This window comes from Ruegeria sp. SCSIO 43209 (assembly GCF_019904295.1).
GTDB lineage: Bacteria > Pseudomonadota > Alphaproteobacteria > Rhodobacterales > Rhodobacteraceae > Ruegeria.
In genome coordinates, this window is record NZ_CP065360.1 from 56,675 (window position 1) to 169,014 (window position 112,340).

120 protein-coding genes and 1 pseudogene (2 of these 121 running past the window's edge) are annotated in these 112,340 nt (G+C 55.9%); 53 read left to right on the forward strand and 68 right to left on the reverse strand.

Annotated features, from left to right (window positions below; all coding sequences use genetic code 11):
• The 5 genes from I5192_RS18445 to I5192_RS18465 form a co-directional block, all read left to right on the forward strand.
• Positions 1-212, forward strand: the 3' end of a protein-coding gene (locus I5192_RS18445; protein WP_223118384.1) for a hypothetical protein. The gene continues 325 nt to the left of window position 1, outside the view; only the last 212 of its 537 coding nucleotides appear in the window; its start codon lies off the left edge, out of view; the stop codon is at positions 210-212.
• A gap of 667 nt (positions 213-879) precedes the next feature.
• Complete coding sequence (locus tag I5192_RS18450; RefSeq protein ID WP_223118385.1) at positions 880-1,080, forward strand: hypothetical protein; 201 nt, start codon at positions 880-882, stop codon at positions 1,078-1,080.
• 477 nt (positions 1,081-1,557) lie between these two features.
• Positions 1,558-1,983: a hypothetical protein gene (locus I5192_RS18455; protein ID WP_223118386.1), complete on the forward strand. Its 426-nt coding sequence runs from the start codon at positions 1,558-1,560 to the stop codon at positions 1,981-1,983.
• Positions 1,980-3,815, forward strand: a complete 1,836-nt coding sequence (locus tag I5192_RS18460; RefSeq protein WP_223118387.1) for a relaxase/mobilization nuclease domain-containing protein — start codon at positions 1,980-1,982, stop codon at positions 3,813-3,815. Before I5192_RS18455 ends, I5192_RS18460 begins: the two co-directional genes overlap by 4 nt.
• An 87-nt stretch (positions 3,816-3,902) precedes the next feature.
• Complete coding sequence (locus tag I5192_RS18465) at positions 3,903-4,940, forward strand: hypothetical protein (RefSeq protein WP_223118388.1); 1,038 nt, start codon at positions 3,903-3,905, stop codon at positions 4,938-4,940.
• A gap of 308 nt (positions 4,941-5,248) precedes the next feature.
• On the opposite strand, the gene I5192_RS18470 is transcribed toward I5192_RS18465, so the two are convergent.
• Positions 5,249-5,542 carry an antibiotic biosynthesis monooxygenase gene (locus tag I5192_RS18470; protein ID WP_223118389.1) on the reverse strand — a complete coding sequence of 98 codons (294 nt, stop codon included), beginning with the start codon at positions 5,540-5,542 and terminating at the stop codon, positions 5,249-5,251.
• A gap of 396 nt (positions 5,543-5,938) precedes the next feature.
• Between I5192_RS18470 and I5192_RS18475 the strand changes: the two genes are divergently transcribed.
• On the forward strand, positions 5,939-7,654 hold the full coding sequence (locus I5192_RS18475) for an adenylate/guanylate cyclase domain-containing protein (protein WP_255612182.1): 1,716 nt from the start codon (positions 5,939-5,941) through the stop codon (positions 7,652-7,654).
• A 176-nt stretch (positions 7,655-7,830) separates the two neighbouring features.
• Positions 7,831-8,565, forward strand: a complete 735-nt coding sequence (locus I5192_RS18480; RefSeq protein WP_223118390.1) for a methyltransferase domain-containing protein — start codon at positions 7,831-7,833, stop codon at positions 8,563-8,565.
• 108 nt (positions 8,566-8,673) lie between these two features.
• On the opposite strand, the gene I5192_RS18485 is transcribed toward I5192_RS18480, so the two are convergent.
• Both I5192_RS18485 and I5192_RS18490 read right to left on the reverse strand, forming a co-directional pair.
• Positions 8,674-9,393 (reverse strand): methyltransferase domain-containing protein, encoded by a 720-nt coding sequence (locus I5192_RS18485; protein ID WP_255612183.1) that lies wholly within the window; start codon positions 9,391-9,393, stop codon positions 8,674-8,676.
• 281 nt (positions 9,394-9,674) lie between these two features.
• Positions 9,675-10,247 carry a carboxymuconolactone decarboxylase family protein gene (locus I5192_RS18490; protein ID WP_223118392.1) on the reverse strand — a complete coding sequence of 191 codons (573 nt, stop codon included), beginning with the start codon at positions 10,245-10,247 and terminating at the stop codon, positions 9,675-9,677.
• A gap of 251 nt (positions 10,248-10,498) precedes the next feature.
• Between I5192_RS18490 and I5192_RS18495 the strand changes: the two genes are divergently transcribed.
• The gene (locus I5192_RS18495; RefSeq protein WP_223118393.1) at positions 10,499-12,151 is read left to right on the forward strand and encodes a hypothetical protein; all 1,653 of its coding nucleotides are present in this window, start codon (positions 10,499-10,501) and stop codon (positions 12,149-12,151) included.
• A 387-nt stretch (positions 12,152-12,538) separates the two neighbouring features.
• Here the strand turns inward: I5192_RS18495 and I5192_RS18500 are convergent, their stop codons facing one another.
• Both I5192_RS18500 and I5192_RS18505 read right to left on the reverse strand, forming a co-directional pair.
• On the reverse strand, positions 12,539-13,120 hold the full coding sequence (locus tag I5192_RS18500; protein ID WP_170684023.1) for a GNAT family N-acetyltransferase: 582 nt from the start codon (positions 13,118-13,120) through the stop codon (positions 12,539-12,541).
• 19 nt (positions 13,121-13,139) lie between these two features.
• Positions 13,140-13,625, reverse strand: coding sequence for a GNAT family N-acetyltransferase (locus I5192_RS18505; protein ID WP_170819382.1), 486 nt, complete (start codon positions 13,623-13,625; stop codon positions 13,140-13,142).
• A gap of 223 nt (positions 13,626-13,848) precedes the next feature.
• Here I5192_RS18505 and I5192_RS18510 point away from each other — a divergent pair, with 223 nt between their 5' ends.
• Both I5192_RS18510 and I5192_RS18515 read left to right on the forward strand, forming a co-directional pair.
• Positions 13,849-14,535 (forward strand): SDR family NAD(P)-dependent oxidoreductase, encoded by a 687-nt coding sequence (locus I5192_RS18510; protein ID WP_255612189.1) that lies wholly within the window; start codon positions 13,849-13,851, stop codon positions 14,533-14,535.
• A gap of 139 nt (positions 14,536-14,674) precedes the next feature.
• Entirely contained in the window at positions 14,675-16,015 is a 1,341-nt protein-coding gene (locus I5192_RS18515) for an adenylate/guanylate cyclase domain-containing protein (RefSeq protein WP_170684029.1), read from the forward strand.
• A 167-nt stretch (positions 16,016-16,182) separates the two neighbouring features.
• On the opposite strand, the gene I5192_RS18520 is transcribed toward I5192_RS18515, so the two are convergent.
• Complete coding sequence (locus I5192_RS18520; protein WP_153218054.1) at positions 16,183-16,596, reverse strand: helix-turn-helix domain-containing protein; 414 nt, start codon at positions 16,594-16,596, stop codon at positions 16,183-16,185.
• 76 nt (positions 16,597-16,672) lie between these two features.
• On the opposite strand from I5192_RS18520, the gene I5192_RS18525 reads away from it, so the two are divergent.
• The 8 genes from I5192_RS18525 to I5192_RS18560 are packed head-to-tail and all read left to right on the forward strand — an operon-like array spanning position 16,673 to position 21,366.
• A complete protein-coding gene (locus I5192_RS18525; protein ID WP_253762079.1) occupies positions 16,673-17,080 on the forward strand; it encodes a mercuric transporter MerT family protein in 408 nt (135 codons plus the stop codon).
• Positions 17,081-17,095: 15 nt separating this feature from the next.
• Positions 17,096-17,398, forward strand: a complete 303-nt coding sequence (locus I5192_RS18530; protein ID WP_253762077.1) for a periplasmic mercury ion-binding protein — start codon at positions 17,096-17,098, stop codon at positions 17,396-17,398.
• Between the two features lie 10 nt (positions 17,399-17,408).
• On the forward strand, positions 17,409-17,660 hold the full coding sequence (locus I5192_RS18535) for a hypothetical protein (RefSeq protein WP_171675949.1): 252 nt from the start codon (positions 17,409-17,411) through the stop codon (positions 17,658-17,660).
• On the forward strand, positions 17,657-18,040 hold the full coding sequence (gene merF, locus I5192_RS18540; protein ID WP_037941655.1) for a mercury resistance system transport protein MerF: 384 nt from the start codon (positions 17,657-17,659) through the stop codon (positions 18,038-18,040). The genes I5192_RS18535 and merF overlap by 4 nt, the downstream gene beginning before the upstream one ends.
• Positions 18,040-18,177, forward strand: coding sequence for a hypothetical protein (locus I5192_RS18545; RefSeq protein WP_153218051.1), 138 nt, complete (start codon positions 18,040-18,042; stop codon positions 18,175-18,177). The genes merF and I5192_RS18545 overlap by 1 nt, the downstream gene beginning before the upstream one ends.
• 1 nt (position 18,178) lies before the next feature.
• On the forward strand, positions 18,179-19,609 hold the full coding sequence (merA, locus tag I5192_RS18550; RefSeq protein ID WP_216601653.1) for a mercury(II) reductase: 1,431 nt from the start codon (positions 18,179-18,181) through the stop codon (positions 19,607-19,609).
• Between the two features lie 21 nt (positions 19,610-19,630).
• Positions 19,631-20,983, forward strand: coding sequence for an NAD(P)/FAD-dependent oxidoreductase (locus tag I5192_RS18555; RefSeq protein ID WP_037941653.1), 1,353 nt, complete (start codon positions 19,631-19,633; stop codon positions 20,981-20,983).
• Between the two features lie 56 nt (positions 20,984-21,039).
• Positions 21,040-21,366: a YnfA family protein gene (locus I5192_RS18560; protein ID WP_171675946.1), complete on the forward strand. Its 327-nt coding sequence runs from the start codon at positions 21,040-21,042 to the stop codon at positions 21,364-21,366.
• Between the two features lie 238 nt (positions 21,367-21,604).
• On the opposite strand, the gene I5192_RS18565 is transcribed toward I5192_RS18560, so the two are convergent.
• The 17 genes from I5192_RS18565 to I5192_RS18645 all read right to left on the reverse strand — a co-directional run bounded on the left by I5192_RS18565 (position 21,605) and on the right by I5192_RS18645 (position 35,196).
• Positions 21,605-23,497, reverse strand: a complete 1,893-nt coding sequence (locus I5192_RS18565; RefSeq protein ID WP_152460673.1) for a type IV secretory system conjugative DNA transfer family protein — start codon at positions 23,495-23,497, stop codon at positions 21,605-21,607.
• Positions 23,490-23,648, reverse strand: coding sequence for a DUF4177 domain-containing protein (locus tag I5192_RS18570; RefSeq protein WP_152460674.1), 159 nt, complete (start codon positions 23,646-23,648; stop codon positions 23,490-23,492). Before I5192_RS18570 ends, I5192_RS18565 begins: the two co-directional genes overlap by 8 nt.
• 12 nt (positions 23,649-23,660) lie before the next feature.
• On the reverse strand, positions 23,661-24,674 hold the full coding sequence (locus I5192_RS18575; protein ID WP_152460675.1) for an ATPase, T2SS/T4P/T4SS family: 1,014 nt from the start codon (positions 24,672-24,674) through the stop codon (positions 23,661-23,663).
• A 205-nt stretch (positions 24,675-24,879) separates the two neighbouring features.
• Positions 24,880-25,713, reverse strand: coding sequence for a TrbI/VirB10 family protein (locus tag I5192_RS18580; protein ID WP_170575215.1), 834 nt, complete (start codon positions 25,711-25,713; stop codon positions 24,880-24,882).
• A gap of 11 nt (positions 25,714-25,724) precedes the next feature.
• Complete coding sequence (locus tag I5192_RS18585; RefSeq protein ID WP_152460677.1) at positions 25,725-26,405, reverse strand: hypothetical protein; 681 nt, start codon at positions 26,403-26,405, stop codon at positions 25,725-25,727.
• A complete protein-coding gene (locus tag I5192_RS18590) occupies positions 26,405-27,220 on the reverse strand; it encodes a TrbG/VirB9 family P-type conjugative transfer protein (RefSeq protein WP_223118396.1) in 816 nt (271 codons plus the stop codon). Before I5192_RS18590 ends, I5192_RS18585 begins: the two co-directional genes overlap by 1 nt.
• Positions 27,220-27,855: a virB8 family protein gene (locus tag I5192_RS18595; RefSeq protein WP_170474350.1), complete on the reverse strand. Its 636-nt coding sequence runs from the start codon at positions 27,853-27,855 to the stop codon at positions 27,220-27,222. Before I5192_RS18595 ends, I5192_RS18590 begins: the two co-directional genes overlap by 1 nt.
• Before the next feature lie 26 nt (positions 27,856-27,881).
• Positions 27,882-28,937, reverse strand: a complete 1,056-nt coding sequence (locus I5192_RS18600) for a type IV secretion system protein (RefSeq protein ID WP_170474353.1) — start codon at positions 28,935-28,937, stop codon at positions 27,882-27,884.
• Complete coding sequence (locus tag I5192_RS18605; protein WP_170474356.1) at positions 28,934-29,434, reverse strand: hypothetical protein; 501 nt, start codon at positions 29,432-29,434, stop codon at positions 28,934-28,936. Before I5192_RS18605 ends, I5192_RS18600 begins: the two co-directional genes overlap by 4 nt.
• Positions 29,431-30,177: a type IV secretion system protein gene (locus I5192_RS18610; protein WP_223118398.1), complete on the reverse strand. Its 747-nt coding sequence runs from the start codon at positions 30,175-30,177 to the stop codon at positions 29,431-29,433. Before I5192_RS18610 ends, I5192_RS18605 begins: the two co-directional genes overlap by 4 nt.
• Positions 30,177-30,314: a hypothetical protein gene (locus I5192_RS18615; RefSeq protein WP_170417970.1), complete on the reverse strand. Its 138-nt coding sequence runs from the start codon at positions 30,312-30,314 to the stop codon at positions 30,177-30,179. Before I5192_RS18615 ends, I5192_RS18610 begins: the two co-directional genes overlap by 1 nt.
• Positions 30,311-32,695 carry a hypothetical protein gene (locus I5192_RS18620; RefSeq protein WP_223118399.1) on the reverse strand — a complete coding sequence of 795 codons (2,385 nt, stop codon included), beginning with the start codon at positions 32,693-32,695 and terminating at the stop codon, positions 30,311-30,313. Before I5192_RS18620 ends, I5192_RS18615 begins: the two co-directional genes overlap by 4 nt.
• Entirely contained in the window at positions 32,670-32,948 is a 279-nt protein-coding gene (locus I5192_RS18625; RefSeq protein WP_170474365.1) for a VirB3 family type IV secretion system protein, read from the reverse strand. The genes I5192_RS18620 and I5192_RS18625 overlap by 26 nt, the downstream gene beginning before the upstream one ends.
• A gap of 3 nt (positions 32,949-32,951) precedes the next feature.
• Positions 32,952-33,233 (reverse strand): hypothetical protein, encoded by a 282-nt coding sequence (locus tag I5192_RS18630; RefSeq protein ID WP_170474368.1) that lies wholly within the window; start codon positions 33,231-33,233, stop codon positions 32,952-32,954.
• Positions 33,230-33,913, reverse strand: coding sequence for a lytic transglycosylase domain-containing protein (locus tag I5192_RS18635; RefSeq protein WP_255612187.1), 684 nt, complete (start codon positions 33,911-33,913; stop codon positions 33,230-33,232). Before I5192_RS18635 ends, I5192_RS18630 begins: the two co-directional genes overlap by 4 nt.
• A gap of 463 nt (positions 33,914-34,376) precedes the next feature.
• Positions 34,377-34,790, reverse strand: a complete 414-nt coding sequence (locus tag I5192_RS18640) for a thermonuclease family protein (RefSeq protein ID WP_170602109.1) — start codon at positions 34,788-34,790, stop codon at positions 34,377-34,379.
• A 49-nt stretch (positions 34,791-34,839) separates the two neighbouring features.
• Positions 34,840-35,196 carry a hypothetical protein gene (locus I5192_RS18645; RefSeq protein ID WP_172978556.1) on the reverse strand — a complete coding sequence of 119 codons (357 nt, stop codon included), beginning with the start codon at positions 35,194-35,196 and terminating at the stop codon, positions 34,840-34,842.
• A 419-nt stretch (positions 35,197-35,615) separates the two neighbouring features.
• Between I5192_RS18645 and I5192_RS18650 the strand changes: the two genes are divergently transcribed.
• The 8 genes from I5192_RS18650 to I5192_RS18685 all read left to right on the forward strand — a co-directional run bounded on the left by I5192_RS18650 (position 35,616) and on the right by I5192_RS18685 (position 43,937).
• Positions 35,616-36,074 carry a hypothetical protein gene (locus I5192_RS18650; protein WP_223118401.1) on the forward strand — a complete coding sequence of 153 codons (459 nt, stop codon included), beginning with the start codon at positions 35,616-35,618 and terminating at the stop codon, positions 36,072-36,074.
• A 366-nt stretch (positions 36,075-36,440) separates the two neighbouring features.
• Entirely contained in the window at positions 36,441-37,730 is a 1,290-nt protein-coding gene (locus I5192_RS18655) for a helix-turn-helix domain-containing protein (protein ID WP_152460690.1), read from the forward strand.
• 187 nt (positions 37,731-37,917) lie between these two features.
• Entirely contained in the window at positions 37,918-38,871 is a 954-nt protein-coding gene (locus I5192_RS18660) for an autoinducer binding domain-containing protein (RefSeq protein ID WP_152460691.1), read from the forward strand.
• Positions 38,872-39,230: 359 nt separating this feature from the next.
• Complete coding sequence (locus tag I5192_RS18665; protein ID WP_152460692.1) at positions 39,231-40,058, forward strand: winged helix-turn-helix domain-containing protein; 828 nt, start codon at positions 39,231-39,233, stop codon at positions 40,056-40,058.
• A gap of 117 nt (positions 40,059-40,175) precedes the next feature.
• The gene (locus I5192_RS18670) at positions 40,176-40,730 is read left to right on the forward strand and encodes a tetratricopeptide repeat protein (RefSeq protein ID WP_254705420.1); all 555 of its coding nucleotides are present in this window, start codon (positions 40,176-40,178) and stop codon (positions 40,728-40,730) included.
• Between the two features lie 474 nt (positions 40,731-41,204).
• Entirely contained in the window at positions 41,205-41,681 is a 477-nt protein-coding gene (locus I5192_RS18675) for a plastocyanin/azurin family copper-binding protein (protein ID WP_152460693.1), read from the forward strand.
• Positions 41,682-41,961: 280 nt separating this feature from the next.
• Complete coding sequence (adh, locus tag I5192_RS18680; protein WP_370644470.1) at positions 41,962-43,476, forward strand: aldehyde dehydrogenase; 1,515 nt, start codon at positions 41,962-41,964, stop codon at positions 43,474-43,476.
• Positions 43,477-43,547: 71 nt separating this feature from the next.
• Positions 43,548-43,937, forward strand: a complete 390-nt coding sequence (locus I5192_RS18685; protein WP_152460695.1) for a DUF779 domain-containing protein — start codon at positions 43,548-43,550, stop codon at positions 43,935-43,937.
• A 33-nt stretch (positions 43,938-43,970) separates the two neighbouring features.
• Here I5192_RS18685 and I5192_RS18690 read toward each other — a convergent pair whose 3' ends face one another.
• The 4 genes from I5192_RS18690 to I5192_RS18705 form a co-directional block, all read right to left on the reverse strand.
• Positions 43,971-46,178, reverse strand: coding sequence for a PAS-domain containing protein (locus tag I5192_RS18690; RefSeq protein ID WP_152460696.1), 2,208 nt, complete (start codon positions 46,176-46,178; stop codon positions 43,971-43,973).
• A gap of 3 nt (positions 46,179-46,181) precedes the next feature.
• Positions 46,182-47,351: an FIST N-terminal domain-containing protein gene (locus I5192_RS18695; protein ID WP_152460697.1), complete on the reverse strand. Its 1,170-nt coding sequence runs from the start codon at positions 47,349-47,351 to the stop codon at positions 46,182-46,184.
• Positions 47,352-47,403: 52 nt separating this feature from the next.
• Positions 47,404-48,081 carry a response regulator transcription factor gene (locus tag I5192_RS18700; protein ID WP_152460698.1) on the reverse strand — a complete coding sequence of 226 codons (678 nt, stop codon included), beginning with the start codon at positions 48,079-48,081 and terminating at the stop codon, positions 47,404-47,406.
• Between the two features lie 142 nt (positions 48,082-48,223).
• A complete protein-coding gene (locus I5192_RS18705) occupies positions 48,224-49,990 on the reverse strand; it encodes a PQQ-dependent methanol/ethanol family dehydrogenase (RefSeq protein WP_152460699.1) in 1,767 nt (588 codons plus the stop codon).
• A gap of 176 nt (positions 49,991-50,166) precedes the next feature.
• Here I5192_RS18705 and I5192_RS18710 point away from each other — a divergent pair, with 176 nt between their 5' ends.
• Positions 50,167-50,721, forward strand: coding sequence for a hypothetical protein (locus tag I5192_RS18710; RefSeq protein WP_152460700.1), 555 nt, complete (start codon positions 50,167-50,169; stop codon positions 50,719-50,721).
• Here I5192_RS18710 and I5192_RS18715 read toward each other — a convergent pair whose 3' ends face one another.
• The 7 genes from I5192_RS18715 to I5192_RS18745 form a co-directional block, all read right to left on the reverse strand.
• A complete protein-coding gene (locus I5192_RS18715; RefSeq protein WP_152460701.1) occupies positions 50,722-51,117 on the reverse strand; it encodes a cytochrome c family protein in 396 nt (131 codons plus the stop codon). It lies immediately after the preceding gene.
• A 124-nt stretch (positions 51,118-51,241) separates the two neighbouring features.
• Entirely contained in the window at positions 51,242-51,781 is a 540-nt protein-coding gene (locus I5192_RS18720) for a sel1 repeat family protein (RefSeq protein ID WP_152460702.1), read from the reverse strand.
• 74 nt (positions 51,782-51,855) lie between these two features.
• Positions 51,856-52,647 (reverse strand): ABC transporter permease, encoded by a 792-nt coding sequence (locus I5192_RS18725; RefSeq protein WP_152460703.1) that lies wholly within the window; start codon positions 52,645-52,647, stop codon positions 51,856-51,858.
• On the reverse strand, positions 52,644-53,363 hold the full coding sequence (locus I5192_RS18730) for an ABC transporter ATP-binding protein (protein WP_152460704.1): 720 nt from the start codon (positions 53,361-53,363) through the stop codon (positions 52,644-52,646). The genes I5192_RS18725 and I5192_RS18730 overlap by 4 nt, the downstream gene beginning before the upstream one ends.
• A complete protein-coding gene (locus tag I5192_RS18735; protein ID WP_152460705.1) occupies positions 53,360-53,812 on the reverse strand; it encodes a hypothetical protein in 453 nt (150 codons plus the stop codon). The genes I5192_RS18730 and I5192_RS18735 overlap by 4 nt, the downstream gene beginning before the upstream one ends.
• Positions 53,813-53,834: 22 nt before the next feature.
• Positions 53,835-54,797, reverse strand: a complete 963-nt coding sequence (locus tag I5192_RS18740; RefSeq protein WP_152460706.1) for a YVTN family beta-propeller repeat protein — start codon at positions 54,795-54,797, stop codon at positions 53,835-53,837.
• Between the two features lie 5 nt (positions 54,798-54,802).
• A complete protein-coding gene (locus I5192_RS18745) occupies positions 54,803-55,969 on the reverse strand; it encodes an ABC transporter substrate-binding protein (protein ID WP_152460707.1) in 1,167 nt (388 codons plus the stop codon).
• A 157-nt stretch (positions 55,970-56,126) separates the two neighbouring features.
• Here I5192_RS18745 and pedF point away from each other — a divergent pair, with 157 nt between their 5' ends.
• From pedF to I5192_RS18775, 6 genes are all read left to right on the forward strand, one after another.
• A complete protein-coding gene (gene pedF / locus I5192_RS18750; protein WP_152460708.1) occupies positions 56,127-56,807 on the forward strand; it encodes a cytochrome c-550 PedF in 681 nt (226 codons plus the stop codon).
• A gap of 18 nt (positions 56,808-56,825) precedes the next feature.
• Positions 56,826-57,722: an ABC transporter substrate-binding protein gene (locus I5192_RS18755; protein ID WP_152460709.1), complete on the forward strand. Its 897-nt coding sequence runs from the start codon at positions 56,826-56,828 to the stop codon at positions 57,720-57,722.
• A 69-nt stretch (positions 57,723-57,791) separates the two neighbouring features.
• Positions 57,792-58,331, forward strand: a complete 540-nt coding sequence (locus tag I5192_RS18760) for a CoxG family protein (RefSeq protein ID WP_152460710.1) — start codon at positions 57,792-57,794, stop codon at positions 58,329-58,331.
• A 27-nt stretch (positions 58,332-58,358) separates the two neighbouring features.
• Positions 58,359-58,841: a (2Fe-2S)-binding protein gene (locus I5192_RS18765; protein ID WP_370644462.1), complete on the forward strand. Its 483-nt coding sequence runs from the start codon at positions 58,359-58,361 to the stop codon at positions 58,839-58,841.
• Between the two features lie 51 nt (positions 58,842-58,892).
• Positions 58,893-61,253, forward strand: coding sequence for a xanthine dehydrogenase family protein molybdopterin-binding subunit (locus tag I5192_RS18770; RefSeq protein ID WP_152460712.1), 2,361 nt, complete (start codon positions 58,893-58,895; stop codon positions 61,251-61,253).
• A 96-nt stretch (positions 61,254-61,349) separates the two neighbouring features.
• Entirely contained in the window at positions 61,350-62,141 is a 792-nt protein-coding gene (locus tag I5192_RS18775; protein WP_152460713.1) for a xanthine dehydrogenase family protein subunit M, read from the forward strand.
• A 50-nt stretch (positions 62,142-62,191) separates the two neighbouring features.
• Here the strand turns inward: I5192_RS18775 and I5192_RS18780 are convergent, their stop codons facing one another.
• Both I5192_RS18780 and I5192_RS18785 read right to left on the reverse strand, forming a co-directional pair.
• On the reverse strand, positions 62,192-63,082 hold the full coding sequence (locus tag I5192_RS18780; RefSeq protein ID WP_172978558.1) for an FAD:protein FMN transferase: 891 nt from the start codon (positions 63,080-63,082) through the stop codon (positions 62,192-62,194).
• Positions 63,079-65,142: a 4Fe-4S binding protein gene (locus tag I5192_RS18785; protein WP_152460715.1), complete on the reverse strand. Its 2,064-nt coding sequence runs from the start codon at positions 65,140-65,142 to the stop codon at positions 63,079-63,081. The genes I5192_RS18780 and I5192_RS18785 overlap by 4 nt, the downstream gene beginning before the upstream one ends.
• Positions 65,143-65,341: 199 nt before the next feature.
• Here I5192_RS18785 and pqqA point away from each other — a divergent pair, with 199 nt between their 5' ends.
• The 6 genes from pqqA to I5192_RS18815 all read left to right on the forward strand — a co-directional run bounded on the left by pqqA (position 65,342) and on the right by I5192_RS18815 (position 69,297).
• The gene (gene pqqA, locus I5192_RS18790; RefSeq protein WP_152460716.1) at positions 65,342-65,449 is read left to right on the forward strand and encodes a pyrroloquinoline quinone precursor peptide PqqA; all 108 of its coding nucleotides are present in this window, start codon (positions 65,342-65,344) and stop codon (positions 65,447-65,449) included.
• Between the two features lie 26 nt (positions 65,450-65,475).
• Positions 65,476-66,363, forward strand: a complete 888-nt coding sequence (pqqB, locus tag I5192_RS18795; protein ID WP_152460717.1) for a pyrroloquinoline quinone biosynthesis protein PqqB — start codon at positions 65,476-65,478, stop codon at positions 66,361-66,363.
• Entirely contained in the window at positions 66,360-67,088 is a 729-nt protein-coding gene (gene pqqC / locus I5192_RS18800; RefSeq protein WP_152460718.1) for a pyrroloquinoline-quinone synthase PqqC, read from the forward strand. Before pqqB ends, pqqC begins: the two co-directional genes overlap by 4 nt.
• Complete coding sequence (pqqD, locus tag I5192_RS18805) at positions 67,085-67,372, forward strand: pyrroloquinoline quinone biosynthesis peptide chaperone PqqD (RefSeq protein WP_152460719.1); 288 nt, start codon at positions 67,085-67,087, stop codon at positions 67,370-67,372. The genes pqqC and pqqD overlap by 4 nt, the downstream gene beginning before the upstream one ends.
• A complete protein-coding gene (pqqE, locus tag I5192_RS18810) occupies positions 67,369-68,448 on the forward strand; it encodes a pyrroloquinoline quinone biosynthesis protein PqqE (protein ID WP_152460720.1) in 1,080 nt (359 codons plus the stop codon). The genes pqqD and pqqE overlap by 4 nt, the downstream gene beginning before the upstream one ends.
• A 165-nt stretch (positions 68,449-68,613) precedes the next feature.
• Positions 68,614-69,297 (forward strand): IS6 family transposase, encoded by a 684-nt coding sequence (locus I5192_RS18815; protein ID WP_152460721.1) that lies wholly within the window; start codon positions 68,614-68,616, stop codon positions 69,295-69,297.
• Between the two features lie 9 nt (positions 69,298-69,306).
• Here I5192_RS18815 and I5192_RS18820 read toward each other — a convergent pair whose 3' ends face one another.
• Entirely contained in the window at positions 69,307-69,633 is a 327-nt protein-coding gene (locus I5192_RS18820) for a hypothetical protein (RefSeq protein WP_223118334.1), read from the reverse strand.
• A gap of 526 nt (positions 69,634-70,159) precedes the next feature.
• Between I5192_RS18820 and I5192_RS18825 the strand changes: the two genes are divergently transcribed.
• Together I5192_RS18825 and I5192_RS18830 are read left to right on the forward strand one after the other, a co-directional pair.
• Positions 70,160-70,957 carry an MBL fold metallo-hydrolase gene (locus tag I5192_RS18825; RefSeq protein WP_255612168.1) on the forward strand — a complete coding sequence of 266 codons (798 nt, stop codon included), beginning with the start codon at positions 70,160-70,162 and terminating at the stop codon, positions 70,955-70,957.
• A complete protein-coding gene (locus I5192_RS18830; RefSeq protein ID WP_223118337.1) occupies positions 70,957-71,901 on the forward strand; it encodes an MBL fold metallo-hydrolase in 945 nt (314 codons plus the stop codon). The genes I5192_RS18825 and I5192_RS18830 overlap by 1 nt, the downstream gene beginning before the upstream one ends.
• A gap of 1 nt (position 71,902) precedes the next feature.
• On the opposite strand, the gene I5192_RS18835 is transcribed toward I5192_RS18830, so the two are convergent.
• The 14 genes from I5192_RS18835 to I5192_RS18900 all read right to left on the reverse strand — a co-directional run bounded on the left by I5192_RS18835 (position 71,903) and on the right by I5192_RS18900 (position 84,825).
• On the reverse strand, positions 71,903-72,961 hold the full coding sequence (locus I5192_RS18835; RefSeq protein WP_370644463.1) for a YeeE/YedE family protein: 1,059 nt from the start codon (positions 72,959-72,961) through the stop codon (positions 71,903-71,905).
• A gap of 58 nt (positions 72,962-73,019) precedes the next feature.
• Positions 73,020-74,243 carry a 5-aminolevulinate synthase gene (gene hemA, locus I5192_RS18840; RefSeq protein ID WP_223118340.1) on the reverse strand — a complete coding sequence of 408 codons (1,224 nt, stop codon included), beginning with the start codon at positions 74,241-74,243 and terminating at the stop codon, positions 73,020-73,022.
• A 1-nt stretch (position 74,244) separates the two neighbouring features.
• A complete protein-coding gene (locus I5192_RS18845; protein ID WP_223118342.1) occupies positions 74,245-74,679 on the reverse strand; it encodes a DUF302 domain-containing protein in 435 nt (144 codons plus the stop codon).
• 80 nt (positions 74,680-74,759) lie between these two features.
• Positions 74,760-76,022: an NAD(P)/FAD-dependent oxidoreductase gene (locus I5192_RS18850; RefSeq protein ID WP_223118343.1), complete on the reverse strand. Its 1,263-nt coding sequence runs from the start codon at positions 76,020-76,022 to the stop codon at positions 74,760-74,762.
• Positions 76,023-76,046: 24 nt separating this feature from the next.
• Positions 76,047-76,718: a c-type cytochrome gene (locus I5192_RS18855; protein WP_223118406.1), complete on the reverse strand. Its 672-nt coding sequence runs from the start codon at positions 76,716-76,718 to the stop codon at positions 76,047-76,049.
• 38 nt (positions 76,719-76,756) lie between these two features.
• Complete coding sequence (locus tag I5192_RS18860; protein ID WP_223118345.1) at positions 76,757-78,082, reverse strand: c-type cytochrome; 1,326 nt, start codon at positions 78,080-78,082, stop codon at positions 76,757-76,759.
• Positions 78,066-79,328 (reverse strand): sulfite dehydrogenase, encoded by a 1,263-nt coding sequence (soxC, locus tag I5192_RS18865; protein WP_223118346.1) that lies wholly within the window; start codon positions 79,326-79,328, stop codon positions 78,066-78,068. Before soxC ends, I5192_RS18860 begins: the two co-directional genes overlap by 17 nt.
• A gap of 24 nt (positions 79,329-79,352) precedes the next feature.
• Positions 79,353-81,050: a thiosulfohydrolase SoxB gene (gene soxB / locus I5192_RS18870; RefSeq protein WP_223118347.1), complete on the reverse strand. Its 1,698-nt coding sequence runs from the start codon at positions 81,048-81,050 to the stop codon at positions 79,353-79,355.
• Between the two features lie 88 nt (positions 81,051-81,138).
• Positions 81,139-81,984, reverse strand: coding sequence for a sulfur oxidation c-type cytochrome SoxA (gene soxA / locus I5192_RS18875; protein WP_223118348.1), 846 nt, complete (start codon positions 81,982-81,984; stop codon positions 81,139-81,141).
• Positions 81,985-82,054: 70 nt separating this feature from the next.
• Complete coding sequence (gene soxZ / locus I5192_RS18880; RefSeq protein ID WP_170380046.1) at positions 82,055-82,384, reverse strand: thiosulfate oxidation carrier complex protein SoxZ; 330 nt, start codon at positions 82,382-82,384, stop codon at positions 82,055-82,057.
• Positions 82,385-82,420: 36 nt separating this feature from the next.
• Positions 82,421-82,837 carry a thiosulfate oxidation carrier protein SoxY gene (gene soxY, locus I5192_RS18885; protein WP_058275041.1) on the reverse strand — a complete coding sequence of 139 codons (417 nt, stop codon included), beginning with the start codon at positions 82,835-82,837 and terminating at the stop codon, positions 82,421-82,423.
• A gap of 46 nt (positions 82,838-82,883) precedes the next feature.
• Entirely contained in the window at positions 82,884-83,360 is a 477-nt protein-coding gene (soxX, locus tag I5192_RS18890; protein WP_171181851.1) for a sulfur oxidation c-type cytochrome SoxX, read from the reverse strand.
• A gap of 131 nt (positions 83,361-83,491) precedes the next feature.
• Positions 83,492-84,070, reverse strand: coding sequence for a thioredoxin family protein (locus I5192_RS18895; protein ID WP_223118349.1), 579 nt, complete (start codon positions 84,068-84,070; stop codon positions 83,492-83,494).
• Between the two features lie 14 nt (positions 84,071-84,084).
• Complete coding sequence (locus I5192_RS18900; RefSeq protein ID WP_223118350.1) at positions 84,085-84,825, reverse strand: cytochrome c biogenesis CcdA family protein; 741 nt, start codon at positions 84,823-84,825, stop codon at positions 84,085-84,087.
• Between the two features lie 80 nt (positions 84,826-84,905).
• Between I5192_RS18900 and I5192_RS18905 the strand changes: the two genes are divergently transcribed.
• From I5192_RS18905 to I5192_RS18915, 3 genes are all read left to right on the forward strand, one after another.
• Entirely contained in the window at positions 84,906-85,280 is a 375-nt protein-coding gene (locus I5192_RS18905; RefSeq protein WP_223118351.1) for a hypothetical protein, read from the forward strand.
• 100 nt (positions 85,281-85,380) lie between these two features.
• Positions 85,381-85,689, forward strand: a complete 309-nt coding sequence (locus tag I5192_RS18910; RefSeq protein WP_170514663.1) for a metalloregulator ArsR/SmtB family transcription factor — start codon at positions 85,381-85,383, stop codon at positions 85,687-85,689.
• A 41-nt stretch (positions 85,690-85,730) separates the two neighbouring features.
• Positions 85,731-86,792 carry a YeeE/YedE family protein gene (locus I5192_RS18915; RefSeq protein ID WP_223118352.1) on the forward strand — a complete coding sequence of 354 codons (1,062 nt, stop codon included), beginning with the start codon at positions 85,731-85,733 and terminating at the stop codon, positions 86,790-86,792.
• Between the two features lie 185 nt (positions 86,793-86,977).
• Here the strand turns inward: I5192_RS18915 and I5192_RS18920 are convergent, their stop codons facing one another.
• The 6 genes from I5192_RS18920 to I5192_RS18945 all read right to left on the reverse strand — a co-directional run bounded on the left by I5192_RS18920 (position 86,978) and on the right by I5192_RS18945 (position 91,606).
• Positions 86,978-88,696 carry a SulP family inorganic anion transporter gene (locus tag I5192_RS18920; RefSeq protein WP_223118353.1) on the reverse strand — a complete coding sequence of 573 codons (1,719 nt, stop codon included), beginning with the start codon at positions 88,694-88,696 and terminating at the stop codon, positions 86,978-86,980.
• A 12-nt stretch (positions 88,697-88,708) separates the two neighbouring features.
• A complete protein-coding gene (locus I5192_RS18925) occupies positions 88,709-89,047 on the reverse strand; it encodes a TIGR01244 family sulfur transferase (RefSeq protein ID WP_152460723.1) in 339 nt (112 codons plus the stop codon).
• 19 nt (positions 89,048-89,066) lie between these two features.
• The gene (locus tag I5192_RS18930; RefSeq protein ID WP_152460724.1) at positions 89,067-89,948 is read right to left on the reverse strand and encodes an MBL fold metallo-hydrolase; all 882 of its coding nucleotides are present in this window, start codon (positions 89,946-89,948) and stop codon (positions 89,067-89,069) included.
• Between the two features lie 37 nt (positions 89,949-89,985).
• Entirely contained in the window at positions 89,986-90,414 is a 429-nt protein-coding gene (locus tag I5192_RS18935) for a DUF6691 family protein (RefSeq protein WP_152460725.1), read from the reverse strand.
• Positions 90,415-90,418: 4 nt separating this feature from the next.
• Entirely contained in the window at positions 90,419-90,850 is a 432-nt protein-coding gene (locus I5192_RS18940) for a YeeE/YedE family protein (protein ID WP_152460726.1), read from the reverse strand.
• Between the two features lie 84 nt (positions 90,851-90,934).
• A complete protein-coding gene (locus I5192_RS18945; RefSeq protein ID WP_152460727.1) occupies positions 90,935-91,606 on the reverse strand; it encodes a Crp/Fnr family transcriptional regulator in 672 nt (223 codons plus the stop codon).
• A 384-nt stretch (positions 91,607-91,990) separates the two neighbouring features.
• Between I5192_RS18945 and I5192_RS18950 the strand changes: the two genes are divergently transcribed.
• The gene (locus I5192_RS18950) at positions 91,991-93,010 is read left to right on the forward strand and encodes an IS110 family transposase (protein WP_223118354.1); all 1,020 of its coding nucleotides are present in this window, start codon (positions 91,991-91,993) and stop codon (positions 93,008-93,010) included.
• A gap of 357 nt (positions 93,011-93,367) precedes the next feature.
• Here the strand turns inward: I5192_RS18950 and I5192_RS18955 are convergent, their stop codons facing one another.
• Positions 93,368-93,895, reverse strand: coding sequence for a hypothetical protein (locus tag I5192_RS18955; protein ID WP_152460729.1), 528 nt, complete (start codon positions 93,893-93,895; stop codon positions 93,368-93,370).
• Positions 93,896-94,000: 105 nt separating this feature from the next.
• Here I5192_RS18955 and I5192_RS18960 point away from each other — a divergent pair, with 105 nt between their 5' ends.
• Positions 94,001-94,561 (forward strand): Crp/Fnr family transcriptional regulator, encoded by a 561-nt coding sequence (locus I5192_RS18960; RefSeq protein WP_223118355.1) that lies wholly within the window; start codon positions 94,001-94,003, stop codon positions 94,559-94,561.
• Positions 94,562-94,584: 23 nt separating this feature from the next.
• The gene (locus tag I5192_RS22790) at positions 94,585-94,740 is read left to right on the forward strand and encodes a hypothetical protein (protein WP_223118356.1); all 156 of its coding nucleotides are present in this window, start codon (positions 94,585-94,587) and stop codon (positions 94,738-94,740) included.
• A 33-nt stretch (positions 94,741-94,773) separates the two neighbouring features.
• Here I5192_RS22790 and I5192_RS22580 read toward each other — a convergent pair.
• The 3 genes and pseudogenes from I5192_RS22580 to I5192_RS18975 form a co-directional block, all read right to left on the reverse strand.
• Positions 94,774-94,878 (reverse strand): annotated as a pseudogene (locus tag I5192_RS22580) (IS6 family transposase); the annotation flags it as partial.
• 143 nt (positions 94,879-95,021) lie between these two features.
• Complete coding sequence (locus I5192_RS18970) at positions 95,022-97,244, reverse strand: mechanosensitive ion channel family protein (RefSeq protein ID WP_223118357.1); 2,223 nt, start codon at positions 97,242-97,244, stop codon at positions 95,022-95,024.
• 130 nt (positions 97,245-97,374) lie between these two features.
• Positions 97,375-99,108 (reverse strand): arylsulfatase, encoded by a 1,734-nt coding sequence (locus I5192_RS18975; RefSeq protein WP_152460732.1) that lies wholly within the window; start codon positions 99,106-99,108, stop codon positions 97,375-97,377.
• A 223-nt stretch (positions 99,109-99,331) separates the two neighbouring features.
• Between I5192_RS18975 and I5192_RS18980 the strand changes: the two genes are divergently transcribed.
• Positions 99,332-100,222, forward strand: coding sequence for a LysR family transcriptional regulator (locus tag I5192_RS18980; protein WP_223118358.1), 891 nt, complete (start codon positions 99,332-99,334; stop codon positions 100,220-100,222).
• 458 nt (positions 100,223-100,680) lie between these two features.
• Positions 100,681-102,093, forward strand: coding sequence for a sodium:solute symporter (locus tag I5192_RS18985; protein WP_170609217.1), 1,413 nt, complete (start codon positions 100,681-100,683; stop codon positions 102,091-102,093).
• Between the two features lie 449 nt (positions 102,094-102,542).
• Here the strand turns inward: I5192_RS18985 and I5192_RS18990 are convergent, their stop codons facing one another.
• A complete protein-coding gene (locus tag I5192_RS18990; protein ID WP_170417953.1) occupies positions 102,543-102,962 on the reverse strand; it encodes a MerR family transcriptional regulator in 420 nt (139 codons plus the stop codon).
• A gap of 145 nt (positions 102,963-103,107) precedes the next feature.
• Between I5192_RS18990 and I5192_RS18995 the strand changes: the two genes are divergently transcribed.
• Together I5192_RS18995 and I5192_RS22585 are read left to right on the forward strand one after the other, a co-directional pair.
• On the forward strand, positions 103,108-103,431 hold the full coding sequence (locus I5192_RS18995; RefSeq protein WP_170418031.1) for a hypothetical protein: 324 nt from the start codon (positions 103,108-103,110) through the stop codon (positions 103,429-103,431).
• Between the two features lie 4 nt (positions 103,432-103,435).
• On the forward strand, positions 103,436-103,654 hold the full coding sequence (locus I5192_RS22585; protein WP_237215937.1) for a GDCCVxC domain-containing (seleno)protein: 219 nt from the start codon (positions 103,436-103,438) through the stop codon (positions 103,652-103,654).
• Between the two features lie 211 nt (positions 103,655-103,865).
• On the opposite strand, the gene I5192_RS19000 is transcribed toward I5192_RS22585, so the two are convergent.
• A complete protein-coding gene (locus I5192_RS19000; RefSeq protein ID WP_170417950.1) occupies positions 103,866-104,342 on the reverse strand; it encodes a DUF411 domain-containing protein in 477 nt (158 codons plus the stop codon).
• A 284-nt stretch (positions 104,343-104,626) separates the two neighbouring features.
• A complete protein-coding gene (locus I5192_RS19005) occupies positions 104,627-105,040 on the reverse strand; it encodes a heavy metal-responsive transcriptional regulator (protein WP_170417943.1) in 414 nt (137 codons plus the stop codon).
• Positions 105,041-105,129: 89 nt separating this feature from the next.
• On the opposite strand from I5192_RS19005, the gene I5192_RS19010 reads away from it, so the two are divergent.
• Positions 105,130-106,158, forward strand: coding sequence for a lysylphosphatidylglycerol synthase domain-containing protein (locus tag I5192_RS19010; RefSeq protein ID WP_170417940.1), 1,029 nt, complete (start codon positions 105,130-105,132; stop codon positions 106,156-106,158).
• Positions 106,145-107,395, forward strand: a complete 1,251-nt coding sequence (locus I5192_RS19015; protein ID WP_170417937.1) for an MFS transporter — start codon at positions 106,145-106,147, stop codon at positions 107,393-107,395. The genes I5192_RS19010 and I5192_RS19015 overlap by 14 nt, the downstream gene beginning before the upstream one ends.
• 292 nt (positions 107,396-107,687) lie before the next feature.
• Here I5192_RS19015 and petA read toward each other — a convergent pair whose 3' ends face one another.
• From petA to I5192_RS19035, 4 genes are all read right to left on the reverse strand, one after another.
• Positions 107,688-108,236 carry a ubiquinol-cytochrome c reductase iron-sulfur subunit gene (petA, locus tag I5192_RS19020; protein WP_050605700.1) on the reverse strand — a complete coding sequence of 183 codons (549 nt, stop codon included), beginning with the start codon at positions 108,234-108,236 and terminating at the stop codon, positions 107,688-107,690.
• A 325-nt stretch (positions 108,237-108,561) separates the two neighbouring features.
• Positions 108,562-108,840, reverse strand: a complete 279-nt coding sequence (locus I5192_RS19025) for a DUF2933 domain-containing protein (protein WP_170417934.1) — start codon at positions 108,838-108,840, stop codon at positions 108,562-108,564.
• Entirely contained in the window at positions 108,837-110,171 is a 1,335-nt protein-coding gene (locus tag I5192_RS19030) for an APC family permease (protein WP_255612171.1), read from the reverse strand. The genes I5192_RS19025 and I5192_RS19030 overlap by 4 nt, the downstream gene beginning before the upstream one ends.
• Positions 110,168-112,340, reverse strand: the 3' portion of a protein-coding gene (locus I5192_RS19035; RefSeq protein WP_255612173.1) for a copper-translocating P-type ATPase. 179 nt of this gene lie beyond the right edge of the window; 2,173 of the gene's 2,352 nt are visible here — the last part of the coding sequence; its start codon lies off the right edge, out of view — the gene reads right to left on this strand; the stop codon is at positions 110,168-110,170. The genes I5192_RS19030 and I5192_RS19035 overlap by 4 nt, the downstream gene beginning before the upstream one ends.

Here is a 112,340-nt window from a genome sequence, read left to right on the forward strand (position 1 = left end):
ACACGATCATCGAAATCCGCCATGACGGGTCGGTGAAACGGCGCTCGACGGAAGATGAAACCCATGTTGAAGCCGATGGCAGCATCTTCAAGTTCACGGAATTTGCCGAGGCACATATGACGGGCGACGGTGTGGAAATGACACGGCGCACCGAGGATCGCATTGCCACGATCACAGCCGACGGTGTTGTCGATCGCGCGCGCAAGCGTTAGCCTGCACTCAATACCTCGAGACTTTCCTTCGGTTAAACTTGTGGCCCGCTTCGGTGGGCCTCTTTCTTGGAGCGGCATCGCATGGCCTTTTTCCATGCGCGGGTCCTGCCGTCAGGGGCGCGGGTCGTGGTTATGTCACCGCGATAGCCACCCCGCCAAATTGAGCCCGGCTGATCACCTGCTCCGCACATGCGCGGACCAGGGCCGGACCGTCCAGTCTTTGGCCTCCGCCAATTGGAAAGCGCGACTTGCACCGCCAGCGATCCTTCATTCTTTGCCACGAAGGTCATTCCGCTTCTGAAAGGCCACAACTACTCGGTAGTAGGCATGCGCCTTTGATGGATCGGGGTGATGTTGCCGCCACATAGAGTATCGCTTTGTTCAGATGACCCGTGCGCAGCGATCCCAGAAAGTCTTGCCTGTTCACTTGGCCTGACAGTTTCAAACCCATTGCCGGAGATGATCCTCGGCTGCGGTGTTTCTGAAGGGATGAACATAAGCGGGCAGTCGGGGAAGGCGCGCGGTGCCCGGTCCGGGCACCGCGCTTCAACAAGGAATTTCCCCTGCGCCTGCGGCGCATTCCGCGCGGATCAAATTCCCTGCTGACGTCCCCTTGTTGCCCGCTTTTCTCATGTTCATCGAAACACGCCAAAGCGAGGATCAAACAATGGCAACTCAAACTTTGAAACTGAACGTCAAGACCGGTGAAAAAGAAGGCAAGAATTTCTGGGATCGCTGCGGGGTTCTCTTCGTAAGCACCGATGAGGCTGGCAACATCACCTCGATCCAGGTCAAGCACAACATGTTCCCCGGCGTCGAGATGGTGGCCTTCCCAAAGCGGAACGATGACGAGCCCGTCACCGAATGACGAAAGGGCAGGGCGGCGTAAGCCGCCCTTTCCCGTGCTCCGGCCGAAGAGCCGGACGACATACGCGCCACCCGTGGCGCGCGGCCCAACGGCCGGGCAGGCGCACCGTCCGGCCGCAACGCGGCAGTTCGCACCCCTGCCACACCCGCCGCGCAAGCGGCGGGAAACAGAGCGCGCTGAGGCGCGCGAAAAATGCCATACTGAACTTGAACGTGCCGGTATGTGACGGGCGCTGTTCAGGCAGCCCACGCTTTGCGTGATTGCCCTGCGCCAGTCCACCGGCACCCACGCCTGCTGGCTGGAAAAGGGGCGGGACCCTTTTCCCGGCGCGGAAATTGCCTCCAAGAGCAAAACTGTTCCGAGGGCAATTTGAGAAAATACAAATTTCTAAAATCACCCCGGTTTCCTCTTGGAGAGTATGACAGGATAAGGTAGTTGTGTTACAAATCGAAAATACAACTAAAGATTGATTGCGATTTGGCCGAGAGCAAAACTTCTGACACCACCGTCTTTTCCGTACGTTTGCCAGTGGATGCGCTGGAGCGTCTTGAGGCGGCTGTGACCGTGCTGGGAGCCAAAAGCCGCAACCAGATCATCCAACGACTGATCTATCGCCTGATCGGTTATCTCGATCCTGACCCAGTTGTTGTGGATCTCTGGCAGAAGCACTTGCGGCAGGTTCAGGGTGGATACACCAACCTCAACCAGCTCGCGAAATCGGCCAAGCGCGGCACTGTGATCTGGACGGACGACGACCGCCGCGACGTCGAACATCTCCATCGCGCGATCATCCAGCACCGGCAAGACTTGAAAGCGATGATAACAGCGGCCCGCCGAAACCGAGAACCAGAATCCGCCATTCGCCGGATCTTGCGCGACGACAATTGGAGGCCTGAAGAGTGACCGCTGCGGCTCACGATATGACAGCAGGCGACTTCCTGGAGCTTGCCTTCCGCGAGGCTCAGAAAGGTGTCGATCGTTCTAAGCAGATCACTCAGCAGCTGCAGACCGCCAAGCGCATGAAGTTCATGATCTCGCGGGCCTCATCCATCAAGGCTCGGCTAGGTGCTGTGGTTGGAAAGCCTGAGGCGGTTGTGAAACACGTCCGCAAAGGTGGGGTGAAAAACGCGCATGAGTTGCGCCGCCAGATCAATTATCTGACCGTCAGGGCAGAGGGTGTGTTGGACATTCGAGACAATGGCGTGACACCGCTCGATGCGGATCAGGTCAGTGATTTGATCGAGACTTGGGCCGAGGATTTCAACGGGAAAACCAACTACGGTTACACCCGTCACATGATCGTTTCTTTTCCCGAAGGCACCTATCCGGACGCCGCTCATGAGGCCGGTTTAGAGTTCGCAGATCGCCTGTTTGGCAGCGGTGAATTTGGCGATACCTGGGACTACCTGACAGTGTTCCATAACGACACTGAAAACCCCCACGTCCACATCGTTGTGAACAACCGAGGCGTCGAACATGGGCAGTGGTTGGCTATGGGTATGAGCAGCGAAATGAACATCGACGTCCAGCGCTCTATCCAGGTCGAGGTTGCTGAGGAATACGGAATTGAGCTGACCGCAACGACCCGCCTTGAGCGCGGATTGCGGCAGGAAGTTGAGACGGACACGTGGAAAGTTCAGGCCGGAATGTCGGTTGTTGAAAGCACTCCGGAAGTCGAAGTTTCGGCCCGCGACATGGCCGCCGATGTGATGACTCTCTCCATCGCAAGAATGTCGGATCTGTTTGATGAGCGCGCCAACGCCGTCAAAGACCGGATCGAAGAGTTTGCCATCAAGCTCGTTGAAGGAGAGGAACCTATGGTATCGAGAATGGAACATCTACTGGATCAGGCCCATCATTTTGATGACTATGGCGAGCCGGGAGACCCGTCTTATGTGTCGCCCGAAGTCATGAGCAACTTGCGGCGACACATCGAATTAGGCGGTTCTGAGGAAACAATCGCGCCCGAGCTGAAGGCTCAGGTTGTTGCCCATATCAGCAACGTTCGGGACAACGAACTGAGCCATCCGTATCTGTCTGCCCTTGCTGATATTATCGATAACAAGGAGTTCCAGGCGTCCGCAGATTATGCCCCGGCAGCACGCCGCTACGAGGTCTATATGCAGGACACCTTGGGCGAGGGGGCCTATGAGGACTTCCAGACTCAGACGAAAGAACTGCTGCAATCCATCGACAAGATGGAAGGGCTGGCCCGTGAGGTCGACGACCCAAATCTGCGTGTCGCTATGGACATTCAGATTGGCGAGCTGAAGGGCTACGTTGCGGATCTGCGCACCAACGATCCGGACCGTCAAGCCTTCATCATCGAGGACCGCCGCTATTCAACGATGATGGGAATGGGCACCGCCGAAATGGATGTCTTGGACTATCCAGAGGCTGACAAGTGGGCGGCGATCCGCAAGGAAGTCACCGACAGGGCCAGCAGCTACGGCCTTGATGGCGAGGCGTTCGTTGCCCGCTTTGGCGATCATCAGAACGTCACTTTGGGCACAACAATGGGATGGCGCATCGACGACATTTCGACCGCCGCAGCCCACTTCCAGGCTCAAGGATTGTCGGACGGCCACGACCGAGCAGAAGCCGTTGTTGACGAGCTGCACCAGCTTGCGTCTTCCAAGATCATCGCAATCTCAGAAGAACTTTCAGACGTTCACGCCCGCGCAATGCACCCGCTCTTGCAGGGGCGGGGCGACGATGACGGACACAGCCTATAAGGAGTTCACCCGGTCTGCCTGATGAGCGCGCCAACGCCGTAGGTAGATCCATCACAGAGTTTTCCATCAACTCGCAAAGGAAAAACTATGGTTTCGCGTACAGACTATCTTTTGAACGAAGTCGAACACTTCGCACCCTATTCCAAATTTGATCAATCCGCCCCGCGTGAAGATCGCGTTTCAGAGCAGATCGACATCATCAAGAAAGAGCAGCAAGCGATGGGCTATGATCGTGCCGCCATCGCTTCAAACAGCTTCGACATCGAGGACCAGGCCAACCGCCGTGTTGACGAACATACGGCGCAACAAGATCTGGTCGGAGAACTGAAAATCGAATTGGAGGCTGGGGAGCGGTCAGGGGAGCCGGTTGATCTGAACGATATGCAGGCTTTGGTTTCTCAGCACATGAACGATGCTCAGGAATACGATCTCTATCACCCCTACTATTCGTCTCTTGCGGATCTGTCCGGCGACAAAGGTTTTCAGGATTCCGACGACTACCAGTCGCCCGGTGATCGCTATGTTCAGTATATGCAATCTGCTCTGGGGCAGGCCGGTTTCGAGAACTACGAACAGCAGACCAAGGACATTGTGAACTCCATCGAGAACATGGAGGCTCTTGCACGAGAGGTCGAAGATCCGCATCTGCGTGCTGCAATGGACGTGCAGATCGGAGAGCTGAAGGGCGATGTTGCCGAGCTACGCCCATACGACACCGACCTGCAGGCGTACACTGTTGCTGACGACAGTTACACCACATCCATGAATGCGGCCGAGATGGACAACCTGGACCCGTCCGAGGCCGAAAAATGGCTGGCAGTGCGTGACGACATAGTTGCAACCGCCAACAGCTTCGGACTCGATGGAAACATGTTCCTGGCCCGCTACAACGATCATGACAGCGTTTCAGTCGGCACCACGGCGACTTGGAAAGGCGCGGACATTTCCAACGCCGTCGCCCACTTTAACAGCCAAGGTGTTCCGGACAGCTACGAGCGCGCCGAGGCCGTTGTCGGTGAGCTGCACCAAGTTTCATCCAGCAAGATTGCTGCCGTGGTGCAAGAGATTGCCCATACCCGCGAACAGGCCACCCACGTCCATGACGATGATGGGCACAGTCTTTAACCACGTGAGCAGCCCTTTATGACGGGTCCAACGTGATTGTTAGTGCATGATCGGCCTGTGTTCCATCGGGATGATGGAATTGAATCAATAAAGCGAATTGCGCCATGCGCGGTTGTCGAAGACCTAACTTGATCGGACAAAGACTAAGCTTCGGCTGAGCAACATGCTCGCCGAAGCACTGTACTGGTGGTGAAGAATTGCATTATCATATAAACAGTCGGAGATTCTGATACTGGTGTCATTCAGATGGCTTTCTAATCACCCGGTCATAACAAAGGCGTTCGGACCTCTGATATCTTCGAGTGTCATTATTCTACCAGATCATAGTGTTTTATCGTCCTGGATTGGACCAATTCAGCCTCTGCCGGATCGATGTGTGGGTTGTTGTAGTCCTCGCCTACAAACGCCTTAAGCGCATCTAAGCTTTCCCAAACCATTACGAAACTGAACTCTCTGGGTGAGTCGGCTCTTGCGGCACCAGGGAGCACCTGCACGATACCTTTTGTACCTTTCATCAATGGGATCGCCGTTTTATAAAAAAATCGTCCAAACTCTTCCTCTTTACCTGGTTGGGTCACTACTTGAAAAATTCGCATGATCATTCATCCATCCTCCTTAATAAACGGCTCTTGGATGTATGACTGCCTCTTTTCCCAAGATTATTACACGTTTTGGCACATACTCAGTTTCAGCTCAGAGACCGTGCAGAGTTATATTACCAAGCTCGTCTAAGTTCTGACGTGCCTTGGTCGTCCAAAAAGTCGTTTTAGGCGCATTAGTAAACCTGACATGTGTAAGACATGCAGCGTAGGTCTGTTTGCGCCATTTTTGACCTTCACTGCGGTCTGGATGCTTGGCTGGTCTAACCCTGAAACACTGCTCCAAAATCAGGTTTCGTAGTTTTCAGATGCTGAGACAACCATGGACTGAAAGATGAGCGAATTACCCAAAAAGCATGCTGCCTTTTCCACGCAAGGAATTTTGCGTTACCAATAGACATGAACGGAGATCGCAGACTTTCCGCAGTGCTCTCGGCCGATGTAGTCAACTACTCAGGCCAGATGAAGGCCGACGAAAATAGGACTCTCAGCGAACTTCGAGTTCTACGCCGAGAGTTATTTGATCCCTTGGTTAGTGATCATCGCGGAAATATCGTGAAGAGGATGGGTGATGGATGGATAGTCGAGTTTAACTCGGTGTCTGACGCGGTGAGATGTGCCCTTGATCTTCAAAGCCAGGTGTCAACTCAGTCCTCACTGAAACTGCGAGTAGGCGTTCATCTTGGAGATGTCGTATTCGACGAAGATGACATTTTCGGCGATGGCATCAATCTATCCGCACGGTTACAAGAGGCTTCCAGCGAAGGGGCTGTGCTAATTTCAGATGTCGTCCATCGCAGCCTTGACGAGCGCCTCGCCGAGCAATTTCAGCGCGCTGGGGAGCGGCAGTTCAAGAATGCGCCATCACCAATAGAAGTTTTCCAATGGTCGCCACCAGGTTCTGCCCCACCAAGAGTGACACCAGCCAGCCATGCGACGTCTCGGCTCATCGGCGTCCTGCCCTTTGACAATCTCTCTTCTGATGCCGATCAGGAGTTTTTTGCCGATGGGATTACCGAAGAGATCATTACCACTCTGTCAAAACTCCCAAACTTACTGGTCGTCGCGCGGAACTCTACATTCGTCTACAAGGGTCGCTCCGTTGACGTGAAACAGGTCGGTCTGGAACAGGGTGTCGATCTTGTTCTTGAGGGAAGTGTCCGTCAAAGCGGGAACCGGGTGAGGATCACAGCACAGCTGATAGACGCAAAATCCGGAATGCACATTTGGGCAGACCGCTATGATCGCCTAATTGAAGATGTCTTCGAGGTTCAGGATGAAATCGCTCTTAGAATAGCAACCGAGCTACAAGTCGAACTACTGGCGGGTGAAATGGCCCGTTTCAGAGGCTCTGGGACTACAAACCTGAGTGCTTGGACTGCTCAGTTACAAGCCGTAGAGGCATCGCGCAAAATAACAAAGGAAGCACAGGCCGACGCTCGTCGATTTGCACAACAGGCTATTGCGCTCGATCCGGGTTACTCGGCTCCTCATTGTACTTTGGGGTTCATTTGCACTGTCGAAGCAAGACATGGTTTTGTTGCTGACCGGCGTGCCGCGCTAGCAGAGGCTCGTGACTGCGCACAGCGGGCTCTGGAAATAGACATCTACAACCCGGAGGCTCACGCTATTGCCGGTTTTGCTGATGCAATCGATGGCAAGCTGGTTTCGGCTATCGAGAAGTTCAACGAGGCACTAGCGCTAAATCCAAACCACGCTGATGTGGCAGCCAGATTGTCACTCACATTGGGGTTCAATGGGCAGGCAAAGGAAGCCATCCGCGTCGCACAACAGGCCATTACCCTCAACCCACACTATCCAGGTTGGTACGCTGGCGTTCTGGGTTTTGCCCTTCGGCTCGACGGTCAATACCAAGAAGCCAAGAAGGCATTCACCGAGTATGGTCAAAAGGTTGAAGGCTTCGGACACCTCGACCTTGTAATCGTCCATGTAGAGACGGAAAACCTTGATGCCGCTCGCGATGAAGCAGGGAATGTGATGAAGTTCCGTCCTCAGTTTTCGATATCGGAGTGGGCGAAAACTCAACTTTTTTCTGATCGAGAAAGACTGGAGAAAGACTGCGCATCGTTGCGTTTGGCCGGTTTACCCGAATGAACTCAACGTTTCACTGCGGGAGCTTTGTTTTTTGGTAGAAACCGCTCTTTGTTCAGGTGATGCTAGGATTTTTAGTCGAGAATACTGAGCGTTAATGGAGGGTGGTTGGGATGGCTGATCCGTTTCAAGATGTAGATGCTGCGGGTGCGGAGTTCATTTCCGCATTTGCCGACGCGATGGACGCGCGTCAGGCCGATCCCACAATGGAAAAGATTGTTTCAAACTATCTGGCCAAACTTGAAATTGCCGAAGATAGCCTGACGGTTGAAGTCGGATGCGGCGCGGGAGCTGTTACGCGCCGTATTGCGAAGAAAACCAACCCCGCGCGCGTCATTGGTTTTGAGCCGTCGGTAGGCTTTGTGACCGAAGCAAGAGCGCGGGTTGGGGGCCACGACAATGTGGAGTTTGAGGTCGCAGGAGGAGCGTCGCTGCCCCTGGATGATGGCTCGGTTGATAATTTGATAATGCACACGGTGCTTACCCATGTGGAAGATCCTGCACCCCTTTTAGCCGAAGCAGCGCGCGTCCTACGTTCGGGAGGGTGTCTCGTGGTGTGTGACGCTGACTTTTCGAAAGCGTCACTAGGAAACATGCCAGACGATCCTCTGGACGCCTGCGCCAAGATATTTGTTAACGAGTTTGTCACCGACCGATTTGTTGTCGCCAAGCTGCGCGGCCTGGCCTCAAATGCGGGATTCACAGTTGAAGAGTTCAGTCTTCAAAGCAGAAGTATTCTGGACAATGACCAAATGCTCCCCTGGGTCGAAGAAACTGGCAAAGTGCTGATGAAACGCGGTGAAATTGGAGAGGATCTGCACAATGGATTGGTCGCTGAGTATCGCCGTCGTGCAAGAGAACGCACACTTTTTGGCTATCAGTTATTTGCAACACTGATTGCGAGGCGGCCTTAAACTCTTGGCATTCGAGTTGCGACGGTAGACAACAGCCAGCCACCAACTTTACTCCATAAGATGGTTTAGCGAACGCAGCCGAGGTCAAGTGGCAGTTTTGTAGTACGATCAACCCTTTTTGCGCACCACGACGATAAATTGGGTCATCGAAAAGAAGAAGCATCCAACTTTTGCAAGGCCGAACTGCTCGTCAAACCACGATTGCGCCACAGTGGGATCAACATGGTCATTTGCGACAGCGTATTGCTTGATAAGGTGCATCATCATGATTGCGAGGCCATCAGGCTTCAACTGATGATCTGTCATTGTGAACGACAAGACATCTTCCACTTGGTCGCCACGCGCTTTGATCAGTGCGGGCAGTCTTTCCGGGAGGGAACCACTCACAAAGTGCTGGTTCCAGGATGTCAGCATCTTTTGCATTCTGTCGGGCTCTTCGCTGAACCAAATCAAGCTGCCAAAGTGCAGATCGCTGATGACAAGCCGCCCGCCGGGTTTGACGCACCGCAGCGTGTCAGCCAATGCACCGTCTACGTCTTCGATGTACTCAAAGACCTGCACCGAGACGGCCTTGTCAGCACTCTCATCCTCAATGGGCAAGCTATTTGCGGCGCCCGCACGAAACTCCACGTTTGCGTAGTCACTGCACCGTTCTCTTGCGGCTGCCTTCATATCCTCGCTTGGGTCGATCCCGATGACATAGCCATCCGAGCCGACTGCGCGGGCCAACTCCGCTGTTAACATCCCGTTGCCACAACCGACATCCAAAATAGTCTCACCAGGAGCCGGGCACAGCGCATCAAATGAAGCCTGTCTTCGCCGCGTCAATTCAGCTCCTTGATAGGCGATTTCAAGTAATCTCGTTGTCTCCGCGTCAAACTTAAGCAACTCTCCCCCCTTACAAAGCCCGCAAGTCTCCAAACCTTATCAGAAAATGGGTTATCTACGAAAAGCAGGGCGGATCATTGAGGCTTGAACATGGATTTACCAAAATAACTGAAGGTGCCGACTGGTATCGACGAATTGGTTAACCTCGGAACGTAAGGGCGCTTCTGCCGCTTTATTGTCCCAGCTTTTCGCGGCGGCTCGAACTTTAGAACAACATCAATTCAAGGGATGTCGAGGCCGTTCTCTCGTCCGAAATCAGTGTAGAAGGTGTCGCTGCGGTATCGATTCAATGTGGCTTCGTCTGCTTGTCTGGGGTCGTTGCCAGGGCTTTGAACACCTGTTCCTTCTATGAAGCGGTTCACGAGATTAAAGACACCGCACACTTGGATAGCATCGAACAGCGCGCTCTCTGACCAGCCTGCCGCGTAGACCGCGTTTGCGTCGGCTTCTGTCATTCGGGATGGCGAGACGGTGAGCTTTTCAATGTATGCTAGTAACGGTTTGAGATGATCCTCGATGGGCGCCGTATCGCGGTCTTCCATCAGTGCGTCGATTGTCTCGACCTCAACGCCATAGGCTTTGGCGAAAACGATGTGTGCGCCATGGCAATAGGCACAAGCATTCAAGCCCGAGACATAGGCTGCAATCAATTCACGTTGGGCGACCGATAGGTCGCTCTCTCCCCTCATCACCAAGCTTTCGTACGCACAAAGCGGAGCAAGCTTGTCTGGAAAGGCTTGATAGACACTTCCAAGTGTTGCGTTCTCGGGCAGAGATGGAAACAGGCGTTTCATTCAATTCTCTTTCAGTCTTGCTTTGGATAACTTCGTCTCAAAGTGAGAAGCCAACGTTGTTTAGACAACCTTAAACCAAACCGGGGTCCGAAGGGAGATTCTGTTGGAATACTTCGAACGGCCGGTTTTCCTGACGACTTCCGTGTTGCTAACAAAGCCGACCTTCGCTGCATCGCTGTGATGATGTATCGAAGTCGAACTGTCCGCTTTCAAAAGATGACAATGCTTGAACGTTGTCTTAACCTCGCTTTATGAAAGCTCGCCTTGCTGTGATCTTGATGGCCGACCTGGTCGGCTATACGTCTGCGATGGAGGCGGATCAGTCGCACGCAATCGGACTGGTCCGCGAACTTCGGGATAAAATACTGGAACCAGAGGCGGTACAAAGAGGCGGCGAGATACTGAAGCGCTTGGGTGATGGATGGATAATTGCCTTTCCTTCAGTATCAGCGGCAATCGAAACCGCTCAGTTTGTGCAGTTGGCCTTGGTCGACCATGAGAAAATCAGGCTTAGGATGGCTGCGCATCTCGGGGAAATTGTTCAAGACGAGGCCGACATGTATGGTGCCGGTATAAACATCACCGCACGCCTGCAAACCGAGGCTCCACCCGGTGGTGTAATGATCTCCGAAGACCTTAAGCGGCAGTTGGACGAAAAGCTTTCAGCGGGCTTCAGCGATGCGGGTAGATTCGATTTAAAGAACCTTGCCAATCCTGTGAATGGGTTTCAATGGCGGCCCGCCACACAGCGTGAAATTGAACTCACCGAATTGCCTTCCATTGCAGTCGAGCCGGTCACAAGTGCTCCCGAAACGAGAGAGACGCTTGAGGTTTGCGCTGACCTGCAGGAGCAGTTGGTTCACAGTCTTTCTCGCCGCACTGGTGTGCGTGTAATTGCAACAGATTCAGCATCCGAGACCAAAGCAACTTACAGCCTGAGGTGCAGGTTGCGCTGCCGGGAGAGCCAAGCAAAGATATCGTCCAGCCTTACCCGATTGGGCGATGGACAGGTAACTTGGTCGCGCTTCTTAAACGGAGATTCTGAGGATTTGTTTGAATTAAGCGATCGGGCTGCAGAACAGCTGTCAGACGATTTACGTCTGCAGATCAATGCGTTTGACGGTGACCGGCTTAATAATATTCCAGACGATCAATTGAGCCCTAGTGAGTTGAGATCCCGAGCGGCAATGCTGTTTTACCGTGCCACCGTCGAGGACTATAATCATGCGGGTAAATTACTGGAGCGAGCGCTTGGACTTGATCCCGAGAACGGGTCCGGGCTTGCAATGTGGTGTGAAGCCAAACTCTACCCCCTAGAAGCATGCTATCGCGAGGCTGATCCCGATTTGCGTGTGCGGATCATTGAATCTTCGAACAAGGCCGTTCAAGCTGCGCCTCGCTCTGACTACTGCTGGTATACGCGGGCGCAGGTACGCGCGCGCCTCGCGGGTGATCTGAATGGCGCCCGGAAGGACATTGATAGGATTTTCCGACTCAATCCCAGCTACGTTTTGGGTATGGAGGCGAGTGGTTACACCGAAGTCATTGCCGGCAACTGGGTAGCTGCTCGGAATAGTTTAGCGAAGGCCGTGAGTCGTTCCAGCGAGGATCCGTTTCTTCCGTACCGGCTTTATCCACTTTCGATTGCCCACATGATGACGGGTGATAAGCAACTCGCTATCGACGCAATTTCAGACGCAACTGAAATGCGCCCCTACTGCAGACACTTCTGGTTAGTGAAGTCGTGGATACTTAGGAAGTCAGGAATACTCTCCAAAGCGGAAACTGCAGCAGAACGTGCGGAAGCGCTGTCAGAAAAGGCGGATATTCTCGCACAAAATCTTCATCTGCCTGACCACATCAGAGAGGCGATAGGGTTGCCAAGCAAACCAATCCAAGCATAGAGGCCTAAATGGGTTACGAGTGCTTAGGTTTGGAACCGAACTGCAGCTATGCATCTTGTTGTTGCCCTTTGATAGTCTAATGCAACTTAAACTAAGACCTGCCACCCACAGGAAGCCTCCAGCACAAAGATGCGTATTTAATCAGGGCAGGGGCACCAGATCTGACGTTAACGCGCTCCGCCGCATTCGGTTCTTTGGGCTAAAAAATTAGCCCTTCGCTGCAGTTTTCTACAGCGACCGTATTGCGGACTTTTGCCTACCTTCGTAGCCCTCCCACCAACGGCAGCTCTAGGGAGGCACAGTAAAAAGATTGCTTGTGAGAGCCAACGCCACGTGAGCCAAAAAGCGAGAGCGGTCTGTTCTGAGAAAGACCGATTGTTGACAGTGTCAAGACAGCGACTTCACGAGGAGAACCCAGTTTTCAGTTTCAGTGTCCCAGCCGTCTTTGACGCATGGGGCTTTGTCCAACTCAGAGTATCCTTTTCTCTCGTATAAACGTCTTGCTCCCACGTTTTCATCGGCGACAATAACACTCATTTTGTTGTACCCCGCGTCGCGGGCTATGTCGTCAGCGACATCAAGTAACTTCGATCCGAGTCCCTGACCACGGTTCTCTGGGTAGCAAGCCAGAACATTCACATACCAGCTGTCCAACGCTTTGTTTTCCAGTTCCTGCAAGGGACGGAACAAGGCTGGGAAGTCATCTCCAAATTCTTCTGGTTCTGATCCGATACCATAGCCTGTCAAGCCAGCAACCGCCCCGTTTCCAAAGTCAATTACGACCACTTGCCCCTCTCGTGCCTTTTCAGCCTGTCGCGCGCGACCGACGGCCCAAGGGTCCTCGCCATCTTGTGCCAGCCCGGTCCAGACATGGAGCGGCAGGCCTTCGCCTGCAAAGTTCACCAAGTCCGCAAGTGCATGAGCATCAGTTTCAACGGCCAATCGCAAGGGCTTTTCAAGTGGTATCACGTCTCGCACTCCAAAGAATTTAAAGCTTCATAGACATCTCATGCCAAGTCATTCCTCCATGGTCGGAAGTCGATGGCTGCAAATAGCTGTATCCAAATCGCTCATACAGTGGGACGTGATGCTCTTTGCAAATAAGGAAGATCGCCGATTTACCCACTTTTCCCATGCGGTCGACGAATTCAGTCATCAATGCCCGCGATAGGCCCCTTCCCTGATGGGCAGGATCAACGACGACAGACATAATGACGACATTCGGAGCGTCGGGATCATGCCCCACAAGCTCCTTAAATTCCTCATCAGACATTTCGACGTCATGGGAACATCCGCAATTGATAAAGCCAACGATCTCGCCTTGTTCTTCAAGAATGAGGAAACCATCGGGATATTCCTCAATCCTCTTGGATATCTTTTTGAGGGTCGCTGCTTCGTCGCCTTCATAGGCAGCAGTTTCGATCTCAAAGCATCGAGTTGCGTCGGAAGGTTTGGCGTTTCGGAACGTGCTCATGCACGTGACACTAAGCGCGTTGGGGCAAGTTGCATAGCCGCCATTGGTTGGGCGCACAGCATTTGGTGCTTTGGGCTCAATCCAGACCCAAGCTGCGGAATCCACGATTGACGGCTAAGCGGGACAGGGCTCTTGTTCGCTGCTCTATTTGAATTTCATGTGATACGATGACCACCTAGCAACTATAGCGAGGGAGTATTTTGACGTGGGTGGAAAAGTCTGTGTGATCATCGGCTTTGGGCCGGGCCTCGGGACCGCGTATGCCGAAGTATTCAAGAGAGCCGGGTATGACCTCGCGCTTCTAAGCAGGTCGGGCGCGGGTACAAGCGGAGACGGTGCGTCTGGTCCGGTTGTGAAGACCTTTGCCTGTGACGCTGGACACCCGGACAGTCTCAAGGCGGCATTGCAATCAGTCCAGAGCGAACTTGGCCAGATTGACGTTTCGATTTACAACGCTGACCTCGCTCAATTCGGCACGCTCGATGAAGTGTCGGAAACTCAATTCGAGCAAAGCTGGCGCGTAGGCGCATTAGGTCTATTTGCGACGGCCAAGCTTCTCGGGCCGCAAATGTCTGAGCGCGGTTCAGGCACAATTATTGTGTCAGGAGCCACTGCGGCACTTCGAGGCAACCTTTGGACAACGGCGTTTGCGCCATCCAAGTCCGCCCAGCGTGTCTTAGCGAACGCTCTCGCGAAACAACTAGGCCCGAAAGGCGTTCATGTGGCATACATTGTTATCGATGGCGTAATCGATACGGAGGACACTCGGACGAACTTCGCGCCAAACGAACCGGACGAGTTCTTTATCAATCCCGTGCATATTGCAGAAGCTGCGTTAATGCTCGCACACCAAGACAAATCGGCATGGACCTTCGAGCTCGACATTCGCCCGTTCGGAGAGAAGTGGTAGGACAGCTGATGGGTAATTTGCCGCTTCGCGGACATAACTGCCGTTAGAATTATTGTCGACAATAACAAACTGAACGAATGGTTTTGGCTTTTGCCGTGTGTGAGTCATATTCGACAGCGAAACGCATTCGGAACGCGCCATGACCACTTTTACAAAACCACCCACTCAATTCACACGCGCGGGCGATGTGGCAATCGCTTATCAAGTCGTCGGCGAAGGGCCAGTCGATCTGATTTATATCTCTGGCTGGCTCCACAACATAGATGTGGTCTGGGAGCACCAAGGTTACCGAGATTTCCTTAGTGGATTGGCAGAAAAATGCCGGGTCATCATGTTCGACAAACGCGGAACAGGAATGTCCGATCGTGATGTCGGAGCACCTACGCTGGAAGAACGCGCGGAAGATATTCGTGCGGTTATGGCTGCGGTGGGCAGTGAAAAAGCAGCAATTTTCGGGATCAGCGAAGGTGGTGCGATGACCGCAATGTTTGCAGCGTGCTATCCGGAAAGAGTGAGTTCCATGGTAATGATTGGCAGCCGCCCTTGCGACGCATGGAAACCAGACTGGCCAAGAGGCAGGCGTCGCGCTGAATTCGAAGAGCACCTAAAACACCTCGAAGCCAATTGGGGAAACCTTGGTTGCGAATTGGAGTGGGCAGCCCCTTCGGTTAAGGATGATCCGGAAGAACAGGCATTCTTCAATAAGCTGCTCACTTTATCTGCTAGCCCCCGTTCAGCAATTGCCATCACACGTCTGAATTATGAGACCGACTACAGGTCAATTCTTCCGGCAATCGAAGCCCCGACACTGATCTTGCACCCCGAGAAAGATATTTCCGTTTCGGTGGAAGACGGTCGGTACCTTGCGGAAAACATTCAGAATGCCCGGTTTGAGTTTGTAAAAAACTCGGACCATCTGCCTTGGATTGGCGACACGCGTGCCATTGTAAAGCAAATTACCGATTTCGTTTGCAGCGAAGCACCTCAGAAGGAAGAAATCCGTGTGCTTTCGACAATCCTTATGACTGACATTGAAGGATCGACCGCCATCGCGACACGCGTTGGAGACGAGGCATGGAAAGGCACCATCGAGAAACATGATGCTCTCGCAGCGCGAGCAATTGCCCGCCATGACGGAACTTTAATTAAGACAATGGGCGATGGAATACTTGCTACCTTCACTGGTCCCAGCCGGGCGATCGCATGCGCGAAAGAAATAAAGTCCCAAGCGTCCGACCTTGGTCTAACTATTCGCGCCGGCATCCACACGGGTGAATGTTTGCGCCGGGGCAATGATGTTTCCGGTTTGGCGGTCACAATCGCCGCGCGAATTCTTGAGTTAGTGCCGGGTGGCGAAGCTTGGGTGTCTGGCGTTGTAAGAAGTCTCGTTGTTGGGTCAGGATTACAATTTGAGTCACTGGGAGACCGGCAACTAAAGGGAGTTCCCGACGAGTGGCCTTTGTATAAAGTTTCAAGCTGACAGCTTTTTCTTGATGACTTGCGGCTGCCTCGGGCTCGTAGTGGACATCTGACAACTTCGGGCAGCTATCACAGGTCTTCCAGTATGCCAGAGGTCGGATATGCGGACTTTTCGGGCTTTCGCTGCGCCGTTCACGAAGGTCCGCTGCCCCCTCTTCTCAGGGCGGACTAAGCATCGAGTAAGGCGTCGATCACCGCGCATTCCGGGGCAGCATCGCCGGTGCATCGCGCAACAGTGTCCGACAGGACGCGCTCGATGCGCTGCAGATCGGCAATCTTGGCCTGAACGTCAGTCAGATGATCTTCGGCGATGATCTGCACCTCGGCGCATGTCCGGGATCGGTCATCGACCAGCCCAAGCAGCCCGCGAACCTCTTCGAGAGAAAAGCCTAGATCGCGGGACCGCATGACGAATTTCAGCCGCTTGACGTGGGCATCGTCGTAGCTTCGGTAACCCTTCGTACTGCGCGGCGGGTCCGGCATGATCCCGATTTTCTCGTAGTAGCGAATGGTTTCCAGGTTGCAGCCCGTTGCGCGTGCCAAATCACCCCGCCGAATTGATCTCACGCTTGTGTTACTCATTTCGCAAAAAAACCCCTTGAGCCTGTATCAGCTACAGACCCTAGAACGGTGGAAACATCTGTTCAAGGAAGATTCGATGGAACAACATTTGGCAGAACTGCCGCAATCTCGGTCGCAGAAAACTGGCGACGAAACCACCAAGGGATGGGGCGTGACCGGCCTCGGCGTCATTGGTGCGCTGGCGATGACTTCTTGCTGCATCCTTCCATTGGTGCTGGTCAGCTTTGGCGTGACAGGCGTGTTCATCGCGCAGCTCGGGGCGCTCTATGCCTACAAATGGTACACCTTCGCGCTGAGCGTCGCGTTCTTGGGATACGGCTTCTACAAGGCTTACAAGCCCGTAGATGCCGAGTCCTGTGCCGACGGCACCTGCGCGCGCCCCATCGACCGCCGCATCATGCGGGCAACCCTCTGGGCCGCTTCCGCGATTGTCGCTGTCGCGATGATCTTTCCCTACCTCACCCCCTTCATCCTGAAATTCTGAACGAGGACCATGACCATGAAGCACCTCCTGATATCTGCCCTGACCGTCGCCGCACTCTCAACTCCGTCTTTCGCCGAAGAGCGTCAGGTCGAGATCGCCGTCAGCGATCTGACCTGCCCGTCCTGTTCGTTCATCGTCGCCAGTTCCATGCGCGGTGTTCCTTCGGTCGAGATCGCCGAGTTCGAGGACGGCCCAGAATACGGACAGGGCGTTTACAGCGTGACCTACGATGACGCCGAAACTTCCATCGAAAGCATCATCGGCGCGGTGACGGCCAATGGCTATCCGGCGCACGTGCTGCCCGACACAGCCTCCTGAGCCGTCTGCAATGCGTGACAATTTGATGGGTGGCCTACTGGCCTTCGGAGTAGCGGCTCCGGTCGTGGTCGTCTGCTGCGGCGGCGGAACTGCCGTGCTTGCAGCGTTGTTCGGCGGCGTTGGGGCTTGGCTCTCTGGAATGAGTGGCAATGCCATGCTGGTTTTGGCGGGTCTGACCTACCTGATCCTCCGCGCACTGCGTCGTTCACACATGAAACGGGCCTCCAGCACCGAACCATCACGAAGAAAGACGGCCCATTGACTGACACACCAGAAAATCCCGACCGACTGCTGAAATGGGGGCTTGGCGGTGCGCTGTTCGCCGCGCTCTGCTGCTTTACGCCGTTTCTGGTCGTCATCATCGCTGGCGTCGGATTGTCGGCCCTATCGGGTTGGCTCGATTACGCCCTGTTCCCGCTGCTGTTTTTCAGCCTCGCCGTGGTGGCACAGGCCTTTTGGCTGCGCGCTGGCAAACCGGGACCGGCCCCGAAACTTTGGGCCACCGGCCTCGCGGTGGCCCTGTCGATCCTGATCATTCTTCTCGAATTCAGGTTCGCAATACGGATCACAATCGGCGTTTTCGCCGCCACAGCACTCTACGCGGTTCTGCTGAACCGTGCGCAAAAGAAAGGAACGCTCTAATGATGATGGGATGTTGCACCGCCACCGGTATGTTCTTCGGTCTTCTCGGCATGCTCACACCGCTGATCGCAATCGGCGCGGTCATTTATCTGTTCGCTGCCAAATCGAACAACCCCGAGTATGGTGAGGCGCGCTGAGATGAAAGACCTGAACAAAAACGACGACGGCCAAGGCGGCTATAACCTGATCGTCCTCGGGGCGGGGTCGGCGGGGTTCTCCGCCGCAATTACCGGCGCGGATGCCGGAAAGCGCGTCGCTCTCGTGGGACATGGCACCATCGGCGGAACCTGCGTCAACGTGGGATGCGTGCCGTCCAAGGCGATGATCCGTGCGGCAGAGGCCGTCCATGGTGCAAAGGCTGCCAAGAGATTTCCGGGTCTATCGGGGCAGGCACACGTGGATGATTGGCACACACTCGTCCAGTCCAAGGACGATTTGGTCGCGACCCTGCGCCAGAAGAAATACGCGGACCTTCTGCCGGAATATGAGGGTGTCGATTACATCGACGCCGGTCCCGCGCGGCTGATCGAAGGCGGCGTGACAGTCGGTGAGCGAACCCTGACAGCGCCGAAGACCATCATCGCCACGGGCGGGCGTCCCGTCCTGCCGACCATCGACGGGATCGAGGACATCGGCGCGCTCGACAGCACCAGCCTTCTGGAACTCGAAACACTGCCGAAGAGCCTGATCTTCATAGGCGCGGGCTACATTGGCGCGGAACTGGCCCAGATGATGAGCCGCATGGGCGTGAAGGTCACGCTCGTCGCCCGTTCGCATCTGTTGCCCGGCGCGGAACCAGAGGTCTCGGAGGCATTGGCGGCGGCGTTTGAGGCCGAAGGCATCACCCTTCTGACCGGGTTAAGCTACGACACTGTGCGCCGCGACGACGCAGGCGTGACGCTACGCGTGATCCAGAACGGAAAGCCTGTCGAAGTGACAGCGGATCACCTCGTTTCGACCGCTGGCAGGCGGGCCAATACCGAAGATATGGGCCTGGACGCAATCGGCGTTGAAACCGACGCGCGCGGGTCCATCGTCGTCGGCGAGGACATGCAGACATCGGTGCGAGGCATCTATGCGGCGGGCGATGTGACCGACCGTGACCAGTTTGTCTATATGGCGGCCTACGGTGCAAAGCTCGCCGCCAAAAACGCGGTTCTCGGCGAAGACCATCGCTACGACAACGCCGCGATGCCCTGGGTGGTGTTTTCCGATCCGCAGGTCGCGGGCGTCGGTCTCGGTGAAACCCAGGCGCGGAACGCGGGCTTCGACGTCAAGACGTCCATCGTGCCCCTCGATCAGGTGCCGCGTGCGCTGGCGGCCCGCGATACGCGCGGATTGATCAAGCTGGTGGCGGACAGGAAGACCGACCGGCTGCTTGGTGGCCAGATCATCGCGCCCGAGGGGTCCGATACGATCCAGACCCTCGTCATGGCGCTGAAGTTCGGCATGACCACCAAGGCACTCGGCGAGACGATCTTCCCGTATCTGACAACGGTGGAAGGGCTGAAGCTGGCGGCTCAAACCTTCGATATGGACGTGGCAAAGTTGAGCTGCTGCGCCGGATAGACTCAAGGATAGGACCAGAAAATGAGCGAAGACTACGACCTGATCGTCATCGGGGCTGGCATGGCAGGCGTGGCCGCGGCGAACAAATGTGGCGCAGCAGGATGGCGTGTGGCCATTGTCGATGCGCTGCCCTACGGCGGCACCTGCGCATTGCGCGGCTGCGATCCAAAGAAAATCCTGCGGCGCGGTGCGGAAATCATGGACGCGGCACGGCTCATGCAGGGCAAGGGGATCGATCCCGGTGATCTGTCGATCAACTGGGCCGATCTGATGGCACACAAGCGTGGCTTCACCGATCCCGTGCCGGACAAGATGGAAAAGGGCCTGTCGGGCAACGGCGTCGAAACCCTGCATGGAGCTGCCCGCTTCACGGGAGACAACACGCTGGAGGTCGATGGAACGGCATATCAGTCGGAACGGTTCCTCGTGGCCGCCGGTGCCATGCCCAGGCCGCTGAGCTTCACAGGGGCCGATCTCGTGATCGACAGCACGGATTTCCTCAACCTGGAGGCCCTTCCCAAACGGGTTCTTTTTATCGGCGGCGGCTTCGTGTCCTTCGAGTTTGCGCATATCGCCGCACGGGCCGGAGCCAACCCGATCATCGTGGATCGTGGCGCCCGGCCCTTACGCGGCTTCGATCCCGATCTGGTCGAAATGCTGATCGAGCGCGGCACCGGTATCGGCGTGGACCTGATGCGCGAGACCGAAATCGTGTCGGTCTCGGAAGCCAGTGGAGCATTAAGTGTTGAAGTGAAGTCAGGCGATGAAACCCGAACAATCGAAACCGATCTGGTCGTGCATGGCGCGGGCCGGGTTGCAGCCCTGGCCGATTTGAATCTTGAGGCGGCCGGTGTTGACTACAGCGACAAGGGCATCGTTGTAGCCCCCCATCTGCAAAGCACGACAAGCAGCGCGGTCTATGCCGCCGGAGATTCCGCCGACACCGATGGTATGCCGCTGACGCCGGTCGCGGTGATCGAAGGGAAGGTCGCAGCCTCCAACATGCTCAAGGACGCGCAGACCGTACCGGACTATGCCGGTATTCCAACAGCCGTCTTCACCGTTCCGGAACTGGCGCGTGTCGGCATGTTGGAAAGTGAGGCAAGGGACGCCGGGCATGACGTAGATGTCCGGTTCACCGACACGAGCGGTTGGTACTCGAACTACAGGATCGGCGAGACCTCCGCCGCCGCGAAGATCCTCGTGGACAGGTCGAACGGCAAGATCCTCGGCGCGCACCTGTTCGGCCCGGAATACGGCGAACTGATCAATTTCTTCGGGCTGGCAATCAAGCTGGGCCTGGCGGCCAAGCAGCTTAAGTCGATGACGGCGGCCTATCCAAGTGTTGGATCGGATTTGGGGTCGCTTCTTTGAATTTGAAAGATTTTTCCTAATAGACCCGATCCTCCTCGGAACGTATGTCTCGCCCGATGAAGACGGTTCTTATCTACTTCGTCGCTGCGCTGGCCGAAATTGCCGGATGCTTTGCTTTCTGGGCGTGGTTCCGGCTGGACAAGAGCGTGTTTTGGTTGGCACCGGGCATGCTGTCCCTTGCCGCTTTCGCCTGGCTACTGGCGCTCAGCCCCGCCGATCAGGCGGGCCGCGCCTATGCAGTCTACGGTGGCGTTTACATCGTATCGTCCCTGCTGTGGCTATGGGGTGTGGAAGGCCATCGCCCGGATCAATGGGATGTAGTTGGAGCGGTCATTTGCCTTGTCGGTGCGGGTATTATTCTCTGGGCACCGCGCAGTATTTGAGAGGTAGCCGCAGACGGGGTGAAGCGCTGAATCGTTCGATTAGATCGCCTTTTGGCTCACGCGTTCCGACAACTCGGCGCTGCTTTCCCTCTGCATCGCGGCTGCGATCAAGCAGGTTTTCTATCGCCCTCGAAAGCAGCCATAAATCCTTTACGCAGCATCGGTCAAAGTGGGCTCTCTCCTGCCGTTCTCTGCATATTGAAGTAAGGTCCGGTTCGGCCGCGTCCTGTTACCCCCGTCAAGTGAAGGCGCTACTTTCAGCCCGTTTGGCTTTCATTTTCTCCATCGCCATATCTTTCGCTGACCGACTTTTCCGCTTTGCGACCGTGCGCTGCGCATCAAATGCCGCCTGAAGTTCCTGGTCTTTTTCAGAAACCTCTTTCACCGGGGCAGGGGCCGGTTTCGCATCAGCCACTGCCTTTGCCGTATCCTTGGCCTGCTCTTCAGCAAGATCCAGGTGTGTCCCTTTGATCTTTGGCGTGTCGCCACCAAGGAACTGCATGAAATAAGGATCTTCGAAATATCGAATCTTGTTCGCAATCACGGGCATCTTGCCTTCGCGGATCAGCACAACCTCGTTTTCCGGCAGACGACCAACGTGCTCTGGCCGGAGCAGCCGAATGCCTTCTTCACGCTCTGATATGCTGCCCATTTCCATCTTGCCGAGTGCTCGAGACTTCGACTTGCTTATGACCGTTTTGTCCCCGATGGACCTGGACACATGTTCGCGTACTTCGGAATCCTCTGAGGCGGCAAACATCTGGGTTCCAGCGTTTGCCAGCATCGCCCGCACACCCTCGTGCCCATAAATGTCCTGTAGGCGCGACAGTGTTTGCGAAATCACCACGAGCCTGCCCCCGAACGATCGCATGGTGTCATAGGCTTCAACAACGCGCTCAAGATGGCCGAGGCGTTGGAACTCATCGAGCAGCATCAAAACCTTGAACGGCTCATCTTCGCCCGGCTCAACAGTTTCGATGGTGTTCACCAGATCGAGGAAGAACAGGCGAATGAGCGTCCGGAACTCTTTGACCTTTTTCCCTGGCACGGAAAAGTAGATCGAGCTGGGGCGCCGACGCAGATCTTCAAAGTTGATGTCATTGCCCTGCGTGGCTCTTGCTACCGACGGGTTGCGCCAGAGCTGCAGGCCGGAGTTCAACATAACCGAAATCGTTGACCGCAGGATTTTGGATTCTTCGGCTGCAAGATTCAGAAACTCATCTGCAGCTCGCGCATATCCAACTTCTTCAGCCATTTTCTCATAGTCCTTTTGCTTGGTCGTTTTGACCAGGCGCAGGACTTCGGAAATGTATGGCCGCTTTCTTTTGATCGCCAGCATCGCCATTGCGCAGAACATGCCTTCAACACCACCCATAAAGCCCTGCGCGGACGAGCTGGGCGTGTCGAACATCTGAGTTGCAACCTGAATCACTTCTTCCCATCGCCGGTCCAGATTGTCGGCACGTGCTGCGCGGCGCAGAGGGTTGTAGCTGTGGCTTTTGTCGGGGTTCTCGGGGTCGAACATAAAAACCTCATCGCCCATTGCTGCCCGACGCGCGCCGGTTGTCTGGAAAATCTCGCCCTTGATGTCCAGGACGACGCAAGACCCATTGAAACGCAGGACATTCGGGATCACAAAGCCGCTGGTTTTGCCCGAACCAGACGGGGCAATGAACATCGCGTGCGGCTTTTGGACACCGGGGCCGGGCTTATAGTAGATCGCGTTTTTGTCCTTTGGCTCACCAAATTTGGCAAACACGATTTCACTATCCAATTTGTCTTTGAGCTTCAGAACCGACGCATAGCCTTCCTGGACGAGCTGAGGGGCCTTTGCAAAGGTCGCATCACCGTATTTCGTTGAGGGACCACGCAGCGCAGCCGCCACAAATGCAAAGGTCAAAACACCCACTGCGACCACCGCCACCAGACCCATGATCTGCTGCGTCTCTGCAGGCTGTGCCATGAACTTCTCTGGGATCGCCCAGATGTCCAGCCCGCGAAAGCCTCTGGTGTTGATGTATTCGAGAGCCAGCCCGACCACCAACACCGCGCAAGCCGAGGTAGCGATAAAGCCCATAGTACCGGCTATCGCGACCTTCTTGCCTTTGGGTAGATCCTGAAACTCAGCCATCGGTCAGCTCGCGTTTGAAGAAGCACACGATGCCAAACTCGGCAGGTACGACGCCGACCATTTCCCAACCGTCTTGCCCGAGCTTCGCAAACTTCTCGCCTGCATTTTCCTCTACCCGCATCAAGACATTACGATACTCAAATTTTTTCATTCTATTTCTCCTTCAGATAAGTTGATCAGCGGTCATCAGGGGTGGGAAGATCACTCCGTTGACCTTCCGTTCGTCACCGATTTTCTTCATGTGAACGATCATGTGAATGGTGGCCCGGATGTCATCGACCACTTCTGACTTTTGAACGGTCGGAGATCCGCGACGCACCATCTTGCTCATACGTCCAATGGCATCTACTGGTGAGTTGGCGTGCATGGTACAAACAGAACCATCGTGGCCGGTGTTCACCAGTTCCAGGAACATATTTGCGTCGTCGCCCCGAATTTCACCGCAGACGAGGCGGTCAGGCCGTAACCTCAGCGCCGATTCCAGCAGCTTTGTTGGTGATCGAGGGCCATCTTCTTCGGAACGGTCAGCAAGTAGATCGACAGAATTGGGTTGCTCGATGTCCAGCTCGGCCACTTCTTCAATCGTCACGATCCGTTCGCCAGGATCGACGCGCTTCAGCATTGCATTGAGAACAGTGGTTTTGCCAGACGAGGTGCCCCCGGCAATGATCACGTTCCATTTGCTTAGCATCGCAAGGTCGGCCAGCTCGTCAAAGTTCATTGTTCCGGCAGCGAGAGCAGCCCGAGCCTTTTCAAGCGCGCTGTGATCATTGTTTTCTGCCAACGCCGCCTCTTTGCTGGCGAAGCTGAACGCGCCCAGATCGACGGTTTTCACGCGGAGCAGGCGGATCGCCACGGACCCCACGCCGGTTGTTGCTGGCGGAATCACAACCTGCACCCGCGCTTTACCCTGCTGTGTCGGCACGTTGGCCGTCGCAATCGGCTTCTTTTCTCCGAATGTCACATCGCTGAATCCGGCCACGCAGCGCCCGATGTTTTCCACATCATCTCTGTTCAGAGTAATGTCTGTCCTGGTCATGTGTGTTGTGCCCATTTCTTCGACCCAGACCGATCCGTCAGGATTCACAGAAATTTCGCTCAGGCTTTCATCGTGCAACAGATGCTCGATCTTGCCTGTATAGTATTCCAGAAGGCTATTGCCGTTCCGCCCGCTCATGTTCTTGTCCTTGGTAGAGCACTTTTTTGAACACTGGAGGTTGCCTTCGCTGCATCTCGGCTTTGCCTCGAACACGAAGGCATCCACATAAGATTCATTGCTTCCAAAAAGTGCTGAATTTGCTTCAAAAAAGGCCGCTACCGCCCTCGATCATGCTGGCAGCGGCCGGAAAGACTGCTGAGGCGGTCGGCTCATTGGCTCGCGCTCAGAAGCTATCGAACACAACGTCGCGCTGCAGGATGGCGTTGATGCGACTGCCCTGATCGACAAAGACTGTCGGAGTAATGCGCAGGTATTCATCAAGCGCCGCTGCCGTAGCGTTCTGCAGGTTAGACCCCACTTGCGTTGCCAGATCAGTGCGAACCGAGTTGTTGCTATCGTTGTCAGAGACCAGTGCCACCGGCGCAATGCCGATGATGGACAACAGCGCAGCCGTGCCGAACCGTTTCCCAAAGTGTGTGTTCACCCTGCCGGTCGCACCAGTCCGGCCTTGACCGTCCGTACCAGCCGATCCGACCTGAGTTGACAGGCCGTCAGGCGTGATGACACGGCTCCAAACGATCATGATGCGCGTTTGCGCCAATGTCGTGTCCGCTCGATACTCGCCAAAGAGCTTCGATCCGCGCGGCAGAAGCAAACGCGTGCCGTCCATCGAGTAGACGCCACGTGTAATCGTCGCCACGACACTGCCGGGCAACTCCGAGCTGACCGCGCCACCGAACACAGCCGACAAAACCGTGCCTTGCGTCAGGGTGCGCGACGGATCGTCAATGATCGAGGCCCCGACGATGGGGGGATATTCTTCGACCAGATTGTTTTGCCATGTCGTGTTTTGGTTTTCCTGATAGCCGCGTTGATCTTCAGGCAGGCGGGTGTCGTCTGGCTGGACTTGAACCGGCTGCGGCGCTGCAGGGAAGGGTTGGAAAATGACCGGCTGCGATCCACCATTGATCGGCTGGTAGTTTTGACCGGGTGCGTCCTGTGCCATCGCGCTTGAGGCCAACGTGACCAGGGCGAGGGTGAGTGCTGTTCTGTTCATCGTCAGCTCCATCAGTTTCTGCCGTATGGGTTTTCATCGAACACAATGCCGTCCGACTGGTTCTGCCGCTGGCGCATCTTCTTCAGTTCTTCGAGTCTGCGCCGCTCGTCATCGGTCAGACCTTGCGCCTGAAGGTGGCTTACGCTGGCAAGTGCCCGGGCCTCCGCATCTGCGATGGCCTGGGCAAGTTCCGTCTGGAACTTCTTCTCTCGCTCATCATATCTGACCTGAAGGCGTTCATTGGTCAGGTTCAGCGTTGCGATTTCACCGTCTTTTTCGGACAGCGAAACTTTGGCGTCCGTCAGCTCGTCTTGCAGATCGGAAATCCGACCGTTCTGTTGCTCGATAGTTTTCAAGGCTTGTTTCAGCCCTTCGGAATCGACCTGCGGCACTGTTGCCGGTGTTGCCACCTCAATTTCCTCGGGCAAAGCCTCTGGTTCCGGCTCATCGGCCTCTGGTCCCCGTGCGGTCAAAAGCCCGTATCGCTCGCCACCACCTTGTTGCAAAGCGTCAACGCGGACACCCGTGTTCGTGCTTTTGTTTTCATGGCCCATGACAAACCATACAAAGCCCAGGAACACCGCTCCTGCGATCGCAACGGTTATCAGCTTCTTTGGGTCGAACTTCTTCCGGACACGTTGCGACGGCTGTTCAGCCGCCGCCCGTGCCGCAATTGTCTGATTGCGATCCATTACTTGCTGCCCCCCGGTTTAACTGTCTGTGAAGTAACGGGCCTGCCCGTTGCACTCGCCTGCTGAAACGCGTCGCCATCGTTTCGAACACAGATCGAAGTGTCCTCGATGCGCAGTGTCCAAAGATCGGAAAGACCCTGCACCTGGATAATGCCGCGCTCTTTGACTGTGGTGTTCACCATCAGCTCGCGGCCATCAGGCAGGACACGGAAGATCCCCGGCAACTCTGCATCCTGCGGGATCTGCAAATAGGTGTGAACGCCATCATCCCACACGGCGGTGGGCGCGAAGTCAGCTTTGCCCGAGCGCGAGTAGTTTTGGTTCACAAACCGGCCTGTCGGTTTCGGTTCACTCCGAGCAACTGTGCCACGGCGCTTTGTAGTCCCGCCGCTGTTGTTTTTGTTATAGAACGTGACCCGAAACGGTACTCGTTTACGTTCGGCGGCACTCTCGGCCGGAACCAGATAGAAGTTGTATGTCCCGCGATTGGTCAGAACGGTCAGGTTTGAATCCGAGTTCAGGATTTCCGGTTTGAACGCAATAACGCGACCTTCCTGCAGGCGAGTGATCTGAAAACTCTCGGTGTCGCCCGCACCAATGCTGCGGACGGTTTCGCCCTGCGGAAAGTGAACATAGGTAATCAGGCGTTCACCTACAGGGATGCGGTACACTTGGTTCTCGACGTAATGGAAATGCGTGATGCGGTGATCCGCATTCTTTCCGTCTGGCGTCGGTGTGATTTCAGCGAGCAGTGGCGTAGAGAATGCCAGAACTGCTGCGGCGGTGGTCGCGAGTGTTTTTGACGTACGCAGCATCAGATGTTTCCCATGGCGTCTACGCGGTAGTTGGTGACGACGAAGCCGAAAGGATTTTCCAGAAGCTCATCCATCGACGTCACGATTTTTTCCTCAAACCCGTAGGTCACTGTGACCACGTAGCGGGCTGAGGCCGTTTCTTGGTTTGGCACGATCAGGGACTTGCGGATCTCGACCTGCACCGTCTCATCGTTGACCGGCGAGACGCCCAGAATTTCCGTCTGCACCTTTGTCTTGGGCGTATAGATTTCATCCGGATGGCTGTCGTTCGACCCATCCCACAGTTCGCGGTAAGACGTTTCGGCCAGCTCATTAGAACGACGCAGTACCGATTTCAGGCGCTCGTTGTTGTCCTGGACATCATAGGTTTCCCGGTCGCGCACATAATTTGCGACTTCACGGAAGGCCATCGCTTCAGATGGTTCCAGTTCTTCGACCTTTTCAGTCAGCAGCACCGGCAGCTTTGTGTCCGGATCAATGGAGAATGGCACCGCCCGGATTTCCTTCAAGGGAAGGAGCATCGCCCAGCCAATAATAGAGGCCACGCCCATTGCCATACCGACCATGCCGAATACTTGCCATTTGAAGGCATCGCGGCGTGCGCCCAGAAAGAGTTCTTTTTCGTGATCTGTCACGTGTGACATTTGCTCTGTACCTCGATTTATGAAGATTTATTGGCGCGAGCTTGTCGAATGCTCTGCCGGTAACGGTCAGCGGCGTAGCTCTGACGAGCTGCCCCATCCTGATTGCGGGCTCTGTGCGCTATGTCCCGACGCGCTTGCATTGCGCGAGACGCGCTGTCACGAACGCCAGTCCCGTCACGAGCTGCGGAAGCCATAGCGGCGGCAGTTTTCCCACCGGCAACAGCACCGCGCGCGCCATCGCTGGCAGTGCCCAATGCACTTCTTGCGGCTGCTACCGCGCCGGTTGCCACGGCAAGACCGGAGGATGCCGAAACTATCGCGCCAGACATGCCGCCAGCCAGTGACGGGATTTGCGTGAGCATGACGATAGCCACGATGCAGATTGCTAGAAAACGCCCGCTCGCTTCCATGTCATTAACATCAGACAAGGAACCAAGCTCCGAAGCGAAAAGCGCCTGAATAAGAGAAACGATGCCTGTCAGAACGACGATGACCATGATCAGGCCAACGGTCGTTTTCGCCCAGGCTGCGAAGATATTGGCTGTTGCCGAGCTGAGTAGCGTTGCGATGAAAACTGGCGCTAGACCCAGCAACACCGCCAGACCGCCTTTTGCGATGAGTGCCATGCCAGTGCCAAAGGCAACGATGACGGCCCCAACAACCCAGAGAATAGCCCCGGTGATGCTCAAGCCCCAAGTCGCGTTTTCAATGGCCTGCTGGCCCATCAAGAAACACTGAAGCGCAATCTCATCCAACGCTTGCCATACATTAGTGGTTCCAGTGAGTGCCCCGGCAATACTGTCCGGCAAGGTTTGGACGCCTTGATAGATTGGTTGGAAAAAGGACCAGCTCGACGCCATTCCGATGATTATCGTCGCCCGAATGATCCAGCCTACATAACCACCAAACCCAATTTCTCTGATCTGAAGTACGCCGTTGATCAGCATCGCTACAAAGATCAGCGCAGCAATAGCCCAGAGGGCGGATGCGAGATCCGCCGCAAGGCTGGTGTATGCTTGCTGAGAAAAGTTGCTGATTGCTGATTCAATCGAGCTGACGAAATCCTGAATCACGGCCCACAAGCCTCCTCAATTACAGGGCGCAGCGCTTCCAAGCGTTCTTGCTGCGTTGCTTTGAGCGATTTGAGTTCGCTGGATGGCTTTGACCAGAAATCGCCCTGGTCAGCGCCCACCAACTCGATTGCAGCTTCGCGGCTGAGGTTGCCGAGCGGGCATTCAGTGCTGAAAGCTTCATCGGATTTGCGCAGTCGGCATTGCTCAATGGCAAACTCATGAGCAGCGATCACTTGCTCATTCAGAATGGCATCGGTCCAGTTGCCGACGACATACTGTTGATCCGCGCCCTGACCAGCGTTAGCGAGCTGTTCAACTCCGTATTCCTTCAGGGGTTTTTTGAACGCTCGCACGCCCGAATAACCAAGACAGGTCCGATATTCCCCAAATGTCCAATCAACATTGGGGGGAAACGGCAGTCTGGCCTCAGCACTGGCCGACGACCCTAAAAGCGTCGCCGTCAGTGTGATCAGGGCGAAAGTGGTGCGGCTTTTCATTGGGTTTCTCCTCTTGCGTAATTGCTAAGCGTCTTTAGGTCCGCTGCGTTTGCAGCCAGATCTGTGCCCGACGCCAGAGCATTAGCAGAGGTTGTGCGCAAGATTTCAATTTCAACTTGCAAGAGTTTCAGGAGAACCGCCGTGTTGTAGTCGATGGCGTCCTTCAGATCTTCTTGCTGGCCGATTTCATCGCGCAGCTTTTCGGCATCTTCAGCGAGCTGACCGGCCATGTCATAGCCCTGTTCGCCCAGAGCGGACGCCATCAAGCCAGCGCCACCGCGCTCCGAGAGAATGCGCCGGGCTGGCACGTCTGACGTGCTGAACTCTTTGAGGATGCCATTATTCAGACCCAGGCTGATCGATCGGCGCTCCATCGCGAGCCCGGCCACGCCCGGAAGATCACCAATCGTATCTTCGGTCGCGTCCAACGCGTATCCGAGCGTGTCAGCAGCGGTCGCCAGCTTCAAAAAGCTGCGGCTGTTGAACTCGTCCAAATCTGTTAGACCAGAAATGGCCTTGAAGGAGTTCTCCAGCATCGCGCGCTGCTGCTCGAGCTTCTCATATTGTTGTATCAGCTGTTCGTATTGGCGGACCATTTCTGCGACTTCGCGGGCCGAATTGGCGGCGTCCTGTGCAATGGCTGTGGCGTCGACGGTCGGAACACCTTGGGCTGCTGTAACGACGGGCAGGGCGGCCAGAACCGAAACAGCAATGGTTGTCCGCAATTTCTTTGCAATACTCATTAGACAAGCTCCAAGTTTTCAGGGGGGGTCATGCGCTCAAAGTCGCAGGCGCATTTGCTGCGATAGCCCGAATAGGTGCTGGTGCAGGCCGAGACGGCGGCCAGAACTACAAGGGCGATTACAAGGCGAGTTTTCATGTGATTTCCTTCCAGAAGATGGGGTTTTTTCGCCAGTCAGGATCAGGGAACGATTTTCCGTCTGATCCGCTCAGAACACGGAGAAGCGGGCCGAGAGCGCCGACATCGACATCGAGCCAAACACTCTCATCACCTTTCTTCATGAGCATTACGCGGTCGCCAAAATGCGCCCTCAGCGCGCCCAGCTCTGAATCGTTCAAGCCGATTGCCCGGTAATCCGCTTCATTGCCGGATCGAGAGGGGAACAAGAGCTGCGTGCTGGTGTTTTCCAGGATCGACTTACTTGCTGCCGACGACAGGAGGTGATCGGGGATCTGCGTCATCATCATCATCATGACGTTCAGCTTCCGATACGTGGTGTAGGCATTTATGAGGATGCCAGCGCCATAAGGGTTGCCAGCAATTACCCATGCTTCATCAATCACAAAGACAGTGGGTATCTTGGTGGCGCAGCGGCGTTCGATCTGGCGCATGACGTAGCTGATCCATGCCAGCCGCACCAATTCGTCATCCAGAACCTCGGAAATGTCGAAAACAAGATGACGGTCGCCAGCAGCAAACGGATCTGAGCCACCCTCGCCAAACATCCAGGACAAGCGGCCTTCGCCAGCCCATTCACTTGCACGCTTGTACAGGTTCTTGTCATCGTCAAAAGCTCTGAACCGTTCCACCAGTGAATCGAAGTTCTGAAGCGCAGGCGGCAAAGTGGCATTCGCTTGGCAAGCCCGCGTGATTTCATCCTTCTGATCGGTGGTCAGTGGTTCGTCATAGCTCAACAGGGCAATGACCCAATTGGCGAGCCAGCTTTGCCCAGCCTCATCCGTTTCCGTTTGAAACGGGTTCATGCCAGTGGGTTCGCCCACCCGGACGCGGGTGTACTGCGCACCGAGCGCCCGCATTGGAGCCTCCATTGCCCGGTCTTTGTCAAAAGCGATGATCCGCGCGCCCTGTGCAACCGCCATTGTTGCCAGCAGCATCGCGATCACAGTTTTACCCGAGCCGTTCGGTCCAAGAACGATCGTATGCCCGGAGGGCAGGTTTTCAGGGTCGTTACTGGTCTTGGGAAGGTGCAGCGAAACATCGTAGCTGTCCCCGTGCGTTGTCGGGAACGTCGCCAATGGCCCCGGCCAGGGTAGCTTTTCCGCATCCAACCCTTTGGGGCGCATGTGGAACGCAACCATATCCGCAAAGTTCTGGTCCGTGATCAGTTCTTCACGGGCGCGGAACGCGAAATTGCCGGGGTGCTGCGCGAAGTACACCGACCGCGCCGACATCGCTTCGCGTTTGACCGTGCCGCCCGAAATCTGGATTTCACCGATGATGTGTTTTTCGGCGGTTTTCAGATCTTCCTCGTTCCCAAACACGCAGATCGACAGGTGGTGCTTGCCGAGTGACATGGTGCCGGAGGCAATGCCGTCCGCCAGAATGGACAAGTCCTCTTCAAGCGACTTCGCTTTGTCGCCCGCCGAGCGCATTTGTCCCGACTTGCGGCGTTCCATTTCCTGCGCTTGGGCGCGGCTGATCGGCAGGAAGGATTGCGAAATCACAACATCAACCGGCAGGTCCAGCCCGTCGAAAATGCCGGGGAACGAAACCATCGGGTAATTCTTCAGGGAATACACACGGATGGAGCGTTCCTGATCGTCGCCTGTGACCAGTTTGCCGGTCTTGCCCTGAAACAGCACATCCTCTTGCGGCATGTTGAAGGCGATGGGTTCTGCAATGTTTGTGTGAATGATCGGCTGATACCGACCGTTCAACAGCATTCCATAATAACCGAGCCAATGCCCCTCGCTGAGCTTCAGCCGGCGCACACGGGCCTCGCCCAGCGTGCCCGCCAGTGTTGTGAACACACCGTCGAGCTGTTCCATCATTTCTCGGCGTTCCTCGTCTATCGTTCCAGACGACATGCCGAACATCTGTTTTGCCCGCTCATCCTGCCGCTTTTGGAGAATGGCGCTGATGATGATCTTGCGTTCTTTCAGCTCTGCATCGACGGACGCTGAGCGCATGGCCTGCGCCACTGCACCGGCAAAACCGGTTGGATCTGTGATGACATGACCAGTCTCAGCCGGGACGGTCAGTCGATGGATATAAAAAGCCACCTCATTAGGTGTTGTGCGCAACACACGCTCAAACCGTTCGGCCAGGAACTCGAACTCGTTTTCGTCCAGCGTGTTTGCGTTGACACCGGTGATTTCCGCAGCGGCGATAAGACCACCGTTGCGTGTGGAAATGACCTCATCATCCACGACATAGCCATACGGCAACATCTGAAAGAGGCTCATTTCATCCTTGCGCCAGCTCGGCTCGATCAACGAGCGGGCAAGGGTCCACATGCCTCGGGCAGCAGGCTTAGGCACTATAGTAATCTCCCCCATGATGCTGGCGGTTTTTGGTGCGCGGAGTTTTGGAAAGGGTTACAGACAGGACGCGGAAGAAAGCCGGTTCCCATTCGTAAAAGAGGCGAAGCACGGTGTAGAAAGCAAAACCCGCAATGATTGCTGGCGCTATTCCGAACATGAAGAACGAAAGCATGGTCATCCCGAGGATCACCAGCAGATAGATCACGGGTAGGCCGCCCCATTCTGCGGGACGGCTTAGGCCGCGAAAGACGGTATTTCGGCGCGGCATCGATCAGGCTCCGATGAATGTATCGGCAAGGCCAATGACGGCACCCACAACAATCGCGACCACTGGACCCTTCAGCGAGCCCCAACCGAACACATAGGCAAGACAGCCCCAGATGAAGCCGACAGCGGCAAGGCTGACGCCAACAACCTTGGAGTCGGCCAGCGTTTCGTTGATAAAATCGCCAATGGCATCTTGCAGCCAGCCAGCGGAGGCGGGAGCTGCACTGACGATAATCATTGCCAGCGCGAAGAACGCGGTCTGTTGGATGAAGTGGGTTCTTTTCATGAGGAAGTGCTCACTTTGCTTAGGATGATCCGCACGTAGTTGCGGGTTTCGGTGAAGGGGGGGACGCCGCCGTATTCGACGACGCGGTGAGGCCCGGCGTTGTAGGCGGCAAGCGCCAGCTTCCAGGTTCCGAACTCGCGGTACTGCGCCGCCAAATAGCGGGCACCACCGTCGAGGTTTTCTGCAGGGTTCTTTGGGTTCACGCCCAGGTCTTTCGCCGTTCCGGGCATGAGCTGTGCGAAGCCATAGGCACCCTTGGGCGACAGAGCATCAGCCTGATACCGGCTTTCCTGCCAGACCAGCGCCATGAACAACTCTGCCGGAATGTCATGGCGTTCCGCCGCTGCGTGGATTTCTTTAACGATCCGCTCCTGCGACCAGCCGCCCGAGGATCTGCGAGGCCGCGGTGCCTTGCCCGCAATCTCGATCTTTTTCTGTGGCTTGGCCTTCGGAGCTTCCGGTTTTTCATCGAGAGTGTACTCGCGCATCCGGATTGGACAGACGATGCCATTAACGATTTCTGCCCGCGCACCGTTCAGAAACACGCTGCCGTCCGGTTCGTATTCGATGACCTGTGCACTGGCATCCGTTCCCAAAGTCGCCGTCAAGAATGCCAACAACGGCCAAACGGCGTTGATCCGACATCTGTTTTCGGTGAAGCTTTTGATGGAGCTGGTCACTAATTTGTCCTCCAAATTAGGTCAGTAGTTTTTACATAATTACTATTATGGGGTTCGACATCAGGTCATCTGGGCCGTGGGAAAAGGGTGCCGGGACACAACACGGAACCTTCAGAGGCGCCGCAAAAAACCAATGTCTGGTTCGGATCTCTTAGTCGGATGGCCTAGCTGAAACGTTCGGATGTCCCGCTCGCCCAAATCGTCAGACAGCGCTAAGCGGTCGGAGGTGCAGGCACGTTGTCCAGGGTCGCACCCATTGACTCTGGCGCGGTGCTGTCCGATCTAAGATCGGCATCTAGGGTTACTGTTTTTACCATAGTACAGTTCTCTCTTGATGTTTGAGGAATGCCCGGATGGATTTGGGGCGTTTCTTGTCCTGTCGGTTGTTGGCGCAATCGACAGGACCGCTCACTGCTCGGTGGTTTTGTTCCATTTTCTGCAAGTCGTCGCTCAGTCCTTTCGTCTAGCCGCACCAGGACCCGCGTTTGCCGCCCGAATAGGGTCGCGCGAGACCTTCGGATATCAGAGTTTTCCCTATCTCCTGACCACCTGAACGTCCGACCGCGAGGAAACGGTCATGCACGTCCAGGTCTGGTTGGATAACCAATTCTATCTGCCCACTGGTCTGAATGATCTCCGTCAGGCGGTCTTTGGCTTTCAGACCCAAAGCTCTCTCGGCCTCACATTGTGCGCGGAAGGTCTCAGGAGTGTCGAAACCGATGAGGCGGTAGCGGTCATCACCGTGGTCGATGGTGTCACCATCAACGGCAATCACCTCGGATGCGCTCAGGGTTATTGTTTGTTTTGATGGTTCAATCCAGACCGCAACAAAAAACAAAGACGCGAGTGTAGCGCTGAGAAACAAGAGCCGTTTCATGTGCCCTGCCCCAGTACTTTTGATGAGCCGGGTTCTCGAACGTGACCGATCAGGTTTTAGTTTTCGCGTCCAAGGCTTGGGCTGCTTCGAGACCCTCTGGGGTAATCGACTCGATCGTATAATCTGATTTGACGCAGAGAATGCGCCCGTCGCCAAATTCCTGGTGATGCTTAAAAAGCCCCGGCCAAAGATCGAACTCTCTGGGCTCAGCGCCCGCGCGAGAGATCTTCGACTTGCACAAGGCTCCGACATAGTTCGGCGAGCTGTAAATGCAGTGGTACTTAGGTCGTCCAAGGGAAGCGAGTCCGATAAATTCGTAGCGGCATGTAAAGGGAACCTGATCTTCTTTCAGGCCCCGGACCATCTCGATGGTTACCACAGTGTATTGTCTCTTGTTGTCCGCCATGACGACCCCCTATGGGCCGTCTTCTACATCCAAAAGTTGTGGACTAAAACACAATCTACGTCAATATAAGAAAGCACTCCAATATACGATATTAGATTGTCAGAAATATATTGGCCGGATATTGCTTAAGCGATTCGCAAGCAGGAGAGACCATCTTGAAACACTCAAAATCCAGGAATAGAACTCGCGCGAAGGCCCTTGCAGTTGCACTCGCTGTACTGCCGGCCACGCAGGCCAGTGCCTATCCAATTGACTGTGCCATATTCCTTTGCCTCGCCGGGGGTTGGCCAAGTTCGGCTGATTGCGTCGCAGCCAAGGCGGAGTTCATTCGGCGCATCACTCCCTATCCGGTAGAGCCTCCGCTGCAACTTTGGCGCTGTCCGATGAATGCATCAGACAGCACCTCCAACTTGAGTCCTATGGAACGGTTGGAAGCAATCAAACGCAGTAGCGCCAACCCTATTCCAGAACTTCCATCTGACGATACCACTGAGCCATTGCTGGTAGATGTTGCGATCTCAACAGAAGCGATCCAGGCATTTCATGGCCAATCCGGCGATAGCTTTCAAGCCACACCGATCAGCGTCGATCTTTCCTCACCCGATTTCGACGTTGTGAGATCCATCAGGGTTTGGGATGTGCGCCACTACAGCTATCGCCGTCATTCGCGAGAGGGCGACTGCGAGCGTTCGCTTGATCTTGTGGTTGGCAGCTATGGCGATCATGCGAGCTTTCAATGGTCCGATCACGCTCCTGCGCCGATCCCAGCCTGGCTGCCCCTTGGCAATCGCTGCGAACCTCCCAGCTACTTCCGTGGCGTTGGCGTCGAGTGGACCGATACATTCGGGTTCAGCGATTATGAACTCATCCGATACTGAGGTTCTTACCTGCGGCACAACGCGTTACTTCTGGCTATGCCACCAAAATCACCAGCTGCACTTTTAAACCAGGCCGATTGGCCCGGAGGAAAAGCTTAATCCCAGAAACAAAAACCCCCGCAAGGCGGGGCCTCAGCGGGGATCTTCTTAAGTCAAGTTTGATCACCTGATTTATAGGAAGTTCCCAAAATTCTGACAAGGATAAACGCATCTGTGCGAACGGTTTTTCTGTGTTTATTTGCTGAGGTTCAACCTGCCTTGCTTCCCCAAAGAGAAGCAGACTATGAGACCCCTTAACCATACCGAACACCCTGCCCCGCTAAGCTGCGATGCCAATACTGACCTTTGCCAAGGGAAGCCAATACGATGAGCTTTCGGCAGATCGCATCCGTCCATCACCACGAAAATATACGCTTCCACAACGGCCTTCCCGAGGGTTGGAATCGAGACAGGTTTCGGCAGCTCTGCGTGGGATATGCGCAGATCAGAGGCGCATCAGCCCATTGTATTCGCACCTTAGAGATCATCATCGATATGATTACGCCATGTGCTTTTCGAGACCCGTCTCAGGAACCCTTTTGCTACGCGCGCCAGGAAACCCTCATTGCCGGTCGAGGCGTGACAGATCGGACAATCCACAATCACGAACGAGAACTGGAAATGATTGGCCTGCTCGAACGCAGGCTTGGTGCAAATGGGGCGCGTTGTAAGCGCAAGGGGCTCGGCCTCTTTCTGACCCCTGCCCTAAACCTCATTTCAGAGATGCGCGACGCAGACGAGCAAAGCAAAGCCGAGAAGAAAGAACATGACGAGCTGCGCGGGGATCGATCACGGCTTTACCGACATGTGAAACACAGCTTGGCAGTGTTTGCCTCGCTCCCCTGCAGTCCTGAAGGCCTGGAAGACATGATGGGGGAACTTCGATCCTGGCCGCGTGCCGACAAGCTGAAATACATGTCGCTGGATGGGCTCAGATCACATGTTCAGGCAGCTCACGATCTTTGGAAGCGGATCGAAATATATGTTAAAAAACCCGGTGAATTTTCGGGTGAACCCGAAGCCTGTTTCGGGTGCCATATACAAGACCAAATTGAAGAAGAAATTCTGTCTTGTAACGCCGATGGCGAAGTTACAATGCCCTCGGCTGAAGCCTCGGAACCAGATTGTTCTGGCTCCGGGCCTTACGGCCCTCCGCATTGCTTAGAAAGCAATCATCCGACAGATACGGCATCAAGCAAGGCCCAAAAACTACCGCAGGTGAATAACCGCATCCTATATGAACTGGCCTCACCCGAGCTGCGTATGCATATCGATATCGCCGGTGGCGGAGATCAGAATTCCAGCCCGTCGCTCTACGCGATTGAGACCGGCGTTTCGGCGCGATTGTCGGAGATCGGCGCCAATGCCTCCGCATGGCATACGGCGATTGACCGTTTGACCGTGATGGGTGCAATCCTGGCCGGGTTGATCATAGACGCGAGGCTGAGTGATCCGCGCCTGCCGCCCGTGGTTAATCCGGGCGGATACCTTCGCGGTATGGTGCGCGCAGATGAGCGCGGGGAGTTGAACCTGATTTCCAGTTTCATGGGTTTGTTGGCACGAAGAGCCCGGGAGGAGGAAGACGGGTTTCCGCAAGACCCCAAGAAGCGGATTTAACCGTGTCGGGTTGCGCGCTGCCAGCTTCTCCAATTCATGTGTCTCATCGGCAGGTTTTTGCTCTGTTTCCGCCTCCAGAACAGAAGCGTATTCAAATCTGTGATTGGCTACGGGAAATCCCGAGTGGTTTGTTCAGCTTTAGGTTGCTAATCGGCCTCGACGGCAACGCGGAACAGGAAGACGGTCTATGAAAATCGCGGACATTGGCAATTCTGAACTGGATTTCAGACAGACCGGGGAGGCGCGCCTTCAGGAAATTTGTTCCAGGTTTGAGCTGGAGAATGCGTCCTACGCCCATATCGACAAGCATCACAACGTTGTCCACGGTTGCACCACGTTCCCGGCCGAATGGGTCAGGCATTACGTCGACAACGACCTGGTTCTGATTGATCCCCTTATTCGATTTGGCGCCGCAATGATTGCCCCGATTGATTGGGCTGTGTTTGATGATCAGCGTGAACACGCACCGCTATTCGATGCAGCGAGAAAATTTGGTGTGGGTCAGCACGGACTATCCATTCCGGTTATCAATCCGTTTGGGGAGCGTGGCGTCTTTACGGTTACCTCCAACCTGCGCCGTTCCGACTGGGACGCCTTGGTCGGGAGTATGCTCCCTGCCCTTCGCCACGAAGCGCAGGTCCTGCATCTACTCGCGCTCGATGTGATTGATACGGTTTTCAACTTTCCTACGGATGCGTTGTCCGATCAGGAGATGGATGTTCTGAAGATGCTCGCATCAGGATTGATCCCATCCGTAGTTGCTGGCCAGACGGGGCTCTCCTCCAGAATGGTGCATGCTTTGACGTCTTCGATCGTCACAAAACTCAAGTGCCGGACAACGGAACAAGCAGTGGCGAGAGCTGTCAGCACAGGTATTCTTAAATGGACCGATTTCTTTGCCGACCCGGTCGCCGAACTTGCGGATGTTGAAGGACAGACCCTTTGCGGCGGGATCGTGCGTTGGTCTGGAAGATCACACGAGTTGATCACCTTTGAAGATGGTCGAACGGTGCGGAACTTGGATAGCTTTCAGGCGGTTCAGGTCCAGGAAATTGCCAAAGACTTCAATCTGGATGCTGAAAGGATCCTCGAAGAACTTGGGCCCAACCGGGATCAATGCGTGTGGATCAGGCATCTCTGAGTTCGGCCCACGTGCACCGCTTGATTTGCAAAATTGTGAGCAGGGGCAAGTTTCACATAATTTCACCTATCGGTGTAATCAGCTGCAAAAGGGTGGGTTCATGCAATCCATCGACCAACCCGCACTATACTACTTGAGGCTTTGGCAGTTCCGCGAGATCAGCTCAAAATTCTCCTCAATGACGTCTGTATCGCACATGTGGTAAAGACAATAATTGCTCCGTCTCAGAGTTTAATCCACTCGGCGTTCGGGATAAATGCGGTCTGTCTGCAAATTTGGACCCCTAGATCATATCCCCTCTCAATAACCTGCACAAATGTCTAATTTGGCTTTCACTGTGCTTAGCTTAGGCTGTTCGTATGTTTCGGATAGCAGTAGGTATTGGCGCTTTTGGTGCCATCTGTGCGGTAGTCTTTGTTCGGCTTAATGATCCTTGGGTCATTGCGGAACAGAAGGCAGAAAGCGACGCGAAGATGATCGCTGAACTTATCGATACTCCCGATAAGATCAGCTGGCACTTGACGGAAGATATTCCGCTGCTTCGTGCTTTGGTTTGGAACGCTGACGGACAACGCCAATACCCGCCGATAGCTGGAATGGTGCCTGTTCCTTACACGTTTTCCGATGAGGCAGAAACCGAACTGGCCTATTTTCAGGTGCAGACCCAAACTCCAATATGGGCACCATTCGACGTTGAAAGCAGCCAACTGCTTTATTGTCGTACAGCACCGCCCGTCTGTCTCATCTATGAACGCGCGTCACTAGAAGAGTACTTAGAACTCACAAGTGGTGCGCTGGCGTCGAAAGGATCTAACCAACTGGCGCTGTTGCTTTTGACTGCGATAGCAAGTCTGTTGGGCTTTGTTTACATTTGGTTCAGACAAACAGAAAGAACCCGATCCTCGGGGTTCAAGCTTGATCCCAAACGCTATGTTGTTCAGCGCGACTCGCTGCAAGTTTCCCTCACCCCACGCGACGTAAAGTTGCTCTCGCTGCTGCAAGAACGGGTCGGCACGGTTGTGACGAAAGACGAGCTCTTTGACAGAGGGTGGGCGCGCGAGTACACTCCCAACTCGCGTGCCTTGGACCAACATATAATCAACCTGCGCAAAAAGCTGGATCCGGACAAATCCAGACCAGTCCTTATTGAAACTGTGCACGGTGTCGGCTACCGCTTCGTTGTCTAGCGACCTATTTTGCAATTTTTTTGCCCGATTCTGACACACAAGTATGCGCGATGCGGTTAAATGGAAACATGCACAGAAACTGTTCTGAACTTCAGCCATTAGTAGAATGTACCCGCTATGAAACTTGTCTACCTACCACTTATGTTCCTTATCTTCGCAAGCGAGAGTTACGCCGAAACACCCATCAAAACGGAAGACGATTTTGGCACGCTCAATCCTGATGACACAGGTAAAGAGATGATTGTGCGGAAGATAGAGATGGGGGTGATTGACTCTATCACTTGTTCCCTTGGGATAAATGTCACAAAAAACGACGATTTTGAACTGGCTCGGAGGCTTACCAGAGAATGCGCCGAAGCTGGCTTTGCCAAGGCTATGACCTGGATGAGCCAGCTTGAAAACAACGGACTAGGTGGTGAATACGATCCAGACGCGTCGGCAGAATGGGATCGACGTGCCGCAGAGGCAGGCGACCCCGTAGGGAAGTTTAACCATGGCGTTAACTTGATGCGGGGGCATGGCATTTCGCAAGATACTGAACTGGGGCGTCGGTATGTTGACGAAGCGGCAAGCGATGGGCTTGATGTCGCCAGAAAATTGCAAGGTGCCGATTACGATCTGGATGAAATAACACCAGATGCGGACAACTGGAAGTATGCGCCGCTATTTTGAATCGAGCCAAATAGATCCCATTACATCCTCTCGTTTAACCTGGCGATACAAGAATTCGCACCAGCGAAGTGGCGGCAAACGCAAGTTTGAGCCCGTCCAACATGCTTTAAGTCGTTTTAGACTGTAACCAGAATGCGGATCGCAAGATAGTTTACTATTTTTCAATGATTTAGTATCCTTGACCTCCGTGGGTTGCGGGCCCAAAAACCACAGGAATTTGCTGCATGTCCCATGCTTTCAGATACCTGAAAAGCATGAACGTCTAGCAAGGTAATCCGTGCCAATATTTCCATGACTTTCGCCATTTTCGTTAGATCGCGGCGTTCGACCAAAGCATCATGGACGGTTTCTTGGACATGAATTTAGAAACAAAGTCGCGGCAAAGGACCAACCCAGTTCGCAACACGCCGCCGGATGAATGTGCGCATTCAACGCCACTAAACGTGGTCTTGGTTCGAGAGAGAAGGAAAGAATATGATACTGACGCGCAGAACTTTATTGGCGACCGGCACGATGTTTTTGGCAGCTCCCTACGTCCGGGCTTCGTCTCCTGTTGTTGTGGACATGCTGAACAAGCATCCTGATGACCCCAAACAACGACAGATTTTCTTGCCCAGACTGGTCGTCATAGATCCCGGTCAGTCTGTTTTGTTCAAGGCGACGGACCCGGGGCACAATGCGGCGTCCGTTGACGGGATGATCCCGGAGGGTGCTGAACCTTGGGAGGGAAAAATTGGCAAGGATATCGAGGTCGAGTTCACGCAACCCGGTGTCTATGGATATGTTTGTACACCGCACGCAGCCGCGGGGATGGTGGGCGTCGTGGTCGTTCAGGGTGAAGGAGCACTGGATAACCTGGAAGCAGCAAAAGCCGTCAAGCAGCGCGCCAAGGGGAAACGGGTGTTCGCCGAAATCTGGGAAGAAATCGATCAGCTTGGGTTGAGCGGCTGAGCCGAAAGCCCCCTATCAGTCCAGTGACATCTAAAACTCCAAACAGGTCGGCGCATGTATGACTGGCCTGTTTTCTTTGGCCCGCAATGCTGCTGGACCCTTCGAAAAATCTGTACGACCAAAGCATTACTATTTTAGTCGGATATGTAGATTCAACTATCCGTGATAGCAAGGCGACCATACGTCAGAACAGTCAAACCGGGTTCCGTGCGCCTTTTGCGCAAGCCACAAGCCAGAGCATGGTCCGATCCGGAACCCAAGGAGGAATGCCATGAATGAGATGACCAATCTGCAAGCGACCACAAACGCTTCGCCTTTCGCAACCCGCTATGACAATTTCATTGGCGGAGACTTTCGAGCGCCGGATTCAGGTCAGTACTTTGACAATATCAGCCCAATCACAGGGGGCTCAATTGGCCAGATTGCGCGCTCTGGTGCTTCGGATATTGAGGCAGCGCTGGACGCTGCTCATAGAGCTGCCGATGGTTGGGGTGCGACCAGCGTGACCGAGCGCGCCAATACACTGATGCGAATTGCGCAGAAACTGGAAGACAACCTAGAGCTTCTGGCCATCTGCGAAACATGGGACAACGGGAAAGCCATTCGGGAAACACGGGCCGCGGACCTGCCGCTTGCGATTGATCATTTCCGGTATTTCGCAAGCGCGATCCGTGCTCAGGAAGGCACGATGGGCGAAATTGACCAAGACACGGTTGCCTATCACTTTCACGAACCACTGGGCGTCGTCGGGCAGATCATCCCTTGGAATTTCCCGCTGCTGATGGCGGCCTGGAAACTAGCACCTGCCATCGCAGCAGGAAATTGCGTGGTTCTGAAACCGGCCGAGCAGACACCTGCAACCATCATGGTTTTCTGCGAGTTGATTGCGGATATTCTGCCTGCAGGAGTGTTGAATGTGGTCAACGGTTTTGGTCTTGAGGCAGGCAAACCGTTGGCCACATCCAACCGCATCGCCAAGATCGCCTTTACCGGAGAGACCACAACCGGTCGACTGATCATGCAATACGCGACCGAGAACATCATACCAGTGACACTGGAATTGGGTGGTAAGTCTCCGAACATTTTCCACAAGGATGTTCTGAACGAGGACGATGCGTTTTTTGACAAGGCCATCGAAGGTTTCGTGATGTTCGCGCTGAATCAGGGCGAGGTCTGCACATGCCCAAGCCGCGCCTTGATTCACGAGGACATCTATGAGCGCTTTATCGAACGGGCCATCGAACGGACCAAGGCCATCGATTGCGGCGACCCGCGTGAAGGTGGAACCATGATGGGGGCGCAAGCCTCTTCCGAGCAGAAAGAGAAGATTCTTTCCTATCTTGATATTGGTCGGCAAGAAGGTGCTGAAGTGCTGACTGGCGGCAGCGAACGCCAGATGCCGGGAGATATGGCGAACGGGTATTACATCGAGCCAACAATCCTGAAAGGCAACAACAAGATGCGCGTCTTCCAAGAAGAAATCTTTGGCCCCGTGGTGTCGGTGACAACATTCAAGGATGAGGACGAAGCGCTAGAGATCGCGAATGATACGCTGTACGGGCTGGGTGCAGGTGTTTGGTCGCGCGATGCCAACAAGTGTTACCGCTTTGGCCGCGCAATCAAAGCCGGACGTGTCTGGACAAATTGCTATCACGCCTATCCTGCCCATGCCGCATTTGGTGGGTACAAGCAGTCGGGGATTGGACGCGAGACCCATAAAATGATGCTGGATCATTATCAGCAGACCAAAAACATGCTGGTCAGCTATAGCCCGAACAAACTCGGCTTCTTCTAAGGTGATCCTGAATTTGTAGACTTATTGGCGGGGCGAGCATGGCCCCGCCCATCCTTCTTTGGAGGTAAGCAATGGACCCCAAGATTACATGTGTCTCGGATGACGAACCAATTGCCGGTACCGATCCGAATGCGCGGGTTGTCGCGACGGAGGGCGCGCTTGAACTGCTGAAAGAGATTCAGGTGCGCAATGGTGAGGTCATGTTTCATCAATCCGGCGGATGCTGCGATGGCTCCTCCCCGATGTGTTATCCCAAAGGTGAATTCCCGCTAGGAAAATCAGATGTAAAGCTTGGCGATATTGGCGGGGCAGAATTCTATATCTCAGGCGCACAATACGAGGTCTGGAAACATACGCAGATTATCCTTGATGTGGTGCCGGGGCGCGGCGGCATGTTTAGCCTCGATAATGGTACCGAGAGGCGATTCCTCATTCGATCCCGGCTTTTACCTCAGGTCTAGATGCTCCACCTTCGAACGGGTTGTGAAGCCGGGTCAACGCGACAACAGACTGCTCAATTGGTGTTTAAGCTCTTTATCGTTGATCGGTTTGTGGATCAGAGTCAGGCCGTTCGACTTACATTCTTCGGCCGTTTCCAGTGATCTGTTTGCAGAAATGATCAACGCGGGCATGCTGCCGAACTCGGCCTTTATATTCCAGACCGCTTCTGTTCCGGTCTTTCCATCATCCAACTGAAAGTCTACAACCATCGCATCGGGCGAAATCTCGATTTCACGTAACAGGTCGACGGCTTGAATTTCGCTCGCTGCTTCAATAACATCAACGTCCCAAGACTCCATCGTGATGGCCAATGCATTTCTGAGATCCTTGTCATTTTCGATCAGCAGGACAATTGTGTTAGTCAACTGACCAGCTCTTTGCTCCTGTATCTCTGCGGATGAGTCTCTTGAGTAATCTTGTCCCTGCACGGTCGGCACCTCAACTGAGAACGCCGTACCTTTTCCCAGTTTGGACCTAAGGTGGATCGGGTGGTTCAGTAATTCGCAAGCGCGTTCGACAATGGCCAAACCAAGGCCCATGCCCTGCGCCGCGCTGGCATCGGAATGCAGGCGTTGAAACTCTTGGAATACGATCTCGCGCTGGTCAGCTGGGATCCCTACTCCAGAGTCCAGCACTTCGATGGAAATAGCATCCTTTCGCCTTCTGACCCCAACCAAAACCTTACCTGTTTCGGTGTACCGGATCGCGTTGGACAGTAAGTTCTGAAGAATGCGCCTGAGATAACTGGCGTCGCTTTTTACCAATGCTGTGGTCGGAACGACCCGCAAGTCCAACCCTTTCGCCTTCGCAACAGGCCGAAAGGCATCTTCCATCTGTTTAAACACTTCACCAACGGGCACCGCCGAAAGATGCACTGCCGCTTTGCCTGAATCCAGTTTCGAGATGTCCAACAGTGCTTCAAGGATGTGTTCGACGCTGTTCAGAGCGCTTTCTGCCTTAATTGCGACTTCATGGGTATCAGTTTCACCCAACCCATTTCGAAGGGATGCGACATATAGTTTTGCCGCCGAGAGGGGTTGCAAAAGATCGTGGCTGGCTGCAGCTACAAATCTGGACTTTGAAGCATTCGCGCGCTCAGCCTCGCTTAATGCTTCTGCCAATTCTACCGTCCGGGCCTTAACACGATTTTCCAACAAGTTCTTTGCGTCTATCAGGGCTTGCGCCGATTTCCTTTCGGCAGTGACATCCGTAAACGAAATCACAAAACCTTTGTCCGGCATTTCCTGCGCAAAGACCAACAACATTTTGAACCGGCCCCGGTCCATTTCAAATTGCAGAGGTTCGCGTTCCGTCTGGGTGTTCACCCAATAGAGCAAATCATGCTGGGTAAATCCGTCTTTGAAAGTGACATCGGCGCTCAGTCGGTTTGTCAGGGTCTTGAACTGTGTTCCCATCTGAAATTGCGACACCGGGATCGCCAACAACTCAGAGGCCCGGTTGTTCCAGCCAATAAGGCGATGCTTACTGTCGAAAATACAAACACCTTGCTCAATATGTTCCAGTGTCGCGCGGATCAGGCTGGCTTTGTCGTCAAGAATTCGATCTCTTTCCTCTCGTTCGATCCGCATAATGTCTGAGACATCCGTCTGCAAGATCACTGTACCCCCATCCGGTGTCCGATGTTCGGAAACCTGAATCCAGCGGTTCCCACTCAGGCGTACGTTGAACACAACATGATCGTCCGCGTGGCGCGCGACACGGCGCTTAACCCAGTCTTGCGAAGTCAACGCCTTCGGCAGCGACAGGTACCTGGACTGGCTGACCAGTTCGACATATTCGACAAACCGCAATCCAGGACTGAGACGTTCCTTGATATCAGGCATATGCAGCCCGAAACGGCTGTTGCAAAGGACCAGTTTTTCGTCCCGATTGAACAGTGCAAAACCTTCTTGAACTGTCTCAATTGCATTTGCCAGATCAGCTCGGGCAGCTTCCGTTTCCTGATTGGCCTGCGCCAGTCTGGAATTTGAGTCATTCAGAAGTTCAAGCGCACGCTCCAGATCGTTGGTTCTGGCACGCACCTCCTGCTCAAGCATGGCCGCGCGCTGAAACTGGGCGTACGCAGCACCCGAAGCATCCGTTGACTTCTCAACCCGCATCATCAGCGCCTCGATGATCTTCAGCAGTTTTTCATTCTGCCGTTCTATCGGGTCCGCAGGGTCGGTAAGGTATTCAATCATGCCCTAGTCATCCTTGGGCGGGTATATCGCAACACCGGTCAGGGTTTGATTGACGTGGATCGAGTTGTATTGCTCTCCATAGGTCGAGAACCCGAAAACACGGTTATCCGACAGAATGCGCGATATGTCGTGTGTCTTCTGTTTTTCCTGCGCCTCAAGACGACGCAGAATGCAATCACAGGCCAAGATCGTGTCAGGCTGCTGCTTTTCGTTCAAAGCAGCAATTTCTTCTTGAAGATGTTCCACCATATCGCGCGGCTCGGCCAAAGTTAGAACCAGACCTTCGTCAATTGCCGAGAAGAAAACCAGATCACCATTGCCAGCGACGCGTTGGATGGCGCGGACATGATGCTGACCGCCAATCTGCACCACAACAGGATGCGCAGCAAAGGTAAAAGTGGTCAATTGTTCAGGGTCTTTACCCAGAATCCGAGCGTATTCCCGCGCTGCTGGTTCAGCGTTGATTTCCTGAACGACACGTTTGGCCGGATCAGCCTTGGTAACAACCATACGACGGGCTGCCGGTATCAAGTGGTCCGTTTTGAACACTTTGATCGGGCACCGCGTTCGCACCTGCACCAGAATGGCTGCGTTTTCCAGCGCGCGCCCGTCGTGCAAAACATATGTATGGCCAAAATCAGTCCCGTCGCCGGCTGACCCTCCAAACAGAGGCACTGGACCCAACCCCACAGCCAGTTCTGCCGTCAGCTTGTCTTCCTTGGTGGACAGCCCGTCAATCATGAGGAAGGTGAATTCGTGTTCCCAATCCGAACAGTCGCGCATCATGGCGTTTCGGTTTCGGATCATTTCGTTGATGATTCCCTCGGCATCAAAGTCATCCAAGTTCGATACAGGAACAGTTCTCGCTTGGAAATGCGAACGCGGTAAACCCATTGCTACGATCTGATCTTCGCCGTAACCGTATTCGCCCAACTCTCCCGCTGTCGTGCAACCGACCACCTGAGTGGGTGAGAATCGTTCTGCAGCCTCGGCAATAATTGTCTCGGCATCAGCACTTGGGCTGACAAACAATATGACCAAAGCCATCGGGTCATCGCCAAACGCATCTGCCAGGACACCGACCGGTTCCGTGGCGTCACAACTTGCAAAAGCCGTTCTAACTATACCGGATGAACCGGATTGGGCTGTCGCCAATCCGACTGCGTACTCCATCGTGCCTCCTCCCTAAAGCGCGACGACTTTAACGACAGTAAGACACCTTGCCTTATTCTTGCAAGACGCTGGCAAAAGACGCTTTCTTTGCAATCAGAACAGCTTGCGTTCGGCTTTGAACCCCTAACTTTCGCATGATAGCAGTGACATGTGCCTTAACCGTAGTTTCAGCGATCGACAGGTCATAAGCAATTTGCTTATTCAGCTTGCCTTCACAAATCAGCTGAAGGATTCGCGCCTGCTGATTTGTCAACGTCGCTAGCCTGTTGATGGCGTCACTCTGTTCGTCGGCTTCTTCGTCTTCGACGAGAACGCATCCTTCGGGTAAGAATACATCTCCGGAATGAACTGTCTCGAACGCAGTTCGAAAAACCTCGCGCTGGCTGTGTTTCGGAACGTACCCTGCAGCACCCGCTTGTATCACCTGACTCACTACGCGATTGTCGGCGAGTGACGAAACCACAATGACCGGGGCATTGGCCGCGGCCCTTAGTCGAACCAGACCGTCAAGCCCATCTACATCCGGCAAGTTGAGATCCAACATAACAGCGTCTGGCTTCAACCCACCTGACAAAAGCTCCATGGCCCGTTCCAGACAGTTTGCGGTATGAATTTCCCCAATCTCAGCGACGCTTTGCAGCGTCATCGACAACGCATCGCAGAACAACGGATGATCGTCGACAATCAGAACATTCTCAAAATCATTTTGTCTGGCGGGTTCTGCAAGCATAAGAGGCGCCTTTGCAATGTAACTCTCTTTGTTCCAAGGCTAACAACCCCGGCGTCAAACGCCTATTGGCCGAAGGTCGTAGATCACAAAAACGCGCGCCCGACTGGCGGGCGCGCGATCTTTTTGGGGGTCAGGGCTCGGCTCAGTTCGCCGAGGCCAGTTCCTTGGGCAGGCGGAAAGTCCACAACGTGCCTCCCTGGTTGAGGTAGTTGACCTTCTTGGCCACTTCACCGCCCCACAGCGGAACCGCACCGCCCCAGCCGGATATGATCGAGACATACTGTTCGCCATCCTGTTCCCAGGTCACAGGCTGACCCACGATGCCCGAGCCGGTCTGGAACGACCACAGCTTTTCGCCGGTTTCGTCATCCAGCGCGATGAACTCGCCTTCGGGGGTGCCAAAGAACACCAGCCCGCCAGCCGTCGTCATCACACCTGACCACAGCGGCGCGTCGTTCTTGTATTCCCACTTCCACTCGCCGGTATCGGGGTCAATCGCCTTGAGCGAACCGATGTGATCCTCGTAGTTCGGCTTGATGGTAAAGCCCGCGCCCAGATAGGCCGCGCCTTTCTTGTAGGTGATCGGCTCATTCCAAATGTCCATGCCCCATTCGTTCGAAGGCACGTAGAAATTACCGGTGTTCTGCGAGAAGGCCATCGGCATCCAGTTCTTGCCGCCCAGGAAGGACGGCGAGGCAAAGATGACCTCACCCTTGTTGCCATCAGCCGCAGCGGCCGGATCACCGGGACGGTTGTTTTCGACAAAGATCGGACGGCCGGTTTCATCAATTCCGTCGGCCCATGTAATGTCCTTGACGAAAGGTGTCGCCGAGACGAACCCACCATCCTCACGGTTCAGAACATAGAAGTACCCGTTCCGGTCGGCAGTGGCGAAGCGCTGGTTACCTTCGCGGTCGGTATAAGCGACCACTTCGTTCACACCGTCATAGTCCCAGCCTTCACGCGGGGTAGTCTGGAAATGCCACTTGATCTCGCCGGTTTTGGGGTCGATTCCGATACGGCTGGCGGCATAGAGGTTGTCGCCCTTGTTGCCCTCGGTCGGGGTGCCGGCATCGCGTAGCCAGCTGTTCCAGGGGGCCGGGTTGCCTGCGCCAAAGACCAGCGTGTCGGTGTCAGCATCGTAAGAGCCGCCCAACCAGGTCGCGCCGCCGCCGGTTTTCCACATGTCACCGGGCCAGGTCGCGTTCAGCTCACCTGTCATGGTGCTTTCTTCGCCATTCAGCGTGCCCATGTGACCTTCGATAACGGGGCGTTCCCAGACCAGATCGCCGGTATTGACGTCCCGCGCTTGAACCGCGCCGACGATGCCGAACTCACCGCCCGAGTTGCCGGTGATGACCAGACCGTCGACGATCAGCGGGGCAGCCGTATAGGAATAGCCCGCTTTGTAGTCGGCAATCTTGTCGCGCCAGACCACATCGCCCGTGTCCTTGTTCAGCGCCACGATCCGCGCGTCCAGCGTACCGAAAATGACCTTGTCGCCATAGATGGCAGCGCCCCGGTTGACCACGTCACAGCAGGGCAGAATGCCTTCGGGCAGGCGGGCATCGTATTGCCAGACCTCTTTGCCGGTCTCCAGATCAATCGCATAGAGGCGTGAATACGACCCGGTGATATACATCATCCCGTCATAGATCAGCGGCTGAGTTTCCTGTCCGCGCTGCTTCTCTCCGCCAAGACTGAAGGCCCAGGCCGGAAGCAGGTTCTTGACGTTGTCCTTGTTCAGCATATCCAGCGGGCTGTAGCGCTGCAAATGCCGCCCCATACCATTGGTCACAACCTGAGTTGTGATCGTTTGGTCATTGGCCAGATCGTCTTCGGTAACTTCTGCATAGGCCGCGCTGGTCGCGACAATGCTCGCAGCGGCGGCCATGATAAACCGTTTCATCGGTATCCTCCCTAGACTTATGTCTTTCCTCCACGCCGAATCTCCGACGCGTCGGGATTGTTGGCGAGAGTATTATTCGCAGGCAGGCACCGGTGTTGGAATTGCACATTGGTCGTAGGGCGCAAACGGCAGATTTCAACTAGGTTGGGCCATCTTATTTGATGCGCGAGGCTATGATGCGGAGGCTTTTCACTTGGTTTATCCCTGCGGTTTTGATCTGCGCGCAGCCCGCGCTGGCCGATCCTCTGTCGGGGCAGAAAGCCATTTCTCTGGTCGACGGAGAAGGCAACAAGTTATTGATCGGACACGTGACTTTCGATCCCAAGAGCGACGCCGTAGCCTATCAGATCGACCTGAGCGCGGGCCCCTTCGCAGACCATTTCCTGTCCATGCGCCCGTTTCGCTGTCTTGAAGGGGCGGACAAACACTGGTGCCATGTCCCCTACCCTTATGCTCTGCGGCGCGAGGTCTCGGACGACAATCTGACCGATATGGAATACGACCTGCTGTTTATCCACAAGGGCGCCACCGAATACGGCATTGATATGTGGAACGGAGTCTACTACCGCCTGCAACGCGACGGTGACCGCCTGGTCGGACAGCTGCACGAAATGGATATGGGCATCCTATCGGCCCCACCTGAAGACGGAGATCTCCGGCCCGTATCCGAGGAAGACATCCACGTGGCCGATCCCGACAGTCACTGGCTACCGAAGGTCGTGATCGACTAATCACTGGTCTGAGATGCTGCTCAGATAGGCCAGAATGAAGTCCTGCACCGTCCGGTCCTCGATCCCGACATGGCGCATCTTTGTGCCGGGCATGAATCCGTCATTGTCTTCCATCCATGCGCGCAAAGCGGCGGGTGTCCAGACGATGCCTGATCCGGCCAGAGCCTCAGAATACTCATAGCCGTCGACCGTGCCCGCCCTGCGCCCGACGACACCGTCCAGCTGAGGGCCATAGCTGGGATCGGTCGCGCCCGGCGCATGGCAGCGGCGGCATTCCGAGACAAACAGGGTTTCCCCCGCCTCGACCTTGACGCGGTCAAAGGTGGATTGGGCATATGCAGGTGCGGCTGAAGCTGCGCAGGCAGCAAGGCCAAGGGACAAGATGATGTGTTTCATTTGATCCTCCGAACGTTTGTCGGAGTATAGGCCCGCACCCTGGGCCCCAAGCTTGACGCATATCAAGAAATCAGGCGCGCGGCCTCATCCTTTGGTCGTAGAAAACGCAGAAAATCAGGTTTTTTCAGAACAAGGGCGCGTACTTCCACTCATCTGCGTCCGGCGTGACCTCGTTGGGATCATAGCCAGACTCTTGCAGACGTTTGGCGATCTTCAAGCCGTCGCTTGCGGCTTCATCCACATAGGCGCGGCCTAGCTCGGGGTCTTGCGCCACCCCGTGACCGCGCAGCAGGTTCAGACCATAGTTGAACTTGCCCACCGGATCGCCCAGATCAGCGGCGCGTTTGTCCCAGGCGGCGGCGGCATCGGGATCGTAGTCTCCGCCCAGCCCGTTATTGTCCAACTGCCCCATCCATGTCATCGCGCCGGTATACCCGGCATTGGCGCAGCTTTCGAACAGCTTGCGCGCCATCTCGTGCCGGCCGGATTTGGTGATGTAGTAGCCGGTTGCGCAGGTCGTCATATCGGTGACGCCATTGTCAATATTGCTCATGACGCGGCCAAATCCCGTGTCCTGCGGGTTGAGCGTGCCGAACTCATCCTCGACCGTCTGGGCCGAGGCGGCTGTGCCCAGAAACAGTAGTGCAAATGCGATACGGATCATGAAAGAACCCTCCGTTTGAAAGGCATACTAGCGCATCGGGGGGGGATTTCACCTCTGCTATGGTCGTAGACAGCTTAGCGTCCGGGGCGTTTGATCCCGCGGGCCGGATCATAGCCCCACAGCGCAAGGCCCAAAAACGCCAGACCGGCCAGGATGGTCCAGCCCAGGGCCGCGCCATTGAACTGACCATAGAGCGCAAAGCGGATCAGCTCGACTGCGTGGGTAAAGGGGTTAAGCGCGCAGATATCGCGCAACAGGGCCGAGCTTTCGGCCATCTTCCAAAGCGGGTAAAGCGCCGAGGACAGAAAGAACATCGGGAAGATGACAAAATTCATCACCCCCGCAAAATTCTCAAGCTGTTTGATGGCCGAGGACAAAGCCAAACCCAGAGCGCCGAGCATCAGTCCGGCAATGATCAGCGCGGGAAAGACGCACAGATATCCGTACCAAGGCATATCAATCCCGCAGATCGCGGCAACCGCCAGAAACGTATAGACCTGCAGGATCGAGATCGTGGTGCTGGCCAGCAGGCGGCAGAACAACAACCACCACCGCGGCAGAGGGCTGGTCAGCAGCAACCGCATCGACCCCATCTCACGGTCATAGACAAGGCTGAGAGAGCTTTGCATCCCATTGAATAGCATAATCATGCCGCACAGGCCCGGCACGATGTAGATCTCATAGGTGATATAGGTCTGATAGGGCGGCGTGATCGACAGGCCCAATGCTGCGCGGAACCCGGCAGCAAAGACAACCAGCCAGACCAACGGGCGTACCAAAGCGGCGATGAACCGGCTTCGTTGACGCACAAAACGCAGCGCCTCGCGGATCAGGATCGCGCACAGGGCGATCAGCGCACCGGTCATGTGGCGGCTCCGGTCATCGACAAAAACACCTTTTGCAGAGGTTGGTCGCCGGTGATGTCGCGGCAGGTGCCTTGTGTCAGCATCTTGCCCCGATGCAGGATGGCAAGCTGATCGTCGGGGGTGATCTCATCGGTCAGATGGGTCGCCCACAACACGGTCAAACCATCCTGTGCCGACAGATCATGCACATGTTGGGTGATGGCACTGCGCGCGGCGGCATCCAGCCCCACTGTCGGTTCGTCCAGCAACAGTACCGAAGGCGCGTGGATCAGGCAACGCGCGATCTCCAGCCGTCTGCGATGGCCGCCATTCAGATCGCGTGTGCGTTCGCTTGCGCGTTCGGCCATATCCAGACGTTCCAGCGCGGCGGTGATACGGGTCTCGGCAGCACGACCTGACAGGCCATGCAAGGCAGCGAAATAGCTGAGGTTGCGATGAACCGTGAGGTCCAGATCCAGCGTCGGCTGCTGAAACACCACCCCGATCTGCGCCAAGGCCTGACGGGGCTGTTTCGAGATATCGAACCCCGCCACCTCTATCACCCCCTGCGCGGTGGTGAACAGGCGGGTCAGAAGGGAAAACAGCGTTGATTTCCCCGCGCCATTGGGCCCCAGCAACGCGCAAAACGCGCCCTGCGGGACATGAAAGCTCACGTCATCAAGGGCGCGTTTGTCGCCATAGGCGTAGCTGACATTGCGGACCGAAAGCCCTGTCACTTAATGGTAATCTCCAGCCGCTGCGTTTCGCCGGTGCTGCCCGGCACTTTCAGATAGTAGCTGCCCGGCTTGATTGCGACAAAGCCTATTTCCATCTCTCCCGCCTCGTCGAATTCAACGGAATCGACGCCCAGAGGCCGGATTTCCAACCCTTCGACCACGATCTCATCCACCCAGATCGCGCGGAAGAACTCGGGCCCGACCAAAGCCAGTTCCTGACTGCCGTCGCCTTGAATTTCGAACTCATAATAGGTGCCGGATTTCAGCTCCCACGGCGCCTCGGCCAGAGGTACGCCGGCAGAAAGGGTGATTGGCGGCAGATCTTCCTTGTTCTTGGCTGACAGCAGACCCGCAAGACCAAAGCCGTCGTCATCATCATCATCGTCAGCCAAAGCTGCAGTTGGCAAGGCCATAACCATCATCGCGGCCACGCATATCAGTCGCTTCATCACTTAAGTCTCCTCAATATTGTCAGTTGGTCGGACGGAAGGCCGCGCCCCAAGGGAAACGCCCAACCTTGATCGTCTTGATCGGTTCGCGCTTGGCCACATCAATCACAGTCACATCGCCGGAGACGCCGTTGGTGGTGAACAACAGCGACTTGTCGGCGTTGAAATCCATGTGCCAGACGCGGCGACCCACGAGGATGTAATCCTCAACCTCGTAGGTTTCGGCGTTGACGGCGGCGACATGGTTCGACGGCCCCAACGCGACAAATGCGGTCTCGTCCCCGTTCGACAACTCAAACCCCACGGGCTGTACCCGGTCGGGGTGGACCCCTTCGACCTCAAACTCGATCTTGGCCTTCTCGGTCTGGGTTTCGACGTCAAACACGGTGATCGTGCCCCCAATCTCGGAACTCACCCAAAGCTCCGTGCCGTCCTTCAGGAACTCGGCGTGACGTGGTCGGGAGTCGACGAGCGTATTGGCAAACAGCTCTTGCGTTTCCGTATCGATCCAATGAGCCATGTTGGTGGTCTCGGACGTCGTGATGGCAATCTTGCCATCTGGTGAGACGGCCATGCCTTCCGGCTCGATTCCCACGTCGATCTGGGCAATCACCGTGCGCGATTCCGTGTCTACCACTGTAGTAATCGCGTCATCCTCATTGGCGATATAAAGATGCTTGTCATTGGGGTGCAGTACGAACTGCTCAGGGTCCTCGCCCGAGGGTAGGTCGTGCAGAATCTCGCCCGTTTCGGGGTCCATCACCTGCACCGAGTCACTGTCGGACGCGCAGATATAGAGAACGGAGTAGTCCTTGGAGAACGTGATCCCGCGCGGGCGTTCTCCGGTCTCGATCGTGCGGATCACCTCAAGCGTTTCGATGTCGATCACACTGAGCGTGTCGTCCTTTTCATTGCTGATCCAGATCTCATCGGCAGTGGCAGGAGCGCAAAGCGCGGTCGCTGCCAGAAGTGCTGCTAGTCTCATCGCTGTTACTCCTTAAATGCCTGACACTGGCTTTCGGCTTCATCAATGCCCAGCGTGTCCAGTTCGGTGCGTTGGTGCAGAAACCCCTCAAGCGGAGCCATCGCCACAACGGCGCGATCCGTGACCAGCGGGATGGGTTGCCGCAACTGGCCGTTCCAGGCCCGGAAATTCATCGCGCGGCCTTTGAAGCCCGCCAGTTCGAAATCATCCGACAGGATATAGTCGCGCAGAACCGCAGGGTCGTCGGATTGGGTGCGCGTCACCGCCTCGCCCAAGGCCCGATAGGCCGCCCACGCGGCGTAATCCTTGGGGCGCATCGCCCGCCCTGCCTGATCGGCAAAACGGTTCTGCATCTGCACAGCGCCCCATTGTTCAACCACGCGCGACCACGTGACGGGCTGCAACCCCTCTGACCCGGCAACGGGGCGCGGTTCCCATGTGTTGAAGGGGATATAGCGGCCGAAATCGTCCAGCTCATCAGCGACTAGCAACACGTCATAGTCGCCGAAGTCTTGCGTAAACAGTGGCACCTCTTGTGCTGCATTTCGTCGAAGATCGGCATCGAACACCCACGTCTTTTCCGCCTGCAGGTCCAACCGGAACTTTTGCAGCGACCGCTTCAGCGCCTCGGCAAAGGCCTGATCCCCCGGATGCTCGCCCGAGATCAGGACTATTTCATCCCACCGGCGTTTGACAAGGAACTGCGTCAGTGCATCGGTGCGCATCACATCCGATGGCAACGTGTGTAACAGGTTGGCGCGACACTCGGCCTCGCGCAGCGACAGGTCCGGGGCCGAGGCGTTAAACAGCACCGCGCCTGCCGCTTCGGGCAGATCGGCGACCTCAAGCTGCGCTTGCGCAGGCGCATCCAGAATGACGAAGGGACCATTGACCAAAGCCTGCCGCGCGGCTTGCGCCCAGTCACCGCCCGCGGGCACCGTGGTCACCGTCAGATCATATTTATGCCCCAGAAACTTGGCCGTCGTCAGATTGTCGGCCAGACCCAGCTCGGCCCCCGCCTTGCCCAGATCTTCGGGAATCGGGTCGAGGTTGGACAGAACCGGAGGGCGCTCAACCTCTTGCTGCAGATAGGTCACTGAAATCGCAACCTCAGCCTGCGCAGCGCCAGATGTCAGCGTCAAGGCTGCAAGAACAAAAGAAAATCTGAACATGTTCGCGCCTCCTCCCCGGCCCTAAAAGTAAAAGCCGGTCGAAAATGGGAAAGCCATTCGACCTTAGTCGCAGATTTCGCCCATCTGCAACCAAGGTCGAATGTCGCGTTGTTTTTGCCTGCGCTATGACCGGGGAAAGCTTCAGCAGGAGGATGAAATGCGTCTTGGTTTTTACAGCGCGGCGATTGCGGCTACAGTGACAGCGGGCATGGCGCTGGCACATGGAGATGTCGCGCCCCAGCCGGTAAATACGGATGCCCTGCCCGACGTGAGCGAGGAATGGTTGATCGAGAACCCCTATCGCGATCAGGGCGAAGAGGTCTGGCAGGCTGCAATCGAAATCGGCGATTCCGGCTATAACCAGAACTGCGCACGCTGCCACGGTTTGGGCGTCGTATCGGGCGGACTGGCGCCTGACCTTCGCTACCTCGAGGCTGAAGAATACGGCGATGAATGGTATATCGAACGCTTCCGTGAGGGCTATACCCAGAACGGCATCACCAAGATGCCCGCCTTTGGCGATCTGTTGGGCCAAAAGGCCGCCTGGGCCATTCGTACCTATATCGAGACCCGCCCCGATGACGGCGCGCTGGATGATCATTCGGACCGGTTGAAGGAAATCCGCGACGAGCTGGCCGCTATGGCCGAGGGCGCGGATGGGGACACAGCCGCCCTGCAATCCGAACTGAACGAGATCGCGGGCACAATCGAAACCGGCTCGGGCGCGCCTGTGGCCGACTCGGTGGCCCTGCGCGCTGCGGTGCTGATCTCGGGCGAGGCCCCGGATTTTGCACAGGCGGCGGAGCAGCTGACTATCGGATTGTCTGCCGCGCAATAGAACGGCAGACTGGGGCACATGATCGGACGCCATTTCATTTTCTCCCTGTTGGTCGCCGCCCTGTCCGCCGGGTCGGCTCTGGCCAGGTGTGAAGACCATGTGCCCCAACCCAAACCCCAGAATGCCAGCCGCGACATCGTGGGCGCTGACCTCGATACCATTGTCGAGCGCGGCTATATCGAATTCGCCGCCTACGAAGATTTCGCGCCCTGGTCGTTTGAGCAGGACGGTAAGATTCAGGGCGTGGACATCGAAATCGGCAAGTTGATTGCACAGGATCTGGGGGTCGAGCCCCGGTTCAATCTGGTCGCGGCAGGAGAGAACCTAGAGGCCGATCTGCGCAACTGGATCTGGAAAGGTCCGCTGATCAACGGGCGCGTGGCCAATGTCATGCTGCACATTCCCTATGACAGCGAATTTGCCTGCCGGGTCGAACAGGTGGTGTTCACCGGCCAGTATCATGACGAGGAAATCGCCATCGCCTTTCGCCGCGATGCCTATCCCGAAGACCCTCCGGTTCCGGCCTATTTCCGTTTTGACACCGTCGCGGTTGAAAACGACTCAATTGCTGATTTCTACCTGTCGTCTTTTCCCGGCGGGCAACTGTCGCAGAATGTCAGCCGGTTCCCTACTGCAGATCAGGCGATGCAGGCCCTGGCCGCAGGTGAAACGATGGCCGCAATGGGCCCCCGCGCCCAGCTTGAGGCCGGACTGACCCCCGATCTGGATATCCATACCCCGCCTTTGCCCGGCTTTGCCGTCAGCACCTGGACCAGTGGCGTGGCTGTGCATTTTGCCTATCGCGGCCTCAGTTATGCGGTTGATGATGCGATCTATGCAGCGCTTCAGGATGGCCGCATCGCCAAAATCTTCGAGGATTATGGGCTGACGCATACCCCTCCCGAACTGCGCTGACTACGCCCAAGGTCGCATATGCTTTGCGGCCCCGACGCCATAGGTTGGAAAAAACTCTGGAGGAGTGACATGGAGTTACATGACAGCCGCACAATAGCCGCGCCACGGTCCGAGGTCTGGAATGCCCTTCTGTCGGCAGATGTTCTGCGCAAATGCGTCCCCGGTTGCCAAGAGATGACCGGCACCGCAGAGGACGGGTTCGATGCCACCGTGGTGCAGAAAGTCGGCCCCGTCAAAGCCACGTTCAAAGGGAAAGTGACCCTGTCCGACATGGTGTCCGGGGAAAGCCTGAAATTGTCGGGCGAAGGCAAGGGCGGCGCTGCCGGATTTGCCAAGGGCGCGGCCGATGTCACGCTGTCCGATGTCGCCGAAGGCACCTTGCTGACCTACAACGTGGACGCGCGCGTGGGCGGCAAGCTGGCCCAACTGGGTGGCCGCGTCGTGGACGGTTTCGCCAAGAAAATGGCGGATCAGTTCTTTCAGAATTTCCAAAGCGCGGTCGAGGTCGAGCCAGAGGCCCCCGCCAGCGAAGCGGCAGCTGAACCAGAACAACAAGCGGAAGAGGCAACCGAAAAGAAAGGCTGGCTCAAGCGCGTTTTGGGCGGTTGAGCTATAGATTTAAGGGAGGAAAATGTGATGAAAATATCGCTGACTGTGAATGGGATGTCTGTGAGCGGTGATGTTGAGGGTCGGACGTTATTGTCTGGATTTTTGCGGGATCATTTGGGTTTAACGGGGACGCATGTTGGGTGTGACACGGCGCAGTGCGGGGCCTGTGTTGTGCATGTGAATGGTCAGGCTGTGAAGTCGTGCAACATGCTGGCGGTTGAGGCGGACGGGGCCGAGGTTGGCACGATTGAGGGTCAGGCGGCAGAGGATGGGACGCTGAACACCATTCAGCAGGCGTTTCAGGATCACCATGGCCTGCAATGCGGCTTCTGCACGCCGGGCATGGTGATGAGTGCGGCGGCTTTGCTTAAGGACAATCCGCGCCCGACGGAAGCTGAGATCCGGAAGTATCTGGAAGGCAATCTGTGCCGGTGCACGGGCTATCATAACATCGTCAAGGCGATCATGGCCGCTTCGGGTCAGGACGTTTCAAGCATCGCCGCCGAATAAGGCGGGTAAGAATTTTCGACGAAAATTCTTTTCCAGGGAGGAGAACAAGCAATGCCCAAAGACAGTGGCATCGGAGCCAGTTCCAAGCGGCGCGAGGACGTACGCTTTCTGACCGGAGCTGGCAATTATACCGACGACATCAACGTGGCCGGACAGGCCTATGTCCATTTCCTGCGCTCGGATATCGCGCATGGACGTTTGAAAAGCGTGGATACATCAGCGGCTGAGGCGATGCCCGGCGTGGTCAAGGTGTTCACCGGCAAGGATTTCGAAGGCGTGGGCGGCATGCCCTGCGGCTGGGAGGTGACGGACAAGCACGGCGCGCCGATGCAGGAGCCTCCGCACCCCATTCTGGCCCAGGGTAAAGTGCGCCATGTGGGCGATCCCATTGCCGCCGTGGTGGCCGACAGCCTGGAACAGGCGCGCGACGCGGCCGAGGCGATCGAGGTGGACATCGAGGAACTGCCCGCCGTGATGGACATGAAGGCCGCAGCCCAAGAGGGCGCGACGCTGGTTCATGACGATCTGAAGAACAACATCTGCTATGACTGGCAGCTGGGCGAGGCCGATGACGCCAAGGTCAACGAGGTCTTCGCGAATGCGGCCCATGTGACCACGCTGGATCTGGTCAACAACCGTCTGGTCGCCAACCCGATGGAACCGCGCGTGGCGGTGGGGGAATACAAGCGCGGGACGGATGAGTACACGCTCTATACCACATCGCAGAACCCGCATGTGATCCGCCTGCTGATGTGCGCCTTTGTGCTGGGCCTGCCCGAGCATAAGGTCCGCGTGGTGGCCCCCGATGTGGGCGGCGGCTTTGGCACCAAGATTTTCCACTATGCGGAAGAGGCGTTCTGTACCTTCGCCGCCAAGGCCTGCAACCGGCCGGTGAAGTGGACCTCGAGCCGGTCCGAGGCGTTCATGTCGGATGCCCATGGTCGAGACCACGTCAGCACCATCGAGCTGGCGCTGGATGCGGACAACAACTTCATCGGTCTGCGCACCAATACCTTTGCCAATCTGGGGGCGTATCTGTCGACCTTCTCAAGCTCCGTGCCAACCTGGCTGCACGGCACGCTGATGGCGGGCAACTACAAGACGCCGGTCATTCAGGTGAACGTCAAGGCGATGTTCACCAACACGGTGCCGGTGGATGCCTATCGCGGCGCGGGCCGACCCGAGGCGACGTTTCAGTTGGAGCGCGTGGTGGACAAGGCCGCGCGCGAGCTGGGGGTCGATCCGATTGCGCTGCGCCGTCAGAACTTTGTCACCCAGTTCCCCTATGACACGCCGGTGGCGCTGACCTATGACACCGGGGATTACAACGGGACGATGGACAAGCTGGAGGCCGCCGCCGATCTGGCAGGCTTTGCCGCCCGCCGGGCGCAGAGCGAGGCCAATGGCAAGCTGCGGGGCCTGGGCATCAACTGCTATATCGAGGCCTGTGGCATTGCGCCGTCGAACATCGTTGGCATGCTGGGGGCCCGGGCGGGTCTTTATGATGCGGCGACCGTGCGGGTGAACGCCACCGGATCAATCAGTGTCATGGTGGGTGCGCATAGCCACGGGCAGGGGCATGAGACCGCCTTCCCGCAGGTTGTGGCCGATATGATCGGCATCGACGAGTCGATGGTCGAGATCGTGCATGGCGACACCTCGAAGATTCCGTTTGGGATGGGCACCTATGGCTCGCGCTCGCTTGCGGTCTGTGGCTCGGCTATGGTCAAGGCCACCGAGAAGGTGATCGACAAGGCCAAGAAGATCGCAGCCCACCTGCTGGAGGCTTCCGAGGCCGATATCGAGCTGAAGGACGGTCAGTTCAGCGTGGCAGGCACCGACAAGTCGGTGGCCTGGGGCGATGTGACCCTGACGGCCTATGTGCCGCATAACTTCCCGCTGGAGGTTGAGCCGGGGCTGGAGGAGACCGCGTTCTATGACCCGGCCAACTTCACCTTCCCCTCGGGCGCCTATGCCTGCGAGGTTGAGGTCGACCCCGAGACCGGGCAGGTCAGTATCGAGGCCTTCACCGCGGCGGATGACTTTGGCAACATCGTCAATCCGATGATCGTGGATGGTCAGGTGCATGGCGGTATCGGTCAGGGCATCGGTCAGGCGCTGCTGGAGAACTGCGCCTATGACGAGAATGGCCAGTTGCTGAGTGCGTCCTTCATGGATTACGCCATGCCGCGCGCCGATGATGTGCCCTTCTATGCGGTGGATCATTCCAGCCAGACGCCCTGCACGCATAACCCGCTGGGGGTGAAGGGCTGTGGTGAGGCCGGGGCCATTGGCTCGCCGCCTGCGGTGGTCAATGCGGTGCTGGATGCGATGAACTCTGGCGGCAAGGCGGTGGATCACATCGACATGCCAATGAGCCCGTCGCGCGTCTGGGCGGCGATGAACAGCTGAGTTGGAGAGGGCGGACCGGGGGCCAGCCCCCGGACCCCCGGGATATTTATAGCCAGATGAAGAACGGATCCGTGTTCTTCGGAAAGGAAATGCGAAATGTACAGTTTCGAGTTTGAGAAGCCCTCGAACATAGCGGATGCGGTTGCCGCATTGGGGGCTGAGGATGCGCAGGCGTTGGGGGGTGGTCAGACACTGATACCGACGCTGAAGCAGCGATTGGCAGCGCCTTCGGTGCTGGTCAGCGTGAGCGGGATTGCTGAGATGCAGGGTGTCTGTATCGAAGATGACGGCTCGGTCGCGATTGGTGGAGCGACGACTCATGCCACCGTGGCGCGCGAAGCGGCGAGCGCTTATCCGGCGCTGGCGGCGCTGGCGGGTCAGATCGGTGATCCGGCGGTGCGCAACCGCGGCACCATTGGCGGGTCGGTGGCCAACAATGATCCGGCGGCCTGTTATCCGGCGGGGGTTCTGGGCTCGGGTGCGACTATCGTGACCGACACGCGGCAGATCGCGGCGGATGACTTCTTTGAGGGCATGTTCGCGACCGCACTGGATGAGGGCGAGATCATCACCTCGGTCCGGTTCCCGGTGCCACAGGCGGCGAGCTATCAGAAGTTCTTGCAGCCCGCGTCGCGCTTTGCCTTGGTTGGTGTCTACGTGGCGCGCTTTGCGGATGGCGTCCGTGTCGCTGTCACCGGTGCCAGCGAAGACGGCGTGTTCCGGTGGGCAGAGGCCGAAGAGGCCTTGAACAAATCCTTCAGCGCCGATGCGTTGATGGGGCTGAGCGTCAACCCGATGAACATGATCGCCGACCTGCACGGCAGCAAAGACTACCGCGCCCATCTGGTTGGGGTAATGACGAAACGCGCCGTCCAAGACTGTTCGTAATCGCATAGGCGATAAACCCTAAAGCCCCGGGCAAAACCCCGGGGCTTTTGTTATGATTGGAAGGTCCGGACAGACCCATTCTGGTGAACACAAATTACAGTGGTGCTCTTGGGTGTCCGATCCAGGATGGTTTGAATCTCACCTTCATCTGCATGGCAAAGCGCCGTTGACAATGCATCTGCCGATGTCGCGGTTGCAGCCTGAACGCCGACCGTCGACCATTGGGGTGGTTGCATGGCTTGTGGATTCAGGACGTGAAACTGACCGCCACCCAGTCGCAACGCACCTGGGCTGGAGGTGGCAATCGCTTGATCTTTGAGCGTCCGGGTCTGAACGATCCCGTACTGAGGATCGGATAAACCAAGGGTCCAGTTACGCCCTGCGGCGTAGTACTCACCGATATTGACGAGTACGTTCTCCCAACCCGCCTGACGCAGCACCTCTGTGACCAGATCCGTGGCGTAGCCCTGTGCAATTCCATTCAGCGTCAGTGCTTGGCCGGGATCCAGCGCAATGTGATCGGGCGAAATCCGAACCCGGTCCCATCCAAGGGCTTTGCGCGCGGCATTGAGGTCTCCATTCTGCGCCGCTGCCTGCCACAAGGGTTGAACGGTCGGATCAAAACGCCCGTCGGTCTGCCGGTAGGCGTGATCACACGCCTGCAGAAGCGCGAGCATTTCGGGCGCGGGTGCTTTCAGGTGGCCAGAACGGTTCAACCGAGACAAGTCGGAATTCGGCCGATAGAGGCTGAACAATGCTTCGCAGCGTTCAAGCTCGGCTCGGATGCGGGTTATGGCGGGTTCGGCAACATCTGGGGGCGCGTCAAAGGTTAGGCTGACTTCTGCGCCCAAAGCGTAGCCATGCCATTTTGTGGGCTGGGCCGTGGCCGGAGTGGCCAGCGCGGCGGCAGAGATAGCAAGGAAGCGGCGGCGGTTTATCATTCGGCGGCGACCTCTCTGGCTTGGCGTCGGGCGGCGACAATCAGGGGCACACATTTCGTGCTGTCGTCATGGATCGTCACACAGTCAAGGCATTGAAAGCACTCATCATATTGGATACGTCCACTCTTTGCGATGGCCCCGTATTTGCATTTGACCTTACACAACTGACAGGGAGAGCCGCATTCTGCGCGCCGGTCGATCCAATCGCGCCCGCGCAACAGCCCTCCGATCGCCATGAAAGCGCCGAGCGGACAGACATAGCGGCAAAATCCCTTGAACAGCACCATTCCAAGGAACAGCCATCCCGCCGCATAGGCCACGTAATACCATTCCCGCACAAAGAAGGTGGTGACCGCGGTTTTGAACGGCTCGACCTCGGCGGCTTTGTCCACCTGATCGGGGGCGGCGAACACAACGCCCACAAGGCCCGCCAGGATGACGTATTTCAACCATTTCAGACGCCTGTCCCAAGCGTCGGACGGCTCAATCTGCGGCAGACGCAGGGCTTTGCCGAGGTGATGCGCGAACTCCTGCATCGCGCCGAAGGGGCAAAGCCAACCGCAGAAAAGCCCCCTGCCCCATGCGATGAAACCAGCAATGGACACCGCCCAGATCAGCAGGGAAAACGGGTCATACAGAAGGAATACGAAACTGCCGCCCTCGACTGCTGCTCTGAGTGTTCCAAGAACGGTGACGATGGACAACTGCCCTTGCCCCCACCATCCGACAAAACCGATGACAACGGCCAGCACACCCAAGCGGAGGGGCGTGAACAAAGGCTGCGCCGCCAGTGCATTCATGCGAAGGCTGAGCGCGGCGACGAGACCTGTCAGGAATATCCCCAGAACGATCATGTCACCCTGACGGTTGCGCAGCGCCTCAAGCCACGGGGGGTCCGGCGTGATCTGAACCGGACGGGTAAAGAACCGCTCGGGCGTGATATGGGGCACCTCAAGCGTGACCGAGCCTGTTTCGGGTTGGAACATGCCGTGTTCCCGCACGGCCAGCACCTTCAGAACCCAATCACGCGAGGGGTCAAATCCCAGCCTACGGTCCGTTCGCAAGATCATGGCGGTTCCATCGGGCAGACCATCGACCAGCTCCACAAACAGATCGGCATCGCGCAGAGCAACCGGGAAACCGTCCTGTTCCGCCGACAGCCAATCAGGCGCGGTATTGCGCACGAAATCCTCGCTGACCAAACCGTGGCGCGCGGTTTCGATCACCAGGATCGGTTCATCATTGTCCGAGATTTCCAGAAAGCTCTGGAGGTCGTCGAAACTGTCCTCGGCCAGCGCAGCGCGGGCGATGGAAGTAGGCCCCAAATCGACAACCCAGATGTCTAAGTAAGGCTCATCCGGGTAATCCTGCGCTTCGGGGTCGTCATCCTCCCACAAGGTGCCTGCGAACAAGGCGTCGACTTGCGCGTTGGTGTAGGTCTTGCGCGTGGCGATGCCCTGATCGACAAGATCCTGCCAAGTCAGGTCCTCCTGATACTCGGAGTCGGGAAAGGCGGGCGGCGCGGTAGCCAGCCCCTGCATTTTTTCGCGGGCCACTGCCAGCGCGGCCCCCATGACGGATTCGTGGGCAATGCGCACGCTGGCCGTCGCCTTGGTGACGCCATCCAGATAAACAAGCTGTGAACCCGCCGCCGCATCGCCATAGGGTGTTCCCACCACAATCGAGTCCGAAATCGACAGCCCGCCATATTGTTCAAAGAATTTGTGAAACGGGGCCTCTCCCAGACCCGAGACAAAGATCGGCTCGTTGTGTTCGATCAGTTGGACATCCAGAAAGCGCCCCTCAAGGTCCAGCACCACCAGCATATTGATCGGCGCGCCTGAGAAGCCCGGCAAGGGGGCCAAGGGTTCGGATTCAAACACATATCCTGCCTCACCGCCACCCGAGTTCAGCAGGCTGTAGACCCCGTCATCGTTCAGCGCGTCGCCCAGCGAAAACGGGGCGCGGATATAGGTTTCGATCTGCTCACGCGGCAGAGGCTCTGCCTGAACCGACAGGCCGCTGAGAAGCAAAAACACAAGTAACAGGATCGCGCGCATGAGCGTGAGACTATATTTCCGCCTGCGCCCATGACATTCGACGAAAGTCCTAAGTCCCGCCTCTACGACCCCAAGGCGGTTGACGCAGCCGCCCCGGCCCCTCAACACTACATCCCATCCCTACGACCAAAGGAGCATTTTCCGAAAATCGTGCCGGTAGTAGGTTTTTAACAACGCCAGTCATTCATGGGAGGACACTATGACCTGGAGCACACCGAAGCTGAAAGAAGTGAACTGCGGTATGGAGATCAACATGTATTCTCCGTCCGAGGACGAAGGCCGCGAGTACGAGCCCGACCTGTTTTGATCACGTAAACGCAGCGGAGGCCCAAAGTGCATTTCCTGGTTCTTGGGGCTTCTGCAGGTGGCGGTTTGCCACAATGGAACTGCGGTTGCCGGAATTGCGAGGACGCCCGCAAGGGTAAGATCCCGCCTTCCGGCCAATCCTCTTTGGCGGTGTCGCCGGATGGCCTGAATTGGAGCGTCCTGAATGCCTCGCCCGATATTCGCCAGCAGATGCTGGATACCCCCAAAATGCACCCACGTGCGTTACGCGACACGCCTGTGGCCTCGGTTCTGCTGACCAACGGGGATATCGACCACATCGCCGGGTTGCTCAGCCTGCGTGAACAGACCCCGTTCACCCTGTTTGCCACAGGCGATATTCTGGGTGTGCTGTCCCAGAACCGGATCTTCGACGCGGTCAACCGTGAGAAAGTCAACCGCCGTCAGATTGCCCCCGGCGATGAATTCACCCTTCAAGATGGGCTGCAGGCGCAGCTCTTTGCAGTGCCCGGAAAGGTGCCCCTGTTCATGGAGGGCGACACCGTTCAGACCGATCTATTGGGTGAACAAACCGTGGGCGTCCGGCTGACTACCGCCGACAAGACCGCCTATTACATTCCCGGCTGCGCGCAGGTGACCGATGACCTGTTGGCCCGAATTGCGGATGCCGATCAGTTGTTCTTTGACGGCACGCTTTGGGATGATGATGAAATGATCCGCACCGGAACCGGTGTAAAAACCGGGCAGCGGATGGGTCACATCTCGATCAGCGGGCCCGAGGGGTCGATCGCCCGACTGCAAGACATCCGCGCGTCGAAAACCTTTATTCACATCAACAACACCAACCCCATTCTGCAACCCGACAGCCCTGAGCGCGCGTTCGTGGAAACCGCTGGCTGGAACATCGCCTATGACGGGCAGGAGATCACGATATGAGCCGCGACACCCTTGAGGCCCGCCTGCGTCAGATCGGGGCCGAGCGTTATCACGACAAACACCCGTTTCATCACCGGCTGCACAGCGGGGAATGCACCCCCGATCAAGTGCGCGCCTGGGTGATCAATCGGTGGGCCTATCAGGCGGCGATTCCGATGAAGGATGCCGCCTTCATATCGCGCTGCACCGATCCCGACATCCGGCGCGAGTGGCGATCCCGCATCGAAGACCATGATGGTGGCGTGACCGAGGGCGGCGGCATTCGGCGCTGGCTGAAACTGGCCGAGGCGGTGGGGCTGGATCCCGACTATGTCGCCTCGGGCCGCGGTATCCTGCCGGCCACGCAATTCGCCGTCGACGCCTATGTGCATTACGTGCGTGAAAAGCCCCTGTTGCAGGCCGTCGCGTCTTCTCTGACCGAGTTATTTGCCCCCAAAATCCACGAACAGCGGATCGAGGGCCTGTTGCAGCACTATGACTTCGCCAATTCCGACAGCCTGTCCTATTTCCAAAAACGCCTGACCCAAGCCCCCAAGGATGTGGCGTTCGGCCTGAACTGGGTTTTGGACCATGCCGATACGGCGGAAAAAGAAGACATGGCCTGCGAGGCGCTTATCTTCAAAACCAACGTTTTGTGGGCGCAGCTGGACGCGCTTTGGTCGGGATATGTGGAACCGGGCCTGATCCCGCCCGGCGCATGGAAACCGGGGGAAGGCCTGCTATGACGCTTGACTTGCATCAGTCCGACCGCCCCTACCTACCGCGCGGCGTGCGGGTTCAGCGCGACGCAGTGCGCGACCGCATGGTCCTGCAGGCCCCGGAAAAGGTGATCGAACTGGACGATATCGGCGTCGCCATCCTGTCGCGGGTGGATGGCCAGACCTCGTTTCGCCAGATCGTCACCGATCTTGCCACCACCTACGGCGCCCCTGCCGATCAGGTCGAAACCGATGTTCAACGGTTTTTGCAGGCCCTGCGCAGCCGTCTATATGTAATGGTGCAGACATGACTGCCGCACCGCCCATCGCGCTTTTGGCCGAACTCACCCACCGCTGTCCACTTAGCTGCCCTTATTGCAGCAACCCGGTCGAGCTTGAGCGCAAAGAGACAGAACTGGACACGAAGGCGTGGGTGGATGTGTTCCAGCAAGCGTTCGACATGGGCGTCCTGCAATTGCACCTGTCAGGGGGTGAGCCCGCCTCGCGCCGCGATCTGGAGGAGTTGACCGCGCAAGCCTCCCGTATCGGGCTCTACACCAACCTGATCACCTCCGGCATCGGGCTGACCCCCAAACGACTGGACCGGCTAGAGGAGGCAGGGCTGGACCACGTCCAACTGTCTCTGCAAGGAACGAATGCAGCTCTGGCCGATCGCATCGGCGGCTATCGCGGCGGTTTTGACCGAAAGATGATCATTGCCAAAGAGGTCGGTGCCCGGGGCATCCCGCTAACACTGAATGCGGTCATGCACCGGCAGAACCTGGATGATCTGGAACGGACCATCGAAATGGCGGTTGAGCTTGGCGCCCGGCGGCTTGAGGTTGCTTGCGTCCAGTTTCACGGCTGGGCTCTGCCAAACCGCCCAGCACTATTGCCGACGTTTGAGCAGACGCAAGCCGTCAAAAAGACCGTCGCCGAGGCCAGTCGCCGGCTAAGAGGGGTTCTGGCCTTCGACTTTGTGCCGCCCGATTATTATTCGGATTTTCCCAAGGCCTGTATGGGAGGATGGGGTTCGAGCGGGCTTAACATTACGCCAAACGGAACCGTTCTGCCTTGCCATGCCGCACAAACGATTGGCCACCTGAAGTTTGCCAACGTGCAGGATGAGCCGTTGTCCGATATTTGGTACAACAGCGCCGCCTTTAACCAATATCGCGGCACTGACTGGATGCCTGAGCCCTGTCAGAGTTGTGACCGTAAGGAAATAGACTTCGGAGGTTGCCGGTGCCAGGCTATGGCATTGGCCCATGATGCAAACACAACAGACCCGGTGTGCCAAAAGTCGCCCTTGCATGGCCGAGTCCAAGAAGTGCTGAACGCAACGACTGAAGAAGCTGAGGTGGAGTTTGTCTACCGCAAACTATGAACCGGAACTGGGATTTTCCAAGCTAGGTTCTGAATGCTCAGTCGAAGCGCATTGTTCAAATAAAGTTTGTCTTGGACTTAGAAGGGTTCTGTCGCAAACTTTGTTCCCACCTGTCAGGTCAAGCTTAGTTTTGGTAGCGCATGCTCCAAATTGCAGGAGCAGACCGTGACAATCTCATTCAAGGGCGCACACTTTCCGAAAGAAGTGATCTTGTATGCTGTTTTCTTCTATCTCCGATACGGCGTGTCTTACCGGGATCTGGAAGAAATCATGGCTGAACGTGGCGTTGAACTGGATCACGCGACGCTAAACCGTTGGGTGAGTCGATATGCCGGTCTTGTAGCTGATGCTTCACGGTACAAAAAACGCCCTGTCGACCGTTCATGGCGCATGGATGAGACCTATGTGAAGGTGAAGGGTGAGTGGGTTTATCTCTATCGCGCCATCGACAAACACGGAAAGACCCTTGATTTCATGCTATCAAAGCGCCGGAACAAAGCGGCTGCGACCAAGTTCTTCGCTCGTGCGCTTGAGGCGAACGGTTTGCCACGGAAAATTGTCATCGACAAAAGCGGTGCAAACACAGCTGGCATTAAAGCAATAAACAAGATGCTGAAAGGCTTTGGTTGTCTGGTACCGATTGAGGTGGTCAGGCGGAAGTACCTCAACAACATCATTGAACAAGACCATCGCTTCATCAAACGTCGGATCAGGCCCATGTTGGGTTTCAAGTCTTTCGCTTCAGCTGCATCTGCCCTGGCTGGCATCGAACTGGTCAACATGATCCGCAAAGGTCAATTCACGCCCGGACTCCGTCCGTTTCAGCAGTTTGTTCAACTGGTAGGGTAATCAACCTGCCTACGCCATCTCCACAGCCTTCAAAGGAATTTGCGACAGAACCGTATTGACGTCCGGATCAATCTTGTCGCGCGATTTTCTGTCACAAACAACGCGATCTGGCGACGAGGTGCGTAATACCACAATTTCGCGAGTTCTGGTTTTACTCATTATGGCACTGGCGATTTCGATTGCCGTGACCGAGTTCGGTACACGAACGATCGTTCCCTTGGTCACCTTGAGCGCATCGATCGCGACACTGGCGCTGTGGCCATTGCTCGGTACCGTTTGGCCAAAAGTGAGCACCACGGGTGTTATCCTCACGCAAACCAGCGGGCTGCTAGCCATGATCTGTGTTTTTGCAACTGGGAACAGTCCGTTTCAACCGCTTGGGGCGGCGTCTACAGCGTTAATTGTTTCGGCTACTGTGTTTCTGGTGGCGTCACTAGTTTTTCCGCGGAGAAAGTAACAAGTTGATGAGCCCCGGCATCACAGACCCGATTTGAAAAATGCTTTCTCGTTTCAAAAACTTGATTCTAAGGGATTTTTATCGTTTTTTGAGACTTAGAGTACCGTACTGGCGCGACATCTCGAAAGGCCGCGCCAAGTTCAACAATGATGGAACCAAACGCTATCAGGCCCGAAGACAGGATTGCGGTGCGTGCGTTCCCGCCTCAACTCAAATCCTTCTGAAAAAGTCTGACCTTTCGTCGTTTACAAATTATTACATTCATTTTATTGATTGTTAATGGATCGAAATGAGTTTTCACGACGCAGATTCTTGTATGGCGCCACGTGTATCGCAGCGCTTGGAGTTCAATCCAAGATCGGGTGGGCAGAGTTACAACTCGGTGCTTCGGCTCGGATTACAACCATGTCAGATGGGTACCTGTCATTGCCTTCGGAAATGGTCTTTGGCGCCATGCCGAAGGAAGAGCTCAGGCAGGTTTTGGACAACTACAAGGTGGACGCGACCAAGTACGAGCCAGAGTGCAACGTGGCACTTTATCAAGATGATCAAAACTCCGTGCTGTTCGATGTGGGAGCTGGGCCAGATTTCATGCCAACTTCTGGTAAGCTTCTGGAGGCTCTTGAAACAACCGACCTGTCGCCCGAAGACATCTCGCACGTGATCTTCACCCATGCGCACCCGGATCACATTTGGGGCGTTTTGGATGATTTCGACGACCTTCTGTTCCCCAACGCCACGCATCACTTTGGCCGTAATGAGTGGGATTATTGGTGGAACCCCTCAACTGTGGATACCATTGGAGACGATCGCGCTGCGTTCGCAGTAGGCGCAAAGCGGCGTATGGCAGCAATTGAGGATCAGGTCGCGTTTTTTGACGACGCACAAGAGATCCTTCCCGGTATTGCCGCACGCGCAAGCTTTGGACACACGCCCGGCCACATGGCGTTTGAAATTCGCAGCGGCAGTGAATCCGTGATGATTGTCGGCGACGCGTTGGGAAATCCACACGTAGCTTTTGAACGACCCGACTGGCCCAGTGGCACGGATCAGGATCAACAGGCGGCCGCAGCAACTCGGAACTCACTGCTGGATCAGGTTTCCCACGAGCAAATGAATTTAGTTGGTTTCCACTTGCCAAATGGTGGAATCGGCCGGGTCGAGAAGACTGGCTCTGTTTACAAGTTCATTGGAGAACCATAATGATGCGATCGCTGTCGATTGTCTTGACTCTGGCCGCACCAGCTTGGGCAAGCGAGGATATTGCAGACCAATACCCGCAAAGTGTGCTGTATTCCAAACCGGTCGAATATATCCCCGGCGTCTACTCTGCCATTGGCGCAACCGCCCCGCCGACCTACGAGAACTCTGGTCATAACAACAATCTCAGCTTCATAGTTACCGGAGAGGGCGTGATCGTCATAAACGGCGGCGCGGCCTATGTGCTTGCTGAAGCGCTTCACCAGGAAATTCAGTCGATCACGGATCAGCCGGTTAAGCTTGTCTTCAACGAGAATGGCCAGGGGCACGCGATGCTTGGCAACGCCTACTGGTTAGAGCTCGGCGTTCCAATTATCGCCCATTCGGATGCTGCGGCTGAATTCGAGGAATACGGCCCTCAGATCCTTGAAGGAATGCAACGGTACAATCAGGACAAGGCGGAAAGAACGTTTCTGGCTGGCCCAACCGAGACATTCGAGGATGAATACGTAGTTGAAATGGGTGATTTCCGGATTGAAGCCAAATATCTCGGACCGGCCCATAGTCCCGGCGATATCTCGATTTGGCTGCCGAACCAAAGCCTTGTCATCGCGGGTGACATGGCGTTTCACGAGCGCATGCTGCCGATCTTTCAAGAGACCTATACAGCGGATTGGCTTGAGACTTGGGACAACGAGTTCGAAGCCTTGGGAGCCACATATGTCATCCCCGGCCACGGTCATCCGACAAACATGGATCAGGTGCGCCGCTATACACGCGACTACCTGATCTATCTGCGCGGCAAGATCCAAGAGCATATGGATGCTGGCGGCGATCTGGCTGAGGCTTACTATGTCGATCAGTCACCATATGCCCATTTGGACACGTTTGAGGAACTGGCGACAAAAAATGCCGGGCGGGTCTTTGAGCAAATGGAATTCGAATGACTCAGGACGTTTGAGGAATAGGTATTCGCCTCAATAACCTATGCGTGCCGATCGCTCCAACCCACATGAAGAAAACGGCAAGCCACGCCGTCAATGACAGGGCGGACCCTCCCGAAAGCCCTGCACCTACAGCGCATCCTCCGGCCAGCATGGCTCCAAAGCCCATAAGGAAAGCTCCAGCAAGGTAGCGTTCCATGGGAGTATCAGGGCCAAAACGTTCGATCTTCCACTCCCCTGAAGTTAGGGCTGAGCCTGCAGCACCAATTGCTACGCCTGGAACAAGGCCGATACCGAAAGACAAAACAACGTTCCTCTCCGCAACCAACGCCATTAGTGTATCCGTGGCCGGTCCGGTAAATGTGATTGACGACACGGGCACGACGTCAAAAGATGCTTGCGCGATGGCAAATGTCATCAACCAGCCAAGTGCCACCGCTACACCAACGCCTACGGCTGTTACGATCCTGATAGGCGCGACTCTCCGGTGGAATGCGAATGCAATTGCCGACACCAATCCCAACGCTGCAACGGCTGTATAAGCAACTGGCGAAAATCCAAGTATTTCTGAAAGGTCTCTCGAGGTGCCACCTGAGACAGTCCAGATCCCGGAAAGTGATTCTCGGGCGGGACTAAGAACGCCCGTGTAGGTCGCCTGAGCCACTAAGGTTAAAACCAATCCTGTAATCAGGGCGCGCAGATTACCGCAGGAGGCCAATACCAACAGGCGAGATGCACACCCACGCGCCAAAACCATGCCAACGCCGAACATCGCCCCGCCAAGTATTGCGCCGCTGAGGCTGCCCGTCGACGCAATCGCGCGTGTCTCGGAAAGGTCTAACCACTCAAACGCGACAAACGCCTGCACTAAGGTGAGCGCTGCGGTGAAAGCGATCAGCCAGACAGCCAGGCGAGGACCAAGCTCGCCTTCGGCGACTTCGATGGTCGACGCTCTCAAACAAAAGTGAGACTTCTGGGCCGTCACGCCGAACAAGATACCGACAAACGCACCGGCAAATGCCAAAGCGCCAGGGTCTCCCAACAAATCGATGAGCCTTTCCATCAACAGAGACTCTCACTTGGTTGCTTGCGCGTCCTTGTCTTCGGTCAAGTTGTCATTGTCATTGAGCGGCCATTGGCCTGCGCGCCAATTGGCATTGCGTCCATAGCTCACCCAAGGCAGACACCAGTCGATCCACGTCGTCGGTGGAATGCACTGGGGAAGGTGTAATCCGTAGACGTTCCGTTCCCTTGGGGACGGTTGGATAGTTGATCGGCTGGATGTAAATTCCATAGTCACGCATCAGCACGTCAGAGATGAAGCGACACTTGACCGGATCGCCGACCATGACCGGAATTATGTGACTTGGGTTCGGTGTATGCGGAATGCCCAGACCGTCCAGCTTTTCTCGCACCTCGCGCACGCGCTGCTGGTGCAAATGTCGTTCCGAATTGCTTTGCTTCAGGTGCCGAACAGAAGCGGTAGCTCCTGCGGCCACGGCGGGAGGCAATGCAGTGGTGAAGATAAACCCGCTGGCGAAGGATCGCACAAAGTCGACAAGCTCTTTCGACGCGGCGATGTATCCGCCAACTACGCCGAATGCTTTGCCCAATGTCCCCTCGATGACGGTTAGCCTTTCCATCAGGCCTTCGCGTTCGGCAATGCCTCCGCCGCGCGGTCCATAAAGCCCTACGGCGTGAACCTCATCCAAATAGGTCATCGCGCTATAGCGATCGGCCAGATCACAGATTTCGGCAATTGGTGCAATATCGCCATCCATTGAATAGACGCTCTCAAACGCAATGAGCTTCGGTGCATTGGCAGGCAGTTCAGCAAGGTGCCTTTCAAGGTCGGCTAAATCATTGTGTTTCCAGATACGCTTTTGGCAACGACTGTGGCGAATTCCTTCGATCATCGAGGCATGGTTTAACTCGTCAGATAAGACTGTGATGCTCGGAATGCGAGACGCCAGAGTTCCCAGCGCGGCCCAGTTCGAAACGTAACCGGACGTAAACAGCAACGCAGCGTCCTTGCCATGCAAGTCAGCAAGCTCTTGCTCCAGCAAAACATGCTGGTGGGTCGTTCCAGAGATATTCCGCGTTCCTCCCGCTCCGGCACCAACCTCATCGATCACCTTGTGCATTGCTGCAATAACATTGGGGTGCTGACCCATCCCCAGATAATCATTTGAGCACCAAACAGTGACTTTCTCGGGGCCATTTTCCGCGTAGCTACGCGCTGTCGGGAACGCGCCACGCTGCCTTTCAAGATCCGCAAAGACCCGGTAGTTCCCTTCCTCCTTAAGCTGGTCGAGTTGACCACGAAAAAACTGCTGATAGTTCATTTCAGTTCCCAACGGCTTCTTCTACGATCCCGGACAACAGGGCCTGAACTTTTTGCATTGGTCCATCAGGATAGCTTCGGTATCCAACCATCACGCCACTGTCGTCTTCGGCCACAAATATCCCATAGGGGCAGAAGCCAATATTCATCGGGTCTGCTTCCATCACTTCACGCGAGATTTTTGCCGAGCAGAAGATGAAGATGTCTGCAGCTGCAAATATCTGTTTGTCGCTGCCGACGTCAGCGCCTGTTCGATTCAACATGTCGCCGACGTGGCTTACATAGTCGATGACCAGTCCCTGTCCCACGATCGCGGACTCGACGGCGAATGTTGCATCATCAAAACTGCCGTCGAAGGGGATAGTGATGATCTCCTCTGCAAGCCCTTGGCTCGCCAGAACAGTGGAAAACGCGGCTGCGGCAATAAAGTGTTTCATGGTTTTAGTCCTCCTCCTGAACCGCATTTTCTCAAATTGATCATCGGGGTCTTTGACACCGGTCAAAGCCCCCGATTGCCTCAACCAAACATGTCCGACGTGATACCGGCGTACCAACCCAGTGACTCTTCGTAGGTCGCTTTTCTCAAATCGGCATCTTCACCGGTTTGACTGATAAAGCCATCGACTTTCGCGATCTTTTCTGGCGTCGCCTCATAGGTTGCGCCAACCTTAACGCCATCATCGGTATCGATCAGCGACCAGCATGTGTTCGAGAACTTGGCCGGGAAGACTTTAGACCCGGTCAACGCACCTCGTACCGCATTCGCACATACTTTCGCCTGGCTGTTTGCCGAAAACCCGGATTTCGGCATGTCACCCTGCTGGCTGGCATCTCCAAGAACGTAAACGTCCGGATCGGCTTTGGAAGACATGTCCGCAGCGTTTACTGGTGCCCAGTTGCCGTCGGTTACTCCCGCCATTTCCGCAATGCGACCTGCTTTCATCGCTGGGATCACATTGCAGACATCGACTTTTGTCTCTTCACCGTCGATGGTCACCGTCATTGCATCCGGATTCACGGATACAATGCCACCGCCGAAATCTTCGCCGATCCAGTCGACCATTCCTTCGTAGTTGTTTCCCCAGCCTTCTTGGAACAAAGCCATTTTCGAGAATTTCGGCTTCGGATCGGCTACAATGATCTTTGCTGTTGGGTTGTTTGCCTTCAGGACGTGCGCCACCATCGAAACCCGTTCATACGGCCCGGGCGGGCAACGGTACGGGTTGGGAGGAGCGACCATCGCGAAGGTACCCCCTTCGGGCATCGCCATGATCTGCGCTTTCAAAAGCTCTGTTTGAGAACCAGCTTTGTAAGCATGCGGCATTATATTTTGGGCCGAGAGGTCCCAGCCCTCGACCGCACCATCAACAAAGTCGATACCCGGGCTCAGGATCAGCTTGTCATAAGGAACTGACCCGCCACCGGCCAAAGACACCGTCTTAGCGTCGCGGTCGACCCCAGTGGCCCAATCATGCACAACGTTTATACCGTAGTTCGCGGCAAGCGTGCCATAGCTGTGGGCGATGTCCGATAGCTCCTGAAAACCTCCCAAATAAAGGTTTGAGAAGAAACAGGTGTAGTAGGTTCGAGACGGCTCGATCAGCGTCACGTCAATCTCACCTTTGCTGTCCTTCGCTATGTAACGCGCGGCAGTCGCACCGCCCGCACCGCCGCCGACAACCACTACACGGGGCTTGCCTTGAGCCAGCACCATCGGAGCAGATAGCCCAGCGGCCACTACCCCGGCAGCTCCAAGAAATACTCGTCTATTGAGTGTCATCGCGTTTCCTCCCCTTAGACACTGTCACTCTGGATTATTGAAGTATGCGGCCAATGCCGCGATTTCGTCATTGCTCAGCCGCCCGGCGATCATTTGCATGACCGGATGTGGCCGCTGTTTGTCCTTGTAAGCGTGCATGGCGACCACAAAGTCCTCGTCAGGCCAATACACAATCGAAGGAATGCCCTCATCGCCTCCCTCAATCTGATGACATGTTGTACATTCGCTGCTGAGATATGCGCCGTACTCAGGATCTCCCTGTATCGCCAGGATCGCAGGATCGATCGAATGATCCGTGCCTTTCGCGGTTGGATCCGCTTCCGGGATATCACGGGGATTGTCTGAAAAACCCCGCAAATACGCGATCACGTTGGCTCGGTCTTCCGGGTCTTTCAATCCGCGAAAACTCATCCTCGTGCCTGACGCAAATGCACGTGGGTTTTCGATGTAGGCGGACAGAGTGTCAGCATGCCATTCCAGACCCGAATTACCCGCGCGCACAAGACTCTTGGAATATTTGAACCCCTCGAGACCTGCAGCTTTCCGACCAAAAACACCGTTTAGATGCGGACCTATTTTCTTCTCCGCTCCTTCGCCAACCTGATGGCAGCCTTTGCATTTGGCGAACACTTTTTTCCCAGCTTCGGCGTCGCCGAGGTCTCCGGTGGCGTGGGTGGATGGGGCGAAAGCAACCATGACCGCCGCGCACTTCAAAATGTTCGACCAGCGCATGATCAGCTTCCGAACGACTTGAGGTAAACGATCACGGCTTCAATGTCGTCTGGTTTCTTGAGCCCAGCAAAGGACATGCGTGTACCCTTCATGTAGTCCTTGGGCTTTGCCAGAAAGGCCGCCATTTCTTCTTCGGTCCAAACAAGACCAGCTTCGGCAGCCGTTTTCATAGCTTTGGAGTATTTGAATCCTTCAACCGACCCTGCGTTGGCCCCAATAACCCCGTTCAGCGCCGGCCCCGTACTGTCCTTTGCACCGTCACCAACCTGATGGCAGGATTTACATTTCTTGAAGACCTTCTCACCGGCTGCGAACAGTTCCGTAGTCTGGTCAGCCTCATCGGTTTCTTGAACAGCCGGTGTTGCGGCGGCTTCTTCCTCGGGCTTTGGCGCTGCGGTCGGAATGAACGAAGGCCCCTCCGCCGTGAACGTCGGCAACTCGTCCGCGCTGGCTTCGTTCATGACCGAATTCGAACCGCCTTCTGGTGGCGTCTCAACCAGAAAGACAGAGCGCATAGTAACAGCGGCCTCTGTTTTGCAGTTCTCCATACAGGGCTCTTCTCGCCATTCTGCGTACTCAGTCTCAGGTCGCGTATCGACGACAAATCCATCCTTGTTGTACATCTCGAATTCGGCGAAGTTTTCATTGCTGAGAACGAAATCGTCATCCACCAGGTCATTGGAATAAAGGATATAGGCGACTATTGCGTAGGTCTCATCCGCCGTAAGCGTACCCGCTTCGCCAAATGGCATTGAGCGGGAGATGTAGTCCCAGGCGGTTGACAAATGCGGCCAATAAGATCCTACTGTTTTCACAGGATCCTCGTCGGCAAGCGTGTCGAAACCACCGGCCAGAACGGGCCAATTGTCGGCGCCTTCGGCAAACTCGCCGTGACAGGACGCACACCGGTCGACAAACACTTCTTCTCCAGTCCAGACATCGCCTGATCCAACCGGCAAGCCACGCCCGTCGGGCAAGATGTCAACGTCCCAGGCGGCGATCTCTTCCTCCAATGCAGGACGTCCAAGCCCAATAGTACCGTCGCGACTGGGCGCCGGTGCAGTTAGGTTCGCACCATTTGCAACCCGTTCCGCGGCGGCCGCTTGGATTTCTTCGACTTTTGTCTCGAGTTCAGCTGCTCGACTGGCCTCCGCTTGCGCGTTTTCCAGAGCTGATGCTGCATGCGCTTCAACCTGACCTATCCGGGTTTCCAAAGTGTCTATCTTCGACTGGCCGTAGTTCCGATTGGCAAACACCAACGCTGCCGCAAGCACCAAGGCTGTGCCACCAAATACGGGCAGGAAAACATGACTAAGAGACTTCGACATTCTCAGCGATCCCTTCTGCGCTCACGTACCAAGTTTGGATACAGTTGTTGTGGTAGACCGCGTTTTCTCCGCGCTTTTCGCGTAGCTGGTCTTTGGTTGGCTGCACATAGCCGGTCTCGTCTATCGCCCGGGCCTGTAACAACAATGGTGCTCCGTCCCAGTTCGTGTCGAGATAGAAGCGCGTCAAAGCCTTGCTGTCGCCCTGCTTGCCAAGACGCGCTGTCTCCCAGGTAATCCCACCGTCCTTGGACACATCGACCCGCGTAATTTGCCCGTGGCCTGACCAGGCAAGCCCGGAAATGACCAATGGTCCCGGTCCGTGTTTGATGGGCATTTGCGGGCTGGGTGAAGTAATGACGGACTTTGCATCCATCACCCACGTCCATTTCTGGGCTGTGCCATCGGCGTAGACATCAGTGTATTTTGATGTTTCTTCGCGGCTTTCGACCGCCACATCGACGACCTCAATGCGGCGCAGCCACTTGACCCACATGTTGCCTTCCCAACCAGGAACAACCAGTCGCACCGGATATCCATGCTCCATGCGCAGCGCTTCACCATTTGCCTTGAAAGCCACCAAAACGTCATCGAGTGCTTTTTCCATCGGGATGGAGCGGCCATTTGATGACGCGTCTGCGCCTTCAACATAGACCCATTTGTCTGGTGAGATATCAGCGCCTGCTTCCTGCAACAGCGTGCGCAGAGGAATACCGGTGTATTCCATGTTATGAATCATGCCGTGCGTAAATTGGACGCCATTGAGTTGAGCACCAGCCCACTCCATACCGGTGTTCGCCGCACATTCGCAGAAATACACATGGTTTTCGCGCGGGAAACGCTCAATGTCTTCATAAGTAAACACAAGCGGGCGATCGACCAGCCCGTTGATCATCAGGCGATAATCCTCCTTGCGCAGCTCGATCGCACCTGAATGGTGACGCTCAAAAGCGCATCCTTGCGGAGTGATAGTGCCATCAAGCGCATGGATCGGTGTAAAGTTGATCGACGAAATTGGAGAAGCGGTCAGCCATTCCACGTTGCGCCGAACGACATGAGATTCGAAGCTGATCGGCATGCCATAAGGTGACTCGTCAACACCGGCACCTGTGTAAGACGCCCAATCCTGAAGCTCTGTTATCAGTGGGTCGGGCGTGTCTGCCGCTGCCGCACCCGCAACTGATCCTGCGGCGACCGCAGCGCTGCCTTTCAGGAAGGCCCTGCGGGACGGTTTGAACGCGTCATCCATAACTCTTAGGTCTCCATCTGTTTCTTAAGCACCGACAACATCGACACTGGTGTTCTCTTGCACTGTGACGGTGCCAAGGTTGCGAATGTGGTTTTCGACGACATCCCAGATCGGCGGACCTTCAGTGTCTTCGTTGACACTGGCCCAACCAGCCACGACGTAGGTCTTCGATGGATCAATCGCTTCACCCGTTTTGAGCAGCGTCAATTCGCTGATCCGCTGCCCTTGTGGTTTGGTCACATCGATGCGGTAGCCAAGCCCACCGACCCGGACCATATCGCCGCCCTGCTGGTAATAGGGATCGGGATTGAACAGGTTGTCACCGACATCCTCGAGGATCACATGGATGAATTCGCCTGTCATTTCTGTGCGATAGGCGTTGGGATACGACATCGATGTGACGTTCCAGATGTCCTCGCGCGTGATATCTTGTCCCGGTAGGATTGATGGCCCCCAACGGACGCCAGGCGACATCGCGATGTCTGCCTCACGCTCATTGATCAGGGCATCGCAAATCAGGTCATCCCAAGTGCCGTTAAAGTTGCCGCGGCGGTAGAGCAATGAATCCGTTTTGCCAATCACCTCACTCAGCGCAGCCTCGTACGGCGCGCGCTGATCATTTATCAGAGCGGTGATCGCAGGATCAGGAGCGATGACGTCAGAGAAGATCGGGATCAGCTTGTGCTTGAGCCCCATCATCTGCCCGTCCCTCACGTCGAGATCGACGCGGCTGACGAATTTTCCGTTCGAGCCAGACGCGATGATATGCGTTTTACCGACCAGAACCGGCTCGGGAAGTGCGTCATGGGTGTGACCGCTGAGGATCACGTCGATCCCTTGCACCCGACCTGCCATCTTCTTGTCCACGTCAAAGCCGTTGTGGCTGAGGACAACAACGACATCAGAGCCGGCATCGCGAACCTCGTCGACCACGGCCTGCATGTTTTCATCGCGGATACCGAACGAATATTCTGGGAACATCCAGCCTGGGTTCGCGATTGGCATGTAAGGAAACGCTTGCCCAATAACAGCAACCTTTGCACCGCCCCGATCAAAGAACTTATAGGGCTGGAACAATTCTGCAGGTTCGTCCCACTCGGCATCAAAGATGTTTTGACCCAAGGCCGCAAAGGGCAAACCTTCGACGATTTCGTTAACTCTGTCGCTGCCCAACGTGAACTCCCAATGGAAGGTCATAGCATCGGGATTCAGTGCGTTCATGACATTGACCATGTCCTGACCGGCCGTCTGATAGCAGGTGTAAGAACCGTGCCAAGTGTCGCCCCCGTCCAATAGAAGCGCATCGGGGCGGTCAGCACGAATGGCGTTAATGACAGTTGAAACTCGGTCCAATCCACCAACCCGACCGTAGGTCTTGGCCAGCGCAGAGAAATCATTGTAGGTCAGCGCATAGGCCGATGGGCTTCCATCTTCGATCCCGTATACCTTGCGGAAAGCCGCCCCTGTGACATGCGGCATCTGACCTCGTGCATCGCCAATTCCAAGGTTTATCTCGGGTTCGCGGAAATAGATCGGTTTGAGTTGCGCGTGAATATCGGTGACATGTATCAGGCTGATATTTCCGAAGGTCTCGAACTCCAACAATTGATCCTGCGTTAGGCTTTGCTGCGCGGCAAGTCTGGCCCAGTTGCCGAATCCGGACGCCCCGTACAAAGCCGATGCAGCCATTGAAACCTGCAAGAAGTCACGTCGAGAAATCATCTATCAGCTTTCCTGTTTCACATATAAATGTGTGAATGTTATTTTCCCGAAAAAACCCGCGCAGGACACTGTCCACGCGGGTCGTTCACTATTGCCGTACTGCAGGAGTTTCGACTGAAAGCCCGTTGCCGCGTGAGGCCACGTAGAGCTCAAGCGCGCGAAACTCGTCCGATCCTTCGGCAAAAGTTTCTGCCCGCGTATCGCGAATACAGCCGCGGAAACGGTTGTGGCGCGAAATCAGCTTGGCCTGTTTCAGACGATAAGTCGGGAACCCGTTGATCATACCCTGGCTCAGGTGGTCGGCACGGATCATGTTGCCCCAGTTGTCTTCATGACAATTGGCACAGCTAAGCTCCAGCTGACCATAGCGAGTATAGTACATCTCTTTGCCCTGCTCCCAATACGGGGCGGCATCGCCATCAATCGCGACATTCATTGGCATGCCGCGTGACTGCAGACCGATCAAAGCGACCATGCCCTGCATATCACCCCCGGACCATTTCCAGGCATCGGCTTCCATGCGGTCCGTACGGCACTTGTTGATCAGATCTTCCATGACGACCAGCTTACCTGTTTCGGCATCCACCTTCGGCATGGACGCCTGCAATCCTTTGAAGCTTTCCACCCCATCATGACATGAGGCACAGCTCTCGCCCGCGTCACCATCGACGGTCTCGAAGAGATCGGCGGCCTGATCGACGAAGATCATTGCAGGGTTGTCGAAGTCATCAATTTGAAGCGCTTGCGTTTCATCCGTGCGAAAATGCCAACCCGAGTAGATCGTGTCCAAATTTTCCAGATGTGCCGGAGCTTCAGTGACCGAGGTCATGTCCAGCTCATCATTGATCGTGAGATTGTCTTCGTCCGGTCCAGCCATCGCTGCAGCCGGGAAAACCAGAATTGCCGCGATCGCCGTAAGTGCCTTGGTATTCATTGCGTTCCTCCCTTGGTGGATCAGCGCCAACTCCTCCTACCAGCGCTGATCTGCCTTAGTGGTCGAGCCGTCAGGCGATCTCGATCGTTTTCTTCTCATCGTAGACAGAGCCGTCATCATCGTACCAGGTGAAGACAAACTCACCGGCCTCGGGCACAGTCGCTTCGAACTGGAAGTACGGGTTGGTCGAAATCGCCGGCTCCATCGTCACATCCACCACCATTTCTCCATTAAACTCGCAGGTGAAACGGTTGATGATCGAACGCGGGATGACGTTGCCTTCTTTATCCTTACGCTGGCCGCTTTCCATTTTGTGGCTGATCAATGTCTTGATCGTAACGGTTTCGCCAGCAGCGGCTGTCTTTGGAACCTTGACGCGGGGTTTTACACCGGAAGCCATTGGTTAATCTCCTGTTCTTCGAGGCGCGCGTGGCGATCAGCCGCCGCAGCCGCCGATTGTCACTTTTACGGTCGCAGACGCTTTGGCGAAGCTACCATCTGCCATCTTCGCCACGGCAATGACGTCCTGCGTTCCGGCAAGACGGATGCGGGTTGATGCGGCTTGTTCAGCCGCCAACGGACCGAAATTGAATGTTGCAACGCCAGGTTCAGGGTTGCCTGCAGCCACGATTAGAATTGCAGCTGCGCCCGGAGCACTGACTTCGATTGGTACAGTATTGCCGTTTTCTGCGATTTCCGGTGCAGTCAATGTAACACCGCCGTCAGCCACATCTGCGCCGCCTGTAAATGCCGCGATGGCATCTTCAGCAGCTGCATTTGCCCGAAGCGGCATAATTGTCAGGAACGCGGCACCCAGCCCTAGGGCCAGTGTCTCGCGGCGAGAGAGTTCCATTTTCAATCTCCTTTGAAACTTCGAAAATTCACGCCTAAAAGCGCGACTATTCCTCTTTCAGGGTCGCAAGAAACGCGACCACGTCCTCGATTTCTTGTGCTGTCAGGATCGACGTCAAAGGCGCGGTTGGGGCTTTTCCGGTATAGGCGTCGCCCGGGCGGATATATCCGTCATCCTTGTAGAACGCAGGCATCACCGTGCCTTCGAACGTCATCTTTGCATTTGCGACCAATCCGCGAAGTTCCGCTTCGGTCCAACGATCACCGGCGCCATCCAGCATCGGACCAACTTCGCCATGGAACGGGATGTCGGCCAAAGCCGAAACCGCGTGGCACGCAACGCAGTTGCCTTTTGACTTGTCGCCAACGATAAGCGCGCCATTAGCCGCGTCGCCAGCAGCACCGGTCAACGAAGCCTCAATGGCACCATAGTCATCGTAGGTTACGTCTTGCGGGTCTGTTTCTGCCGCAAATGCGGCAACGCCTGTCATTGCGCAGACCAATGTTAAGAGTCTCAGCTTCATGATCCCTCCCATTTGCTAACGCGCCGGCGGCGCCTTGCGACCCAAAGCCTTTGTGTACCGTAGTCGACGAGTACCGGTTGTCGCAACATTAAATTCATCATAGTGAATTTTTTTATTCGTAACAGCGACACTCAGTCCTGTGAAACATTGTTTCGCTCCTGAATGCGACGGGCATGATACCGTTGGAAATCTTCACCATTATCAAGTTCGTATCGTTTCTCGTCGACCCAGGTGAAAAGGTCCAAGGTCGTTCCCTTGGAGAAAGCTCCCGGCATCACAGCGACCGCAGCGTTAATGGCTGTGGCATCCTCTGGCACCTCTTCCGGCAGAAAAACAAGTGTAGGGGTAAACAGAATCCCCCATTTGCGCATCAGTGCTCTTTGCTCATCCTCTTCCCCATCAAAGTCGGTGGCCGTGGTGCTGCCATGCAAATCCAGTTGGACGACAAAGAAGTTCTCTTCGATGAACGCTGCGAGGTCAGGCTGGGGAAACACTTCATCGTGCATTTTTTTGCAGTAGATACAGCCCTGCTGTTCAATAAATAACACCAACCGCTTACCTTCGCTTGAGGCCTCTTCAAGATCCTCTCGGAGGTCTTTGAACGTGTCGCGCATCCACGGTGTTTTATGCAAACCGTCGTCGCCCAGCTCAGCGGCGGAAACTGCCCCGCCGATCAGGCATGCGATCAATACTAACAAAACTCGTTTCATGTCTTCCTCCCGAATTAACCAATGGCTGCAAGCCAAGGCATATGGTCGAGCATCCATTGTGCGATGTGATTGATGGAGTTGGTTGCGATGAGGATGCCGAAGAGCACCAGAAAGCCACCCATGGCCTTTTCGATGAGGGGCAAGTGCTTTCTGAACCTTGCCATCCATTGCATGAAGGGGCGGACCAGGAAGGCCGCCAGAACAAACGGTGCGGTCATTCCAACCCCATAGACGAATAGAAGCGCAGCTCCACGCCAAGCCGTTTCGGTTCCGGCCGCTGTAAACAAGATCGCAGCGAGAACAGGCCCGACGCAAGGTGTCCAGCCAAAAGCAAATGCCAAGCCCAGAACGTAAGCCCCAATCAGGCTAACGCTTGATGTCTCACCGACGTCCGCACGAAATTGGCGATACAGGAACCCGATGCGAATGAACCCCAGGAAATGCAACCCCATCGCAATGATGATGGCCGCTGCAATCCAGCGCAGTATATCGAAATACTCTCGTACCAGCTGCCCGAAGATCGAAGCCGTCGCACCCAGTGCCATGAAGATCGTTATGATTCCAGCTGCAAATGCCATTGCAGAAAGCATTGCCTTGCGACGAACGCCGGCGGAAAGTGTTGACCCCGAAGAGATTTGATCAATCCCGACGCCCGCGAGATAACTAAGATAAAAAGGGACGATAGGTAGGATGCAGGGCGACAGGAACGACAGTAACCCCGCGACCAAAGCTCCTGCAAATGTAATGTCGAGCATGGTCAAACCCGTCCCGGTGCGCTATTATTCACACATTCAAAATAATAAAAATATGTCGCTGCGGTCAATCGGAGCTTGAGATGCGTCACCTACTTCTGCTTTTGCTTGCGATCACGTTGCTTGTTTCTCCTGTGGTTTTACGGGCAGAAATGACGCTTTTGATGGCCGAGGAAGATGGGTGTATGTGGTGCGCACGTTGGGACGCCGAAATCTCGGAGATTTACCCCAAGACACCAGAAGGACATGCCGCTCCACTTCAGCGCATCGATCTCCACGCGGCTATGCCTGACGGCGTCGCATTGGAGCGCCCTCTCTACTACTCGCCAACCTTTGTTCTGTTGGACAATGGCCAAGAGGTCGGCCGGATCGAAGGCTATCCCGGCGAAGATTTTTTCTGGGGGTTGCTGGGCGTTTTGCTGCGTGACGCGGGGATATCGATTGAGACCTCTGGATAATCTGCGGCGCATTACATAAACTGTTATGAATGCGTGAAGCCAAGAAAGCGAGGCAATCTTGTTGGACAAACCATCGAAACTGCCAGTGTTCACAAAGGACATGTGCGCAGAAGACCTGGACAGAATGATGGAGAATGCTCAGACGGCGTCGAGTTTCCTCAAGGCAATTAGCCATGAAGGGCGCCTTATGATCTTATGCTACCTGTCCTCGGGTGAAAAATCTGTCACGCAGATGGAAGAAATGCTCTCGGCACGCCAGGCCGCCGTTTCTCAGCAACTGTCCCGCTTACGCTTTGAGGGCTTGGTCAAAACACGACGCGAGGGGAAAACGATCTACTACAGATTGGCGGATGATCGATCGACACAGATCCTGGAAGTCGTTTACGATCTATTCTGCAGGGAGAAGTAGAAGCCGCCAAAATACCCGCCAGCTTTGGGAGGAGACTGGCAATGTTTGAAGCATTGGGAGACGCCAACACCGTCGCCCTGATCGGTTTGATCGGTGGTATTGTGTTGGGCTTGGCCGCACGCATTGGCCGTTTTTGCACGTTGGGTGCAATCGAGGACTACCTTTACGCAGATGATGACCGGCGGCTGCGCATGTGGGCAATTGCGATCGGCGTAGCAATTGTCGGCAGCCACTCAGCCATGGCTTTAGGGTGGCTGGACCCTGTTGGAACAAGGTATCTTGCACAGACCTGGAACCCACTTGGGTCGATCGTGGGTGGTCTCATGTTCGGTTACGGAATGGCCATCAGCGGAAACTGTGGCTATGGCGCGCTGGCAAGGCTTGGAGGCGGCGACCTTCGATCATTCGTCATCGTTTTGATTATGGGTCTGTCTGCTTACGTTGTCATGTCCGGGCCCCTTGCATATTTGCGCGTTTGGGTCTTCCCCGAGGAAATGGATCTTGAAGGCCCCCAGAGCATTAGCTTCCTTGCCGAACAACTGACCTCTATCCCAGCTTGGCTCATTGGCGCGGTCATCGGCGTTGCATTGGTGATTTTCGCCTTGGCAAACCAGCGTTTCCGCCGAACTCCCGCACAGGTGTTCTGGGGATCTGTAGTTGGACTGGCGATCGTATCTGGGTGGCTCGGCACAAATTGGGTGGCGACGCACGGTTTCGATGGTGAGCCAGTTCAAACCCATACCTTCGCTGCACCCCTTGGCGACACAATATTCTACCTTATGACAGCCTCCGGAAACACTTTGTCCTTTGCGGTCGGATCAGTCTCCGGCGTCCTCATTGGTGCATTTTTGGGGTCCTGGTCCAAAGGTCATTTCCGATGGGAAGCATGCGAGGATCCACGTGAACTAAAGCGTCAAATGCTCGGTGCGGCGATTATGGGGCCAGGTGCGATCATCGCGGTCGGTTGCAGCGTCGGACAAGGTATATCTGCCTTCTCACTTTTGGCCTACAGCGCGCCTGTAACATTCGCTGCCATCTTCGCCGGTGCGGCGCTTGGCTTGAAACAACTCGTGTCCGGACTGTCCTTCACAACTGAGCATTGAGGTCGCAGTTCAAACAAGTCTTCACGTGTGGAGGACGATTTAGGTGGTTCTCTTTTGATCAGAATCCGATCGCCTTTGATGGCGCACGTGGGCTCGTGGCGTTCATTCAACAAATGAGCTCATACGTTCGCTATGCGAACCAAAGCGCTCGTTCAGGTTACTTTAAAAAACCAAACTGATCTTGGTCACTCGCTCGCTTTTGCAATGAGCATTGTCCACGCATCGTATTGGGACAAGAAAACCCTGCCGTTCAGACCGTCGACAATATGAGATCGTTTGAGTCTGTCCATAACAGGACCCTTAACTTCGGACAGATGCAGGCCAACGCCAAGCTCTTTAAGGCGGTGATTGATTGCCTCGAGAGTTTCCAGCGCTGAGTAGTCCACTTCGTTAACGGCAGAGAACATCAAAACAACATGTTTGACCTTCGTCCGCTCGGCAAGGCGACTGAAGATCAGTTCTTCCAGAAAGCCGGCGTTTACAAAGTAAAGGCTCTCGTCGATGCGCAACGTCAACACCGTAGGTGCGGTTTCAACATCGTGGCGCAGGACATTTCGAAAGTGCTCTGTCCCGGGCACACGGCCCACTTCCGCAACATGCGGTCGAGACGTCTTGTACAAATGCAAAAGTATTGAAATAGCCACTCCAGACGCGACGCCGACTTCGACACCCAGCCCGAGCGTCAACAAAACTGTTGCAGATACCGCGATGAAGTCTGCACGGGAATAGTCCCATGTTCTGCGCAATATTGAAAAATCCACAAGGCTCAGAACTGCCACAATGATTGTGGCGGCCAACGTAGCGTTTGGCAGGAAGTACACCAATGGTGTCAACGCCAAGGCGGCGATCGCGAGGCCAAGCGCAGTATAGGCGCCAGCAGCAGGAGTTTCAGCGCCGGCATCGAAATTGACGACTGATCGCGCAAATCCCCCCGTGACCGGGTAGCCTCCTGTGAACGCTGCGCCGATATTGGCTGCGCCCAGTCCAATGAGTTCCTGGTCCGGATCGATCCGTTGACGTTTCTTGGCAGCCAAAGTTTGCGCGACTGAGACTGACTCGACAAAGCCAATCACTGAAATCAGAATCGCCTGAACCAACAGCGCTGCAAGCAAATCGGGCGCAAATCCTGGCAAAGTAAGCGGCGGCAGGCTTTGCGGGACTTCCCCAACGATTTCCACACCCATTTCGACAAGATCCAATGCCCAAACCGCAACCGTAGTAGCAACTACGGCGGCAACAGGTCCCGCCTTCGTTAGAATATCGGCAAGCGCCACCGGAGCACCCAGCCTCAATAATTCGGGTTTTAACCATCGGCGGGCCCAAAAAAGGAAGGCCGTCGCACTGAGGCCGATAACGAGCGTAACCCAATTCACCTCATGCAAATGCGCAGCAATCGATGCGAGGATCTCGAGCAATGTATGTCCGCGAGCATTCACACCCAAAATGTGCTTAAGTTGGCTCGCGGCGATCAAGATCCCAGATGCAGTGATAAACCCCGCAATCACCGGGTGGCTCAAAAAATTAGCCAGGAAGCCCAGCCGCAAGAACCCCAAAAGCAACAGGAAACTGCCAGAAAGAAATGCGAGGGTCAGTGCCGCAATCGCGTAGCCTGCCGTGCCTTGTTCAGCAACCTGACCGACCGCTGACGCTGTTAGCAGTGAGACAACGGCAACCGGGCCAACGGCTAACGCGCGACTGGTTCCAAATATTGCGTAAAGAAGAATTGGCGCGATGGACGCGTACAGCCCCGCTTCTGGAGGCAATCCAGCCAGGAGCGCATAGGCCAGGGATTGAGGTATCAGCATGATGGTGACGATCACCGCCGCCATTAGATCGTTAGAAAGCTCTGCCCGTCCATAGCTGCGAGCCCAACTCAGAACCGGAAGATATTGCGCCGCCCGCATCCTTACTCCCCGCTACGCCGCGGTACGTCGTCGTGCGTGCCACAACGTTGCAGCGCGCTGACCGCTTCGGCAGTAGCCAAGGGCAGGCTCGGGTAGCTCTGCCAACGCCTTAGAAAAAGCAATGTGGTTCGATTCTGTTGCGCCGGAGGGTTTGACCGGCACATAGCGAGCTTGAAGACCTTGCGCCTTGGCGCATTCTTGGATCTTGCCAAAGGTAGGCTGCCCCTTTTCTTCGCCGTCAGGGCGCACACAGATTAGAGAGCGAAATCCGAGCGTTTTGACTTCCGCCAAGTCATCGGTCTCCAATTGACCGCAAGTACTGAAGTTGTCGGAAATTTGGGTGATTTCCATTGCTCTTATCCTTTCAAAATCAGAGTTTGTTGACCGGAACCTTGAGCATGGGGTTGCCGTCCACGTCCGTAGGCACCTCACCCGCACGCATATTTACCTGAAGTGATGGGATGATCAGCTTCGGCATTGCCAGCTGAGCATCTCGTTCTTTGCGGAACTTGACGAACTCTTCTTTTGATTTGCCACCACCAACGTGGATATTGTGGGCTTTCTCATCACCGACAGTTGTTTCCCAGGCGATTTCTCGCCCGTTTGGTCCGTAGTCATGACACATGAAAAGTCGTGTTTCGTCCGGCAAGCTCAGGACTTTTTGAATGCTATCGTAAAGCGTTGCTGCATCGCCGCCAGGAAAATCTGCGCGCGCTGATCCCCCATCCGGCATGAACAAAGTATCGCCCACAAAAGCCGCATCCCCTGCAACATGTACCATGCAAGCCGGCGTATGTCCGGGAGTGTACATTGTGAACACCTGCATATTGCCAACCATGTACGTATCGCCGTCTTCGAAAAGCTGATCGAACTGGCTGCCATCACGCTGGAACTCGGTACCTTCATTGAAGACCCTCCCAAACGTGTCCTGCACGATCATGATTTTTGAACCAATGCCGATCTTTCCCCCAAGCTTTTCTTGGATATACGGCGCTGCACTTAAATGATCGGCGTGAACATGGGTCTCAATGATCCATTCCAAATTCAGATCTTGGCTTACGATCTGGTGGACGAGCTCGTCTGCGTGATCGTAAGTGATGCGCCCCGCCGCGTAGTCAATGTCCATTACGCTATCGACAATGGCACATGAGTTCGAGGTTGGATCCTTCACAATATAGCTGATGGTGTTCGTCGCCTCATCGAAGAAGGCCTGAACGTCCGGCTTGATGTTCATGTTTACGGGATACGTCATCTGATTGTACTCTTGGGAGGTTGAGGGAAGTCGGAGACTACGCCGCCGACCGAACAGGACGCGGGAAAAGGAGCCTGCGCAGTACAAACCCGGCAAGAACTGCAACCAGAAAGAGAGCGACTTCCCAACGCCCGGTGCCAAGTGCAGGTATAGCAGCGCCGGGGCAGAAGCCTGCAATTCCCCAACCGATGCCGAAGAGAGCCGAACCACCAACCAGTCGCTTGTCTACGGCCGTCGCGCTTGGGATCTGAAAACGACCGCCAAAGAGCGGCGTTGTTTGCCGCCAGGCAAGTCTGTAGCCGAAGAAAGTGACCAGGAGCGCACCGCCCATAACAAAGGCGAGGCTAGGATCCCACGTCCCGGCAATATCGAAGAAATTCAAAACTTTGGCCGGATCCATCATGCCCGACATAGCGATACCAACACCAAAGATCAGGCCAGTAAACAAAGCAAAGACAAGTTTCATTGCATTACACTCCAAAGACATGACGGATCAGGAAGACTGTGACTGCAGCTGTGACCATGAAGGTCGGCACTGCCACCAAAGAGCGAACAGACAGCCGAGATAGTCCACAAACACCATGCCCTGAAGTGCAGCCAGACCCGAGACTGGCGCCCAGGCCGACGATCACACCGCCGATCACGATCATAGTCGGACTGACAGGTACCGTGAGTTCAGGCATTGCACCGGTCGCAGCATAGATCAGACCCGGTGCGAGCATCATTCCCGCAACCAAGGCTGTTCGCCAGGCGAATTCCTCGCGGTTTTCTGGGAATGCCAAACCGGACAAAATGCCCGTCGCACCCATGATGCGTCCCAGTCCGAGCATCAAAAGCACGGATCCAAGTCCAATTGCGAGCCCGCCTCCAAATGAGGCGATCGGCGTAAACGCGGTTTCCATCAGGCGTCTCCGGTTGTTCGTGTTGCAAACTGATTACCCACCGGTACCTTGCTCTTCAGTGACAATGTCACCTAACGCAAAAACTCATGCGCTGTCCGCCAAACGCTCCAATTGAGGTTTGTTTTGGAGGGTGATCCGCCCTCTCGTCTGACGGATAAGTCCGCGCTTTTGAAAATCGTTCAGTATGCGTGAAACGACCTCACGCGCTGTCCCTAACTCGTTTGCCAAAGCCTGATGCGTCGCCTGGATTTCGGAGTGACCTTCTCCCAGCGCCAAAAGGCGCTCTGCCAGTCGAACGTCCATTCTGCCAAAGGCGACATCGTCGACCACGCGCAGAAGATCAATCAACCGTCGAGAATAGGCCGAGAAAACGAAACCGCGAAAACTGTCTTCTTCAGCAGCCAGCCGATCAAATGAAGTTTTAGGTAATGTGATAGCCGTAACGTCGGTCTCGGCAATTCCCTCAGCATTATAAGCTTCCTCGGACAGCATGCAGGCGGTGGTCAGCACGCAGCTCTCTCCAGCCTCAACGCGATACAGCACGATTTCTCGCCCGGCATCAGAGCTTTGGGAAACGCGTATGCGGCCGGCATGCAAAAACATCAGACTGTCCGGGATATTGTCGGGTCCAAAAATTTGCTGGCCCTGCTTGTATGAAACCACGCGTGCTTCAAGTAGAAGCTTATCCCTGACCCGCCGAGGTAGGTTCCTCGTGCCAAGAAAGCTTTCGGTCCAATCTCCGACAGTTGTCTTCAATTTATGTCCTATGCCCTGTGCGTACGTTTCACTGGTTCCATGCAAAGATGCGGTGGCACGCGATCTGGATCAATGGCTCTCTTTGCTTTTCAGACTAGCTAGATCCGAGCGTCGCCCGACATTGGCCAGCCCGACTGGCTATTAACGCAGGCCTCAGCTCTTTGGCCGCTTCAGGCTCTTCGCGGCCATCGGCACCCACACAAAATCTGAACTGCAGGAGACCTGGAGCGATATCGTTGACAGCCCTTTCCGGACCTACACCCCATAGTCTCCATGCTGCGGCGCGGCCCGTCGAACCCGATGGGGTGGATAGCTCCTGCTCCAACCGGCGTCGCAATGCGCCATACTGCAGTTGTGTATCACTGCTAGGAAAGGAGCTACCCAATGCAAGTTACAACAGTCGGCATCGATCTGGCCAAACATGTTTTTCAAGTCCATGGGATTACTGCGGATGGCACCGTCGTTTTCAATCGAGCGATCCGGCGCGCCCAACTTGTCGCCTTCTTTGATGAACTCGAGCCATGTTTGGTGGGGATGGAAGCATGCGGGTCCAGTCATCATTGGGCACGAGAACTCTCAAAGCTGGGCCATGATGTTCGGCTGATCCCGGCCAACTACGTGAAGCCTTATGTGAAACGCGGCAAATCTGACGCGGTTGATGCTGAGGCGGTTTGCGAGGCAGTGACGCGCCCAACAATGCGGTTTGTAGCGCCGAAATCGGAAGCGCAGCAAGCGGTCCTATTTCTCCATCGTGCTCGCGATCTGATAGTCCGCCAACGGACACAGCTCAGCAATATGTTACGCAGCCTGCTGGTCGAGTTTGGCATTATCATAGCGCAGGGTACAGGAAGTGCCGTGAAGTATGCCAAGAGCCTTCTGGATGGTGACAAACCAGACCTGCCTGAAATTGCGATGGATGTTCTCAAGCAGCTGAGTCATCAACTCGTTGCCATGCATCTCCGCCTCCGTTGGTACGAGGTGCGCATGCGCCTGCATTCGAAACTGGACAAGCGCGTGATGTTGCTGCGCACGATCCCAGGAATTGGACCCGTGACAGCATCGGCAATTGTTGCAACCGTCGGTGACGCGAAGCAGTTCAAGAACGGCAGACAGTTTGCAGCCTGGCTTGGCCTGACGCCGCTCAACCGATCCAGTGGTGGTAAGGAACGATTGGGGCGGATCACGAAGATGGGCGACCGATATATCCGGCGCCTCTTGGTGACCGGTATGACGGCGCGATTGCGGCAAATGAAGGTGAACCCCGACCGTGTCGATCCATGGGCCATAGACCTGCTCGCCCGCAAGCCTCCCCGTTTGGCGACAATCGCCATGGCCAATAAGACAGCGCGGATCGTCTGGGCTGTGCTGACCAAGAGCGAATACTACCGTCCCCACCCGATCTAAGAGAACAAGAAGGGAATACTCGAGACAGCAAGACCCTTGAAATGATGGAGAACAGTCAGCCCGCCAGCCAAGACACCCCGTCGAACGGCAAGGACACTAGTTGTCCGCAATACCCGTATGGGACTTGGTCGCGGAAACCATCAAGGCCAGCAGCCGCGTGTGCTGCACAAACAGGCCGGACACACGTCTGCTTCTGACCAGTGCGAAATTACTTTCAAAAAATGTCTTGCTATGCGGGAGCTATCTACACATGCCGTTCCCTGCGAGCGCAAAATCAAAGGCTGCCTGAATTCGCAAAATGCGGGACGAAGTTCGAATTCGCCACACAAGTACTAATGAATGCTTTTGGTTGTCGTATTAGTGATGTGGATCTTCGCCCAGTGCGATCTGTAAGTGGTGTGCCTGATGGTGGGCGCCGATAGTCATGACGCCGAAGAATCCGAGGCCGAGGGCGCGGGCAAATTCCTGATCTGTATCGACTTCGATCCGCATCGTTGCTCCGTTCGCCGAGGGTTCAGCAGTCACCGCCCATCCGGTTGCCATTTCCAGCATGGGCGAATGCGCCAGCGCCATGCGTTCTACAGCATCGGCAACATGGCCCTCGCCGAAAGCGTGGAATTCGACGATCCGGCCCTCACTACTAGTACGCACATTCGCCTCTGTCGTGACCAGTTCCATATCCACGAGGTGATCGCGCAGCGCCTGAACATTGACTTTGCTCCAGTCGGTGCCGGGATCATCCGACAGAATTTGGACGATTTCAGCCAAGGCGGCAAATGCGGACTGACCCGTTTCAATGGGGCCACCTGAGCCATGATGAAAGTGTTGGGCTGTTGCAGGAACAGCCAAAAGCGCGACTGTGGCGCACAGGATTGATTTGATCATGAGACGTCCGTTGTTGCAGTTAGCATGCGAGATTTGCTACACCGCAAACAAAGAAACAAATATGATTGAAATCACATGTTGCCGCCTCCGTTCGATGTATTACACGTGAATTCTCTATCTAACCTGTGTTACGCCCAAGGTGGCCACGTGTTCCGGCAAGGCGACCCGACGAATGGTATTTTCTTCATCAAATCGGGCAACGTCTGCCTTACCCGAGTTACGGAATCTGGAAACGCTGTCACCATCCATAACGCCCAGCCTGGCGACATGTTTGCCGAAGCATCCATCTATTCGGATCACTACCACTGCGATGCGATTTGTTCCTGTTCATCCGAAGTTGTTCGGGTGTCGAAACGGGCCATTTTGTTGCGCCTAGAGGACGACAGCGCATTTTCGGAGGGGATAACCAAACGACTAGCAATGCAGGTGCAGGACTACCGCCAACTTTTGACGCTACATGCGGTGAAATCTGCAAATGAGCGAGTTTTGCTGGCAGTAGCGTTAGGCAAGCTAACCGGATCGGTCACACAGTTCGCCAGCCAGATCGGACTAACAAAGGAAGCCTGCTATCGGGCACTCAAAGACCTATCCGAACAGGGATTGCTCGTCAAAACTGGACGCGGGAGTTACGCACCCACGCCACGCGGTAACGATAGCCATCCTTAGTTATGTGGTGGATTGCGACCCGCTTGAATTTCCTGAACGCGCTCAGGCCAAGTGGACCTTATGTAGGCGAGAACATCCCAGATATCGTCATAGGTGAGGGCAGCCCCAAAGCCGGGCATGCCACTCGCAAAGCCGTCGACGCCACGCGCGGCCAACGCGGTTTTGTTGCAAAGATCTGAGGCCGTTGAGTTATTTCAGCAATCGCTTGTGCGTCATGTGGCGAGCTCAGCGAACTGCTGAAATGGGCAGAGTCCTGGTATGATTTGACCTTTGCGGATCATGTGCGCCACTTCTATTCCGTCGAGCGTTGCCGCCGCATAATCAATCCAACCAGATGCGCCAGATCCTCTCTTAACTCAGGCAGCCATCTGTCCCAAAATCCCTGACAACGGACAACCACCGCCAGCGCCGACAATTCTGCAATAATCACGCATAGCCAACGACGCTCTTTGCTCTGCTACTAAGCTTGTTGAGTCGCCCTAACGGCTGCCTTCCGCTCTCCAGTCAATTGCTCCGCTTCGTCCAGACCGGGGATCGCAACGCGCACTTCACGGCGGGCAAAGTCGATGCCGTTTTCCTTGAACGCGGCCTTGACCCGGTTGAAGATTTCCTTGCGCAGCGTGAACTGCTTGCCCGGTTTGGCCATGAACTTGCCCCGGATGATCATGCCCACATCGTCAAAGTCAAAGACGCCCTGAGACTTAAAGGGCTGCAGGAAGCCGTCCTTGTGGGTCTCGTCTTCCATCATCTCGGCACCGATCTTCTTGAAGATCTTCTTGACCTTGTTGGGGTCGGTGTCGAAGGGCACGGTGAATTTCAGCTTCATGATCACCCAGTCGCGACTGTAGTTGGTCAGCTTCTGGATCTCGCCATAGGGGATGGTGTGAACCGGTCCGCGATGGTGGCGCAGCTGCATCGAGCGGATCGAGATCTTTTCGACCGTTCCCGTGGTGCCGCCCACATCGACATATTCTCCGACGCGGAACGCATCATCGATCAGGAAGAAGATGCCGCCCACGATATCTGAGACCAGTTTCTGCGCGCCGAACCCGATGGCCAGACCCAGGATACCTGCACCAGCCAGCAGCGGTGTGATGTCCAGTCCCAGGGCCCCCAAAGCAAGCAGCACGAAGATCACAGAGATGGCAACCTGCGCGGTGACCCGCAGCAGCGGCAGAACCGTGGCCAGCCGCGAGCCACCTGCGCCACCGCCTTCGCCTGCCTCTTCATCCGGGCTTTGGTCCGCGGTCATCTCTTTCGCCAGACGACGGTTGATCCACAGCGAGACGAGCTCATTCAGGATATAGCCAATCGCGATGATGATGAAGAATTGAATCACCCGGCTGCCGTCTTCTTCACCGCCACCCGCAATTTCTTGCAGGTCCAGATTCCAGGCTTTGGCGATCATCAGGATCACCAGAATGCCCGCCAGCACCCGCCCAATGCGGATGTAGCTGCGTTTGGTCGATTTATAGGCTTGCTCGGCCACCGGACCTTCGCCCAGCATCGGGGGTTGCAGGTGACGCACCAGCCCTCGGATCAAGGTATCCAGCGCTGGCGCGATCAGCAGCCAGAACATGGTGGTGAAATGCGCGCCTTGCAGCAGGATGGCCCGGATCGCCGGATCGCGCTGTGCAGCCAGGAATTCAACCAGCAGCCAGATCACCGCAGACACACCAATCGCAAAGTAGGGGTAGTAGTGCGCAACTTCTTCATCGAACTTCGTATGATCAGGGTCGGTACCCAACATCATCTGCGACAGACCTTCGCGCGCGGTCCAGGCGATGACGCCGATATAGATGTGGATCGCGGCATTGAGCCAGAAGCCAATACGAGTCTCACCACCGGTGATGCCGTTCAACCGGTTGAAGTGCAGCAGGAACAAGGTAAAGCCAATCAGGATCAGCAGGCCGATCAAGTTGCGGTGCAGGTACTTCGCCCAGCGATCGTCGGTATTGACCAGGCGGTATTCTGGCTTGTTCGGGGCAAGAATAAACCGCGACGCCGCCGCACCCAGACGGGGAATCCAGATGAGGTAGAAGACAAACGGCGCGGCGTAAGTGACCTGCTCGGGCGTCAGAAGTCCGCGACCGATGGCTCGGATAACGACGTAAAAGACCACCAGGCCTGCGATCTCGTGGCAAAACCGGATGAACAGGTACCTTGCAGCGCCCCGTAAATCGTTTTCGTCCGCAGTGTCGGGCTTTGCGTGCCATTTGCGCGTTAGCAGGCCAAACAGTTTCTCGGCAATGAAGCCAACGACCAAAACGCTGATTATAAGGCCGATCAGGACGAGCGCGCCATTGCCACCGAACTTACCAATGAAGTTATCGACCGCATGTGCCTGTGCGCTGAAAATATTGGGAATAGTGACAACGACATGGGTCCAGGACGCCACCATTTCAGCCCAGATCTCATTGATCTCGGTAATGGGATCTTCGCGTTCTTCCGCCTCGGCGGCATTCTTTTCAGCAACCGCATCCAATCGTTCCAGCAGGATTGATCTGACCTGATCGTCCGACATACGTGCGACCAGACCATCAACCTGTTCAGGTGTTAGGCCTTCGGGAATGGTTACCGTTGCCGGTGCTTCCGATGAAGAGGTTGCCGCGACTTGCGCATGCAACGGCCCGACCAAAAGCAAGAAGCCAATCAGGGTAACACTAGAGAATAGCCGAAACATATGTCCCACTTTGCCTACGAGATGAGATTGAAAAACTGGCCACATCTGGTCAGGCTTGAACACCCCGAACCTGACCAGATCGACGATCTTTCGCCACAGAATTCAAACGACCTGGAAAGCTGCATGGGCTTCAATGTAAGCCACCACCTCGTTGGGCGTTGATTACAGTTTGCTCTAGCGGGTTGTAGCCTTCGGGCACCGGGACGAGATTGACCTCTTCGGCGTATTCATCAAAGAACGCCTGCATTTCTGCGACGAGGTCCGGCATCTCTGCAGCCAGGTTGTTGATCTCGGACGGATCGGCAATGGTATCATAGAGCTCCCATTCTCCTGTGCCTTTTGGCGGTGGATTTTGGGACAGCTTGTAGCGCCCTTTGAACACGGCACTGGAACCGGCCAATTCGTAGCCGACTGGATTGTCTTCATCACGGACCGTATCGAGCGCACCTGTCAGGACCGGTACCATACTAATCCCACTGGGTGGGTTGATCTCGCGACCCTGGTAGGTCGAACCTGGTGTCTCAACGCCTGCCAGCTCAAGCAGAGTTGGGACAATGTCCAGGACAAACGCGAAGCTTTCAACCTTCGTGCCTGCGGCAACCATTTCGGGGTAACGCACAATCAGCGGAACACGCAGGCCCCCTTCTGTCGAGAACGTTTTGTAATAACTGGCCGGTGTCGCTGCAGCTGCTGCCCAACTCGGACCGTAGTCCGCGTAGACACCTTGCTGTCCCATCGACGAAAAATCGCCTTGGTAATCCTCCATCCACACAGTGTCATAGTTGGCCTCATACCACTCTCGGTAGTCCGGTGAGAGCGTCAGTTGGTTGGGGTCAGGGCCGTTGTCAGACAAAAACAGGATGACAGTGTTGTCCAGTTCACCCTTTTCCTCGAGATATGCGAAAATCTCCCCAATGTTTTCGTCCATGTTGTCGAGCATACCTGCATAGGTCTGCATCCGGCGGGCATGGAAAGCCTGCTCTTCGCCGGACAGCGCGTCCCAATCCTCAAGCCGCCAAGGGTCGTAGCTGGTTTTGTCCATTGCCGCATCGAGCGCTACGTCCGGAGAAACAACGCCAAGTTCCACTTGGCGCTCCAGCCGTTTATCACGTAAATCGGCAAAACCACTGTCATAGACACCATCATATTTATCGATGTAGGGTTTTGGGGCCTGGTGGGGATAGTGCACCGCTTGATAGCCCACCCAAGCCAGAAAAGGCTTTCCATCATCTATGTTGCTGTCGATATAGTCGATAATGGTGTCGGTGTAGTGCTCTGTTGAAAAATAGTCTTCAGTGGGCAAAGACACGAGTTCGTTGTCTTCGTAGTAGTGAACGCGCTCGTAAAAAGGCGCATAGGGCTGCTCAACCCAATTGTCCGCCCCACTTTCGCCCAGCATAAAGGAACGATCAAATCCACGCGCATAGGCTATGGTATCCTCGTCATGCCCCAGATGCCATTTCCCGGCCATATAAGTGTGGTAGCCGGCATCGCGCAGCAACGTGGCAACCGTCACCACGCTGTCGTTGAGGTGTCCTTCATACCCCGGCTTACCAAATTGGTTATCGGCTTGGATCTCAAGCATGTTGCCCAGACCCGCCAGGTGGTTGTCTACACCACTAATGAGCATTGTACGTGTCGGTGAACAGGATGCACCAACGTGAAAATTGGTAAACAACATCCCCTGAGCTGCGAGTTGGTCAATATTCGGTGTCTCAATCTCGCTGCCAAAAGCACCAACGTCCGAGAAACCCATGTCGTCTGCGATCAGGATCAGGAAATTAGGGCGTGTATCTTCTTGCGCTGCCGCGGCAGAAAAACCAAGCGCCGCAAAAGCGGAAAACAGGGGGAAAATTCGTCTCATACCAAACTCACCATAATTGCCGTTTTAAGCGCACTTCTAGAAGCGCGACACAGCTTATCGTTGCGTATTAGAGCTGTCGTTGCGATAGCTTGCAGCCAAGGTTTCACTTTTCGGAACGAGCGTATAAACTTCTGAAATCGAGATTGCGGCCCCGGATTGTCGCTTGGAAATTCGTCACAGTATTCGTGGCCGCCGAAGGGCAACAAACATGATTGACACGAAATTGGCCGTTGCCGTGAAAGCTCTCGCGCGAGTGGGAGGATTTCGTGAAGCAGCCGCAGCTGCCGGGGTTTCGCCAGCCACATTGTCCCGTCGGATTTCGCAGGCGGAGGATTATGCAGGAAAACGTCTATTCGAACGCAGCCGAAACGGCACCACACTGACTGAAGCCGGGCAAAAGTTTCTTCAGCTCTTATCCGATTTGGACACGGCGGGGAATTCCTTTGAACGCGGCGTCGCGGCTTTGCGCGATGAAGGCGCAAGTCTTCTTGCGATCGGGTGTGGGCCACTGACGACGCGAACCATTATTTCCCCCAGCCTCGAAAAACTCCTTTCTGAAATGCCGGACCTGCGGGTCCGGATCGATGTGAGGGCCACCAAAGAGCCGCTCGAAGCTCTGCGCAGCGGCCGTATCGATATTGCCGTATGCGACCTTACCCATACACCGGACTTGAGTGACCTTGAGATCCAGGTAGCACACCGCAGGCCCGTTTCATTCTGGGCGCGACCAGAGCATCCTATTCACGCAGAAGCACCGGTACCTTTAGACAAACTCTTTCGACGGCCTCTTATGGCGCCATTTTTGCATAAGCATTGGCGCGCAACGTTTGCAGAAATCCTCGGAGGTGATGCCCAAGCCTGGGAGCTTGCGGAGCGACTCCCTCAGATCGAATGCGACGATTATGGGATGCTCATCGATTTGGCGTGCCGATGCGACATTGTCTGTGGCGGCATGACCGACGCGTTTGTGGAACATGCAAAACTTGAACGCCTTAAGCAGGTTACCACTCAGACCGAAATTCAATGGAATATCTGTTTCGCGCGCCGAAGAAACCACCGCTTTGACTCATTGGATGTGCTTTGGCGGATATTGCGGACCGAATTCGGGGTGTAAATCGATGAGCCAGATCAATATCTTTGAGACGGACCGCAAGCACCGCACCTTAACGATCGTCTGACGGGTTACACCAGCATGGCGCCAAGAGACGTGAAGTTGCCTGGCTGACCCGAAACCATGCAAGCTTCTTGTAAGATAAGTTGGAACCGTGCAAACCGCCGAGGATGATATGAGTTTCAATCTTGCAGAGCCAAAATCATCTACAAACCGCATCGAAACCAGCGAAACAGTATTTTGAGATTGTTCAAACTCTTCAAAGCAAATCGAGACTGCAATCTGACACGGCTTCTTCCTTTCCGGCGGTTGGATCGTTCGCGCGAGCACCTAGCCGGGATAGCTGAGGCGACTCAAACTGTCATCTTGCTTGAACCTGGGTTCGGCAGCTGCAACCAAATTTTGAGGGCCCATCAGAAGCAATTTGGGGAAACCCCTGCATGCTTTGGAGGTCCAAGCCTATGAGTGCCGCTACAAGCTACGCTCTGGCGGCCTATTTTTTGGCTCATATCGGCGTTGCTATTTGGGCGAGAGCGAAGCGCCGCGGAACGATCGAGAGCTATTATCTCGCTGACCGCGATATCGGCATGTTTGCCCTGACGGCCACCCTCGTTGCCTCCGCCGTGAATGCTCTCGCAGTCACTGGAACCCCAGCGCTATTTTACACTGGCGGCGTTCTATTCTCGCAGATGTTTGTAGCAGTATTAATGACGTCGGCGCTCGTTTGGTCCTTTGGGCCGACGATCGCCAAGCAAGGACGCCAAGGTGGAATTGTCACCCAGGCAGAGTATTTCGGCAGTCACTACGGATCCCGCAATGTTCAATTATTGGCCGCCCTGCTGGGACTTCTGTCGCTACTCCCGTTCCTAGCCGCGCAGATTGTCGGCGTCGGCAAAATTCTCGCCGGAGTTTCCGGCGGTCAAATACCGTTTGAAACTGGAGTGATAAGTTGTGCGCTCGCTATTGCGATCTACGTTTTCTTTGGCGGTGCAAGAGCCGTTGTCGCGAGCGATGTTCTGCAGGGCATCATCATCCTTATTTTCTTACTTGCCTCCGCTTTTGTTTTGATCAGTGCGCAGGGGGGAGTATTTGAGGTGCTCACTCAAATTAGCCTGTCAATGCCAGACAAACTTGTATTCTCCGCAAGCAATTTACCGCCCTTCATAGATAATTGTCTGTCCTGGTCATTTGCGTTCTTTCTCTGGCCGCACATGTTCCAGCGCCTGTTGATGGCGCGAAAAGAAACTCGAATCCAGTACGTCGCTACCATGAGCTGTCTGTCCTACTTCGTTGTCGTACTCTGCATTCTAGCTACGGCGATGGCCGCGACGGTGCACTTTGGCGATGTTCAAATTGATCCGGATCGCCTGGTACCGGCCGCGTTGAGTGCGCTATGGCCCGTCGGTGGAACTATTCTTATCGTCGCTATTCTTGCTCTCGCCATGAGCACGATTGACAGCATTGTATTGACGTCCGGATCAATCTTGTCGCGCGATTTCCTGTCACAAACAACCCAGTCTGGCGACGAAGTGCATAATACCACGATTTCGCGAGTTCTGGTTTTGCTCATTATGGCCCTGGCGATTTCGATTGCTGTGACTGAGTTCGGTACTCGAACGGTCCTTCCCTTGGTCACCTTAAGCGCATCGATCGCGACACTGGCGCTGTGGCCATTGCTCGGTACCGTTTGGCCAAAAGTGAGCACCACGGGCGTTATCCTCACGCAAGTCAGCGGGCTGCTAGCCATGATCTATGTTTTTGCAACTGGGAACAGTCCGTTTCAGCCGCTTGGTTCGGCATCCACAGCGTTTATTGTCTCGGCTGCGGTGTTTTTGGCGACGACGCTGGTCTTTCCTCGAAAAGGATACACTTAGATGAAAGGGTGTATTGCACCCGCTTTCCTACTTTAGTGAATTTTGCGACAAAGCCTCAATGAGGTGCGGGATTCCCATACTGGCAAAACAGTGGTGCTTGTCTGTGCATGGGACAATGGGCAAGTAAATGTTGCATCTGACGGTGGGCTGAAGGTGGTAGAGCTTTCCCCCACAGCGCGCCTTCGTCTTTGAGAAATTGGTCCCGAGGATAGAAAGATTGCCTTGAGATCGCAGAACTCAACATAATTTCACTTATGCTTCCGCAATCTGTAGCCGCAAAGCTCAAATGTCACCCATGAGCAATTCAGGAATGTCACTCTCGCCTGCGATGAGGACAGGCAGAGAGTTCGGGCATGGGGTGGGTAATGATGAGCGAGCCGGATTTGAGCCGCATTGTAGTCTTTCCGCAAACTGAGTTGGCCAGATTCGATCCTTTCCGGGCGTTGCAATTAGGTGTCGTTTATTTTTTCTTTGGCGATAGGCTCGTTGAGCAACGCCGTTAGCAGGGGGCATGAGGCCGTACCCTCGGTGCAGGTCTGCACAAGTTCTGCCAGTGCTTGCTCCAACCGTTGGAGGGCGGCGATTTTTGACCTGACGTTGTCGAGATGTCTTGTTGCGACGTCTTCGACGTCACGACAAGCTTGCTCGGGCGCTTTGGACAATTCGCGAAGTGCGCATGCACCCTGAATGGTAAAGCCAAGATCGCGGCAGCGTTTGATGAATCTGAGCTCGGAGATTTCCCGTTCCGTGTATGCGCGGCGTCCCGAGGCGGTTCGACCGGCTTTCTCGACTATGCCTTCCCGTTCGTAGTAGCGGATCGTCTCGACCGACAGACCGGTCAATCTCGCCGCTTCGCCAATCGCAATCATGTGATGACCTTTCCCTTGAACCTGTAGCTACTACAGGGTGCATGTTGTCGGTCATGATGTCGAATTTCACATACCGCGCGAAGCAAAAATCGAGGAAGTCGAACCGGCTTCCGCTCGAGTTCGTCAAAGCCGGAGAAAGCTGACCATGAGCAAGTTTGTTGGCGCAAGCTTTCTTGGATCGTTTACCGCACTTGGCGTTGCGACCTGCTGCATCTTGCCGATGGCCTTGATTTTGCTTGGCTTGGGAGGGAGCTGGCTGGCCGTATTCGGCAAGATCGCCGCCGCGAGTTATTACGTGCTCGGCGGTTCGACGGCCCTGCTGTTTCTCTCTGGCATCGTCGCGTATCGCCGTGGTTCGCTCGACCGCTTCAAATGGTGGCTGACAGGCAGTTTTGCGTTGACGGCCATCGCTTGGGTTATCGTGCTCAACGAAATCCGAATAAATGATTTCCTGATAACCTTGATGTGACGCCATGAGTGAAAAGCACCCGAACCTTGTCAGCACGATCATCTGCCCGGAATGTGGACATTCAAGGCCTGAAACGATGCCAACAGACGCGTGCCAGTGGTTCTACGAATGCACATCTTGCGGAAAAGTCCTGAAGCCACTTCCCGGCGATTGCTGCGTCTACTGTTCCTACGGATCGGCCCCATGCCCGCCAATTCAGGCGGGCGACAAATGCTGCGGTTGATACGGCGACCGGGATGTCGGTTTTGTCCGCAAAGCCGGTCATCAGGCTTTGCGGACGCAGGTATTTTTTCACCGTAGGCTGGAACTTGCCCGGTAGGACAAGGCAGGCGTGAAGTCACGGATCAACTGGTTTGCCGTGAAGAATGTCACGTAAACCAGGCAGCAGAAGCGAGCGCCGTGTTTGTCAGGATCTTGCCAGCGCCATCGGGAAATTATGCGGCCGGGTAGCTGGCGAACACCTCTGTGGTTCCATCCTTGCGGATCAGAAAGACGTCGAAGGCTTCGCGTTCACTTTCCGGCCCCATGCCCGGTGAGCCGAAAGGCATTCCCGGAACCGACAGTCCGACAGCATTCGGGCGTTCGCCCAGCAGGCGCCGAATGTCAGCGGATGGGACGTGTCCTTCGATCATGTAGCCCTCCACGCGACCCGTGTGGCATGACATCATGCCCTCCGGAATCCCATTGGCGGTTTTGTAAGCGTTCAAGGCCTCCCAAGCACTGTTTTCCACGCCTACTTCAAAACCTTCCGCCCGCATGATTTTGATCCACGATCCGCAGCACCCACAATTCGGATCCTTCAGGACATGGATTGAGGGACCGGTTTTCGCGAAGGCGGGAAGCGCCGCGCTGCACGCAATTGCCGCGGCTCCTTGCATCAAGCGGCGGCGGCTCAGGTTATTCATTGTCATGTTCCCTCTTGGGTAAACTTGTCTTAAACCGATATAAAATCGCACCGGTAGGATAAAAGCTGGACCGCATTTACAGGGCCGACTTGTCCGTCACCCTCCGACACTCATCAGATATGGCTTTCTGGGCGACGCAGGGATTTCTCACAATGATCTGGCGCAAACTCTGCTCGGAAGCGGAACCCTCGCTCTCCTTTTTTCGCTGCACCTGCCGTTCTGGGTCCTGCTTGGCAATAACCCGGTTCGCAAGCAACGCCGCTACCCTCCGTTCAAGGCCGGAATTGCGCCTATTTCTCACTGCTGCGTTCTATGGCGCCCACGATCGAACAGTTCTGAATTCCACCACGCCCCGGACACGCCGCGATCAGCTCGTCCAGATTGTTCCTCAACCGTGCAAGCCCTTCGATCCGTTCCTGAATTTCGTCCCGCTTTTTGCGCGCTCTGGCCTGCATCGCGACGCACTCGGTATTTGGTGCCGTGCGCAACTCCAAAATTTCCGCGATTTCTGCCAGCGAAAATCCGAGCTTCTTAGCGCCGGATATGAATTTCAGCCGCCAAAGCGTGTCACCACCATAGTCCCGCGCGCCGCCGTCAATTGGGCGCGGCGGCTGAGTGACAAGGCCCTTCTTTTCATAAAATCTGATCGTCTCGACGCCTATCCCGGTCTCGCGCGCGGCCTGGCCGATCTTGAGTGGTTGCATCGCGGTCTCCCTCCGTCACCGTCATCTTGACACCGTATCATGATACGGAGGTTAAAACATTGAGGTCTTGGTAGTTGCGAGGATGTCAAATGCGGACCTTCCTGAAACGGTGGCTGCTGCCGATATTCGGCTCCGCCCTGGCGCTCTATCTGGTGTTTGCGCTCTACGGCAGCCTCGATTTTGCGCTGTTTCTGCAGGGCCTGCGCGGAGCCAACATGTTCTGGATCGCGATTCTTGCCGCCACCATCCTGCTGGAGCAGCTGATGAGCGGCTGGAAGTGGCGGCAGATCCTGTTCGACGTGAAACCCGTCGGCACCCTGCGGCTGACGGGGGCGCTACTGGCAGGTTATGGCGCAAATGTCCTTGTCCCGCTCGGCATCAGCCCGCTGGTCCGGGCCTGGCTGGTTGCCCGGCTCGACCGCTTGAAGATGGCGACCGTGCTTGCAACCGCGATCATCGCCCGGTTCCTCGACGGCGTCGTTTTCGCCCTTTTTGCCGGAGCGGTGGCCGCCGCCGGCCAGATTCCACAGATCGAGGGTGACCTGCGGCTGGGATTGAGCGTTGCGGGCCTGTTGAACCTGATGCTTTTCGGCAGCCTGCTTTGGGTTCTGTTCCGGTTCCGCGCGTCACTTCTGAGCGAGGACCCTCTGGTCTGCCGACTCTTCGACTGGGCTGCCGCCCGCATCGGGGCCGATGGCGCGTATCTGCGCACCGCGCTCGGTGAAGGGATCGTCTGGCCACAGGCACGGGCCCGCCGCGTCGCCGCCATTGCCGCAGCCATTGCGGGTAAGCTGGTGGCGACAACCCATTTCCTGTGGGCCGGGCTGGCGGTTGGCGTGGTGCTGAGCGCGTGGGATTACCTGTTCCTGATGGTGTTTGCCGGGTTCGCCATGGTTCTGGGTCGTTTCGTGCGCATCCCGGCGAGCTTTGTCTTTGGGGCGGGGTTCGCGCTCAAGGTGCTTGGCGTTCCGGACGAAACCGCCCTTCTGATGATCCTGTTCAACTATGTGCTGACGATCCTTCTGGTGGTCGGGATCGGCCTGACGGTGTTGTGGCAGAGCGGCATCGACATCCGCCGCGCCCGGGCGGAGGCAGAGGCGGCGAATGGCAAGGCGTAATCCCGAAGACACGAGATTTTGGCGCATCGCTGGTGCTGGTGCGGTGTTTCAGGGCGGGTCGGCGGCGGTGGACAGCGCGACGGTGGTGGCCAGTCTGGTGCATATGCTGACCGGTAGCGCGCTGGCCGTGGGCTATGCCAGCACGGTCCTGCGTCTTGGCTGGCTGCTGCCCCAGTTCGCGGTGGGCTACCTCGCCGAGCGCACCGATCGGCGGATGCCGTTCTACGCCCTTGGTGCCTATGGGCGGGCGATCACGGTCGCGATGATCGGTATTCTTCTGTGGTGGGGGGCCGACTGGCCTCAGGTCGATTGGCCTCCGGTTCCGCTGGCGCTCGGGATGCTGGGATTGTGGACGGTCTATGCCTTTGTCAGCGGCGTGGTCGCGGTGCCCTACAACGACATCGTCGGCCGGGCGATCCCGTCCGAGCGCCGCAGCCGGATGTTGGCCTGGCGCTTTTTCGGCGGCGGTGTTCTGGCGGTTCTGGTGGCGGGCTTTCTGCGACACGCGCTCGACGTGATGCCGCCGCTCAGGGCCTATGCGCTGATCTTCTGGCTCGGCGCGGTGCTGATGATCGTCTCTGCGACGCTTTTTGTCTCCGCGGGTGAGCCCGCTACCGCTGCAAGGGCGCCACGGGACCGTCCTGCCAATCTGTCTGGATTTCTGCGCGAAGGTTTCTCGACGCTGCGGCAGGACCACCGGTTCCGGCTGTTCCTGATCTTCCAATGGCTTGGTGCAGCGACGCTGATGGCGTTGCCGTTCTATGTCGTTGCCGCCAGCCGCAGCGGCCTCGGGGCGGCGGATGTCGGAACGCTGTTGGCGGCGCAGACTGTCGGCGCGCTGGCCTCGAATCCGCTCTGGGGCCACATCGGAGACCAGGCGGGCAAATTGCGCCTGCTGGGGATAGTGGCACTGGTGCGTCTCGGACCTCCGGTGCTGGTTTTGCTGCTTGTGGTCACGGGTTCGGGGCTGACCGGTTTCGCGGTGCTGTTCTTCCTGATCGGCGCGATGATGAACGGGGTGACCATCGGCTATCTCGGCTATTTGCTGGAGATCTCGCCCGACGACCGCCGCCCGGCCTATTCCGCGTGGTTCAACAGCTTTGCGGCCCCGGCGGCGCTGGCGCCGCTTGTGGGCGGTGTGGTGGTCAGCATGATCGCCATCGAAGCCGTGTTCATCGCTGCGATCCTGGCCGCGCTGGGACAGGTCGCGATCGCCGCGCGGCTGACACGGGGTTGAAATAGCACCTTGTTCAGGACCAAAGCGTTTCCTCTCAACCCGCAATTCAGATGCGATCCTGTCAAAAGGCAAGATGGCATGTCTAAACATGGGCGAAGCAGAAAACGTTGAGCGCAGCGATTAGAATTGTTCCGTTCAGAACATGACGGCGAGGTCTCTTCTCGAAAACTCCAGAAAGCGGGGTACATGTCGAATTCCGCCACATAGCATCGCGGCGCTGATCGAGGGATATTCGAGGACTGACAAACGAACTTGGTGAGGCACGCGCCTCTGAACAAAGTTCACCGCGCCGTCACCCAATTTTGACCCGTGTGTCGGTGACGAACTCGTAAGGGGGCAGATCGAGGTTGCGGGGCGCGGGGCCTTTCCGAATTCTGCCAGACGTGTCGTAATGTGAACCGTGACACGGACAGAACCAACCGTCCCAGTCTCCGGTGGGTTCGCTGCCGCCCTGCCCGAGTGGTATGCATCCCAGATGGGTGCAAACGCCAATAACTACCAGCCATTCCGGTCGCTGTACGCGCTCGGCGTCAGGTTGCGGGTCGATCATTGGTGCATCGTCTTCTGCTATCGCCAGCGCGATCCGCTCTTTAGTCCGGTGGTCGATAAAGATCGGCTTGCCTTTCCATTTAACAGTGATCCTCGTTCCTGGTCCGACACCTTCAAGATCTATGTCGACAACGGCTTGGGCGGAGATGTCTGCACTGGGGTTCATGCTGTTAACAAGTGGCCAGACCGCCGCGCCCGTGGCCACGATGGCGGCACCGCCGGTGACGAAGTATAAGAAATCGCGCCGAGTTTCAGGCTCTGAAGGTGCCTGTCTTTCAGAAAATTCAGACATATTGTTCCTCCTGTGCGTCAGGACGGGTTCATCGAATTATAGGACTCGGACGAGGTGGATCAGTCGCCTTGGTCCTCTTCTTCACCGCGATGCCCCATTCCCTATTCATCAGAGTGATCTTCGTCGGTGTCACCGTGCAATGCCTTTACAGTTAGTGCACCGGCCGTCAGGTGCAGTTCAGTTGCTGCTCTCCGAATTGGATTTGCTAACATGGCAATTTCCCTTCCTTATTGGGTTACAAATTTGTTCTGATCAGTTGGCCGTTGCTGCTCCTTGTTGCGCAGTGTTCTTGCCGCAAAGCCGCCAGCCATACAGGGCGCCGTTCTCAGTGTTTGCCGTGGCCGCGATGCATTAAGAAATGCATGCCCACGCAGACCAGCAAGAACAGCAACGGAGAACTGAGCAAAGGATAGAGTGTCTCGCGGTATTCCCAGCCCAGAACAGCGGCGCCCAACGCGATCGCAATGACAACCGGGAGCCAATTACGCTTGGCACCGTTGGCCGTCTGATCTTCGGTTTTGGGCGCTTCGGCCGTTACGTCAGAGCTGACCCTTTCGGTCGTCTCCTGTGTGGCGCGGGTTTCGTCGAAATTTGATTGGGTCATAGCTGATTTGTCTCCTTTTCGATGATCCATTGTTTGAGAAAGATGCGCTCATAGACGAAGACCAAGCCGATGCCAGCAACGGCATATACTACGATCATCGGGTCGGAGCGCAGCTTGAGTATTGTGAACGCGGTCAGGACTACGCAGTCCAGCGCCAGGGCGGTCAGCAAGACCCATCCACGGGCTTTGATCTGACCGCGCAAGCGTCGCCAGACACCCCAATGCACCGCCATGTCCATCACCAGGTAAAAGAACGCCCCCAACGAGGCGATGCGAGACAGGTCGAACAACACCGCAAGCAGGCCCGCAATCACGACCGTGTAGATCAGCGTGTGAGACTGGATGCTGCCCGTCATGCCGAAATGGCTGTGCGGGATCATCTTCATGTCGGTCAGCATCGCCAGCATCCGGGACACAGCGAAAACGCTGGCGATCAGCCCCGAGGCCGTCGCCACCATCGCCAGCGCCACGGTCAGGTAGAACCCGCCCTGCCCCAGCACCGGCCTGGCAGCCTCGGCCAGGGCATAGTCCTGCGCCGCGCGGATTTGCTCGGGCGGCAGGCTGACACCGACGGCAAGGGCGACCAGCAGGTAGACCACCGCGCAGATCGCGATCGAGATCATGATGGTGCGCCCGACATTGCGGTGCGGGTCGACGATCTCGGCCCCGCTGTTGGTGATGGTGGTAAAGCCCTTGAAGGCGAGGATCGACAGGGCTACCGAGGCGACGAACCCCAGCGGCGCGGCCGGTTCCGAGCCCTGAACCTGCCAGGTTCCGCCCGCAGCCCAAAGTGCGGCGATGCCGAATATTGCGATCCCGCCTATCTTGAGCGCCGACATGATGATCGACCACAACCCCACCGACCGGTTGCCCGACCGGTTCACCGCATAGGCAAAGACGATCAGCGCAACAGCGACCAAAGACACCAGCGGTCCGCTCTCGATGTTGAACGGGCGGAGCGCATAGGTCGCGAAAGTACGCGCGACGAGGCTTTCGTTGATCACCATCGACAGTGCCATCAGCAGCGAGGCCGCCGCCGCAACCGCCCCGGGCCCATATGCCTTGGTCAGGATCATGGCGATGCCGCCTGATGAGGGCCAGGCGTTGGACATGGCGATATAGGTATAGGCGCTGAAAACCGTCACCACGGCCCCGACCACGAAGGACAGCGGAAACCATGGCCCCGCCAGCCCGGCGATCTGTCCGGTAAGTGCAAAGATCCCAGCGCCAATCATCACGCCGGTCCCCATGGCGACGGCTCCGGTCAGCGAGATTGATCCGGGCTTCAGCGCGCCACTGGCGCCGTGGGTACTATGCTCGTGCGTGCTCAAATCTTCGCCCCCCGCAATCGCAGCGCATTCAACACCACTGAAATCGATGAAGCACTCATAGCGAAGGCCGCAAACATCGGGCTGATCAGGATGCCGAAAAGCGGGAACAGAAGACCCGCCGCCACCGGAACGCCCGAGGCGTTGTAGATCAGGGCAAAGAATAGGTTTTGCCGGATATTGCGCATGGTAGCGCGGGCCAGCCTACGGGCGCGCACGATGCCATCAAGGCTTCCGTTGACCAGCGTGAAGCCTGCACTTTCGATCGCCACGTCGGCACCGGTCCCCATGGCGATGCCCACATCGGACTGCGCTAACGCGGGTGCGTCGTTCACTCCGTCACCCGCCATGGCGACCTTTGCGCCTTTCTCCTGCAGTTCGCGAATTATGCGGGCCTTGTCCTCGGGCAGTACGTCGGCTCGAATCTCATCGATACCCAGACGTTCGGCCACCGCCTTTGCAGTGCGTTCGTTGTCGCCAGTCGCCATGATGATCCGGAAACCCAGTTCGTGCAGCGCCTTGAGTGCGGCTGGTGTTGTTTCCTTGACCGGGTCGGCGACGCAGACCAACCCCGCCACTGAACCATCAAGCATCACGAACATCACCGTTTCGCCGTCATCCCGACGCGCATTGGCCTTGGCCGTCAGTTCGGCCGCCTCGAGTCCGAGATCGGTGACCAGTTTCAGATTGCCGAGCGCGACGGGGCGGCCATCCACCGTGCCTTTCACGCCTTTACCAGTCACCGCCTCGAAGTCACTGGCGTCGGACAGGGCTACGCCACGTTCCTCGGCTCCTGTGACGATTGCCTCAGCTAACGGGTGCTCCGAGCCCTTCTCCAGCGTTGCGGCCAGCCGCAGCACCTCGACCTCGTCATGGCCAGGTTCGGGTAATACAGCCACAAGCTTTGGCTTGCCCATGGTCAGCGTGCCAGTTTTGTCGACGATCAAAGTATCGATCTTCTCGAACCGCTCCAGCGCTTCGGCATTTTTGATCAGCACTCCGGCCTGCGCCCCGCGCCCCGTGGCCGTCATGATCGACATCGGAGTGGCCAGGCCAAGCGCGCACGGGCAAGCTATGATCAGTACCGACACCGCTGCGATCAAGGCGTAGGAGAGCGCCGGAGCCGGTCCCCAAATTGCCCATGCAATAAAGGCCAGCGCAGCTATACTTATGACCGCCGGTACAAACCAGCCCGCCACTTTGTCAGCGTATTTCTGAATTGGTGCGCGCGAGCGTTGCGCGTTGGCCACCATTTCGACAATCTGGGACAGCATTGTGTCAGAGCCCACTCGGGTTGCTTCGATCACAAGGCTACCGGTGCCGTTGATTGTGGCCCCTGTGACCGGCTCGCCTTGTACCTTTTCGACCGGAACCGGTTCGCCAGAGATCATGCTTTCGTCAACAGATGAGCGCCCTTCGAGTACAATGCCGTCTACTGGCACCTTGTCGCCGGGGCGTACGCGAAGGCGGTCACCTACCTGTACTTCTTCAAGCGGAATTTCCTCTTCACTGCTGTCAGGGCGGATAATGCGGGCGGTCTTTGCGGCCATGTCCAGCAAAGCGCGGATTGCCTTTCCTGTGCCTTCGCGTGCCCGCAGTTCCATCACCTGCCCGAGCAGAACAAGTGTAACGATAACTGCGGCCGCTTCGAAATAGACCCCAACATGGCCTTCTGAATCTCGAAAACCGTCCGGAAATATGTGGGGCATCAATACGGCGACAACGCTGAACAGCCACGCGGCCGAAACCCCCATGGCAATCAACGAGAACATGTTCAGGTTCATGGTGCGAAACGAATTCCACCCTCGTTCCAGAAATGGCCAACCGCACCAAAGAACAACCGGAGTGCCAAGTATCAGTTCAATCCATAGGGTTGTTCGCTCACCAAAAATCTCTCGCACACCAGACAGCCCAACGTAGGGGCCCATCGTGAAAACCAAAAGTGGAAGCGTCAGAATCGCACCTACCCATAGGCGCCGGGTGAAATCCACCAGTTCCGGGTTCGGCCCCTCGTCCACCATCGCCGCGCTTTCCAGCTCCAACCCCATGCCGCAGAGTGGACAGGACCCGGGATGGGTTTGCCGCACCTGCGGATGCATCGGGCAGGTATATACGGGTCCGTCATAGCCTGTCGGAACGATGTCATATTCACCGTTCTCGTCCGTCGCGCCA

Coding starts and splice junctions, on each gene's coding strand:
- soxA (WP_223118348.1), bottom strand. CDS start 81,984: ATGAATACCAAGGCACTTACGGCGATCGCGGCAATTCTGGTTTTCCCG.
- I5192_RS18690 (WP_152460696.1), bottom strand. CDS start 46,178: ATGATTGAATACCTTACCGACCCTGCGGACCCGATAGAACGGCAGAAT.
- pqqA (WP_152460716.1), top strand. CDS start 65,342: ATGACCTGGAGCACACCGAAGCTGAAAGAAGTGAACTGCGGTATGGAG.
- I5192_RS18610 (WP_223118398.1), bottom strand. CDS start 30,177: ATGAGTATTGCAAAGAAATTGCGGACAACCATTGCTGTTTCGGTTCTG.
- I5192_RS18465 (WP_223118388.1), top strand. CDS start 3,903: ATGGTTTCGCGTACAGACTATCTTTTGAACGAAGTCGAACACTTCGCA.
- pqqE (WP_152460720.1), top strand. CDS start 67,369: ATGACTGCCGCACCGCCCATCGCGCTTTTGGCCGAACTCACCCACCGC.
- I5192_RS18670 (WP_254705420.1), top strand. CDS start 40,176: ATGAAACTTGTCTACCTACCACTTATGTTCCTTATCTTCGCAAGCGAG.
- I5192_RS18475 (WP_255612182.1), top strand. CDS start 5,939: ATGAACGGAGATCGCAGACTTTCCGCAGTGCTCTCGGCCGATGTAGTC.
- I5192_RS18535 (WP_171675949.1), top strand. CDS start 17,409: ATGCGTGACAATTTGATGGGTGGCCTACTGGCCTTCGGAGTAGCGGCT.
- I5192_RS18725 (WP_152460703.1), bottom strand. CDS start 52,647: ATGACCGGTGCGCTGATCGCCCTGTGCGCGATCCTGATCCGCGAGGCG.
- I5192_RS18575 (WP_152460675.1), bottom strand. CDS start 24,674: ATGAGCGGGCGGAACGGCAATAGCCTTCTGGAATACTATACAGGCAAG.
- soxX (WP_171181851.1), bottom strand. CDS start 83,360: ATGAAGCTGAGACTCTTAACATTGGTCTGCGCAATGACAGGCGTTGCC.
- I5192_RS18495 (WP_223118393.1), top strand. CDS start 10,499: ATGAAAGCTCGCCTTGCTGTGATCTTGATGGCCGACCTGGTCGGCTAT.
- I5192_RS18910 (WP_170514663.1), top strand. CDS start 85,381: ATGTGCGCAGAAGACCTGGACAGAATGATGGAGAATGCTCAGACGGCG.
- I5192_RS18675 (WP_152460693.1), top strand. CDS start 41,205: ATGATACTGACGCGCAGAACTTTATTGGCGACCGGCACGATGTTTTTG.
- I5192_RS18625 (WP_170474365.1), bottom strand. CDS start 32,948: ATGCCGCGCCGAAATACCGTCTTTCGCGGCCTAAGCCGTCCCGCAGAA.
- I5192_RS18705 (WP_152460699.1), bottom strand. CDS start 49,990: ATGAAACGGTTTATCATGGCCGCCGCTGCGAGCATTGTCGCGACCAGC.
- I5192_RS18820 (WP_223118334.1), bottom strand. CDS start 69,633: ATGGCTAGCAGCCCGCTGGTTTGCGTGAGGATAACACCCGTGGTGCTC.
- adh (WP_370644470.1), top strand. CDS start 41,962: ATGACCAATCTGCAAGCGACCACAAACGCTTCGCCTTTCGCAACCCGC.
- I5192_RS18920 (WP_223118353.1), bottom strand. CDS start 88,696: ATGCGGGCGGCGCAATATCTTCCGGTTCTGAGTTGGGCTCGCAGCTAT.
- I5192_RS18645 (WP_172978556.1), bottom strand. CDS start 35,196: ATGGCGGACAACAAGAGACAATACACTGTGGTAACCATCGAGATGGTC.
- I5192_RS18715 (WP_152460701.1), bottom strand. CDS start 51,117: ATGAAACACATCATCTTGTCCCTTGGCCTTGCTGCCTGCGCAGCTTCA.
- I5192_RS18640 (WP_170602109.1), bottom strand. CDS start 34,790: ATGAAACGGCTCTTGTTTCTCAGCGCTACACTCGCGTCTTTGTTTTTT.
- merA (WP_216601653.1), top strand. CDS start 18,179: ATGAAAGACCTGAACAAAAACGACGACGGCCAAGGCGGCTATAACCTG.
- I5192_RS18590 (WP_223118396.1), bottom strand. CDS start 27,220: ATGCTGCGTACGTCAAAAACACTCGCGACCACCGCCGCAGCAGTTCTG.
- I5192_RS18555 (WP_037941653.1), top strand. CDS start 19,631: ATGAGCGAAGACTACGACCTGATCGTCATCGGGGCTGGCATGGCAGGC.
- pedF (WP_152460708.1), top strand. CDS start 56,127: ATGCGTCTTGGTTTTTACAGCGCGGCGATTGCGGCTACAGTGACAGCG.
- I5192_RS18755 (WP_152460709.1), top strand. CDS start 56,826: ATGATCGGACGCCATTTCATTTTCTCCCTGTTGGTCGCCGCCCTGTCC.
- I5192_RS18915 (WP_223118352.1), top strand. CDS start 85,731: ATGTTTGAAGCATTGGGAGACGCCAACACCGTCGCCCTGATCGGTTTG.
- I5192_RS19005 (WP_170417943.1), bottom strand. CDS start 105,040: ATGCAACCACTCAAGATCGGCCAGGCCGCGCGCGAGACCGGGATAGGC.
- I5192_RS18720 (WP_152460702.1), bottom strand. CDS start 51,781: ATGATCCGTATCGCATTTGCACTACTGTTTCTGGGCACAGCCGCCTCG.
- I5192_RS18925 (WP_152460723.1), bottom strand. CDS start 89,047: ATGGAAATCACCCAAATTTCCGACAACTTCAGTACTTGCGGTCAATTG.
- I5192_RS18850 (WP_223118343.1), bottom strand. CDS start 76,022: ATGACACTCAATAGACGAGTATTTCTTGGAGCTGCCGGGGTAGTGGCC.
- hemA (WP_223118340.1), bottom strand. CDS start 74,243: ATGAACTATCAGCAGTTTTTTCGTGGTCAACTCGACCAGCTTAAGGAG.
- soxB (WP_223118347.1), bottom strand. CDS start 81,050: ATGATTTCTCGACGTGACTTCTTGCAGGTTTCAATGGCTGCATCGGCT.
- I5192_RS18940 (WP_152460726.1), bottom strand. CDS start 90,850: ATGGAAACCGCGTTTACGCCGATCGCCTCATTTGGAGGCGGGCTCGCA.
- I5192_RS18665 (WP_152460692.1), top strand. CDS start 39,231: ATGTTTCGGATAGCAGTAGGTATTGGCGCTTTTGGTGCCATCTGTGCG.
- I5192_RS18545 (WP_153218051.1), top strand. CDS start 18,040: ATGATGATGGGATGTTGCACCGCCACCGGTATGTTCTTCGGTCTTCTC.
- I5192_RS19010 (WP_170417940.1), top strand. CDS start 105,130: ATGCGGACCTTCCTGAAACGGTGGCTGCTGCCGATATTCGGCTCCGCC.
- I5192_RS18470 (WP_223118389.1), bottom strand. CDS start 5,542: ATGATCATGCGAATTTTTCAAGTAGTGACCCAACCAGGTAAAGAGGAA.
- I5192_RS18710 (WP_152460700.1), top strand. CDS start 50,167: ATGCGGAGGCTTTTCACTTGGTTTATCCCTGCGGTTTTGATCTGCGCG.
- I5192_RS18995 (WP_170418031.1), top strand. CDS start 103,108: ATGAGCAAGTTTGTTGGCGCAAGCTTTCTTGGATCGTTTACCGCACTT.
- I5192_RS18895 (WP_223118349.1), bottom strand. CDS start 84,070: ATGAAACGAGTTTTGTTAGTATTGATCGCATGCCTGATCGGCGGGGCA.
- I5192_RS18515 (WP_170684029.1), top strand. CDS start 14,675: ATGACCACTTTTACAAAACCACCCACTCAATTCACACGCGCGGGCGAT.
- I5192_RS18605 (WP_170474356.1), bottom strand. CDS start 29,434: ATGAAAAGCCGCACCACTTTCGCCCTGATCACACTGACGGCGACGCTT.
- I5192_RS18970 (WP_223118357.1), bottom strand. CDS start 97,244: ATGTTTCGGCTATTCTCTAGTGTTACCCTGATTGGCTTCTTGCTTTTG.
- I5192_RS18505 (WP_170819382.1), bottom strand. CDS start 13,625: ATGAGCACGTTCCGAAACGCCAAACCTTCCGACGCAACTCGATGCTTT.
- I5192_RS18745 (WP_152460707.1), bottom strand. CDS start 55,969: ATGTTCAGATTTTCTTTTGTTCTTGCAGCCTTGACGCTGACATCTGGC.
- I5192_RS22585 (WP_237215937.1), top strand. CDS start 103,436: ATGAGTGAAAAGCACCCGAACCTTGTCAGCACGATCATCTGCCCGGAA.
- I5192_RS18695 (WP_152460697.1), bottom strand. CDS start 47,351: ATGGAGTACGCAGTCGGATTGGCGACAGCCCAATCCGGTTCATCCGGT.
- I5192_RS18655 (WP_152460690.1), top strand. CDS start 36,441: ATGAGCTTTCGGCAGATCGCATCCGTCCATCACCACGAAAATATACGC.
- I5192_RS18560 (WP_171675946.1), top strand. CDS start 21,040: ATGAAGACGGTTCTTATCTACTTCGTCGCTGCGCTGGCCGAAATTGCC.
- I5192_RS18785 (WP_152460715.1), bottom strand. CDS start 65,142: ATGCGCGCGATCCTGTTACTTGTGTTTTTGCTTCTCAGCGGCCTGTCG.
- I5192_RS19015 (WP_170417937.1), top strand. CDS start 106,145: ATGGCAAGGCGTAATCCCGAAGACACGAGATTTTGGCGCATCGCTGGT.
- I5192_RS18955 (WP_152460729.1), bottom strand. CDS start 93,895: ATGATCAAATCAATCCTGTGCGCCACAGTCGCGCTTTTGGCTGTTCCT.
- I5192_RS18480 (WP_223118390.1), top strand. CDS start 7,831: ATGGACGCGCGTCAGGCCGATCCCACAATGGAAAAGATTGTTTCAAAC.
- I5192_RS18780 (WP_172978558.1), bottom strand. CDS start 63,082: ATGATAAACCGCCGCCGCTTCCTTGCTATCTCTGCCGCCGCGCTGGCC.
- I5192_RS18565 (WP_152460673.1), bottom strand. CDS start 23,497: ATGGCTGAGTTTCAGGATCTACCCAAAGGCAAGAAGGTCGCGATAGCC.
- I5192_RS18570 (WP_152460674.1), bottom strand. CDS start 23,648: ATGAAAAAATTTGAGTATCGTAATGTCTTGATGCGGGTAGAGGAAAAT.
- I5192_RS18825 (WP_255612168.1), top strand. CDS start 70,160: ATGTCAGATGGGTACCTGTCATTGCCTTCGGAAATGGTCTTTGGCGCC.
- I5192_RS18740 (WP_152460706.1), bottom strand. CDS start 54,797: ATGAGACTAGCAGCACTTCTGGCAGCGACCGCGCTTTGCGCTCCTGCC.
- I5192_RS18525 (WP_253762079.1), top strand. CDS start 16,673: ATGGAACAACATTTGGCAGAACTGCCGCAATCTCGGTCGCAGAAAACT.
- I5192_RS18585 (WP_152460677.1), bottom strand. CDS start 26,405: ATGGATCGCAATCAGACAATTGCGGCACGGGCGGCGGCTGAACAGCCG.
- I5192_RS18530 (WP_253762077.1), top strand. CDS start 17,096: ATGAAGCACCTCCTGATATCTGCCCTGACCGTCGCCGCACTCTCAACT.
- I5192_RS18650 (WP_223118401.1), top strand. CDS start 35,616: ATGGAACGGTTGGAAGCAATCAAACGCAGTAGCGCCAACCCTATTCCA.
- I5192_RS18900 (WP_223118350.1), bottom strand. CDS start 84,825: ATGCTCGACATTACATTTGCAGGAGCTTTGGTCGCGGGGTTACTGTCG.
- I5192_RS18520 (WP_153218054.1), bottom strand. CDS start 16,596: ATGAGTAACACAAGCGTGAGATCAATTCGGCGGGGTGATTTGGCACGC.
- I5192_RS18770 (WP_152460712.1), top strand. CDS start 58,893: ATGCCCAAAGACAGTGGCATCGGAGCCAGTTCCAAGCGGCGCGAGGAC.
- I5192_RS18835 (WP_370644463.1), bottom strand. CDS start 72,961: ATGGAAAGGCTCATCGATTTGTTGGGAGACCCTGGCGCTTTGGCATTT.
- I5192_RS18450 (WP_223118385.1), top strand. CDS start 880: ATGGCAACTCAAACTTTGAAACTGAACGTCAAGACCGGTGAAAAAGAA.
- I5192_RS18700 (WP_152460698.1), bottom strand. CDS start 48,081: ATGCTTGCAGAACCCGCCAGACAAAATGATTTTGAGAATGTTCTGATT.
- I5192_RS18990 (WP_170417953.1), bottom strand. CDS start 102,962: ATGATTGCGATTGGCGAAGCGGCGAGATTGACCGGTCTGTCGGTCGAG.
- I5192_RS18930 (WP_152460724.1), bottom strand. CDS start 89,948: ATGACGTATCCCGTAAACATGAACATCAAGCCGGACGTTCAGGCCTTC.
- I5192_RS18765 (WP_370644462.1), top strand. CDS start 58,359: ATGAAAATATCGCTGACTGTGAATGGGATGTCTGTGAGCGGTGATGTT.
- petA (WP_050605700.1), bottom strand. CDS start 108,236: ATGTCTGAATTTTCTGAAAGACAGGCACCTTCAGAGCCTGAAACTCGG.
- I5192_RS18660 (WP_152460691.1), top strand. CDS start 37,918: ATGAAAATCGCGGACATTGGCAATTCTGAACTGGATTTCAGACAGACC.
- I5192_RS18860 (WP_223118345.1), bottom strand. CDS start 78,082: ATGTCGAAGTCTCTTAGTCATGTTTTCCTGCCCGTATTTGGTGGCACA.
- I5192_RS18685 (WP_152460695.1), top strand. CDS start 43,548: ATGGACCCCAAGATTACATGTGTCTCGGATGACGAACCAATTGCCGGT.
- I5192_RS18580 (WP_170575215.1), bottom strand. CDS start 25,713: ATGAACAGAACAGCACTCACCCTCGCCCTGGTCACGTTGGCCTCAAGC.
- soxZ (WP_170380046.1), bottom strand. CDS start 82,384: ATGGCTTCCGGTGTAAAACCCCGCGTCAAGGTTCCAAAGACAGCCGCT.
- I5192_RS18845 (WP_223118342.1), bottom strand. CDS start 74,679: ATGAAACACTTTATTGCCGCAGCCGCGTTTTCCACTGTTCTGGCGAGC.
- I5192_RS18830 (WP_223118337.1), top strand. CDS start 70,957: ATGATGCGATCGCTGTCGATTGTCTTGACTCTGGCCGCACCAGCTTGG.
- I5192_RS18490 (WP_223118392.1), bottom strand. CDS start 10,247: ATGAAACGCCTGTTTCCATCTCTGCCCGAGAACGCAACACTTGGAAGT.
- soxC (WP_223118346.1), bottom strand. CDS start 79,328: ATGGATGACGCGTTCAAACCGTCCCGCAGGGCCTTCCTGAAAGGCAGC.
- pqqC (WP_152460718.1), top strand. CDS start 66,360: ATGAGCCGCGACACCCTTGAGGCCCGCCTGCGTCAGATCGGGGCCGAG.
- I5192_RS18905 (WP_223118351.1), top strand. CDS start 84,906: ATGCGTCACCTACTTCTGCTTTTGCTTGCGATCACGTTGCTTGTTTCT.
- I5192_RS19025 (WP_170417934.1), bottom strand. CDS start 108,840: ATGACCCAATCAAATTTCGACGAAACCCGCGCCACACAGGAGACGACC.
- I5192_RS18975 (WP_152460732.1), bottom strand. CDS start 99,108: ATGAGACGAATTTTCCCCCTGTTTTCCGCTTTTGCGGCGCTTGGTTTT.
- soxY (WP_058275041.1), bottom strand. CDS start 82,837: ATGGAACTCTCTCGCCGCGAGACACTGGCCCTAGGGCTGGGTGCCGCG.
- I5192_RS18615 (WP_170417970.1), bottom strand. CDS start 30,314: ATGAAAACTCGCCTTGTAATCGCCCTTGTAGTTCTGGCCGCCGTCTCG.
- I5192_RS18735 (WP_152460705.1), bottom strand. CDS start 53,812: ATGAAGCGACTGATATGCGTGGCCGCGATGATGGTTATGGCCTTGCCA.
- I5192_RS18775 (WP_152460713.1), top strand. CDS start 61,350: ATGTACAGTTTCGAGTTTGAGAAGCCCTCGAACATAGCGGATGCGGTT.
- I5192_RS19000 (WP_170417950.1), bottom strand. CDS start 104,342: ATGACAATGAATAACCTGAGCCGCCGCCGCTTGATGCAAGGAGCCGCG.
- pqqD (WP_152460719.1), top strand. CDS start 67,085: ATGACGCTTGACTTGCATCAGTCCGACCGCCCCTACCTACCGCGCGGC.
- I5192_RS18985 (WP_170609217.1), top strand. CDS start 100,681: ATGAGTGCCGCTACAAGCTACGCTCTGGCGGCCTATTTTTTGGCTCAT.
- I5192_RS18950 (WP_223118354.1), top strand. CDS start 91,991: ATGCAAGTTACAACAGTCGGCATCGATCTGGCCAAACATGTTTTTCAA.
- I5192_RS18630 (WP_170474368.1), bottom strand. CDS start 33,233: ATGAAAAGAACCCACTTCATCCAACAGACCGCGTTCTTCGCGCTGGCA.
- I5192_RS18620 (WP_223118399.1), bottom strand. CDS start 32,695: ATGGGGGAGATTACTATAGTGCCTAAGCCTGCTGCCCGAGGCATGTGG.
- I5192_RS18760 (WP_152460710.1), top strand. CDS start 57,792: ATGGAGTTACATGACAGCCGCACAATAGCCGCGCCACGGTCCGAGGTC.
- I5192_RS18855 (WP_223118406.1), bottom strand. CDS start 76,718: ATGGTTGCTTTCGCCCCATCCACCCACGCCACCGGAGACCTCGGCGAC.
- I5192_RS18935 (WP_152460725.1), bottom strand. CDS start 90,414: ATGAAACTTGTCTTTGCTTTGTTTACTGGCCTGATCTTTGGTGTTGGT.